We start from the raw sequence: 115,343 nt of genomic DNA on the forward strand, positions 1-115,343 counted from the left end.
GTCGACCTGGTTGATGCCGCACGAGGCGGGCGAACTGGCCGTGCAGGCGCCGGCGGTCTGAGGCGTGAAGGTCTCCAGGAAGTCCTCGTTCCGCTCGCCCTTGAAGTCGGCGTACAGCACGTCGAACGTGAACAGCGTCTTGGCGCTCGGGGCCCATTGCAGCGAGCCGGTGGCGCCCAGGCGGTCCTGCTTGTTCTTGTACCAGTCGAAGCGCGGGATGCGGGGGTGGACGGCGGCGTTGGCCTCGGCGCAGGCGGCGGCGTTGGTCGCGCAGGTCACCCCCTTCACGCTGCGAAAGCCGGGCGCGGCGGCCGTGCCGGTCTGCCAGCGTACGGTGCTCGTGCCCTCGTCCAGCAACTCGCGCTTGGAATAGGCGATCGAGAACAGCGCCCCGAGGGTGTCGTCGCGCCAGGTGTTGGAGATCAGGGCCGCGGCGCGCGGATTGTATTTGTCGGCCAGGTCGTTGTAGCCCTCCTTGCCCGACAGCGCGAAGTTGAAGCCGCGCTTGTCGAACGGATGGGCGGTGCGCAGGTCGACCGTGGCGCCCAGCGAGCCTTCCTCGGTCTCGGCCGAGGCGGTCTTCTGCACCGTAATGCGGTTGAACAGGTCCGAGGCGAAGACGTTGAAGTCGAACGAGCGGCCACGGTTCGTGCCGCCCGAGGCGTCGGTGCCGCCGGAGGTGCTCAGCGCCTCCATGCCGTTGATCCGCACGCGGGTGAACTGAGCCCCCAGGCCACGCACCGAGATCTGCCGCCCCTCGCCGGCGTCGCGCGTGATCGCCACGCCCGGGATGCGCTGGATGGATTCGGACAGGTTCAGGTCCGGGAACTTGGCCATGTCCTCGGCATAGATGGCGTCGACCGCCGCCGCCGAGGTGCGCTTGACGTTCAGCGCCTGGGCCAGGCTGTTGCGAAAGCCGGTGACGACGACGGCCTCGACCGTGCTCTCGTCCGCGGGAGGCGGCGGGGTCTGGGCCTGGGCCTGGGCCGCGCCGCCGATCGCCAGCAGCAGGCCAAGGCTGGCGCCACCGCAAAACAGGCGCGCGCGCAAGGAGCCGGATGATTTCCGCATGGTCGTCCCTCCCAGGGTTTGGTGTTCTTTATGACACCGGTATCATTGTTCCCGCATGTTGCGACCGGATTCCATTTTTCTCAAGACTGAAAGAGTGGGCGGATAGGATTGTCGGCAGGCTCCGCCTCGCCGGATAGCCCGGCGCCCGGACGCAGCTTGATTGCCTTTGCAAATACCATTTTATGGCATAGAAACCCATATAATGAAAATGACACCGGTTGCAGTGGCGTTTCGCGGAGGAAAATCGTGATGTTCCAGCCCCCTTCGCTCCCGGCCTGCCTAGTGGCGGCGACCTTGGCCGGCGTCACGTTGGGGTCGGGATTCGCCGCTCACGCCGCCGCTGTGACGCCCAGGCCAGCGACGACCGCCACGGCCGCCGCTGTTCCCTCACCCGACGCGGTGCTGACGGTCCTGAACCGCGCCAACGCCGCCCAGATCCAGGCCATGCGCGCCGAGCCGATCCCCGTCTCGACGGGCGGAGCGGTGCGCGAGATGTCGTCCAACTGGGTGTCGGCCACCTACTATGTCGGCGCGGCCCGCCTGGCCCGCGTCACCAACGACCGTGACACCCTTATCTTCCTCAGCGAGGCGGCCGAGCACTTCAACTACGGCCTGCGCGGCTCGCGCTCGCCCAAGCTGATGCTGAACGCCGACGAGTGGGCGATCGGCGACCTCTACGAAGAGCTCTACGCCCGCCGAAGACAGCCCGGCGTGATCATGCCGCTGCGCCAGCGGCTGGACTGGTCGGTCCCGCACCTGACCCGCACGCCGATCCCCCAGCACCTGGTCTGGTGGTGGAGCGACGCCCTGTTCATGGCCCCGCCGGTCCTGGCGCGGATGAGCGCCCAGACCGGCGACAAGACCTATCTGGACGCCATGGACAAGCAGTGGTGGCGCACCTTCGCCCGCCTCTACGATCCGGACGAGAGCCTGTACTTCCGCGACGAGCGCTTCATCGAGCGGCGCGACGACAAGGGCCGCAAGCTGTTCTGGTCGCGCGGCAACGGCTGGGTCATGGCCGGCATGGCCAGGGTTCTGGAGTCCATGCCCGCCGACTACGGCTCGCGCCAGCGCTATCTGACGACCTTCCAGGCCATGGCCAAGCAGGTGGCCAGCCTGCAGCGGGCCGACGGCCTGTGGGCCTCCAGCCTGATGCAGCCCGAACAGTTCCCGGAAGCCGAGACCTCAGGTTCGGCGTTCTTCGTCTACGCCCTGGCCTGGGGGATCAATCACGGCGTGCTCGATCGGTCGACCTACCTGCCCCATGTGGTCAAGGGCTGGGCGGCGCTGGAGGCCCAGGTCCTGCCGAGCGGCATGATCGGCGCGGTCCAGAAGACCGGCGACCAGCCGGTCACCACCGCCCCCGGCGACATCGGACCCTATGGCACGGGCGCCTTCCTCCTCGCGGGCCTTGAGGTCATGAACCTGGGCAAGCCCGCCACCGTCCTGCCCCTGGCCGAGCCCGCCCCGGACGCGCCCGACTTCGTGGTCGCCACAACCCCAACGCCCGCCCTGCCCCGGACCGTGCAAGGCTCGCCCGAGGAGACCGCCCGGCACGCCGCCGAGATGAAGGCCGTGGCCGCCCTGGCCTACGACCCGGCCATCGAGGGACCGGGCCTGTCGCCCGCCACCGTCCCGCCCGCCGCCCCGGGCCAGCCGACGCCGCCGAAGATGATCTACCGGATGGCCCCGCCGCCGGCCGGCCAGGACAGGCCGCGCGCCACCGTCCGCTACGCCCCCGAGCGGCTGGACGACATCCTGTGGGAGAATGACCGTACGGCCCACCGGGTCTACGGTCCGGCCCTGGAACTGGCCGAGCCGCCCTCGACCTCGGGGATCGACGCCTGGGGCAAGAGCGTCCGCTACCCGTTCATGACCCGCCAGCTGCGGACCGGCGACCAGCACGCCTATCACGGCGAAGGCATCGACTATTACAATGTCGGAACCTTCCGCGGCGCGGGCGGACTGGGCGTCTGGGACGGCGGCAAGCTGTGGGTGTCGCGCAACTGGACGTCCTACAAGATCCTCAAGGACGGGCCGGACGTCGCGTCGTTCAAGATCGACTACGCCCCTTGGCAGGCGGGGGCGGATCGCAAGGTCTGGGAAAGCCGCACCTTCACCCTGCCGATGGGGACGAACTTCACGCGCCTGGTCTCGACCTTCCAGTCCGACAGGAAAAATCCCCTGACCGTGGCGGTCGGGATCACCAAGAAGCCCACCGCCAAGACACCGGGGACCTTCAGCGTCGACAAGGCCAGGGGTGTCGTGACCTTCTGGGACGTCACCGATCCGGACAAGGGGACCATGGGCCTGGCCCTGCTGCTGGATCCACGGCAGATCGTCGACGTGGTCGAGACCGACAGCGACTGGCTGGTGCTGCTGAAGGTCAATCCCGGCAAGCCGTTCGTCTACTATATGGGCGCGGCCTGGGACAAAGGCCTGGACTTTCACTCGCGCGCCGAGTGGGAGGTCTATGTCCGGGGCCAGAAGCCGTCGTTCGACCCGGCGAAATAACCGATGGCCGCCGCTCGCTCCCAGTCTGGCCTGGACCGCCGTCAGGTGCTGACGGCCGCCGGCCTGGGTGCGGGCGTGTCGGCGACCTCGGCCCAGGCCGCGACGCCGCAGGTCCGGGTTGCGGCGCCGCGTGTCGACTACCTGGAAAACCCGTTGGGCCTGGACAATCGAAAGCCCCGGTTCTCTTGGACTCTCGAAGCCGGCGCGGCCCGCGACGTCCGTCAGACCGCCTATCGTCTGACCGTGGCGATCGGTCTCGAAGCCCTGCGCGTCGGCGGTCCGTTGCTGTGGGACAGCGGCAAGGTCGCTTCGGATCGTTCGTTCGACATCGCCTATGAAGGTCCGCCCCTGATCTCCGGCCAGCGCTGCTGGTGGCGAGTCGAAGCCTGGGTCCAGGGCGATCGGCCAGCGCGGCCCAGCGCCCCGGCCTGGTGGGAGATGGGCCTGCTGGCCCCCGCCGACTGGACTGCCGGCTGGCTGGAGGCCGAACCCGAGGCCATGCGCCAGGAACGGCTGGAAGGCGTCCACTGGGTCTGGGGCGACACCGACGACGCGGGCCCCCGCCGGTTCCGTTGGCGTTTCGACCTGCCCGAAGGGGTGAAGGCGGCGCGAGTCACGGTGTCGGCCAAGGACAGCCTGGCGGGCCTGTGGCTCGACGGCGCGGCGCTGATCCAGCCCGGCGACCGCACCGCCTGGGGTCAAGGACCTAGCTTCGTCCTGCCCGACCTGTCGCCCGGTCCGCATGTGCTGGCCGCGGAGGTCGGCCTGCGCCTGGACGAGCCGCGCCCGGTGATCGGCGGCGCCCTGGCGGCCATGCTGCGCCTGACCCTGGCCGATGGCCGCGAGGTCCGCGTCCACGCCAAGGACGGTTGGCGCACGACCCTGGATGCGCCCGAGGTCTGGCAGGCAAGGACCTATGACGACTCCGCCTGGCCCAGGGCCGTTCCGGCGCAGGTCGTCCCGCCCTGCCATCCTTGGGTGACCGGACCGGCGGTGCAGTTGCGCCGCGCCTTTCGGCTGGACAAGCCCGTGGCCCGAGCGCGGCTCTACGCCACGGCCCTGGGCGGCTACGAGGCGCGGCTGAACGGTCGCAAGGTCGACGACGGCGTGCTGGCGCCGGAATCCACCGACTTCCGCACCCGTGCGCTTTACCGGACCTATGACGTCACCGGCCTGCTGCGGGCGGGCGACAACGTGCTGGGCGCGATCGTCGGCGACGGCTGGTTCGCCAGCCCGTTCGGCTTCCTGGACATGCGCTACGCCTTCGGCCCGCCGCCGCGTCGGTTCTCGGCCCTGCTCGATGTCGAGCACACGGACGGGACGCGAACGCGGATCCAGACCGACGGCCAGGGCTGGCGCCTGGCGCCCTCGCCGATCGTGCTGTCCGAGATCTATGACGGCGAGACCCACGACGCGCGCCTCGAACAGGCCGGCTGGGACGCACCGGGTTTCGACGACGAAGGTTGGTCCGCCGCGCGGTTGGGCGAGACGCCGCCCTGCCGCCTGGCCGCCCATGCCGCCCCGCCGATCCGTGCGATCCAGACCCTCAAGGTCTGGAAGATCGGCGAGCCCGCGCTCGGCGTGCGCATCCTCGACTTTGGCCAGAACTTCAGCGGCTGGTGCCGGATCAAGGTCAGGGGACCGGCCGGGACCGCCGTCACGCTGCGCTTCGCCGAGGCCCTGCGGCCGGACGGGACGCTGAACACCACCTCCAACCGCCGGGCCCTGCAGACCGACACCTATGTCCTGCGCGGCGATCCGGCCGGCGAGACCTTCGCGCCGCGGTTCACCTTCCACGGCTTCCGCTATGTGGAGGTCGCCGGCTGGCCCGGCGCGTTCTCGGCCGACGCCGTCGAGGGCGTGGTGCTGCACAGCGACGCCCCCCTGACCGGCGCGGCGCGGATCGACCATCCGCTGATCCAGGCCATCTGGCGCAACACGCTGTGGAGCCAGCGCGGCAACTTCCTCGGCGTCCCCACCGACTGCCCGCAGCGCGACGAGCGCATGGGCTGGACCGGCGACGCCCAGATCTTCTGGGACGCGGCGGCCTTCAACATGGACGTCGACGCCTTCACCCGGCGGTTCATGGGCGACATCCGGGCCGGCCAGTCGGCGACCGGCGAGATGCCCGACACCGCGCCGTTCTGGGCCCTGGGCCAGAACACCCCCGGCTGGGCCGACGCGGCGGTGATCCTGCCCTGGACGCTCTGGCGACGGTACGGCGACACCGCCGTGATCGACGAGAACTGGGCGGCCATGGACCGCTGGAGCCGCCGGCTGCTGGAGACCAATCCCGACCACGTCTGGCGCAACGGCCGCGGCATGGACTACGGCGACTGGCTGTCGGTGGACGCCAGGAGCCGGGCCGACGTCACCACGCCCAAGACCCTGGTCTCGACCGCCTACTGGGCCTGGTCCACCGACCTGCTGGCCCAGATGGCCGAGGCTACTGGCCGGACCGCCGACGCCGCTCGTCTCCAGGCCTTGCGCGCCGCGATCGGCGCGGCCTTCGTCCGTGAGTTCGTGCGGCCCGACGGCGGCGTGGGCAATGACAGCCAGACCAGCCACATCCTGGCCCTGCGCTTCGGCCTGGTCCCGCCCGCCCTGCGCGCCGCCTCGGTCGGCCGGCTGGCGGCCGACATCCGGCGGCGCGGCGACAAGCTGTCCACCGGCTTCATCGGCACGCCCTACATCCTCGACGCCTTGGCCGACCACGGCCACGCCGACCTGGCCTACAGCCTGCTGCTGCAGACCGGCCTGCCCTCGTGGGGCTATCAGGTGGGCCAGGGGGCGACGACGGTGTTCGAGCGCTGGGACGGGCTGAAGGACGGCGTGGTGACCGGCTCGCTGAACCACTACGCCTTCGGCGCGGTGTGCGGCTTCATCTTGCGGCGGGTGGTCGGCATCGACGCCCTGGAACCCGGCTTCAAGGCCATCGCCTTCCGGCCGCTGGTCGATCCGCGCCTGCCTGGCGCGGCGGGGACTTACGAGTCGACGATGGGCCGGATCGCCTGCGCCTGGCGCCGCATCGCCGGCGGTGTGACCGTCGATGTCACAGTGCCCGCCAACGCGACGGCTCGGGTCCACCTGCCCGTGACGTCCGGCGCGACCGTTCGCGAGGGCGGACGGGCAGTGCGAGTCGCCGAGCGAACGGACGAGGTCGCCGTGATCGAGATCGGATCCGGCGCGTACGGTTTCACGGTGAAGGGATGACTTTTCCCGGCCTGTCATCCCGGACGAAGCGCAGCGAAGATCCGGGACCGGGGCCTGAGCGCCGCGCTTGCGGCGGTCCCGGATCTTCGCGCTACGCACTCGTCCGGGATGACACTCCTTTTTGGCTCAAGCGTCTTTAGAAAGTCCTCGACATGCACCGACGCGCCCTCCTTCAGCTTGGCCTGGTCTCCACCGTCGCCCCGACCCTGGCCTTGGCCGCCTCACGCGCGGTCGACGCCAATGCTTACGGCGCGGTCGGCGACGGCAAGACGCTGAACACCCGGGCCATCCAGGCCGCCATCGACGAGGCGGCCAAGACCGGCGGCGCGGTCGCCTTCAAACCCGGCGCCTATCGGACCGGATCGCTGTTCCTGAAGTCCGGCGTCACCCTGCGGCTGGACAAGGGCGTGACGATCCTCGGCTCGCAAGACCTGGCCGACTATCCCGAGACGCCGACGCGCGTGGCCGGGATCGAGCTGACCTGGCCGGCGGCCCTGATCAATGTCTACAAGCAGAAGAACGTCCGCATCGTTGGCGACGGGACGATCGATGGCGACGGCAAGGTCTATTGGGACAGCTACTGGGCTCTGCGCCGCCGGTACGATCCCAAGGGCCTGCGCTGGGCCGCCGACTACGACTGCAAGCGGCCGCGCCTGATCCAGATCTTCGACTCCGAGACGGTCGAGTTGGCCGGACCGCGCCTGCGCCGCGCCGGCTTCTGGACCGTCCATGTCTGCTACTCGCACGACGTCCACATCGCCGACCTGAACATCCGCAACAACGAGGGCGGGCGCGGCCCGTCGACCGACGGTGTCGACATCGATTCCTCGCACGACGTGCTGGTCGAGCGGATCGACGTGGCCTGCAACGACGACGCCCTGTGCCTCAAGGCCGGCCGCGACGCCGACGGCCTGCGCGTGGCGCGGCCCACCTACAATGTCACGATCCGCGACTGCGTGATCCGCGACGCCTCGGCCGGGATCACCTTCGGCAGCGAAACCTCGGGCGGCTTCCACGACATCAAGGTCTCGGGCCTGACGGTGATGCACCCCACGCCGGTCGGCATCCTGTTCAAGTCGGCCCACACCCGCGGCGGGGTGATCCGCGACATCGACATCCGCGACCTGCGCCTGCAGGACGTGTTCACGGTGTTCCGCGTCAACCTGAACTGGAACCCCAGCTACAGCTACGCGACCATCCCCGAGGGCATGACTGGCGTGCCCGACTACTGGCGGGTGATGACCCAGCCCGTGTCGCCCGAGCGCGGCCGGGCTCATCTCAGCGATGTGCGGGTCAGCGACATCACGGCGATCGGCGCCAAGACCGCCTTCGAGGTGGCCGCCTTCCCCGAGGCGCCGCTCGAGCGCTTCGCGTTCGACAACCTGGACCTCGACGCCCAGGCCGGCGGCCGCATCGCCAACGCCAAGGACTGGACGTTCAAGCGCACCCTGGTCGACACCCTGGACGGCAAGGCGCCGGAGGTGGCGGACTCGTCCGGCGTCGTGGGGCTGGAGCCTCGTCCGGCGGCCTGAGACCGCTCTTGGCGGACACGGCTCTTCGACCTCAGGCTTTCGCTGGCGAGTGGATGGGGAGGCGCGGAGCGGTCCGGGCCTGGCCCGGATGACCGTGGGTTTAAAGTTTGCGTTTCGGCTAGACCTGACCGCTCCGCGGAACCGTTTGTCTCGAGGGACGGCGATTGAGGGCTTGTTTCATCCCGATCGACGTTTCCCCTCAGGCGGGCAGGATCAAAGTCGCCCGGAAGGGGCCGTCGGCGACTCCGACTGATCCTCGAACAGGCCGGTTCGAACCTCCCGGCCCCGTCGACCCGCCTGTCCCGCCATCGTCCCCGACCAGCCTTGGAGCCTTCTGAGCCCCGCCGCCCGCCGCGGTCCGATCGCCAGGCCCAGGCGGCCCCGCTCGGTTCCATCTCCATCGCCTGCTTGGGCCGGTACCAAGAGCCCTCCCCCGCGATGGAGACAGCGATGATTGTGCGGGAGGTTTCAGGTCCGAGGACTGGTGACGCTGATTATTTTTTAGGGCGTTGAGATCGTTGAGGTTCGTAGCGCCGACGACGGGGATAGAGCGCCGTCTATCCCCATAGCCGTCGTCATTCCCGCCCGGAAACCACGAGGATGCGCCGTCGCCGGCAAACCCAGTCGCCGGTGCAGCCAGCGGACATGCCGATGGTCCGCAAGGGGTGGTTAGCGGACCTTATCTCGTTGCCATTTTCCCTTGGCGTTTGAGGTCCGCGTAGATGCAATTTCCCTTCGGCCCGCGATCCGGGTCCTCGCCTTCTACATAGGCCGCCCACGCAGCGCCGGCCTTCGTCGGGCGGAAGTTGGGAACACCGCACCGCGCTGCCGCATCGACGATCTCGCGCCGACTTGCCCACTTCCCCGCGTTCTCGTCGCCTACAAAACAAGCCGTGAGAATGAGGCTCGCGAACGGGGCGACAAGTACGAAGGACTTTTTCATGCCTCCACAGACTGCGCTTCCGATCAGCCGTCAATGTGAGGCTGGTTAAGGTCCGCAGTGGGTCGAAAGCGCCTCTGGGGGCACTACCAGAAAGTTGACCTTGGCGACGGCGCTCCAGGCGCGATTTCAGACAGGTCGTGCGTCCTTCGAGGCCCGCTGCGCGGGCGCCTCAGGATGAGGAGCGTTGTGCTGAATTCCTCATCCTGAGGTGCGCGCTCCTGAGCGCGCCTCGAAGGACGCAAGGCGCTTGAGAAGTCAGCAACGGGTCGAAATTCACCATCATCGTCCCGCCGACAAGCTGACCTTCAGATCGCCACCGCGAGTGATTGTCGGTCTCGGGTGACACCGGCCCTCGTGGCGGGAATGGTGACGCTGGACGGGGTCAGGCCTTGGCGACCTGCACGGCATAGACGTGGTTGGCGCCGTGCATGTTGGAGGTGAACACGATCCATTTCTGGTCGGGCGTGAACGTCAGGTTCGGCTCGAGGCGGTAGTCGTGGGCCGACATGTCGACCAGCTTCTCGCTGGCCATCTTCTCCACCGTGATCAGGTCCTCGGTGTAGTACTGGGTCGCCGCGTCGCGGATGGTCTCGGGGCGGAAGGCGTAGATCCACTTGCCGTCCTTGGCGTGGGCGACCATGTCCTCGTCGCCGCCGTCGCCGGCGAACAGCTGACCGTCCCGGGCGACGTTGTAGTGCACCGACCACTCGTTCTGCTCGACCCGGCGATAGAGCTTCCTGCCGGTGGCGATCTCGTGCCCGGCGATCCAGAACACCTGACCGCGCGGGGTCTGCAGGTCGTACCAGATCCATTGGCCGTCGGCCGAGAAGAACTCGTGGCCGGCGATCTCGAAGTTCATGGTCCGGGTGTGGATCTTGGTCAGGCCCGTGCCGTCGGTGCGGATCGTCCAGATGCGGTCGACCCGGTGCCAGGGCCCCTCGTGGCAGAACATCACCAGGGCGGGATCGGTCGGCGAGAACTGGGCGTGGCCCAGCCAGCGGACGGACTTGTGGATCACCGTGCGCGCGCCGGTCTTCAGGTCGATGGTGAAGATCTCGGCCGGCACGTCGGTCTCGAACCGCTCAGTCATCCGCACGCCCTTGGCCTTGGCGAAGGACAGCGGCTTGCCGTCCGGCCCGAGGGCCGCGTACTCGGCCTGGCCGAAGCGCTTGCGGTCGTCCTCGGTCTTGGGCTGCAGCGGCTTGGCGCCGTAGGCCACCGAGCCCAGCAGCAGGGTCCCGTCGGCGCTGATCGAATTGATCGCCCCGGCCGGGATCTGGGCGATCTTGCGGGTCTTCTTCGTATCGACGTCGATGGCGTAGATGGTCTTGGGCCGGTCGGTCGCCAGGCCCTCGCTCCCGTCGGCCATCTTGGGCGCGGTGACCGAATAGAGCACCTCACGCGAATGGCGGGTGGTGAACAGCAGGTCGGCGTCGGGCCCCTTGACCAGCAGGGTCAGCTTGAAGGTCTTCAGGTCGCACAGCCAGATGCCGCCGGCGCTCTTGAGCACCAGCTTGTCGCCCTGCGGCGTATAGCCGTTCTGGTGGAAATAGAGGTTCTGCGTGCCCGGCTCGTTGGACAGCCGCACGATGCGGTGGCCGGTCTTCGGGTCGAACCAGTCGCGCGGCGGCTCGGCGGCGGAGGGCGCGGCCGGCGCGGCCTGGCTCAGCGCCTGGCCCAGCGTGGCCATGGCGGTCGCCAGGGCCAGAACGCCACCGCCGAGGAACTGGCGGCGATGGGCCGAGATGGTCGCGTTCGACATGAAGCTGCTCCCGAGAAACTGGGCCGAAAGAAAAGGACCTGGAGCGGAGGTCAATCCGCCCCAGGCCAAACGAGGAAGTGGGGGGAAGACTTCCTCAGTAGGTCCAGCGGACGCCGAGAATGATCTCGCGGCCGGTGTGGCGGTAGTCGTTCACGCGGTCGGCCACGTCGACATAGGCGTCGGTGTATTCGTCCGACAGGTTGATGCCCTCCAGCGTGACCGTGAGGTTGTCGCGGATCTTGTAGCTGGTGGAGAAGTCGTAATAGGTGCTGCCGTGGGTGCCGCCCTCGCTGTTGCCGTTCGAGCCCGGATAGCCGGTCAGGAAGCCCGAGCGCTTGGCGGCCGAGACGCGGGCGCTGAGCTTGTCGCGCTCGAAGTAGAGCGTGGCGTTGGCCGTGGTCTTCGACTGGCCGGTCAGCTTGTTGTAGTTCGGCGCGGCCTGGGTGCCGTAGTTCACGTTCGAGTCGACATAGGTGAAGTTGCCGATGAAGCCGAAGCCCTTCAGGGCCTCGGGCAGGAAGGTGAAGGGCTGCTGATATTGCAGCTCGACGCCCTTCAGGGTGCCCCCCGTGCCGTTGTAGGGGGTGGTGACGTCGAAGATGTCGCTGGGCACGGCGCCCGCGCTGGTGATCAGGCTGGTGGGCAGGTTCAGCGAGCTGTAGACGGCCTGGGTCGTCTTGCTGGCGATGAAGCTGTCGATCTTCTTGTAGAACACCGCCACCGAGACCAGGGATTCCGGCGCGAAGTACCATTCGGCCGCCAGGTCGTAGTTGGTGGCGCGGAACGGCTCCAGGTCGGGATTGCCGAAATTGACCGTGCGGGTGGTGGCGCTGACCGAGCCGCCCGGCGTCAGGCTGCCCAGGGTGGGACGGGCCATGACCTTGGCGACGCCCAGGCGCAGCATCACGCCGTCGGTCGGCTCCAGCGACAGGTTCATCGACGGCAGCACGTCGGTGTAGTCGTTCTTGGCGGTGATGTAGGTGGTGTTGACGAAGCCCTTCGACACCAGCTTGGTCCGGGCCACCCGGGCGCCGAAGTCGGCCTTCAGCGGCATGCCGCCCAGCACCGTGGCGTTGACGATCGCCTGGCCAAAGCCGCTGAGGTCGTCCTCGGCCACGTCACGGGTGTCGCCGGACTGGACGATCAGCGGGTAGCTGAGCAGCTTGGTGTAGGCCAGGGCCTTGTCGATGTCGGCCACCACGTACGAGCGGTCGCCGCCCGGGAACGGGAAGTCGCGGCCGAAGCGGACGACCTTGGCGAAGGCGCCGACGCCGACCACCTGGTTGGCGCCGGTCAGGGTCTGGTTGCGGCTCTTGTCGCGATACTTGACCACGTACTGCTGGGCGTTGATGCCGCCGCGCAGGGTCAGGTATTCGTCGACGTCGTACTCCACCTCGCCGGTCGCGGTGCGCACGATGTTCAGCGCCGTGCTCTCGCGCGAGCGCATCTCGGTCAGGGTGAACAGCGCCGGATTGGTGACGTCGAAGCCGTAGTTGATGATCGGCGTGCGGTCGTTGGCGCGGGCGTCGTAGGTGTAGCCGTTGACGTCGTTGCGATCGAGCTGGAACGAGATCTGCTCGGGCATCGAATAGGCGGAGTTGGCCACGCCGATCCGACCCTTGACCCGCAGGCGGTCGCTGAACTCGTGCTTTCCGGCCAGGCTCACCTGGGTGAACTTGGTGTGGTCGCGCTGGATGCCGTTCTCCGAGCGAACGTCGACCTTGTCGAACACGCCATAGGTGAAGGTGTTGCGGTCGTTGAGCGCATAGTCGCGGACGATCGTGCTGCCCACGCCGGCGGCGTTGGAGCGGCTGAACGAGATGGCTTCGAGGTTGGGGCTCTCGGTGAACTGGTCCAGGTCCGAGTACAGGACGTCCAGGTCGAACCGGGTCTTGTCCGACGGCTGCCACTGGGTCGAGAAGGTCAGGCCCAGGCGCTCGGAGTCGATCTTCGAGGCGGTGTAGCGCGGGATGCGCGGATAGAAGGCGTTCTGCACCTTGGCCAGCTCGGCCGGGCTGGTGCAGATCGTGCAGCCGGCGAAGTTGTCGGTGGCGTCACGACCCTGCCAGCGGGTGGTGTTGAAGCCTTCGGCCACCGGCTGGCGCTTGGAATAGGCCACCGAGGCCAACACGCCGAAGGTCTGGTCCTCGTTGGCCCAGCTGACTAGGCCCGCCACGCGCGGCAGGATGCGATCGGTGATGCTGTTGAGGCTGCCCTCGGCCGAGCCGGCCGCCTTGAAGCCCGTGTAGTCGAACGGGCGGCCGGTCTGCAGGTCGACCGTCGCGCCCAGCGAGCCTTCCGGCGTGTCGGCGGACTGGGTCTTGCGCACGGTGATGCTGTTGAAGAGTTCCGAGGCGAAGACGTTGAAGTCGAAGCCGCGGCTGCGGTTGCCGCCGCCGGTGGCGATGGCGTCGACGCCGTTGATGCGCACGCGGGTGAAGTCGGCGTTCAGGCCGCGCACCGTGATCTGGTGGCCCTCGCCGCCGACCCGGTCGATGGTGACGCCGGGCAGGCGCTGGATGGCCTCGGCCAGGTTCTGGTCCGGGAAGGCCGCGATGTCCTCGGCCATGATGGCGTCGACCGCGCCGATGCTGTCGCGCTTGAGGTCGAGGGCCTTGCTGAGGCTGCTGCGGAAGCCGGTCACCACCAGCTCCTCGACCTGCGAGGCCTCGTCGGCGGCGGGGGCGGCCGGGGGCGCGCCTTGCGGCGCTGGCGAGGTCTGGGCGATGGCCGCGCTGGCCATGGCCAGGGCGAAGGCGGAGGCGCCGGAGGCCAGCAGACGGATTTTCAGGGTGGTCGAGATCATGCGGTTTCTCCCCGTACAAACCGGTTTGACACCGGTGTCTTGGTTGGAACCACAACTCTCAAAATGTGGAACCACTTTCCACACCTTGCAACATCCAGCGAAAGTCTGCAACTCTGGTATTACCAATTCGACGCAGGATGCAGCGTCCGGACAACTAAGTGGGAGCGAGACCGCAATCATGCGACAAATGAAAGCCTTTGTATTTTCTGGACTTATTCTAAGTTTGATGACGTCCACCGCCCTCGCCGCCCCCACATCCGACATGACCGCTTTTCCGGGCGCGGAGGGTTTCGGCCAATTCTCGAAGGGCGGTCGCGGCGGTCGCGTGATCAAGGTGACCAATCTGAACGACGCCGGTCCCGGCTCGCTGCGCGCCGCGGTCGAGGCCGAGGGACCGCGCATCGTGGTGTTCGATGTCGGCGGCGTGATCCGCCTGAAGAGCGACCTGAAGATCGCCAACGACTTCATCACCATCGCCGGCCAGACCGCCCCGGGCTACGGGATCACCCTGCGCGATGGCCAGTTCCTGATCCACGCCAACCACGTGATCGTCCGCTACCTGCGCTCGCGGGTCGGCGACGAGGCCGGCAAGGAATATGATTCGATCTCGATCGGCGGCGGCTCGGACATCATCCTCGACCACATCTCGTCGGGCTGGTCGATCGACGAGAGCCTATCGGTGACCCAGAAGGTCACGCCCGAGGTCAAGCGCCTGACCAATGTCACCGTGCAGTGGTCGCTGATTTCCGAAAGCCTGAACCACTCGATCCACGAGAAGGGCGAGCACGGCTATGGCAGCCTGATCCAGGGCTCCTACGGCGCCAAGTACAGCTTCCACCACAATCTGTGGGCCCACCACGAGGCCCGGATGCCGCGCATCGGCAACTACGCCGGAGCCAAGGACGACGCCGAGGGCATCGTCCTCGATTTCCGCGACAACGTTTTCTACAACTGGGGCCAGGGCGCCACGACGGACTTCTACAACTGGGAGCCGGGCGTCAGCCGCGGCTACGCCATGGACCCGTTCTACGGCCGTCCCGACAACGCCTCGCGGTTCGCGGCGGGCGAGGACCTCAACACCAACGCCAACACCCGCTCCAACTTCGTCAACAACTCCTACATCCAGGGCGCCAACACCGGCGGCCCGCTGGCCCTCTACATCCGCAACAAGAGCGGCAAGACCTACTTCTCGGGCAATTGGATGGACGGCAAGCTGGTGGCCGACCAGGCGAGCCTGGTCCTGGCCTCGACCGCGGCGCCGGGCGAACACGTCGTCGACCAGCCCTTCCCGTTCGGACCGGTCGCGACCCAGCCCGCCGACGTGGCCTATCGCCTGGTGCTGGACAAGGCTGGCGCCTCCAAGGCCCGCGACCCGATCGACGCCCGGGTGGTCAAGAGCGTGCGCGACCGCACCGGCAAGATCATCAACAGCCAGAAGGAGGTCGGCGGCTGGTTCACGGCGTCCTCGACCGCCGCGCCCAAGGACGGCGACGGCGACGGCATGCCCGACGCCTGGGAGAAGGCCCGCAAGCTAAATCCCAGGGATCCGTCCGACGCCGCCAAGGACCGCGACGGCGACGGCTACACCAACATCGAGGAGTACGTGAACGGACTGGTGAAGTAGGGCCAAGGCTCAGAGCGCGGATCGCTTAGCCTTACGACGAACACAAGGTCCGCTCCGGGTCGTGACCCACAAGGGCCTGAGGTTCATATCCAGAATGGCTTCCACTCAGTCTTCTGGCTGGGGCGGTCGGAATACAGGGTGCGCGCCTCGCTCAGGTCATCAAGCGTCCGGTTGTCGACATGGGCGAATGCGGCCTCCATCGCCGCATCCCGGCCGGCAGCCCAGTCCGCGAATCGGAGCGGGACCAGGACGTCGGGCATGGTCCAGATGCGCTTGTCCAAGGGGTCGGAGTCGAACCAGGGGAGGGTCGAGACATAGGCCGGGAACCCGTCCGCCTGGAACGGCATGGCGTCGCCGTAGTGGTTGGGCGCGCCGCCGCTGGGTTCGCCCACGAATACCGCCCAGGTCTCCCGCTCAATCCGCGAGGTCAGGTTCTGGGCTGCGGAAAAGGTCTTCCCGCTGGTGAGCACGTAAAGGCCGCCCGGCCGGTTGAACCGGGACCGCTCGAGGCGCCGCCTCAGGCCCTCGCCCATGAAGTTGTTGCCGCCGTCGTTACGGCGCAGGTCCAGCACGACACGTTCGATCTCAGGGGTTTCCATCGCCGCAAAGGCGTCGCGCACGAAAGCCAAGATCGAGTCGCGCTTGTCGCTCAGGCGATCGAAGGCGATGACCAGCACCTTGCCGTCTGCATGGACGAAGTTGGCCTGGGCGCCCGGCCGCCAGGTCTCGACCGGCCAGAGCTTGCGTGAAAGTGCGACCAGCGCATCGCCGCCATCCGGACGCGGCGTCAGCGCGACCTTGACGACGGCCCCCTCGACCTCCGCTTCGAGGGTGACCGGCGCTGACGCGGCCGCCGGCCCGGCCAGTCGCGCCCCTCGCAGGACCGCGGGCTTCAGGGCGAGGCCGGCGTGGTGATAGGCCCCGGCCGCGTTGTTGGCAGGCCATACGGCTGCGAAGGCGCGCAGGACCTGCTCGACGGCGACCCCGTCGACCCGCACGATCCGGCCGCCCAGCAACGCCGCGCCCTCCGCCTTGGCGGCGGTGACGTAGAGGCCGTCGAAGAAGGGGCTGGCTGTGATCGGCAGGTCGAGGTCGAAGCCCGGGAACTTGACCATGTGCGTGTAGATGGTCGTGTGTCCGTCGCGGAACCAAGCCAACCGAGCCATGAGGCCCATGACCCAGGCCTCCGTCGTCAGGTCATCCGCTTCGGCCGCGAGCCTGTCCCAACCGGACCGCCACGCCGGATCCACGGCGGCTTCCCAACCGCGCGGGTGGGTCGTCTCGGCGTACTTTTGCAATCGACGAGCCTCCGCGCGGCGGAGTGCGGGGACCGGGGCCGCCGCCAGCGCTGCCGGAGCCGCCAGGCCGCCGGATAGCAGAAGGGAGAAATCACGCCGTGTAACCATTTGATCAGCCTAAGCACGAGCGGCTTGGGCGCGATACTTAAGGTTCGTTAACGATCAGCAAACACCTTGAGGATGCTTCCCGCCCTTCTCAGCCTTTCGGAACGCCCGCATTCGAGCGGGCGACAGCTGGCTCCGAGCGTACAATCGGCGGCTCGGGCATGACGAACTTTGTGGGAGGTTCTCGGCCGCGCCGCACCTCACGGCAGAGGTTTGAAGCCCTCGGCCCGCACCCTCCACTTGCCGTTCTTGGGAAAGCCCGGCGCCGGTCCGGTCGAGCCGTCCCAGCCGCCGGCCATCATCGCCACGGCCGCCAGCAGCGAACCGTTGGACGGGAAATAGGTCTCGGCCGCCCGCAAATAGCCCGGTCCGTCCTGCCCAACGGGAGCGCCCGCCGGCGCGCCGGCTCCCGCCGACGTCGGCACGAAGGCCTGGGCATGGGCGTCCAGGTGCACGCGCGGCGTCATGCCGCTGACGCCGAACTTGTTGTTCTTGGCGTCGAAGAACAGCCAGTCAACCGCCTTGTCCGGCTCGCCCAGGCGCGCCGCGGTCATGGCCACCATCGGATAGTCCCAGCCCCAGGTCTGGCGCAGGTCCCAGTCGCTTTCGACGGCCCGCAGGGTGCGCCGCATGGTCTCCTTGTCGACGCCCTTTCCCGGCAGCAGGCCATAGGCCATCAGGAACGAGGGGTGGTCGCGGTTCAGGCACTTTTCCTCAACCGCGTGGCGCGAGCATTCGGCGCTTTTGGCCACGTCCCAGAAGTCGGGCGTCGACTCGGTCGGCAGGTAGAGGCCGTCCTTGGTGGCCAGGGGCGCCAGGCCCTTGATCACCGCGTCCCATTCAGGCTTGCGCGCCAGGCCTCGACGCTCGCGCCAAGCCTGGGCCGTCTCCAGCCCCCAGCGGTAGTATTCCAGCTCGAAGGCGGGGTTGAAGGTGGTCAGGGGGTCGTAGTTCTCCTGCACCGGGATGATCGGCGGGCCCAGCACGAAGCGGCCCTTGTCGTCGCGGTGCGGGAAGCTGGCCAGCAGGTCGGCCGACTGCTCGACCAGTTCGCCGTACCGGGCCAGGGTCGCCTTGGTCGGCTTGTCGCGCCAGACCAGCTCGGACATCCAGATCGGGTGCGGCTGCTGCCACATGATGAACGGCGAGACCTTGCTGGGACTGTCCACCCCGTCGGGCCCGACCATCTTGGGCCACCATGCGCCCTTCAGGCCATGGCTGGCGGCGCGAGCCTGGGCTTCTTTCAGGTGGCCCAGGTACCAGGGCAGGCTGCGCTCCAGATATTCGGGCCGGTTCCACAGCGCGAAATGCCCAGCGTGCCAGGGGTGCATCTCGAGATGGAACTTGCCGTTCCAGCTGTTGGAGAACAATCCCTCCTCCTGCGGCGGGACCTCGCCGGCGGCGTTCAGGGCCATCAGGTACTGCGATAGCACCACCCGGCGCTCCAGTTCGGCCGCGCGGGGATCGGTGCTGCCGCTGAAGTCGACCGCCGCCCCTTGCGTCCAGTAGACCTTCCAGTGGTCGCGCACGGCCTGGTCGGCCGTCGCCAGCGCCGGCAAGGCCGGCAGGGCGGCGCGGGAAAAGGCGACCTCCAGGCCCAGAGTCGTGCTCTTGGCCCGAGGCGCGACCTTGAACCCGTGCGGCCCGTCGGGCGTGAAACTGACGGCCTGGTCGGCCTGCAGCGCCGCGAAATAACGGGTCTGGTCGATCTGGCGGGCGAGGCTCAGCGTCTTGCTCCCCTCCCCCGTCACCTTGGTCTCGTGGCCGCCAGGATTGGACCAGTCGGACGGATCGGGATTGAGCGACTTCGAGACACCGGGGAACTTCACCGACAAGCCCAGCCGCCCCTGCGACACCAGGGCCGAATCGACATCGACCACGATCATGTCCAGCGTCGGATGCACGCGGGTGCGCACCGTCACCGCCTCGCCGTCATAGACGAACTTGCTGGTTAGCACGCCGGTCCAAAGGTTCAGGTCCTGCCTCGTCTGGGTGATGTCCTCGAACCGCGCCGGCTGGCCGGCCTTCGAGCGCAGGTCCAGCGCCACGCGGCCCAGCGAGAAGCGGTGCGGATTCTCCCGCAACCAGGCCAGGGCCGGCCGGGTCGCGGCCTCGTTCCAGTCCTTCATGTAGGCGTAGGGCTGTTTCGTCCCGCGCACGTCGATCGGCGTGGTCCCGTCGGCATAGGTGTAGCCGTCGGGATTGGGAAAGCTATGCCAGGCCCACTGGGCCTCGGTCAGCAGCGGCGCGATCTTGGAATAGGCCTCTGGAAAGGTCTGCAGGCCGGTGATGTCGGCCGTGAAGCCGATCTGGCCGTTGCCGACCATCAGCGGCGCGGAGGGATCGACCCTGGTCAGCCGGATGTCGTGACGGCTGACCAAGGCGTGGCGGTCGATCGGCTGGGCCAGTACGGGGCCGCCCAGGGCCAGGACAGCCAGGCCGGCCAGTAGCGCGCGTCGCATCGTTTCTCTCCCAAACTGAAAGCGGAGACCATCGGCGCCGACCCGAACGCCGCTCCAGCGCGTCGGCCGGACGGTTCGGTTCGCGCGCTCGATTGACGCTCATGGTTCCATTCTGTAGGAATGTTTCTCATATTGTGAAAGTCCACCGCAAGCCTTCTTGTGCCTGGACGGGCGTTCAGCGTCGGGGGAATCATCGTCATGGCCGGATCGAGCGTCGCGTGAGCGCCTACGCCAATCCCTATCTTGGCCGCTTCTCCGGCCGCGCGGCGGTGGTCACCGGCGGGGCCTCGGGCCTGGGCAAGGCCGTGGCCGCGCGGATCGTCGCCGAGGGCGGCCAGGTCAGCCTGTGGGACCTGGACGCCGAGGGCCTGAAAGCCGCCGCCGCCGAGGTCGGGGCTCTGCACACGGTCGCCCTGGACGTCTCCGACGAAGCCGCCGTCCTGGCCGCCGGTCACGCCGCCAACGAAGCGCTGGGCCGCATCGACATCCTGGTCGCCTCGGCCGGCATCACCGGCGCCACGGCTCCGGTCCACGACTACCCCACCGACAGCTGGAAGCGGGTCTTCGACATCAACGTCAACGGCGTCTTCTACTGCTGCAAGGCCGTGGTCCCGTTCATGCTGGCCAACGGCTATGGCCGGATCGTCAACGTCGCCTCGGTGGCCGGCAAGGAAGGCAACCCCAACGCCGGCGCCTATTCGGCGTCGAAGGCCGCGGTGATCGGCCTGACCAAGTCGCTGGGCAAGGAACTGGCCACCCAGGGCGTGATCGCCAACAGCCTGACCCCGGCCACCTTCGAAAGCCCGATCCTGGAGCAGCTGCCGCCCAGCCAGGTCGCGTACATGAAGGGCAAGATCCCCATGGGTCGCCTCGGCGAAATCCACGAGAGCGCGGCCATGGTCTGCTTCATGGCGTCCGAGGAATGCAGCTTCACCACCGGCGCCACCTTCGACACCTCCGGCGGCCGCACCACGTTCTGACCGGTCGCGACCTGGAAGACCAGGCGATCCAAAAGGGAGACGACACCATGGGCGATCAGCCGATCCGCCGGACGCGAACCGCGAAGGGATCCCGCGCATGACCCCCAATCCCCTGCTCGGCGTCCTCTTCCACTGGCTGGGCGGCCTGTCGTCGGCCAGCTTCTACGTGCCCTATCGCGGCGTGCGCCGCTGGTCGTGGGAGATCTTCTGGCTGACGGGCGGCCTCTTCTCCTGGCTGCTGGCGCCCTGGCTGTTCGCGTCCATACAGACCGAAAACCTGATGGGCGTGATGGCCCAGGTTCCACCCAAGGTCGCGGGCCTGTGCATCCTGTTCGGCGTGCTCTGGGGCTTCGGCGGCCTGACCTACGGCCTGACCATGCGTTATCTGGGCCTGTCGCTGGGCATGGCCGTGGTGCTGGGCCTGTGCACGGTGTTCGGCACCCTGATCCCGCCGCTAGTGCAGGGCGACTTCGCCGACAAGCTTTTGGCCACCCCTTCGGGCCGGATCATCCTGCTGGGCCTGATCGTCACCCTGGCCGGCATCGTCGTCGTCGCCTGGGCCGGCGCCAAGAAGGACGGCGACCTGTCGCCGGAGCAGAAGAAGAAGGCTGTCGCCGAGTTCGACTTCAAGAAGGGCATCGCCGTGGCGGTGTTCTCGGGGATCATGTCGGCCTGCTTCGCCTTCGGCCTCTCGGCCGGCGAGCCGGTCAAGGTCCTGTCGGCCGCGGCCGGCACCGGCCCGCTGTGGACCGGCCTGCCGACCCTGTGCCTGGTGATGTTCGGCGGCCTGATCACCAACGGCCTGTGGTGCGCCTGGCTGATCTTCAGGAACCGCAGCGCCGGCCAATGGCTGGGCGCCGCCAGCCTGGCCGAGGCGGCCGACAAGCCTCGGACGGCGACCCTGAAGCGCTCGCCCCTGCTGGCCAACTACCTGCTGTGCGCCGTGGCCGGCACCGCCTGGTACTTCCAGTTCTTCTTCTACACCATGGGCGAAAGCCAGATGGGCCGGTTCGGCTTCTCCAGCTGGACCCTGCACATGGCCTCGATCATCATCTTCGGCACCCTGTGGGGCTTCGCCTTCCGCGAATGGAAGGACGCCCGGCCCAGGGTCAAGGCCATGGTCTGGACCGGCGTCGCTCTGCTGGTCGGAGCGACCGTGATCATCGGCTATGGCAACCGACTGGGCGCCTGAGCTCGGCGGATCGAAGAACGACCGGCCCGCGCCTTTGAGGCGCGGGCCGGTTTCGTTTACGCAGGCCGTCAGTCGACGATCGCGCTGGCCTCGCGCACCGGAGCGACGTCGACGCCGCGCGCCAGCAGGCTGGTGCGGCGGCTATAGGCCAGATAGACGACCAGACCGATCACGTTCCAGATCACGAACCGGATCAGGGTCGCGGACGGCAGGCTGATCATGAAATAGAGGCAGCCGACCACCGCCAGCGGGCCGACGACCCAGGCCGCCGGGCAACGGAACAGTCGTGGCAGGTCCGGCCGGCGCACGCGCAGCACCATCAGGCACACCGCCACGCAGATGAAGGCCAGCAGCGTGCCGGCGTTGGATAGCTCGGCGATCTGGTCCAGCGGCAGGAACCCGCCGACCGCCGCCACGACGGCGCCGGTGATCAGGGTCAGGGTGACGGGCGCGCCGCTCTTGGGATGCAACCGGCCCATGCCGCGCGGCAGCAGGCCGTCGCGCGCCATGACGAAGAACACCCGCGTCTGGCCGAACATCATCACCAGGATGACGCTGGGCAGGGCGATGATGGCCGCGGCGGCGATGCCGAAGGCGGCGGCGGGATGGCCCAGGCCGCGCAGGATGAAGGCCAGCGGCTCGCTCGACCGGGCGAACTCGGCATAGGGCCAGGCCCCAACCGCGCAGGCGGCGACCAGCATGTAGATCGCCGTGCAGATCACCATCGAGCCGATGATGCCGATGGTCAGGTCGCGCTTGGGGTTCTTGACCTCCTCGGCCGAGGTCGAGACCGCGTCGAAACCGAAGAAAGCGAAGAACACGATGGCGGCGGCGGCCATCACGCCGCGCGGATGGCCCGCCTCGGTGTGGGCGGCGAAACCATAGGGCATGAACGGCGTGAAGTTGTGGCCCTTGATGACCGTGAAGGTCAGGCCGACGAACACCGCCAGGGCGACGATCTTGATCACCACCAGGCCGATGTTGAGCGTGGCGCTCTCGCGCGCGCCCTTGGCCAGCAGGGCGGTGACGGCGACGGTGATCAGCACGGCCGGCAGGTTGATGATCCCGCCGGCGTGCGGGCCCGCCAGGATTTCGGGCGGCAGATTGATCCCGACGCTCTTGAGCAGGCCGACCATGTAGCCCGACCAGCCGACGGCCACGGCCGCGCAGGTGACGGCGTATTCCAGCACCAGGCTCCAGCCGACGATCCAGGCCAGGCCCTCGCCGAGCACGGCATAGGCGTAGGTATAGGCGCTGCCGGCGGCGGGGATCAGGGTCGCGACCTCGGCATAGGCCAGGGCCGCGAACACGCACAGGACGCCGCAGGCGGCGAAGGCCAGGATCACCGCCGGGCCGGCCCGCTCGGCGCCGATGCCGGTCAAGGTGTAGATGCCCGTGCCGATGATGGCGCCGATGCCCAGGGCCAGCAGGTGCGGCCACGACAGGGTCGGCTTCAGCCGACGGTCGGCCTCCACCGAGACGATCGCGTCGAGCGCCTTGCGGCGGGTCCAGAAGTTCATGCGATTACCCCCAGGGTGGTCTTTGACGGGCCGGAGACGACCGGCCGGGATGATGAGGAAACGGACCTCACGACGAACCGAACGGCGCGTCGATCGACGGCGAGGGCTCGGTGAACCACGCCGCCCCGTCCTCGGTGACGTGGAAATGGTCCTCCAGCCGCACGCCGAAGCGGTCGGGGATGACGATCATCGGCTCGTTGGAAAAGCACATGCCCGGCGCCAGGAGCGTCGTGTCGCCGCGCACCAGATAGGGTCCTTCGTGAATCGACAGACCGATGCCATGGCCGGTGCGATGGGGCAGCCCCGGCAGGACGTAGTCAGGGCCCAGGCCGTGGCGTTGCAGAACCTGGCGCGCGGTCTCGTCGATGACCTCGCAGGGCACGCCCGGCCGCACAGCGGCGAAGGCGGCGGCCTGGGCCTCGTGCTCGATGTCCCAGATCCGGCGATGCTCGTCGCCTGGTTCGCCAAACACATAGGTGCGGGTGATGTCGGCGTTGTAACCCTCGACCTGGCAGCCGGTGTCGATCAGCACCAGCTCGCCCTCCGCCAGCGCCTGGTCGCCCGGCAGGCCGTGCGGATAGGCGGTGGCGCGGCCGAACTGCACGGCGCAGAAGGTCGAGCCGCCGTCGGCGCCCGCCGTGCGGTGGGCGGTGTCGATGAACCGCTTGACCGCGCTGGCGGCGATCCCCGGCGCCAGGATCGCCGCGGCACGCCGGTGGACGTCCAGGGTGATGGCCTTGGCGTAGTGCATCAGAGCCAGCTCCGCCGGCGACTTGAGGGCGCGACAGCCGTCGATCACCGGCGTGGCGTCGATCGCCCGCAGCGACGGCGCGGCCTTGCCCAGGGCGCTGAACAGCAAGAACGGCGCGGCCGGGTCCAGCGCCAGGACGTCGGCGCCGATTTCAGCCAGCGCCCGAGCCGTCAGGGCGGCGGGGCTGTCGTGCTCCTGCCAGAGGCGGATGTCGGCCTCGATCTTCAGGTCGGCTTGCAGCGATCCCAGCTCGAAGGCCGGGCAGATCATGATCGGCCGTCCCTTGCGCGGCAGCAGCAGGGCCACCAGGCGCTCGGTCGCGCCCCACGGCACGCCGGTGAAGTAGCGCAGGCTGGCTCCGGCCCCGATCAGGAGCGCGCCGGCGCCCAGGGCGGCGGCGAGCCCCCTCGCCCGCTCCAGCCTCGCCTCGTATTCGGCGGCGGCGATGGCCGGCGGCCGTCCGGGGCGAGGCGACAAGCCCGCCAGCTGCAGGTCCATGGTCGAGCCGCCGACGCCCAGGGTCATGCCGCGTTCCTCTTGCGTAGGTCGCGCCCTCGCGCGAACCGGTCCAGGTCAAAGGGGGTCAGGTCGACCGCCGGGGTCGCGCCGCCCATCAGGGCCGCGACCAGCTCCCCGGTCACCGCCGCCAGGGTCAGGCCCAGATGCTGGTGACCAAAGGCGTAGTAAAGATTGTCGGCCCGCCGGCTGGCGGCGATGGCCGGAAGATAGTCAGGCAAGGTCGGCCGGGCGCCCATCCATTCGGCGATGGGGCCCTCCATCCGCACGCCCAGCTCGGCCAGATGGCGACGCAGGCGCGCCCACTTGCGAGGATCGGGGGGCGAGGATTCGCGGCCGAACTCCACGAAGCTGGCGGCCCGCAGCCGGTCGCCGAACCGGGTAAGGATCAGCGAGCGGTCCTCGAACACCACCGGCGGCAGGTCGCCCCAATGGTCCGCCCCGCCTTCCAGGTGATAGCCGCGCTCGGCGATCACCGGCGCCGCATGGCCCAGATCGCGCAGCAGCACCCCCGACCCCACGCCGCCGGCGACCAGCACCCGCTCCGGCGCCAGCCATTCGCCGTCCTCGAGCAGGACCTGGACACGCCCCTCGACGGTTCGCAGCCGTACGGCGCGACCGGTCCGCCGCTGTCCGCCGAGGGCCGTGAAAGCCTCGTCCAGCAAGTTCAGGACCAGGGCGGGATCGCGGACCTGCCCAGTGTTTTCGAATTGCACCCCACCGGCGATCGGCGCCCTGACCGATTGGCGCAGACGGTCCGCCAGGGAATCGGACAACACCCTCAGGCGCGCCTGGCCGATGTCGGCGGCGCGCCACGTCTCAAGACCGGCGCGCGCGGTGTCCGGCCGCTCCCAGACGACGACGTGACCGTGCTCAACAAGCAGGTCGGGACGGCCCAGGCTGGCGGCCAGGCGCCGCCAAGCCGGCAGGGCGTCCTGGAGCAGGCTGCCCAGGGCCCGCTTGCCGTGGGCCGCGCCTTCCGGGGTCGAAGCCCTGACAAAGCGCGCCGCCCAGGGTCCCCAGGCGGCGATGTCGGCCAGGCGAAAATCCAGCGCGCCGCCCAGCGGGAACAGGCGGCGGAACGCCGAGGCCAAGGCGGCGGGCGAAGCCAAGGGCTCGACCTGTTCCAGCGCGATATGGCCGGCGTTGCCGTAGGAAGCGGGCCGTGACGGGCTTTGCGGATCGAGCGCCAGCACCGTCTCGCCGGCGCGACGCAGCGCCAGGGCGCAGGCCTTGCCAACAATCCCACCGCCAATCACCAATGTTCCGGCCGCCTGTCCCACCTGGGCTTTACCTCCGTATCGCCATTTCGTATACCGTAGACGAAGCAGTTAGAGGTGCAAGCCGTATGAGCTCCATGAATTGGTCGGGCGTGTTCCCGGCCGCGACGACCCAGTTCAAGACCGACCTGTCGATCGACATCGACGCCAGCCAGCAGGTGCTCGACGCCCTCGTCCGCGACGGCGTACACGGCCTGGTGGTCCTGGGCACCTGCGGCGAGAACAATTCGCTTGAGGCCGACGAAAAGCGCCGGGCTCTCCAGGCCGCGGTCGAAGTGGTGGCCGGTCGGGTCCCGATCATCGTCGGCGTCTCGGAATTGACCACCTCACGCGCCGCCCTGTTCGCCAAGGACGCCGAAACGCTGGGCGCCGACGCTCTGATGGTCCTGCCCGCCATGGTCTATGTGCCCACCGAGGCCGAACTGGAGGCCCACTTCCGCACCGTCGCCCAAGCGTCCGGTCTGCCGATCATGCTCTACAACAATCCGCCGGCCTATCGCGCCGCGATCACCTTGGACGTGCTGGCGGGCCTGGCCAACGAGCCGACCATCGTGGCGGTCAAGGAAAGCGCGCCCGATACGCGCCGCTTCACCGACCTGGCCCGCGCCTTCGGCGACCGCTTCATCCTGATGGCCGGTCTCGACGACGTCGCCCTGGAGGGCCTGCTGATGGGCGCCCGCGGCTGGGTCTCGGGCCTGACCAGCGCCTTCCCGCAGGAATCGGTGGCCCTGGTCGCGGCCGTCGATCGCGGCGACCTGGAGGAAGCCCGCCGCATCTATCGCTGGTTCATGCCGCTCCTGCACCTGGACGCCGAGCACGACCTGGTCCAGTCGATCAAGCTGGCCGAGCAGATCATGGGTCGCGGATCGGAACGGGTGCGTATGCCCCGCCTGCCCCTGGCCGGCGCCCGCCGCGCCCAGGTGATCGCCATGGTCGAGGAAGCCGCCGCCACCCGGCCGCTCCTGACCCAGGCAGCCGCCTAGTCGTCAGCGTTCAAGCGTAGGAGGAAGTCCATGCGTCACACGTTCTTCTGCATCGACGGCCACACGGCGGGCAATCCCGTGCGTCTGGTAGCCGGCGGCGCCCCGCTGCTGCGCGGCGATACGATGAGCGCGCGACGGCAGGACTTCCTCGCCCGCTTCGACTGGATCCGCACCGGCCTGATGTTCGAGCCGCGTGGCCACGACATGATGTCGGGCGGCTTCCTCTATCCGCCCACCCAGCCCGACTGCGACGCCGGCGTCCTGTTCATCGAGACCAGCGGCTGCCTGCCGATGTGCGGCCATGGCACGATCGGCATCGTCACCTTCGCCCTGGAGAACGGCCTGATCACCCCGCGCGAGCCGGGCAAGCTGCGGCTGGAGGTGCCGGCGGGGGTCATCGACATCGCCTATGAGACGACGGGCGACAGGGTCACGGCGGTGAAGATCCGCAACGTCCCGGCCTATCTGGCCGAGGAAGGGATCGCCATCGACGTGCCGGGTTTCGGCCCGCTGATGGTCGACGTGGCCTATGGCGGCAATTTCTACGCCATCATCGAACCGCAAGGCGCCTACGCCGGCATCGACGCCCTGGGGGCGGCCGAGATCCTGCGGCTCAGCCCGATCGTCAGGACCCTGGTCCGCGACAAGGTCGAGCCGGTTCATCCGCTGGACCCGACCATCCGCGGCGTCAGCCACGTGCTGTGGGCCGACGCGCCCCGTGCTCCGGACGCCGACGGCCGCAACGCGGTGTTCTATGGCGACCGCGCCATCGATCGCAGCCCCTGCGGCACGGGCACCTCGGCCCGCCTGGCCCACCTGGCGGCCAAGGGCCGGCTCAAGGTCGGCGACGCCTTCGTGCACGAGAGCATCATCGGCAGCCGCTTCGTCGGTCGCGTCGAGGCCCAGGTCGAACTGGGCGGACGGGCCGCGATCGTCCCCTCGATCCAGGGGTCGGCGATCGCCACCGGCCACAACATCCTCTGGATCGACCGCGCCGACCCGTTCTGGGCCGGCTTTCAGGTGATCTAGACTCCCGCCGACCGGCGGCGTCTAGTATACGATAAGGCTCGCACCGCACGGGGGCGGTCCGCCAAGAGGTTCAGCCTGCGCCCATGAACATCGTCGTCCGCACGCTGTCCGATCAGACCTACGAGATCGTCAGGCGCCGCATTCTGGTCGGCGCGATGCAGCCCGGGACCGCCGTTCGCCAGGATGTCATCGCCGCCGAACTCGGCGTCAGCAAGATTCCGCTGCGCGAGGCCCTGGGCCGCCTGGAGCAGGATGGCCTGCTCAGCTCCTACCCCAACCGCGGCTACGTGGTTCGCGACCTGTCCACCGACGAGGCCAGCGAGGTCTTCGCCCTGCGCCTGAAGCTCGAGCCGGGCGCGGTCGCCGAGGCCTGCCTGCGCGCCACGCCCGCCGACCACGCCGCCGCCGAGAAGGCGCTGTCGGCGCTCGAGGCCGAACTGGCCAAGCCGGACGGCGACCATGTCAGCTTCAACCGCGCCTTCCACCTGGCGCTGGTGCGGCCGGGCGGGCACATCACCTTCCAGCTGATGGAGCGGCTGCAGATCCTGGCCGAACGCTATGTGCGGGTGCACCTGGAGCCGATGGGGCGCGACGAGCGGGCCAGCCAGGAGCATCGCGAGATCCTCGCCGCCTGGACGCGTGGCGACGCCAAGGCTGTCGAGGCGCTGACCGTCAACCATATCCTCGGCACGCTGGCGGACCTGAAGCAGCAGCTGTCGGTCTGACGACTCGCAAATCTCTGATTTCAGACGGTGACCCGGGGATTTTTCGGGGCGTCGACGCGCGCCCTCTTTCCGATAGGGACGCAAGGCTCGTCGCGAGCGCCTAAATTGTCCGACTTATCAGAAGGATAACGTCGGTCTCCTTTGCAGGACAAGCGCAAGGAAAGGCGTTTTCTCCCTGCCCCTGACCGGAATTGGTCACGCTGCGCCTATTCCCAGAATGACGCGCTCCAGCCGTGCCCATAATGCTCGCAGTCCCTCGCGCGGGCTTCTAAATCCACAAAAACTCTACAAAAACAACTTACTGCATGGACACCAGTTCGGCATCTCGGGTTTGCGGCAGGACCGGTACCCGCCGCGGCATTTGTCAGATCGTCGAATGTATATTGTATAATCTTTTTGACGCGACCTCGCGGATATGTCCAATTTGCGACCTGGTAATTGTCAGGGGAGAGGACAGTCCATGAGCAGCAGGCACGCCATGATGGCGGCGACGGCCCTAATCGCGATCACCCTGTGTTCGCCGGCCGTCGCACAGGACATCAAGTCAACCGAGGCGCCGGCCAACGCGACCGCCAACGACGACGCCAAGACCGACGATGCGACGCAGGTCGACACCGTCATCGTCAAGGGCATCCGGGGCAGCCTGGACGCGGCCACGAAGAGAAAGAAGAATTCGGCCCAGATCGTCGAATCCATCGAATCCGAGGACGTCGGCAAACTGCCCGACAACAACGTTCCCGAAGCCCTGTCGCGCGTCACCGGCGTCCAGATCGAGCGCATCCATGGCGAAGGCACGAACATCACCATCCGCGGGATGCAGGGTGTCTCGACCACCATCAACGGCAACAGCAACAGTGTCGGCGAAGGCCGGTCGGCCAATCTGGCCGACATCCCCGCCGAACTGCTGAAATCGGTCCAGGTCTACAAGACCCGGACGGCCGACCAGGTCGAAGGCGGCATCGCCGGCACCGTCAATGTCGAACTACGCCGTCCGCTAGATCTGAAGAACGGCCTGACGGTCGCCGGCAGCCTCAAGAACGTCTACGGCAGCACCGGCGACACCAAGAGCCCTTACGCCAGCCTGCTGGTCGGCGACCATTTCGACACCGGGATCGGCGAGATGGGCTTCCTGATCAACGGCTCCTACACCAAGAACAACTACGAAGAAGACTTCGTCGAGAGCGAGTCGCCCAATACGTTCTTCGGCACGACTCAGGCGTCCCTGCCCGCCAATCAGCAGAACATCATCGCGCCCTATGCGGTGAACTACGGCGTCGAGACGGGCAAGATCACCCGCCCGTCGATCAACTTGGTGGGCCAATGGCGCGCCAACGAACACCTGGATTTCGTCATCGAGGGTTCGTACTTCGGCAGCAAGGAAAAGCGCGCACGCGACCGCCTGCACGTCACCACCCGACAGGACGGCCACACGGTGTCGAACGTGGTCCTGGCCGACGACGACCGCACCGTGCAGTCCTTGACCCTCAGCCGCGCGGCCGGCGTCGACGCCAGCGCCCAGTCCTACTATGAGGAAGTCACATCCAACAACTACACGACCAATGCCGAGATGCATTGGCACAATGACAGGCTCCAGATCAACGCCTCGACGCAGTACAACTGGAGCGATACAAAATATTACGGCGTTCTGACCCTGTCGCACTTCCTGGACGCCGGCGGTAATCCGATAAACACCATCAATGTCGATTTGAACTCCGACAAGGTGCCGGGCCGCGGCCCCTATATCACCTTCCCCACCACCGACCTGTCGAAGATCAACAACTACCAGCTCTTCCAGACGCACGACGAGCGGACCTACGCCAAGAGCCATGAATTCGTCGCCGCCACGGACGCGACCTACCGCCTGAGCGAGGACAAGTTCTTCCGCAGCGCGATGGTGGGTCTGCGCTACAATGATCGCCATACCACCCGCGACTACGGCTATCGCGACACCTTCCCAACCAGCGGCCTGGCCAATTTCGCACAGGGCGTCGGTGTCGAGCGGTCGAAGCTCGAGGTCGGAGACTTCTCGCCGTCCTGGTACCACCTGTCCGGCAAGGACATCATGGCCAACCTGCCCGCGTTCCGCACCGCCGCGGGCTGGGACACCGAAAAGCCGCCCAGCAACCTGGGTCAGAGCTATGTCGATGACGAGAAGTCCCTGGCCGGCTTCTTCAACCTGAACTACGGGGTCAAGAGCCGCTTCCCGATCGACGGCGTGTTCGGTGTCCGCGTTGTCAAGACGAAGGGCACGATCGAGAGCACCAAATACTCGATCGAGAAGTCGCCGACGCCGGAAGACCCCGGTCGCGTCGTGGTCATCACCACACCGACCACTGGGGGCGGCGACTATGTCGACGTGCTGCCCAGCCTGAACGGCGTCATTCACTTCACGCCCAAGGTCCAGTTGCGCCTAGCCTACACCTACAACATCCAGCGCCCTGACTTCCTGCAGATGTCCTCCTGGAAGACGATCGACACGCTCGCTGGCCGGGTCGACTCCGGCAATCCGGACCTCAAGCCGAACCGCTCGCAGAACTACGACGCCTCGCTGGAATACTATTTCGGTCGCGGCGGAATCGTCTCGCTCGGCGCCTTCCTCAAGAAGCCCGACGCCTACATCTATTGGGCCTCGCGCACCGAGTTCGTCCCGGAACTGGGCAAAGACGCGATCGTCTCCAAGGTTCGCAACGCGGGCCCGGGAACGTTCCAGGGCTACGAATTCAACACCTCCGGCTTCTTCGATTTCCTGCCGGGCAAGCTGCATAACTTCGGCGCCAGCGCCAACTTCACCTACATGGCCAAAGCCACGATCGAATACACCGACTTCACGCCGGAACAGCGGCTGATCCCGGGCGTCTTCGATGCCGACAGCACCTCGAAATATACCTACAATCTGGCGTTCTATTACGACACGCCGCAGTTCAGCGCCCGGGTCGCCTACAACTACCGTGATCGCTACAAGATCACGGTCTATCAGGACAATCCCGAATACTCACCGTACAACAACGCGACCTCGCGCCTTGATGCGGCTGTCAACTGGACGCCGCTCAAGCAACTGACGCTCAGCGTCGAGGGCACCAACCTGACCAAGGAAAACAACAACGTCTATTGGGGCCAGAACCGCATGCTGCCCCTGGGCGCCAGGGTTCAGGCTCGGACCGTGCAGATCAGCGCCCGCTTCCGGTACTAGGTTTAAATATAGGTGTCTCGTATCGATACGTACGGGCGCTTGTAAAACTCAATTTTATACAATTCATCCGCCCGATCTCCATTTTGAGTTCGGGCGGATTTTTGTTGACTCAATTTAAGATTGAATTGTAGTTTTAAGTGGTGACGAACAGTCACTCTTTCCGATGGGATGATTAGAATGAAGAAGCTTGCTCTTCCGCTTCTATTGCTGACGCTCGCATCGTCGGCGGCAAATGCTCGTGATCCGGTGTCAGACGCGATGTCGGCTTGCATGAACAGCGCCAACACCACGTTCATGTTGGAAGACAACATTTGCATGAGCCGCTTCGGGAACGCGACAAGCCCCAACGTTCCGGAGTTGATGAAATGCAAAGACTATGCGAGAGCTAAATATCTGAACGCGCAATTGAATTGCCAGAAAATCATCGGCTAATCTCGCTAATGACTTCACGGCAGCCCTCCACGGGGCTGCCGTTTTCACAGAGAAGATATCGCGCTCGCGAACGGCTCGCTCAGGCTGGAGGAGCACGCGTTGGCTGCAAAAAGACGGAGCGGCTTAACGCCCCTTTACCTTCAGCAACACCACGCCGTGCGCCGGAACGGCAAAGACCTTCAGCGACGCTTCAAGGTCGAATCCAGCCCATAGATCGCGAACGGCTTGCACAGTCTCCAAGCCCGCATCCGCGGGCGCCAGCTCCATCGTCGCCGCCGCCTCGCCCCGGTTGAACAGGGCCACCGCCACCGCGCCGTCGGCCAGGGGCTTGGTCCAGACCTCGGTCGAACCCTCGCGCCGCACCGCCTTGCCCTGGACGCCCAGGGCGTCCTGGTCCACGGCGATCACCTCGCGGTTCTCGAGCATCTTCAGCACCTCGGGGCTGCTCTGGCGCAGGTCGTGCCCCATCATCAGCGGCGCGGCGGACATCGCCCACAAGCTCATGTGGGTGGCGTACTCGTCATGGCTCATGCCGCCGTTGCCGATCTCCAGCATGTCCGGATCGTTCCAGCCGCCGGGGCCGGCGTGCTCGGCGCGGCCATTCTTGTCGAAGCCGATCCTGGCCATGGTCGGATAGTCGTCGGTGATGTCGCCGGTCGTCCGCCACAGATGGCCGCCGACCTTGCGCCCCCACGCCCCGACCTCGAACCGGCCGTACTCGCACAGCGAATAGACGATCGGCCGCCCGGTCGCCCGCAACGCCGCGCCCATCTCGTAATAGGTGCGCTGGACCTTGTCGGCGTCGTCATAGAACCATTCGCCCGAACACAGGTCGTACTTCAGATAGTCGACGCCCCAGTCGGCGAAGGTCTTGGCGTCCTGCTGGACGTGGCCGTAGCTGCCCTCGAAGCCGGCGCAGGTCTTGGGACCTGGCGCGCTGTAGAGGCCGAACTTCAACCCCCTGGCGTGGACGTAGTCGGCCAGGGCCTTCATGTCCGGGAACTTCTCGTTCGGCCGGATGGCGCCGTCCGGTCCGCGCGTCCCCTGCCAGCCGTCGTCGATGTTGACATAGACGTAGCCGGCGTCGCGCAGGCCGGTGGACACAAGGGCGTCGGCCATGGCGCGGACCGTCCTGTCGTCGATCTTCTCGGCGAACTTGTTCCAGCTGCTCCAACCCATCGGCGGGGCTTTGGCCAGACCGTCGGCCGCCAAGGTTCCCAAGGGCGGCAAGGTGGTGGTCTTGAACGCCCTCGCCCGGGCGTCGCCAGTGGTCCCGGGACGCCCCGCCTGCTCGACATGGGCGTACCAGATGTCGCCCGACAGCTTCAGGGTCTGGCCGGTCAGCACCGCCGTCCATTGCCGGGTGGCGTGATCCTTGTCGTTGAGATTGCGCAGCTCGAAGGTGGCCTTGCCGCCCTGGACCACCAGGTTGCGCATCTCCATCGGGCCGTACCAGGCGGTCGTCACCGAGCCCCTGACCTTGCCGCCCTCGCTGGACAGCTGCACCATGGTGACGCCGGGATAGGACGGCGCGTCGTCGAACAGCCACACACCGTCCAGCGGCGTCGCCGCCTGGACCGCGCCGGCGGCCAAGACCGTGGCCCCGAGTGAAAGCGTCATCAGGCCGCGCAGCATGGCGTTCTCCAGTTCAAGGCGGCGAGCGGGAAGCCGCGCGCCCGAGGCGGGCGTTGGTGGGTCTAGGGGGTAGGGTCGCAGGCCGGGGCCGAGCCGCTGCCGGAGCGCGGCGTCTGGGCCGTCGGGGCCAGGACTTCCCACTCCTGTACGGCCAGGCCGGCATAGGTTCCCTGGGCGCTGGAAGCGTCGAACACCGCGCGGACGCACCGAGCGGTCACCGCCGCGAAGGCGGCGGACTGGAAGCTGTCGACGTCCGTCCCGAAGCCCTTGGGCTGGCGCACCGGCTTCCAGCCGCCGTCCCAATATTCCATCCGCCAGGCCTTCGGCGGGGCGACGCCCACGCCGGACCCGGCCGGCTGGTCGGCCCAGAACCGGATGCGGGCGCCGTTCAGGGTCACCGGCTGGTCGAAGCGGTACTCGATCCACTGGCTGGCGGGATTGTGCGGCGTCCAGCTGCCCCACAGGTCGGGCGGCAGGGGCGCGTTGCGGACGAGGCCGTCGTTCAGCGCCTTGATCCAGTACTGCACCGGCACGGGCGCGTTGGATGCCGTGGGCGTGGCCATCGCCGCGATGTTGCGGGTCGGCGCCGGCGGCGGCGCGGGACGGCGGGTGGGCGTGACCGGCAGGATGGCCGGCGGGCTGACGCTGTCGTCCCAGTCCATCCTGTCGATCGCCACGCTGCGGCGGAAGTGCCCGCCGCCCGCCGCGTCAGCCGTGTGATAGGCCAGCCACCACTGGCCCTTGAACGCCACCGCGCCCGCGTGGGAGGTGGTCGAGGACACCGGCCGCAGGATCACCCCGCGATAGGTCCAGGGCCCGAGCGGAGACGGCGCGGTCCCGTAGGCGATGCAGGCATGGTAGACGGCCGGCGTGCAGTCGGACGACGGTCCAGCCCGGTTGCCGGCGTAGAGCATGTAGTAGACGCCCTTGCGCTTCATCAGCCACGGGGCCTCGAAGAAGCCGTCCAGGCTGTCGACCTTCACCTCCGCCCCCTTGGGCGTGATCATGTCGGCCGCCAGCTCCATGCCGCGAAGTTGGCCGAACGTGCCCCAATAGAGATAGACCCGGCCGTCGTCGTCGACGATCGCCGTGGGATCGATGTTCTGGATGTCGTTGGCGACCGGCGTGGTCTGCGAGACGATCGGCCCGGCCGGGTGGGCGTCGGCCCAGGGTCCCGCGGGGCTGTCGGCCACGGCGACACCGATGGCGAACCGGTCCTTGGCGTTGCTCACCGCCTGCAGGACGGGCGCGTAGAGATAGAACCTGCCGTCGCGGCCCGGGACGATCTGGCCGGCATAGGCCCGCCCCGGCTCGGCCCACCGGAACACCGCCTCGGGCCGCGCGATCGCCGGATAGTGCAGCCAGTCGCCCGACGCCGGATCGCGGGTCGAAAGCGCCTGCCACGCGTTCATGATGAAGTCGTTGACGTCGGGCGGCGCCTCGTCGCGGCCGGCCAGGATCCACAGGGTGTCGCCGACCACCACCGGAGCGGGGTCGGTCGAATAGTACCGCCCGTCCGCGAGGATCGGGTTGCCGGCGGCGTGCACGGCCACCGGCTGGGCGGCGGCCGGCGCCAGCGTCGCCAGGGCGCAGGCCAGGCCGGCGCTCCAGGCGACCGGGGCCAGGTCATTCCTCATCGGGATAGGGCCCCTTGCCGCCGTCGGCGATCAGCTGGTCGACGCGGGCGTCGATCACCGGCAGCGGGACCGACCCCAGCTCCAGGACGGCGTCGTGGAAGGCGCGGATGTTGAACTTCGGCCCCAGCGCCTGCTCGGCCCGCTTGCGCGCATCGATGAAGGCCAGCATGCCCATGTAGTAGGACAGCGCCTGGCCCGGCCAGGCGATGTAGCGGTCGACCTCGGTCTGGATCTCGTGGTCGGCCATGGCGGTGTTGTCGTGCAGGTACTGCTGGGCCCGCTCGCGGCTCCAGCCCTGGGTGTGGATGCCGGTGTCGACCACCAGCCGCGCCGCGCGCCACATCTGGTAGCTGAGCATGCCGAACCGGTCATAGGGCGTTTCGTACAGGCCCATGTCCTCGCCCAGCGCCTCGGAATACAGCGCCCAGCCCTCGCCATAGGCCGACAGGTAGGTGTCGCGGCGATAGGCCGGCAGGTCCTTGTTCTCGGCGGCCAGCGGCATCTGGAAGGCGTGCCCCGGCGCGCTCTCGTGCAGGGTCAGCGCCATCAGCGAGTAGAGAGGACGGGACGGCAGGTTGTAGGTGTTGACCAGGTAGATGCCCGGGCCGCCGCGGCCGCCGGTGTAGAAGGGCGCGATCTCGTCGGGCACCGGGCGGATGGCGAAGCGGCTGCGCGGCAGGTGGCCGAACCACTGCGAGGCCTTGCCGTCGAAGCTCTTGGCGTCCCAGGCCGCGCGGTCCAGCAGGTCCTGGGGCGTCTTGGCGTAGAAGCGCGGATCGGTCCGCAGATAGGTCAGGAAGGCCGGAAGGTCGCCCTCGAACTTCACCTCCTTCATCACGTCCAGCATCCGCGCGCGGATCTTGGCGACCTCGGCCAGGCCGATCTGGTGGATCTGGTCCGGCGTCAGGTCGGTGGTGGTGAACTCGCGGACCTTGGACTGGTAATAGGCCTTGCCGTCCGGCAGGTCGTAGGCCGCCAGGCTGCGCCGCGCGCCGGGGATGTACTCGTCGCGCAGGAAGGCCCGCAGGCGGGCGTGGGCGGGAACCACCGCCTGGGTGATCGCGTCGGCCGCCTCGCGGCGCAGCGCGGCTTGGACAGCCGGCGGGATGTTGGCCGGCAGGGTCTTGAACGGCGCGTAGAAGGGCGAGGCCTCGGGCGTGACGGCTTCGGCCACCAGGGCCACGCCAGCGTCGCGCCCCTGCAAGGTCACCTGGGCCGGGGTGAACCCTCGCGCCAGCCCGGTGCGCATGTTGACGATCTGCTGGTCGTAGTAGCGCGGGATGTCGCGCATCATCGCGATGTAGCCGCGATAGTCCGCCTCGGTCCTGAAGCTGCCGCGCGCCGATTCCGCGACGTCGCCCCAGAAGCTGCTGTCGGCGTTCAGCGGCTTTTCGTATTCGCGGTACTGCTGCTCGGCCAGCAGGGCGTCGATCTGGCCCTTGTAGACGGCGTAGTTGACCTGGTTCTTCTTCGACAGCTTGGCGACGGGCAGATCGGCCAACTGCCGGGCTGCCGTGGTCCAGCGGGCCAGTCGTGCGGCCTGGATCGCCGGGCCGACATCGGGAAGCTTGAACGCGTCGGTCTTGGGGCCGTCTTCGCTGGGTCCGGTCTGGGCCAGGCGCCAGGCGTATTCCTCGCCGGAGATCGCCTCGAAGCGCTTGTCCGCCGAACCGGCCTTCGCGGTCGGCGGACTGGCCAGGGCCGTGGAAGCGGCCAGTATCGGCGCGGTCATCGCCACGCACACGACCGCCGTATCGAAAAGCCCGGTTCGCCGCATCTTCAGCCCTTCTGCTCAATCAACATCATGATGTCCCGGTGGAGCGCGCCGGGGATCACCACGCCCTCGCGCAGGCTGCGGGCCCGCGCGGCGTAGCGGCGCTGCGACGGCAGCCGCGCGCCCTGGGCCTCGATCGCCTCGAACATCGCCTCGGCCCGCGCCAAGTGGTCAGCCAGCGCGCCGCCGAGAAAGCCTGCCGGATCCAGGGCGATGATCAACTCTCCCCCGATCGGCGAGCCGCCGCGTCCCGCGTCGACGGCCAGGGATTCCTGGCTGGTCATGTCGCCGATCAGGGGTCCAGCCAGCAGTTCCACCATTGCGGCCAGGGCTGAGCCCTTGTGGCCGCCGAAGGTGCGCATGGCGCCGCCCAGCACCTCCTCGGCCACGGTCGTGGCGGCCCCGTCGGCGTCGTAACCCCAGTGGTCCGGCACGGGTCGGCCGGCGCGTCGATGCAGCTCGATCTCGCCCCGGGCCACCGCACTGGTGGCGAAGTCGAAGACGAACGGGTCCCGGCCCGGCCGCGGCCAGCCGAAGGCGATGGGATTGGTGCCGAACACCGGGCGCGTCCCACCCTCCGGCGCGACCCAGGCGTGGCTAGGGGTGAAGGCCAGCGCGGCCAAGCCCTCACGGGCCAGCGCCTCGACCTCGGGCCAGAGGGCCGCGAAATGCACGACGTTGTTCAGGGCCAGGGCGGCGATCCCGAAGCGCCGGGCCTTGTCGACCAGCACGGGGCGCCCGCGCTCGAAGGCCAGTTGCGCGAAGCCGCCGTCACCGTCGACCCTCGCCAGGGCCGGCGCCGGTTCGTCCAGCACCGGTTCGGCGTCGACCGAAACCACGCCCTTGGCGATGCTGTTGGCAGCCACCAGCAGGCGATAGACACCATGCGAGGCGCAGCCGTCACGCTCGCCGGCCACCATCGTCTCGGCGACGGCATCGACATGGGCCGCTGACAGGCCCGTGGCGCTCAGGACCTGATGCGCCAGCGCCCGGACGTCATCGAGCGAAAGCCTGACGCCGTCCGGTCCATCGCCCGGGCTCACGCCGTGGACGCGGGCTTGGCGGCGAACAGCTGCACGCCGAACACCGGCCCCGCCGTGCTGCGCTCACGCGGTACGAACCGCACCCGGACCTTGGTCTTGCCCTTGGTCAGCGCCTCGGGCAGCGGATATTCGACGTCGAAGAACTTGCCCGGACGGTCGGCTTCCAGGTGCTGGGAAGCGATCTTGACGTTGTCGACCAAGATGTCGAAGTCGCGCTTGCGCTCGTCGCCCCAGTAGGTCGCCTGCAGGATCAGCGGGCCGGGCCGCAGCTTCATGTCGAACTCGAAGAAGCCACCCGAGCGGGCGTCGCGGCCGTTGCGGTTGCGATAGGCCACCGGATAGGACAGTTCGGAGGTCAGGTTGTGATCGCGCTCGGGCTGCATCTCGCCCAGGTGCATGATGTCGACCGAGCGTGCGCTGATGTCCTTGGCCCGGGCCTGGTCAGCCAGGAACGCGGCCTCCTCGGTCTTCCAGGCGTCCTCGGTGAAGCGCTTGAAATAGACCGCGCTGCGGCGCTCGTACTGGCTGTAGAACGGCACGAAGTTCAGGTCGCCGGGCCGGCCGACGCCCCGGGCGACATAGAGGGCCTTTTCCGGCGCCGTGGGCTGGAAGCCCGCCAGCACCGCCTCGCCGACCAGGGCCGGATCCACGCCCTTCCAGGGTTCGCTGCTCGGACCCAGGTCGGCCGCCAGCACCATCGGTCCGCGCACCACCGCCACCGTGGACTCGTCGCCCGGCGTCGCCTCCAGGCGCAGGTCGAGCGGCAGGGTGATGGCCACCACGTCGCCGGTCCGCCAGCGGCGGTCCACAAGGGCGTAGCCGCCCGCCATCTCGGCCGTGACGGCTTGGCCGTTGACGCTGACCTTGGCCTGACCCTTCGCCCAACCCGGAACGCGCAGGGCGATCGTGAAGCGTCCCGGCCTGGCCAACTTGGTCAGGGTCAGGCGCGATTCCGGTTCGTAGGGATAGCGGGTCTCGAGCTTCAGGCCCGCGCCGCGCGCCTTCCACTGGGCCTCGGCCGGGATGTAGAGGTTGACCAGCAGCGTCCCCTCGCCTTCCCAGAAGATCGACTCCCCGTGCTTGGCGTGGCTTTCCATGCCGGTGCCGACGCAGCACCAGAAGGCGTCGTCGTCATTGGTCGAATAGCCCCGGTCCGCGCCGGTCAGCAGCGGCGTCATGTAGGTGAAGCCGCCGGTCTTGGGGTTCTGCGCCGCCATCACGTGGTTGAGGTGGGCGCGCTCATAATAGTCGAACAGCCCGCCGTCCGGCCGCCAGCTATAGAGCTGCCGGGTCAGCTTGAGCATGTTGTAGGTGTTGCAGTGCTCGCAGGTCTGCTCGCTGATGTGGGCCGCGATGGTGTCGGGCGCGGCGAAGTACTCGCGGTCGGCGTTGCCGCCGATCACGTAGCTGTGGTGCTGGGTGACCGTCGTCCAGAAGAACCGCGCGGCCGCCGCGTCCTGCGGCTTGCCGGTCAGCTCGTAGAGCCGCCCCAGGCCGATCAGCTTGGGCACCTGGGTGTTGGCGTGGAAATTGGCCAATTGATCCTGCTGGGCGACCAGGGGGTCCAGCACCTTGCGGTCGTAGATCCGCTCGGCCACGACCAGCCACCGGCGATCGCCGGTGCGGGCGTAGAGCTCGGCGTAGCTCTCGTTGAGGCCGCCATATTCGCAGCCCAGCAGGGTCTGCATCTGCTCGTCGTTCAGCGCTGCGAACACGCGCTCGAAATAGCCGCCCAGGCCCACCGCCACGTCCAGCGCCTGCGGGTTTCCCCAGGCGCGATGCACGTCCAGTAGGCCGGCGAAGGTCTTGTGCACGGTATAGAGCGGCGACCAGGAGCCGTTCAGGTCGAACCCGCCCGAGCGGATGTCGCCCTTCATCACCTCGCCGAAGATCTCCTCGCCATCGACGACCGTGCCGTCCTTGCGCTTGCGCTGCAGGGCGCCGACATAGCCCGTGCCGCGCTTGGCCTGGGCCCTGGCCAGCTCGCCGACGATATAGTCGGCCCGCCGCCGGCATTCGGCGTCGCCGGTCTGCTCGTACATGACCACCAGGGCCGACATGTAGTGGCCAAGAGTGTGGCCGGCGATGGTGTCGGATTCCCAGCCGCCGTAGATCTCGCCCTTGGCGGGCAGGCCCGCGAAGGTCATGAAGTTGTGCAGGAAGCGGTCGGGGCTGAGGCGCAGCAGATAGGCCCGATTGACCTCTACGGCGGTCGCATAGTCGGACGGCAGCAGCCGCACCGACGACAGCGGCAGGGGCGCGGCCCTGGCGGGAAGGGACGCGCCGCGGGCCTTGGCCAGGGCGCTGATCGGCTGGGCCATGCCGGCGAACGCCGCGGCCGTCAGCATCAGATCACGGCGTGTCGCCATCGGTCTTCCCCCAATATTTGATACCGTATACGATCTTACGGTCACACCCTTTGCTCGTCAATCTGGCGGTGCCGGAAAGGCGACGAGCCGAACCCTTATGAGGGATTGCGCCGGGATTCCCCCGTCTAGCGGAGCGGCGAAGACGCAACCGTTCCGGCTCTAAGCCAAGTGGTGACCCTCTCCCAGCGAATGTCCAAATCGTCGGATTATATATCGTATAATCTTCTTGACGCCGCAGCGACGAACCGGTTTGTGACAGGATGGGAATTGGGGGCGCGGCATGCCGTTAGGCGGAACATCCACGGTCAGGCGCGGCGGCGTCCACCTCGGACTCTCGGCGTTCGCCCTGGGTCTCTTGACCGCTTCGGCCGCCGGCGGCCAGCCCCTGTCTCCCGCCTCCGCGACGACGACCAGGCCCGCGCCCCTGCCGCCGATCGCCGAGCGCTATGCACGCGCGGACCTGTTCATGCGCGGCGGCCTGGGCCAGTTCATCGTCGACGACAACCTGCAAGCCCGGTTCGTCGCCGACGGCCGTGGCGTGCTCTATCGCCACGGCAAATCCGGCCAGCGTGTCATCACCTATCTGAACCTGGCCGACCGCAAGCAGAAGACGGTCGCGGTCGAGGCAGACCTGATCCGCCAGGTCTCGGCCGCCTTGCCGACGCCGCCTACCTCCCCGCCGCGAATCGAGATCGTCGATTTCGACCCGGACGCCGACGCCCTGACCTTCACCGCCGCCGACAAGCCGTGGAAATCGACCCGCGGCGACGTGGTGGAACACCCGGTCCAGGCCGTCGATCCGGCCTTGTCGCCGGACGGGCGCTTCAAGCTGATCGCCCGCGACTTCAACCTGTTCGCGGTCGACACCAAGAGCGGCCGGGAAGCCGCCCTGACCGCCGACGGCTCGCGCGAGCGGCCCTATGGCCGCGACATTCCGCAGCTGCCGCAGATCCTCAAGGCCGGCGTCGAAGAGCCCGACATGCCGGTCTCGGCCCAGTGGTCGCCGGACAGCCGGCGGATCCTGACCTGGCGGCTCGACACCCGAGGGGTCAAGCGGCTGTCGATCACCCAGCAGAACCCCGGCGGCCTCTATCCGCGCAGCTTCTCCTACATCTACCCGCTGGCCGGCGCGGCCACGCTGCCCCAGGCTCAGCGGCTGGTGATCGACGTCGAGCAGGCCTTCCGCGACGGGGCCGGCAAGATCGTGCCGCTGGCCATTCCGTCCGAGTCCCTGCTCTACCCCGCGGCGCCGGAGATGAGCTGGGACGGCGACCATGTCCGGGCGCAATGGACCCAGCGCGGCTATGGCCAGCTGGTCGTCTATTCGGCCGATCCGGTCAGCGGCGCGGCCAAGATCGTGGCCCGCGAGAAGGTCGCGCCGCTGGTCACCGTCACCTCGTCCAGCCTGCAGCCGGCCCCCGCCCTGGGCGGCGAGCTGGCGATCTCCGAGCGCAGCGGCTGGGCCCAGCTCTATCTGGTCAAGCCCGACGCCCCCGACGGCGGCAAGGCCCTGACCACCGGGACCTGGGAAGTGCTGTCGGTCGACCGCGTGGACGCCCGCGACGGACTGCTGGTGACCGGAGTCGGGCGCGAGAAGGACCGCAACCCCTATTACAAGGCGCTCTACCATGTCGGCCTCGACGGCGAGCCTCCAAGGCTCCTGACCCCCGAGCCACTCGACCACGAGACCACGGTGTCTCCCGACGGCCGCTGGATCCTCGACGAGATGTCGAGCCCGACTGAACCGACCCGCACCGTGCTGCGCGACGCGAGGGACGGACGCCTGGTGCTGGAACTGGGCCGGGCCGACCCCAGCGCGCTGTGGGCAACAGGGTTCCTGCCGCCCGAACCCTTCACCGGCCTGGCCGCCGACGGGGTGACCCCGCTGTACGGCATGATCTTCCGTCCGGTCGGCTATGACCCGACCCGGCGCTACCCGGTGATCGACAACGTCTATACCGGCCCGACTACCACCCAGACCCCGACCTCCTGGCGCGACTCGGTCTCGGCCGCAGGCAACAGCGTCGCCCAGATCGGCGCGGTGGTGGTGATGATCGACGGCCGGGGAACCTCGCGGCGGGGCCAGGCCTTCCGCCTGCCGGCCTACCAGAACCTGGGCGAGGTGGGGCTGGACGACCATATCGCCATGATCCGGCAGATGGCCGCGAAGGATCCAGGGCTCGACCTCACCCGGGTGGGCGTGTTCGGCGGCTCGGCCGGCGGCTACGACGCCGCGCGGTTCGTGCTGCGCCGGCCGGAGTTCTTCAAGGTCGCAGTCGCCTCGTCAGGCAACCACGACCTGCGGCTCGACAAGGCCTGGTGGCCCGAGGTGTCGATGGGCCTGGCGGACGAGGCCACCTGGGAGCGCAACTCCAACATGTCGGTGGCCGGCGCCCTGCAGGGCAAGCTGCTGCTGGTGCACGGCGATATCGACGACAACGTCCCGGTCACCGAAAGCGTCCGCCTGGCCAATGCGATCATCCAGGCTGGCAAGGACGTCGATTTGGTGATCCTGCCCAACACCACTCACGCGGTCTATCAGCCGTTCTTCTGGCGCAAGCTGCGCGACTACTTCACCCGCAACCTGCTCGACGAAGCGCCGCCGGCCGCCCAGCCGCCCGTGCGCCTCGCCGCCGCCACCGCGAAATGACGAGGCTCCGATGACGAACCTTCGCCCCCTGGCCCTGACGGCCCTGCTGCTGGCCACCACGCCGCTGGGCCTGAGCGCGACCAGCCTGGCCCGCGCCGAGGAGTCCGCGCCCGCTCCGGCGCCGGCCAAGAAGGTCTTCGCGCCGATCGCCCGGACCACCTATCGCACCGCCCAGTTCCGCCTGGAGCTGCGCGCCGACACCCAGACCTTGGCGCGGCTGTCGCCGACCGCAGACGCCGGCTTCGATTTCACGCCTGGCGCTCGGGAAGCCGAGCGCCAGGGCGACGGCTACGTCCATGTCGGCGACATCCACCTGCGCCTGCGCACCGAGGGCGGGGCCTGGCGCGACTTCAGCTCGGCCCATCAGCGCAAGCCCATCCGCCGCCTGCCGGCCGGCGGCGCGACCCTGGCGGCGGCCGACATCACCGCCTCCCTGGGCGCGGACTCGCCCCTTCGCGTCGAACGCCGCTGGGTCGCCGAGGGCGGAGCCCTGGCCCTGCGCTTCGTCCTGACCAATACGTCCAAGCAGGCCGTCGAGGTCGGCGGCCTGGGCCTGCCGATGGTGTTCGACAACATCATCACCGACCGTTCGCTGGAGGAGGCCCACGCCCAGGCCAGCTTCGTCGATCCCTATATCGGCCGCGACGCCGGCCACCTGCAGGTGACCCGCCTGAACGGCAAGGGTCCCGCCCTGCTGGTCCTGCCGGAGAAGGCCACGCCGCTGGAGGCGTACAGGCCGATCCAGCAGGCCGGCCGCGGCGCCAAGCCCGGCGACATCTTCACCGACCGCAGCGAGCGGGGCCAGACCTCGGAAGGCTTCTACGACTGGACGGTCGCCAGCAAGGGCTTCGCCGAGCAGGACTGGAAGACCGCCGGCGAGCAGTGGAACACGCCCACCAGCTTCTCCCTCGCCCCCGGCGCCAGCCGCACGATCGGCGTGCGCCTGGTCACCTCGCCGTCGATCCGCGCGATCGAGGACACCCTGGTCGCCAACGGCCGCCCCGTCGCCGTGGGCGTCCCCGGCTATGTCGTGCCCACCGACCAGGAGGCGGCGCTGTTCCTGAAGTCGCCCAAGCCGGTGGCGAAGATCGAGAGCTATCCGGCCGGGGCGCTGGCCGCCACGCCGGTCAAGTCCGGTTCGGGATGGTCGCGCTACGCCGTCCGAGCCTCGGGCTGGGGCCGGGCCACCCTGTCGATCACCTATGCCGACGACACCGTCCAGACCGTCTCCTACTTCATCACCAAGCCGCTCGACCAGACCATGGCCGACCTCGGCCGCTTCTCGACGACCAGGCAGTGGTTCGAGGACCCGTCGGACCCGTTCAAGCGCTCGCCGGGCATCCTCACCTACGACCGCCAAGCCGACAAGATCGTCACCCAGGATCCGCGGGTCTGGATCTCGGGCATGAGCGACGAAGGCGGCGCGGGCAGCTGGGTCGCGGCGATCATGAAGCAGCTGGACAATCCCGACGCCGGCGAGGTGGCCAAGCTGGAGCGGGTGGTCAACGAGACCATCGTCGGCGGGCTGCAGGTGGCCGAGGGCGAGCACGCCGGGGCGGTCAAGAAGAGCTTGTTCTACTACGCCCCCGACGAATTCCCGACCTATTACGACCCCAAGACCAACTGGAAGTCCTGGACCTCGTGGTCGAAGAAGGACGCCGGCGACCTGGGCCGGTCCTACAACTATCCGCACGTGGCGATCGGCCACTGGGTGCTCTATCGCCTGGCCCGCAACCACGACGGCCTGGTCAAGACCCACGACTGGCGCTGGTACCTCGACCACGCCCAGACGACCGCCGTGGCGATGATGCGCGACGCGCCCTACTACGCCCAGTTCGGCCAGATGGAAGGCGACGTGTTCGTCGACATCCTGAAGGATCTTCGCCGCGAGGGCCTGACCGCCAAGGCCGACGAGCTCGAGACCCTGATGAAGGGCCGGGCCGACCACTGGAAGACCCTGCCCTACCCGTTCGGCAGCGAAATGGCCTGGGACTCCACGGGCCAGGCCGAGGTCTATGCCTGGATGCGCTTCTTCGGCCACCAGAAGCAGGCCGACGAGACCCGCGAGGTGATCCTCGCCTATGACCCGACGATCCCCAGCTGGGGCTATAACGGCAACGCCCGGCGCTACTGGGACTTCCTCTACGGCGGCAAGGTCCCGCGCATCGAGCGGCAGATCCACCACTACGGCTCGACCCTGAACGCCGTGCCGCTGTTCGACGCCTACCGCGCCGACCCCGGCGACCTGCACCTGCTGCGGGTGGCCTATGGCGGCCTGATGGGCGGCGTCACCAACATCGACCAGGAAGGCTTCTCGTCGGCCGCCTTCCACTCGGCGCCGGACATGATGTCCTGGGACCCCTACAGCGGCGACTACGGCATGGGCTTCTTCGGCCATGCCTATGCGGCGGCGACCTACCTGGTCAACGATCCGACGTTCGGCTGGCTGGGCTTCGGCGGCAATGTCAGCCAGGCCGACGGCGTGGTGCGGATCGAGCCCAAGGACGGGGCGCGCACCCGCCTGTTCGTGGCCCCGATCGGCGCCTGGCTGACCCTGGAGGCCGGCAAGATCGAGGCCGCCGCCTACACCCCGGCCACCGGTAAGCTGACCCTGACCCTGGCGGCGCGGGACGCGGCGACGCCGGCGGCCCGGCTGCTGGTCGAGGCCACCACCAAGGGCGCCCGCCCCTATCGCCCGGCCGGGGCGGCCTTCGAGCGGGGGGCCTACACCCTGCCCCTGAAGGATGGGCCAAGCACGATCGAGCTGACCCCGAACTGATCGGCGAGGACCAGGCGACATGACCAGGATCGAACAGCGCAAGGCTCGTCCATGAACATCGTCATCGTCATGGGCGTCCTGGTCACGATCCTGACCGGCGTCCCCGTGCTGATCCAGCTGCTGCGGGATCACCCCCGGGGGCTGCTGATCCTGTTCTTCGCCGAGATGTGGGAGCGCTTTTCCTACTACGGCATGCGCAGCATCCTGATCTTCTACCTGACCCAGCACTTCCTGTTCGACCCGAAGACGGCCAGCGCCCACTACGGGTCGTACACCTCGCTGGTCTATCTGCTGCCGCTGATCGGCGGCTTCCTGGCCGACCGCTATCTGGGGGCGCGCAAGGCGGTGATCTTCGGCGCCCTCCTGCTGATCGCCGGCCACCTGACCATGGCGATCGAGGGCGCGCCGGCCACCCAGACCCTGACCTATGGCGGCCACACCTACGAGTTCGTGTCGGAAGGCCGCGGCGAAGGCCGGGTTTCGAAGCTGGTCGTCGAGGCCAGGCCCTACGCCGTGGCGGCCTCCAAGTCCGGCGACTTCGCCGTGCGGGGCCTGCCGGCCGACGCCCCGATCCCGGCCGTGCTGGCCAAGGGCCAGTACCAGCTGGGCGTGACGGGGCGGGACCCGCTCTATCTGAACGTCTTCTGGTTCGCCCTGGCCCTGATCATCGTCGGCGTCGGCTTCCTCAAGCCCAACATCTCGACCATCGTCGGCCAACTCTATCCGGCGGGCGATCGCCGGCGGGATCCGGGCTTCACCCTCTATTATTACGGCATCAATCTCGGCTCGTTCTGGGCCTCGATCCTCTGCGGCTTCCTGGGGGTGACAGTCGGCTGGTGGGCGGGCTTCGGCCTGGCGGGCCTGGGCATGATCGCGGGCTTCGTGGTCTTCGTGCTGGGCAAGCCGCTGCTGCGGGGCAAGGGCGAGCCGCCGGTCCCGCGGCAGCTGGACAAGCCGCTGCTGAGTCCGCTGAACCGCGAAGGCCTGATCTACGCCCTGTCCCTGGTCGGCGTCGCGGCGGTGTGCCTGCTGGTGCGCTACACGGTGATGGTCAACTGGACCCTGATCGCCGGCATGCTGGCCTCGCTGGGCTACATCCTGTGGTTCATGATCGCCCAGTGCGACAAGGTCGAGCGCGAACGCCTGGGCCTGGCGGTGTTCCTGATCTTCGGCGCGGTGGTGTTCTGGACCCTGTTCGACCAGGCCGGCTCGTCGCTGAACCTGTTCGCGGCCACCAATGTCGACCTGGACCTGGTCGCCCGGCCGGTGCGGCTGCTGAACGGCGCGATTACCCTGGCCGCCCCCGAACAGCTGGCGGCGGCGGGGATCGACCGGGCCTCGACCTTCTGGATCAACACCAGCTTCAACGCCGCCCAGACCCAGGCCCTGGGCTCGGGCTGGCTGCTGATCTTCGCTCCCGTCTTCGCCTTCCTGTGGACCTGGCTGGGCCAGCGCGGCAAGGACCCCAACCCGGTCATCAAGTTCGGCCTGGCCCTGCTGCAGGTCGGCGCGGGCTTCCTGCTGCTGCAACTGGGCGCGCACCTGGTCGACGGCGCCTTCCGCATGCCGCTGATCTTCCTGCTGCTGATGTACATGCTGCACACTACCGGCGAGCTGTGCCTGTCGCCCGTCGGCCTGTCGCAGATGACCAAGCTGTCGCCGGCGGCCATGGTGTCGTTCGTCATGGCCGTGTGGTTCATGGCCGTGTCGATCGCCGGCAAGGTGGGCGGCTTCATCGCCGGCCTGACGGCCACCGAGACGGTCGGCGGCCAGGTGCTCGACCCGAGCGCGGCCCTGGCCCGGTCGCTGGTGGTGTTCAACTGGATCGGCGGGATCGCCATGGTGATCGGCCTGGGCTTCCTGGCCCTGGCGCCGGTCCTCAAGAGATGGTCGCACGGCTCGGACGAGACCGACCATCATGCGCCGGTGGACACCGCGACGAACGCTGGCTGAACCGCTGGGCGGCCCGTTCGTTGGCGACTTGCCGCTCAGAGGATCAAGACCCTCCCCCGTGGGGGAGGCGATCGCGCAGCGATCGGTGGGGGGAGTCTTAGGATCGTCGATCCGGGTTGCGGTCGCCTGCCGATCACTCCCCCCACCGTCGGCTTCGCCGACACCTCCCCCACAGGGGGAGGATCTTGGATGCACGGCTTCGCCGCCTCACGCGATCTCTCGCTGAGCGAATGGGAAGGGTGCGAAGCGCCCGGGCCTCGCCCGGATGATTTGCAGTTATGAGTACCGTTTCGACGAAGACGAGCGCTTCGCGTGGAACCGTTATCCGGAAGCCTTCGGGTCGCGGATTTTTAACCCGCTCCGATGGAGGCCCCCGACGGGCGGAGCGTTGGCTAACACTCCGGACCGCATGGGCGATTTCAGCCCGTGCCTGTGGCGACCGTCTTTCGGCTCCGCGAGGATGTTCCCGCCGTCCGACCGGAAAGCCGAAGGTCCATCCGGATCCTCCCGCCTTCCGCGCCGGCCCGACGGGCCCCGCGCAACCGGCCGACGGACACGTCCCGCTCGACCACCCCCGAAAGCCGCATCGGTCGCCGTACGTGCGCCCTTCCCGTGCTTTCAGGTGGGATCAGGATACGGGCGGTCGGGGAGGGTGAGGATCGAGAAAAGCGAGAAAATCGCAGGGCCTTGAAATCGTTGAGCTCGCCCCTCGGCTATCCCCGTGAAGCGCGGGGATGGAGGCCACAAAAAAGACAGCCACCGGCGCTGGGCGCGGTGGCTGCTGAGTTCACCTAGGGGAGAATGGCCCGAGGACCCGCGACGCCGTCGCCGATCCTCGGGAGAAGTGAAAGCCTCAGAAGTCCATGGTCAGGCCCACGAACAGGGTCCGGCCCATCGGGTCGTAGACGCCCGGATAGGTGTTGCCGTTGCCGAACGAGCTAAGCAGGCCGGCCGCGATCACCGGCGGATCCTTGTCGAAGGCGTTGTTCATGCCCGCGCGCAGCGACAGCTGCTCGCGCACCTTCCAGTTGGCCGCCAGGTCGAAGTAGCTGTAGGCCTTGATCTTGCGATTGATCTCGACGTAGTCGCCCTGCAGGAACGGGTTGCTGTTGTTGCTCGACAGGTCGGTCCCGCCGAAATAGCGCCAGTTGACCGAGACCGTGGCCGGGATCCACGGCAGGCTCCAGGTGGTCCGCAGTTGGTGGCGCCAGGCCGGGTTGGGCTGGCCGCAGGTCGGGCCGAACAGGCCCTTGCAGTTATAGGCGCCCAGGCCCGGCAGCTGCTCGATCTTGCGGCTGTTGAGGTAGGTGCCCACGAAGCTGAAATCGAGGCTGCCCCAGTCGCCGCCCTTGGTCAGGGACGAAAGGTCCAGGCGATAGTTGCCGGTCACGTCCAGGCCCGAGGTCTGCAGGAAGCCGGTGTTCTGGTTGGTGGCGACGATGTAGCCGCGATCGCCGAACAGCACGCCCGAGGTCGGGTCGCGGTGGAACAGGCTGCAGAAGTACGGATTGCTGGTCTGGACGCACTGGTTGATCACGGTCGGCGCATCGACCGAGCCGATGTACTGGTCGACATAGATGTCGAAATAGTCGAGCGACATCGAGAAGCCCGGCAGGAAGCGCGGGGTCAGGACGACGCCGGCCGTGCGGGTGTCGGCCACTTCCGGCTTCAGGTCCGGATTGCCGCCGCCCTGGGTGACGCAGGTCTCGGCCGGGCATTCGGGGATCTTGCCGTACTGGGCGGCGGTGACGCCGGTCAGGGCGCAGGCCGCGGCCGACGCCGTCGGCGTAGCGCCGGCGCAAGGGTCCACCGCCGAGACATTGCCCAGGCCCTGGGCCGCGAACAGCTCGCTGATGTTGGCCGCCCGCACCGCGCGGTTGTAGCTGGCGCGGAACCGAATGTCCGAGGTCGGCGCATATTGCAGCTCGACCTTGTAGGTCGAGACCCGCTTGTCGAGGTAGTCGTACTTGGAGGTCCGATAGCCGGCGTTGACCGACAGGCTCTTGATGAACGGCGCGTCCTGGACCAGGGGCAGGTCCACCTCGCCATAGGCCTCGTTGACGCTGAAGGCGCCGGCGTTTTCCTTGGTGCCGGCGGCCTGGGCCAGGGCGTCGGCCTCGAACTTCAGCTCCTCGCGGCGATGCTCGACGCCCAGGGCCACGGCCGCGCCGTCGTCGGCCCACGGGCTCTTGATCCCGTACTGGCCCAGGTCGCCGTTCACGTTCGCGCTCAGCACCTTCTCGCGCTGGACGCCGTGGGTGTAGGTCGGGGCGTAGAGGTACTTGTAGGCCGCCGCGCTGAGGCCCTGGTACTTGAAGACGTCGATCGGCACGCAGCTCGGATCGCTGCCGTCGACCACCGACTTGCAGGTCGGCGTCCCGTTGACATTGACCACCTGCAGGGCCTTGGCGGCCTTGGCGTTGTCGACGTTGTTCTTGTAGCTCTCGTCGAGCACGACCTGCGAGTAGAGGAAGCCGGCGTCATAGGTCCAGCCCGGCGCGATCTCGCCGCGCGAGCCGAGGTTGATCCGGTAGTCGGTGTGGCGCAGGTCGTCCCGGCGCGGCGAGCTGCCGGGCCCGGTCAGCCGGTAGCCGATGAAGGTGTCCTGGTTGACGTCCGTGCCCGCGGCCGACCCGCACAGGGTCGCGGCCTGGGACGCCGACATCAGCGGATTGTTGCAGTTGATCTTGAACGTCGTCCCCTGGAACAGGGCGGACGGCGCCGCCTGCGAGAAGGTGTGGTCGTCCATGAACATGAAGCTGCCGTAGACCTCGGCCGCCTTGCTGATCTCGTAGTGCGCGAACGCCCCGGCCGTGTAGCGGCTGTCGGAGCGCTGGATGTAGTTGGTGGGCGCGTAGTTGTAGAGGAACGAGCTGTCGTACGGGACCCAGGTCTTGTTCCCGTCCTTGGTGTTGTTCAGCGTCGACCCGGCGTTGGGGCCGCTGAGCAGGGTGAACAGGCCGTACTCGTTGTTGCTGGAGCCGCCGCAGACCAGGGCGTTGCTCTGGGGTCCGGTCAGGTTCAGGCCGCAGGCCGAGTAGTCGCGGCTGTCCTGGGTGACCGGCTTGAGCTCGCGATAGCCGGCATAGAAGGTGACATTGCCCTTGCCGTCCGGCGCATTGATCCCGAAGGCCAGGTTGACGTCGGTCCGCGCCCCGTCGGTGACCGAGCTGTCCGGCAGCTTGTAGCCCGCCGCTGTGATCAGCGACCGGGGATAGCCGTTGTCGTTCTTGTGCTGGGCGATGCCGTACTGGGCGTCCAGCCGCAGGCCGTTGAGGTCCTTCTTGAGGATGAAGTTGACCACGCCGGACACCGCGTCCGACCCGTAGACCGCCGACGCGCCGCCCGTCACCACGTCCACCCGGTCGACCAGGGCGCTGGGGATGAAGTTCACGTCCGCCGTCTCGGCCGGCAGCATCCGCTGGCCGTCGACCAGCACCAGCACGCGGCTGGAGCCCATGTTGCGCAGGTTGACCCGGGCCGTGCCGTCCGAGCCGTTCGAGCCGTTCTCGTTGGAATCGGCGGTGAACTGCGGCAGGCGGTTCAGCACGCTCTCGATCGAGGTGGCGCCCTGGTACTTGATCTCGTCGTCGCCGACCACGGTCATCGGGCTGGCCGAGACCAGGTTGGGCCGCTTGATGCGCGATCCGGTCACCACCACCGCGTCCAGGGTCGCCGGCTCTTCGGCCGTGGCGACCTGCTGGGCGAAGGCGGCGGGGGGCCCGGCGACCGACAGGACCGCAACGGCCGCGGCTCCCGCCATCAGATCAAGGCGCGCCAGTCTGCTGCGCATGGAAATTCCCCTCCAGAACGACCGCGCCTCCCACAGGCGCGTCTCGGCCAGAAGGAAGGCACGATAATATTATTTATGTCAAATATCTTATACGATATACATATAACAGTGGGCGAGCGGCCTGATCCGGCGGCAGTTGGAAGCCACGGCGCGAGCGGAATCGCGGAGCGCGGAGGACGTTGCCGCCCTCGTCGCCCCGCGAAACTGGCCGTGCTTGACAACGGGAGGCGCGGTGGCGTGATGCCCTCATGTTCGGATCGCCGCGCGGCAAGCCGCTGAAACTCGTCCCGTTCAGCGAGGCGAAGCCCCGGACCTTCAGCCCGCTGCTGTGCGACGGCCTGACGGCGCGCGGTCTTTCGTCGTTCGCGGACCTGCTCGCCCTGCACGCCCGCCTGCAGCGGGACCATCCGGACCACCGAGTGCTCGCCTCGCTCGACGACCTGAGCCAGGCCTCGTACACCTCGGGCCACGGTACCGACTATCACGGGCTGGACGAGGTCGAGGGCCACGACCTGTCCGGGCTCGGCCCCGAGGTGTTCGAGAACGGCCAGCACCAGGGCTATCTCAGCACGCCCGCCGAATTCCCCATCCGCCTGGCCAACCTCCTGGCGCGCGCCCGCGACATCCGGCTCGAGGCGGTTTTCGGACTTCTGGATTGGGAGACGTCCGGGGACGCCAACGACCTGGTCACGATCAACACCGACCCCGAGGCCGCCCTGGGGATCGCGCGGGAGCAGGAGGTCCTTTTTCAATTCGCGCCGGTCCAGTCCGCCGCCGAGGCGATCGCCGCCTTTCCCAACGGCTATTTCCAGTCCGACCTCAGCCCGATGCAGAACCTCGTCCTGGCGCGGCGCCTGGAGGCGGAACACGGCCTGTCGCTGTTCGGGATCGGCGCGCGCCTGCTCGGGTTTCGCCGCGCGGCCGCCCTGGACGAAGGCAAGGCGCGAGCCCTCGCGACGGAGCTCGCCGCCCTCTACGCCAAGACCCCGCCGACCGCGGCCGATCAGCTGGCGAGGCTGCTCACCGGCCTCGACTGGCTCCTGCTCCGCTACACGGAAAGCTGAACAGGCCCCCGCCTACTGCACCTCGGTGGCCCGAGCGGGACGCGCCTTGTCCGCTAGCGTCCCCTCGCCACTGAACGGCTCCAGGCGGAAGGCGACGCGGGTCGGCTCCAGCCTGGTGCGGTACTTCATGTGCGGCAGGCCGACATGGCTCCAGGCCGTGTCGCCGCCCACGCCCCATTGGGCCGAGTCGACCAGCAGGGTGACCTCGCCGTGCGGGACGATGTCGGTGGACTTCCACGCTCCCGGCGGGCGGCGGTAGAGGTCCTGGTAGGGGAAGGCCAGGGCGTTCATCATCAGCGGTTTTTCGCCGGTGACCTTCAGGCCTGTCCCGCCGCCGCTCAGTTCCATCCAGCGCACGTCGATCTTGTTGCCAGTGTCCTGGGGCCGCATGTAGTCGTGGTTCTGGTCGGCGACGGCCCCGCGCCACAGGCCGATCGGGGCGGAGGTGTAGCGGTCGACATAGGTCTCGTGCGGCCCGCGGCCGTACCATTCGACCGTCTTCAGGCTGGTCGGGGCGGTGAACCACAGGCCCACGCGCACGGGGGGCGGCAGGTCGTCCTTCAGCGGCGTCAGCTCCCCGGCCACGGCCACCGAGCCGTCGCCGGCCATGGTGTAGGTGGTCACGAAACGGGCCGCCCCCGCCCCCAGGGCGTAGTCGACGACGATCTCGACCCCGCCGTCGGTCTTGCGCGTGGTCAGCCCGCGCAGTTGCCGCGTATTGGTCATCGCCTGCCAGGGCCGCTGCTGGGAGACGATGCCGTTCAGGGTGTCGTTGTCGGTCTCGGCGCGGAAGAAGTTGGGCTGGCCGCCCTTGGCCAGGACGACGCCGTCCTTGGCGTAGCCCGCGACCAGGCCGGTGGCCTTGTCGATGGTCAGGGTCGCGCCGGCGGCCGAGGCGGTGATCGCCGCGCCGCTCTCGGCCAGCGACACCGGGCCCGAGCGGGCGACCGCCGAGGCCGGCGTCGCGGCCAGCGCGAACTGCTCCCAGCCCACGACATAGCCGGCCGGGGTCAGCGGCACGGCGCCGGCCTTGGCCTTGGCGCGCACGGTGACGAAGTACTCCGCGCCGGGCTTGCGCGGCGGGGCGGGCAGCGGCAGGGCGATCGTCTGGCTGGCGCGAGCGGCGGTCGCCAGGGCCGGCAGCTGGCCCGAGGCGATCACCACGCCGTTCTCCTCCAGCGTCCAGTCGAAGTCGAAACCCGACAGGTCGCGGAAGTCGTGGCGGTTGGTCACCGTCACACGGCCGGTCGCCGGGTCGAAGCCGCCGAACTGGATCGGCGAGAGCACCTTCTGCACCTCGTAGAGATGCGGGTTGGGCGTACGGTCCGGCTGGTTGAGGCCGTCGCCGAACTCGACGTCGCCGCCGGGATTGGGTCCGTATTCGCCGCCATCGCCCCAGTAGCGGCGGCCGTCCTTGGTGTAGCGGTACATCGACTGGTCCACCCAGTCCCAGATGAAGCCGCCCTGCAGCTTGTCGTACTGGTAGATGGTGTCCCAGTAGTCCTTGAAGTTGCCGCCGGAATTGCCCTGCATGTGCGAATATTCGCACTGGATCATCGGCTGGGTGCGGGTCGGATCCTTGGCCCAGTCGACCATCTTCTCGATGTCGTCGTACATGGGGGCATAGATGTCGACGAAGGCGTTGGGCTCGTGCTCCCAGTCCAGCGTGCCCCAGCCCAGGTATGAGATCAGGCGGCTGGGATCGCGCTTGCGGGCGGCCGCGGCGGCCTTCTCGAAATTGGGACCGATGCCGGCCTCGTTGCCCAGCGACCAGAAGATCACCGAGGGATGGTTCTTGTCGCGCTCGACCATGTTCATGACGCGGCTGACATGGGCCTGTTCCCACGCCGGGTCGAAGCCGATCTGCAGCTTGGGCCGCAGCTCTGGATGCTTGTTGGCGTAGTCCATGTAGGCGTGGCTCTCGATGTCGGCCTCGTCCATGACATAGAGGCCGTACTCGTCGGCCAGGGCGTACCAGAGCTCGGCGTTGGGATAGTGCGAGGTGCGCACGGCGTTGATGTTGTTGCGCTTCATCAATTCGATGTCGCGGCGCATCGAGGCCTCGGAGATCACGTGGAAGGTCTCGGGGTCATGCTCGTGGCGATTGACGCCGCGGATGACGATCGGCTTGCCGTTGACCGCCACCCGGCCGTTCCTGATCTCCACGGTGCGGAAGCCGATGCGCTGCGGCGTGGCCTGGATGACGCCGCCCTGGGCGTCCAGCACCTCGACCAGCAGGGTGTAGAGGTTGGGCGTCTCGGCCGTCCATTGGCGCACGCCGGGAACCGTGGCCGCCAGGGTCTCCGTCCTGGCCGCGCCGGCCGCGACCTTGCTTTCTCGGGTCAGGACGGTGTTGTCGCCGTCCAGCAGGGTCATGCGCACGGTCACCGGCTTGTCGCGCGCGGCCAGGGCCACGTCGGTCGACAGCACCCCGTCGCTATAGGCCTTGTCCAGGCCGGCATGGACGAACAGGTCGCTGGCCGACGCCCTGGGGACAGCCTTCAGATAGACCGACCGCTCGATGCCCGACACCCGCCAGAAATCCTGGTCCTCCAGGTAGGAGCCGTCCGACCAGCGGTGGATCTGGATGGCGACGATGTTCTTCTGCCCCGGCTTCAGCAGCTTGGTGACGTCGAACTCGCTGGGCAGCTTGGAGTCCTCCGAATAGCCGGCCTCCACGCCGTTGACCCACACCTGATAGGCCGAACCGGCCGCGCCGATGTGCAGGATCACGTCCTGGCCGCTCCAGCCGGCCGGGATCTCGAAGGTCCGCCGATACGACCCCACCGGATTGGTGGCGTGGGGGATCAGCGGCCGGTTGGCCGGAAAGGGATAGGTGATGTTGTTATAGCGGGCCTGGTCGTAACCCTCGGTCTGCCACAGGGCCGGGACCTTGATGGTCTTCCAGGCCGAGGCGTCATAGTCCGGCTTCTCGAAGCCCTCGGGAACCGCGTCCGACGACGGCGAGAAGCTGAACGACCACAGCCCGTCCAGCGACTGGTAGCGGGCCGAGCGGGTCATGTCCCCGGCCAGGGCCGCCTCCCGGCTCTCGAACGCAAAGTGCGTGGCGCTGGCCGCCAGCTTGCCGCGCGCGAACACCGCCGGGTTCTCCCAGTCCGGACGCGAGGCGTCCACCTGCACGGGTTGGACCCGCGGGCCCTCGTCGGCGTGGGCCGCGGTCAGCAGTCCGAACGAGGCGAAACCCGCCAATAGAATCCGTCGCATACGAACCTCTTCTCATGGGGCGGCTCGCCCCGTCTGTCGGTCTAAATCTGGATCAAACCGCGATCAGCGATGCGGCCTGGCAATGGGCGCGGATGAACTCGGCCTGGGACGGCATCTGCTGGACGGCCTGGGCCGTCGCGGCGGCGATCCGCGCCAGCCGCGCCCCGGCCTGGTCGAGCGGCAAACCCTCGGCCAGAGGCTCGTGGCCGTCGACCGCGGGCCCCTGCCCGTTCAGCACCGCCAGCCAGCTGGTCTTGGTGAAGAGCTCGTCGCTCTCGCGGAACACCCGGCCGGTCGCGCGGTAGATTCGTAGGCGCTCGCGCAGGGTGTCAGGTACCGACATCGTACGCAGCTGGTCCCAGTACGGCGTGTCGTTCCGTTCGGTGGCGTGGAAGTGCAGGATCAGGAAGTCGCGCACGCTGTCGAACTCGGTCGCCATCAGCCGGTTGTAGCGGCGGGCGTCGGCGGGCTCGAAGGCGCGGGTCGGCAGCATCTCGAGCAGCCGGGCGATCCCGACCTGGATCAGGTGGATGCTGGTGGATTCCAGCGGCTCCAGAAAGCCGCTGGCCAGGCCCAGGGCCACGACGTTCTTGACCCAGCCGGCAGGGCGCCGACCAGCCTGGAACCGCAGCACGCGGGGCTCGGCCAGGGGCTCGCCGTCGAGATGGGCCAGCAGGGTGGCGGTCGCCTCGTCCTCGGAGACATGGCGGCTGGAAAACACGTAGCCGTTGCCGGTGCGGTGCTGCAGCGGGATGCGCCACTGCCAGCCGGCCTCCCGGGCGGTCGAGCGGGTGAAGGGCGTCGGCGGGCCGGCGTTGGCCGAGGGCACGGCCACGGCCCGGTCGTTGGGCAGCCAGCGCGACCAGTCCTCGAACGGGCTCTCCAGCGTCTGGCCGATCAGCAGGGCGCGAAACCCCGTGCAGTCCAGGAACAGGTCGGCCGCGATCCGCTCGCCGTCCTCCATGGTCACCGACTCGACGAAGCCGTCGCCGCCCCGCAGGTTGACGGCGGCCACCTTGCCTTCGCGGCGGACGACCCCGGCCGCCTCGGCGTGGGCGCGCAGCAGCTTGGCGTAGAGGGCCGCGTCGAAATGGAAGGCGTAGGCCAGCTGGGACAGCGGTCCCGCGCCCGGCTGGGGCCTCGCGAAGCGTCCGGCCGCCGCGGCCTGGGCGCAGATCGAATAGGCTTCCAGCGGCTCGGCTTGGCTCGCCTGACGCAGCCGTCGCCAGGCGCCCTCGAACGGCGTGGGGCCGAAGTCGGGGCCATAGACGCCGAACGGATGGAAATAGCGGTGGCCGGGCCGGCGCCAGTCGACGAACTCGATGCCCAGCTTGAACGTGCCCTTGGTCTCGCGGACGAAGACGTCCTCGTCCAGGCCGATCATGGCGTTGAAGGCGCGGATCGGCGGGATGGTCGCCTCCCCCACCCCGACGATGCCGATCTCCTCGGATTCGATCAGGGTGATCGCCGGTCCATGGGGACCCAGCACGCGGGCGAGGGCCGCGGCGGCCATCCAGCCGGCCGCCCCGCCCCCGACGATGGCGATGCGGGTCAGCGGCCCGTCTTCACGCGAGGTTTCGGTCAGCATCGGATCGATCGAACCATGTCTTGCGTGCGGACCGAAGGTGTTTTGTCGAAAAAAGCGCCGACGTGGCGCGCCGCGCGCCACGTCGGCTAGCAGGGGAGGTCAGTAGGTGATGCGCAGGGCGACGCCGAAGCGGCGGTCGTTGAGCTGGTACTGCAGCGGCGCGGCGGGCGTGCCGATGTAGAGCACGTTCATGCGGTTGTTCAGGTTCACAGCATCCACCGAGAACGCCACGTGGTCGTTGATGTCGACGCTGAGCGACGCATCCAGCGAGGCGTAGGGCTTGGCGTATTGCGCCTGGCCGTTCGCGCCGCTGCCGGAGGTCTGGTCCAGATAGCTGGAGCGCCAGTTGTAGGCCAGGCGCCCGGACACCGGCCCCTTCTGGTAGAGACCGATCAGGTTGTAGCTGTTCTTCGACAGCTTCTCGAGCGGCAGTTGCTCGGACGAATCCGACCCGGCCGAGAAGAACGGGTTGGTCACACTGCTGTCGACATAGGTGTAGTTGGCCTGGACGCCCAGCCCGCTCAGAAGTCCGGGCAGGAAGTCGAAGAACTGCTGATAGCCCAGTTCCAAGCCTTTCACGGTTCCCTTGCCCGTGTTCACCACGGTGCTGACGTCGTAGATCTTGCCATTATAGGTGCCTTCAACGGTGCCGCCGGCCAAGAAACCATCGACCTTCTTGTAGAAAACGCCGGCGGTCAGTGAGCCCGTATCGTTGAAGTACCACTCGGCCGTCAGGTCGTAGTTGTCGGACTCGATGGGACGCAGCATCGGATTGCCCGAGCTGGCGCTGGGATGGCCTGTCTTTGGATTGACCTGGTTGGGGTTGTTGAGCGTCAGGTTGGTCGAAAGCTGGTCGAAATTCGGGCGCGCCAAGCCCTTGGAGAAGGCGAAACGCGCCTGCAGCGTGTCGGTCAGCTTGGCGCGCAGGTTGAAGCTGGGCAGGACGCGCGTATAGCTGTTGTCCACGTCGATCGGCGCGCTGGTGCCGTCGTTGTTGAACTGGGTGCCCTTAGAGGTGGCCTCGGTCTTGATCACCCGCACGCCTAGGCCGCCGTCGATCTGCACGCCGGCCACTTCGCTGGCATAATCCGCGATCGCCCAGCCGGTATAGGTTTTCTCGGTCTGGCTGTTGAGATCGCTCGGCGTGAAGGCGTCCTTGGTTTGGGCGCCGAACAGGGCGTAGAGCGCCTTGGTCTGGGCCCAGACGCCGTCGCCCGTGGGGAAGGCTGGATAGAGAATCCCGCCCTTGACGGTGTTGCCGTCGAACCAGTGCATCGACGGACCCGGCATCGACAGTTCCGGATGGGCCGACAGCGGCACCAGCGGCGTGCCGTTTGGAGCCGAACAGCTCGCGTCCGGGCCCAGGGCCGTGATGCAGACGCCGTGCCAGGTGCCCCGCAGGTCGATGCTGTTGTCGGAATACCGCGCGCCGCCGCGCAGCTTGTCGAAGAAGCCGCCTTCCAGGTCGTACTCGACGTCGCCCGCCAGAGAGAAGGTGTCGGCGTCGTTCCGCTGCAGCGAGTCGGCGATGAAGGGCGTGGTATAGTTGGCCGGATTGTTCAGAACCGAGGCGTCGCGCACCTCCCACCGGGGATATTTTCCGGTCAGGTCGAAATCGACGATCGACTTGTGGGGCGCGGTCAGCCCCGTCTGGCCCGACTGGCTGTAGAGCGACAGCACGTGGCCGTTGCGGTCGGCGTCGTAGTAGGACTTCAGGTACTGGGCGTCGAAATTGGCCTTGAAGCGCTCGGTCGGCGTCCAGGCGGCGTTTAGCGTGAAATTCTGACTCTGGCTCCACAGCTGCTGGTCGAACCGTCCGGTCTCGAAGGTCTGGTTCTGCAACGAACCCTTGGTCGCATAGCCTTCATCGTTGAACGCAAAGCTCGCGCCGGGCAGCGGGTCCGTACCGTACTCAATAACATTTCCGGCCGCATCCTTCTTGTTGGAGCGGTTATTGAAGTCGTAGTAGTAGGCGCCGGTTCGATTGAACCAGTATTTTGTCCGCTGGTACTGCGCGGTCAGCAGCAGATTGTCGCTGGGCCGCCACTGCACCGCCGCGGCGATGCCCAGGCGCTTGCGGTCGCCGGTGTCGTCATAGATCTCGAAGCCGTAGGGCACCTGGGCGTTGGCCGGCGCATTGGCGATCGAACCGGGTTGAACCGTGTCGAACGGGCCAGCCAGGAAACCGTCCTGGCGATAGCGGCTCTTGCTCAGGACGGCGTTGACCAGAACGCCGATCTCGCCGATCGAGGTGTCGAAACGGTCGCTGTAGAGGCCCGAGATCGAGCCGCCGTTCTTCCGGACCCGATCGTAATAGTTGCCGCGGAAGGTGGCGCTGAGGACCCGCTTGGGCGAATCGAACGGCAGCCGGGTGCGCAGGTTCACGGCCCCGCCGACGCCGCCTTCGATGATGTTGGCGGGCGCGTTCTTGTAGACATCGATGCCAGCCAGCAGTTCGGGCGGCACGCCTTCGAGGTCGAAGGCCCGGCCGCCGGACGCCGAATAGACCGCGCGCCCGTCGAGGAAGTTCTGCACCTGGGTCAGGCCGCGCACGGCGATCGCCGGCTGGGTGCGGTGGTCGAAGTCGGTCGCGCCTTCGCCGTAGCGGCGCTGGATCTGGACGCCGGTCACGCGCTGCAGGGCCTCGGTGGTGTTGGCGTCGGGCAACTTGCCGATGTCCTGGGCCTGAATCGAATCGACGACCTGGTCGGCGTTGCGCTTGATCGCCTGGGCCGACCGCAGGCTGGCGCGCACCCCGGTGACGACGATCTCGGAAACGGCGGCCGTGTCGGCCGGCGCCTGGGCCGTTGACCCTGCCGTCTGGGCCGTGGCCGAGCCGGCCGTCGCGCAGACCCCCAGGGCCGCCACCGACGCGCTCACCATCAGCCTGAACTGAACACCCCTCATCTCGTCATCCTCCTGGTTTCGATTCGTCACGCTCTCGTACGGCGTGATTTCATGTCAGACATATGCCGCTCTCATTTGTACGACAAGTACGATTTTATCCAGCCAGACCTGTAAATGATATTTTTGTGCGACCTACAGCCTGGAACAGGAGTTCCGCAGGACGCGTGACGCCATCAGGCGCGGCTTTCCTGGCGAAGCCATCGGCGCGCCACCCCGATCGGAAGGGCCGATCCGCGCGATCGATGGCCGCCGGTCGATCGAGGGCCGGACCTGAATGGTCAAGCTTGTTAGGGAAAACAGGACTTTAGCGGCGAACCGTGCTCGACGACCAGGGATTCGGCCGCCTTCACGTCCGAGGTTTCGCGCACAACCGTCCCACCGCATTTCGCACCCTGACCGCGCCCAAGGCGCCCAGGCCAGCCCCGAATCGCGCCATCGCTCCGGACGCGAGAGAGCGCAGGACGGCTGGTTTTGTCAGGCGGTCCGGGTTGTCGCGACGTATCAATTGTCATACAAATTTGGCGCCGAAACTTTTATAAGAACACGAGGGCTTCATGGCGTTGTCGCGACGCGGGATCTTCGGCCTTCTGGCCGGACTGGCGATCAGCCCCAGGGCCCTGGCCGCCCCGCCCGCGTCGACGCCGGCGGTCAGGATCACCCTGCGCCCGGCCCTCGACCGCGCGGGGCCGGCGTTCGAAGGCTGGGGCACGGCCCTGGCCTGGTTCGCCAACGTCACCGGCGGCTGGCCCGACGCCGAACGCCGGCGGCTGGCCGACCTGTTCTATGGTCCGGGCGGCCTGGGCTGGACGATCGGGCGCTACAATATCGGCGGCGGCGCCAGGCCGGGCGACCCGCCCCACCTGCGGACCGGCGCGGCGGTCCCCGGCTTCTGGCGGCAGCCGGCCGGCGCCGAGGGCCAGGACTGGTGGCGCGCCGAGGACGAGTCGATGTGGGACTGGTCGGCCGACGCCAACCAGCGCTGGTGGCTGGACGCGATCAAGGCCCGCGTGGACCAGCCGATCCTGGAGGCCTTCTCCAACTCGCCGCCCTGGTTCATGACCGTCAGCGGCAAGGTGTCGGGCGCCCTCAAGGGAACGGACGACAACCTGCGGCCGGGCCTGGAGCCGCTGTTCGCCGCCTATCTCGCCCGCGTCGTCGACGAGCTCCAGCGGCGCCACGGGATTACCTTCCGGACCCTGTCCCCGGTCAACGAGCCCAACACCGACTATTGGTTCGCGGCCAACACCCAGGAGGGCGCCCACTGGTCGCCCGCCCGCCAGGCCGCCATGATCGTCGCCTCGGCCGCCGCGCTCCGCGCCCGGGGCCTGAAGACGGTGGTCAGCGCGCCCGACGAGACCAATTCGCACCTGTTCCTGGCCGACTGGGAGGCCTATCCGCCCGCAGCCCGCGCGGCGATCGGCCAGTTGAACGTCCACAGCTACGGCGTCGTCAACCAGACCGGCGTTCGCGACATCGCCGCGGCCTCGGGGATCCGGCTGTGGATGTCGGAGAACGACACGCCCCTGGATAAGGAGCCCGAGACCTTCGACGGCATGGGCTCGCCGCTGGCCCTGGCCGAACACGTGGTCATGGACCTCAAGCGGCTGGAGCCGTCGGCCTGGGTCTTCTGGCAGGCGGTCGAGGACCTGAGCACGCGCGAGGGCAAGCCCGGCTCGAACTGGGGCCTGGTCAAGGCCGACCTGCGCGGCCCTCCCCAGGGACCGCACGCGATCCATGTCACGGCCAAGTACCACGCCATGGCGCACTTCAGCCGCTACATCCGGCCCGGCTACCGGCTGACCCCCGTCGACGACCTGGACACGGTCGGCGCCCTGTCGCCCGACGGGGCCGAGCTGGTGCTGGTGCATGTCAACGGCGGGATCACCCCGCGCGACCTGGCCACGCCGCTGGCGGGCTGGTCGAGCCGGATGGTCGTCACCGATGCGACGCGGCGGTTGCAGCCGATCGCCGGAACCGTCGCCCCGCCCCGCTCGATCGTCACCCTGGTCCTGCGGCGCGGTTAGTCGTGCCGTAGCGCCCTGCCCGGCTCAGCCGAGGCCGCGGACCACGCCAGGCCTCCGACCGCCGCCAGGCCGATGGCGATCGCCGCCGTCGCGCCGGCGATGAAGATCAGCGGACCGACGGCGACGGGGTCGTCGAACTGCGACAGCCAGCGCCGCAGCATCCAGTAGGCAAGGGGCCAGGCGAGCAGGCAGGCGACGGCCACCGGACGCAGGAACTGGCTGACCAGCAGCCGGGCCACCTGGGCGCGGGTCGCCCCCAGCACCTTGCGCACGCCAATCTCCCGCGTCCGCCGCGAGGCGTTGAACGCCGCCAGGCCGTAGAGCCCGATGCAGCCGATCCCCGCCCCCACCATGGCGCCCAGACTGAACAGGTTGGTGCGGTCGCGCTGGGGCTTGTAGTAGCGGTCCAGATTGGTCAGGGCGGTCTTGCCCTCGAACGGGACGTCCGGCGCCGCCTGGCGCCAGGCGGCCTCCAGGCGCGCGCGAACCTCGGCCTCGCTCAGGCCCGAATAGCGCACCAGCGTGATCGGCCAGCCCGCCGGCCACCAGGCGGGATAGCCGTTGAACGTATAGAGCTTGGCCGGCGTCTTTTCGGTGGGACTGTAGAAGCGGGCGTCCTCCACGACACCGACGATGCGGGTTTTCCGCTTGTTGAAATCGATCAGCTTGTCCAGGGCCGCCTCGGGCGAGGCGTAGCCCAGCTGGCGCACCGCCCCGCGGCTGATCACGGCGTTGGTCACGGTCTCGGGCCCCGCATTGGGCACGTACTGTTCGTCACCGCCATGGGCGAGGTCGAGCAACCGCCCGGCGACCAGACGGATCCCCAGCGTCTGGAAATAGTCCGGACCAACCCCGGACCAACTAAGCGTCGGCAGGAGTTCGGGACCCGCGGGGCGGTCCAGCCGTATGGCCGTCGAATTGATGTACATGGCGTCGTCGGCCGGGGCCGTCGTGCTGGCTGTTACACCGCTCACACCCGGAATCCGCTGGGCGGCGCTCCAGAAGGCCTGGCGCTGTTGCGGCGTGACGCCGACGCCGCGCGTGGCGGTGACCAGATAGAGGCCGTCGCGCCGGAACCCGAAATCCAGGCTCTGCATGTGATGGACCTGGCCCAGAAAGCCGAGCATCAGCACGAAGGCGGCGACTACGGCGGCGAACTGGACCATGATCAGCCCCTCCCTCAGCCGCGCCCCGAACCGGCCGCCCGACGGCGTGCGGCTCGACGCCAGGACCTGGGCCGGCTGATAGGCCGAGAGCATGAAGGCCGGATAGATCGCGGCCGCCAAGCCGACCGCCAGCACCAGGGCGAAGACCCCCGCCACCCACGCGCCGTCCGCGCGATAGTCCAGGCCCAGCGACAGCCCTCCGGCGGCGTTGATCAGCGGCAGCGCCAGCTCGACCGCCGCCAGGCCGATCAGGAAGGCCAGGGCGATGGTCAGGGCCGCCTCGCCCAGGAACTGCAGGCGCAGGACGGCGGCCCCGGCGCCAAGGGCCTTGCGCACGGCCACTTCCCGAGCCCTCAGTCCCGCCCGGGCGGTCGCCAGGTTCACGTAGTTGATCAGGGCCAAGCCCAAGGCCACCCAGCCGACCAGTCTCAGGGTCTCGATCGCGGCGCGTTGCTTGGGGTCGACCAGATGAACGTCGCCCAGCGGCACGAAGCTTAGCCTCAGCACCTCGTGCGGCGTGACGGCGTCGCCGAACGACTTGCCCACCCGGCGATCGACGAAGGCCGGCAGTTGCGCCTCCAGGGCGGAGACCGCTGCGGGATCGTCGAACTTGAAATAGGTCTGCAGAACAAGGCCGCCCCAGCCGTGCCAAGAGCTCTCCAACGCGCTGTCGCGCGGCGTGAGCAGGCGAACAAAATCCAGCTTCAGATTGCTGTTCTTGGGCAGGTCCTTGAGCACCGCGGTGACGGTGTAGGCGTTTCGGCCAGCCAGATCGCTGATCTCAAGACGGCGGCCGACGACGTCGACGGCGCCGAAATACTTGCGGGCCATGGTTTCCGACAGCACCAGGCTCGCCGGATCCCGCAAGGCCGAGGCGCGGTCGCCGGCGACCAGCGGGACCTGGAAGAAGACCAGGAAGTCGGCGTCGACCAGCTCGATCTGTTCGCCCGAAACCGTCGCGCCCCTGTGGATCACCGCTGCCTGACCCCAGTCCCGCACGCCGCGCACCTGCGGATAGTCGACTTTCATCTCCTCCAGCAGCCCGCCCATGGCCCCGACCCGCGCGCCCGGCGTGATGCCCGGGACGTTGAAGGCGATGCCGGCGGCGTAGATCTTGTCTCGCTCCGGCGTCCAGCTGTCGTAGCCGGTCTCGAAACGGTGCAGCAGGCTGAGCGTGACGAAGGTCGCCACGCCGAGGCTGAGGCCCAGCAGGTTGAGCGCGGCGTAGAGCGGGCGCCGGGTGAAGGATCGCCAGAAGGCGGTCAGGATGGACTGCAGCATGGCGCGCCTCACAAGGCCTGAGCGACGGAAGCCACCAGCCGGCCGTCCAGCATGTCGATGCGCCGGTTGGCCTGGTCGGCGTGGCTGGGCGAGTGGGTGACCATGACGATGGTGGCGCCGGCCGCGTTCAGACCCTTGAGGATGTCCATCACCTGGGCGCCGTTCTCGGTGTCGAGATTGCCGGTGGGCTCGTCGGCCAGGATCAGGTCGGGGTCGCCGACGATGGCGCGCGCTATGGCCGCCCGCTGCTGCTGTCCGCCCGAAAGCTGGTGGGGAAAATGCCGGGCGCGATGGCCGATGCCGACCCGGTCCATGGCCGCCTCGACCAGCGCCCGGCGCGATCCCGCCAGGCCCTTGCGATAGATCAGGCCCAGCTCGATGTTCTCGGCGATGGTCAGGTCGTCGACCAGGTTGAAGCTCTGGAAGATGAAGCCCAGGTGGCGGGCGCGGTGCTGGGCCAGGGCGCCCTCGCCGCGCTTGGCCAGGTCCACGCCCTCGAACAGGTACTGACCCGAGGTCGGGCGATCGACCACGCCGAGAATGTTCAGCAGGGTGGACTTGCCGCACCCCGACGGCCCCATCACCGCCGCGAATTCCCCGCGCCGGATCGACAGGGAGATCCCGTGGAGCGCGGCGGTCTCGATCTCGTCCGACCGATAGAGGCGCGAAATGGACTGCAGTTCGATCATGGTCATCCCTTCGATCGGATTCGGAGAATCTTCGCCTTGGCGACGTCCTGCGCGCCGGCGGTGACGATGCGCTCGCCCGGCTTGAGGCCGCTCAGCACCTCGGCCTGCTCGGGGTTGCGCCGTCCCAGCACGATCGCCCGCCGCTCGGCCCGCGCGCCGTCGGCCGACAGCACGAAGGCCCAGGCCCCGCCGGTGTCGTTCAGCCATCCGCCCGACGGCGCGACGACGGCGGCCTGGGGTCGTCCGAGCGACAGGCGCAGATCGATGGCCTCGCCTCGCCGAAGCCCCTGGGGCGCGACGCCTTCGAACGCCAGCTCCAGGGTCGCCCGCCCTTCGGCGATCTGTGGAAACACCTTCGTCACCCGCGCCGAGACGGGACGATCGCGGACCGTCGCCGTGGCGCTCTGTCCCGCCGACAACCGCGGCAGGTAGAATTCGTCCAGCTTGGCGCGCAGCTTGTAGGCGCCCTCGGCGTCGACCTGGCCCAGCGGATCCCCCATCCGCACGGCCTGGCCGGGCTTGAGGTCGAACGCGGTGAGCCGGCCGGCCGTCGGCGCGCGAACCACCAGGGCCGAACGGCCGGCGCGGGTCTCTTCGAGGCTGCGGCGCAGGTCCTGGGCGCTGCGGGCCGCCTGGGCGCGCTGCTCGGCGTAAAAGGCCGCATCCGAACGCTGCGCCGCCTTCAAGGTGGCCAGGCGGTCCTTCTGGTAGTCGACCTCCTCGAGATAGGGCTGCACGGCCGAGGGGCTCAGCATCGCCTTGGCCAGCAGGATCTGCCGCCGGTCCAGGTCCTGGCGGGCCCGGCTCAGGGCGTGGGCGGTGTCGGCCAGGGCCTGTTCCCGGTTCTCCTCGGCGCCCTTGAGGCTCATCAGCCGGCCGGTGTTCTCGCTGAGCCGCGCGGCGATGTCGGCCTCGCGCGAGGTCACCTCCAGGCTCAGTTGCGGATTGGACAGGCGGGCCAGTTCCTGTCCGGCCGCGACCAGGTCCCCGTCGGCGGCCAGGACGGCCTCGACCCGGCCGGCGGTTTCAGCGGCGATGAAGGTGGTCTGGGCGGGCGCGACCTCGGCGCGCAGCGGCGCGTAGTCCAGGTAAGGGGCGCGGATCACCGTGCCGAACGAAAGGCCCGCCGCGTCGACATCGACCGTGCCGGCCCGGGGCGAAAACGCCCAGGCCAGCAGCCCGGCGGCGGCCAAGGCGGCGACGCCGGCCGCCCAGCGCTGCGCGGGGGTCATCCGCCACCGCCGTTCGACGCGGCGATCCATGCCGCCGGCGCTGGTTGGGGAAGTCGAGGCGAGCCTGCTCATGCTTACAGGCTAATACAGGTCGTGCAATTCCAATAAGCCTCTGGTTTTATTTGACTTATGGCGCATTACACGGGATTCTCGGCGCTGATGACATCGCCAATGTGTCCGATTCCGAACATGACCGACCGCCGTCCGTGCGCGCTTTTTCTCGACGACGATCGGGACATCCTGGCCTCGGCCGAGCTGATCCTGGTGCGCGGCGGGTTCGATTTCGTGGGGTCGGAGACGCCGGAGGCCGCCCACGAGCGCCTCGACCACGACGCCGTCGACGTCCTGCTGCTGGACCTCAACTTCCGGCGGGGCGACACCTCGGGTGAGGCGGGGCTGGCGTTCCTGCAAAGGCGCCTGGCGACCCGGCAGGACCTGCCGGTGGTCGTGGTCACCGGTCATTCGGGCATGGCTATCGCCGTGCAGGCCATGCGGCTGGGCGCCCAGGACTTCGTGGTCAAGCCGTGGAACAACGAGCGCCTGCTGGCGTCGGTGCGCGCCGCCATCGACACGCCCCGGCGCGTGCCGGCCAACCTGCCGCCCCAGGACCTCAACCTCGAACGCTCGGAGAAGGCGCTCATCCAGGCGGCGTTGACCCGCCGCCAGTTCAACGTCTCGCAGGCGGCCAAGGACCTGGGCCTGACCCGCGCGGCCCTCTATCGCAGGATGGAGAAGCATGGGCTCTAAGGCCTTGGCCCTGCGCCTGCTCGCCCAGGCCTCGATCTTCGCGCTCGGCGTCCTGGCCTGGCTGTCGGTGACGCGCGGGCTGTACGCGACGGCGCTGCTCTGCGCGCTGGCCGGCGCGGCCCTGGCGGTGGACCTGGTCCAGAAGCTCGGCGCCTGGCGGGCCGCGCGGCTGGTCCCGGTCCAGGCCGGAAGCGGTTTCGCGGCCGAGCTGACCCGCCGTCGGCTGGAGCTTTTGCTGGACCAGACTCCCTCCCCGATCCTGCTGGGGACGGGCGACCACCGGATCATCGCCGCCAATCGCGCCGCGCGCCGAGCGTTCGACACCCCGCACCTGCTGTCGGACGCCGCGCGCCTGGCCCTGACGGGCGGCCGGCCCCTGTCGGACCTGACCTCGCCCCTGCGCTGGCGCGACGCCAGTTACGCCGTCAGCCGCGCCGAGCTCGTCGACGAGGCGGGCCAGGCCGACCTGGTCGTGCTGACCGACATGACGGCCGACGTCCGCGCCGCCGAAGCCGCGGCGCTGCGCGACCTGCTGCGGGTGTTGAACCATGAGCTGATGAACGCCCTGACGCCCGTGGCGTCCATGAGCCGCAGCGCCCTGGACCTGCTGCGCGACGGCGGTCCGGCCGCGACCGGCCAGGCGATTTCGGCGCTCGAACGGGCGGTGGCCCGCACCGAAGGCCTGCGGGATTTCATCGACGCCTACCGGACCTTGACCCGCCTTCCGCCGCCCTCGCCCCGCGTCGTCGACCTGGCGGCCTGGCTGGACGTGGCGCGGGAGAGCTTCCGGGCGCAGTGGGCCGCCCGGGGCGTGGCGCTCGACAGCCCGGCGCCGCCGCCCGTCGAGGTCCGGATCGACGCGGACCAGATGTGGTTGGCGATCGGCAACCTGCTCAACAACGCCGCCGAGGCGGCGCTGGAGCGCCCCGATCCGCGCGTCCGCCTGAGCGTCGCGCGGGTCGAAGCCGAGATCCGGTTCCTGGTCGAGGATTCCGGGCCGGGCGTGCCGCAGAACCAGGCCGACCAGGTCTGCCTGCCGTTCTTCACCACCAAGGCGACGGGATCGGGCGTCGGGCTGAGCCTGGCGCGCCAGATCGCCCAGGGCCATGGCGGCGCGCTGGCGCTTCTGCCTCCGGACGCGCCCAGCGATCATCCCCCGCTCGGCGGCGCGCGATTCCGCCTGTCCGTTCCGACCTGAGGGTTCGCCGCTGTCAGCCTTCGACCCTGGCCAGGGCGTCGGCGCCGGTCGACCTCACGGCCTGGGTCAGGTGATCCAGCAACCGCGCGGTCAGCCGCGTGCGCTGCCAGTAGAGCGTCACGCCGATGCGCAGGCGCGGCGGCAGCTCCACCAGGCGGCCGGCGGCGAGGTGCGGCGCGGCCAGCACCACGGGCGTCATCGCCCAGCCCAGGCCCGCCAGGGTCATGTCCAGCATGCCCGGCGTGGAGGGCGTCCAGTGGGTGGGCGGCCGGATCGACGCGCTCCAGGCCTCCCTGGCCCATCGCGCCTGCAGTTGGTCGCGGCGATCGAAGCGAAGGATCGGCGCGACCGCCAAGCTCTCGGCGTCCAGCCCGCCTGGGAAGAAGCGAGCGATGAAGCCGGGGCTGGCGACGGCGGCGTAGTCCAGGACGCCCAGCGGATAGGTCTTGCAGCCCGGAACCGGCGCGGGATCGGCGGTGACCGCGGCGAGAACCTCGCCCGAGCGCAGGCGATCGGCGGTGTGGGCCTCGTCCTCGAGGACTAGGTCGAGCATGGCGCCCGTCTGCGCGGCGAACAGCGCCGCGGCCCGGGGAAACCAGGTGCTGACGCTGTCGGCGTTGACCGCGACCCGGATCGTGGGCGGTCCCGGCGCCGGGCCGGCCAGTCCCGGCAGGTCGTGGACGACCTCGCCTTCGAGCAGCCGGACCCGCTCGACATGGGCGCACAGCTTGGCCCCGATCTGCGTCGCCTGGCACGGAGCGCCTCGCGTCAACAGGGTCGCGCCAACCCGCTCTTCCAGCCCCTTGACGCGCTGGGACACCGCCGACGGCGTCACCCCCAGCGCGGCGGCGGCCTTGTCGAAACTGCCTTCGCGCACGACGGCGGCCAGGGCGGCGAGCGACGCATAGTCGAGCATTAGAACACCTTAATCAGCATAAGGAATCTTAGCTATACTACATCACGTGCCGCCGTCATCAAAGGCGACATGACCGCCTCCCTCCTCCCCGCCTTCCTCAAGGGCTTCGCCCTGTCCGCCGGCCTGATCATCGCCATCGGCGCCCAGAACATGTTCGTCCTCCGCCAGGGCCTGAAGCGCGAGCATGTCGTGCCGATCGTGCTGTTCTGCGCGGCCGCCGACGCCACGCTGATCGTGGCCGGGGTCAACGGCCTGGGCGGGGTCCTGGCCTTGCTCCCGGGACTGTCGCTGGCCCTGAGCCTGGGCGGCGCGGCCTTCCTAAGCTGGTATGGAGTTTCCGCGCTGCGCCGGGCCGCCCGTCCCTCGGCCCTGGTCGTCGAACACCAGGCCTCGATGACCTTGAGCGCCGCCCTGGCCGGAACCGCCGCCTTCACCTTCCTCAACCCGCACGTCTATATCGACACCGTCATGCTGATGGGCGCGGTGGGCGCGGCGCTTCCGCCAATGGAGCGACCGCTGTTCATGGCCGGCGCCGCCCTGGCCAGCCTGACCTGGTTCTCGTCGCTGGGCCTAGGCGCGCGGTTCCTGGCCCCGCTGTTTTCCCGCCCGGCCGCCTGGCGCGTCCTGGATCTGGGCATCGGCGTCATGATGCTGGCGCTGGCCGCCAGCCTCGTCCACGGCGCCGTGGCCGCCGGCTAGGCCGCGGCGCGGCTTGGCGGACCGAACCGCGCGGACAATAGCGATGGCGAGGGGATGGCGGAGACGGAGGGATTCGAACCCTCGATACCCTTTTGGGGTATGCCGCTTTAGCAAAGCGGTGCCTTCAGCCTCTCGGCCACGTCTCCTCCTGAGAGGGAGCGGTTCGATAGCCTGTTCGCGGCGGCATGACAACGCGCTGTCTCGAAAAATCCGCGTTAACGCGAAGCTCAGACCGCGAGGCTAGGTTGAACCCTGTTCTACAAGGGGTCGGAGCTTCATGTCGTCTGCTATCGCACATACGGAACTCGAGGCGGCCATCGCGACGGGCGGCTCGGCGGCGTCCGGTGTCGTGATCGGAAACGACTCGGCCGAGGCCATGGCCCGGCGCGGTCCGTTCCGCCCCGGCCGGCTGGTTCCGACCCGGGCCCGGATGCAGGTGCGCAGCCTGTCGCGGCTGTTCCGCGTAATCGACGGCCTGGCCTTCGCCGCGATCACCGCCGCCGCGATCGCCATCGCCCGCCCGGCTCCCGCGGTCTATGTCCCGCTGGTCCTGGGCGCCCTGGCCCTGCTGCCCGCCCTCTACATGCTGGAGGCCTATACCTTCGACCGTCGCGAAACCCTGGGCCGCCAGGCGCTGCGCGTATCGGCAGCCTTCGGCGCGGTCGCCGTGGTGGTGACGCTGGCGAGCCTGATCTTCGAACGCGGCCAGGCGGACACCGCCCTGACGGCCGGCTGGGCCGCGGCCATGGCCGTCGCCACCGCCGGGCTGCACCTGGCCTGGTGGCGCGCCGTCGACCACGGTCGCCGCGAAGGCCGCCTGACGCCGAACGTCGTGGTGGTGGGCGCGACCGCCAACGCCGAGCACTTCATCACCGCCGCCCTGGCCACCAGCGACGTCAACGTGCTGGGCGTGTTCGACGACCGCGCCCACCGCGCCCCGGCGCAGGTGCTGGGCGTGCCGGTGCTGGGCGACACCGACGCCCTGATCGGCCACCGCATCATGCCCTATGTCGATCGCGTGATCATCGCGGTGACCTCCACGGCCCAGATCCGCGTCGCCCAGTTGGTCGAGCGCCTGGAGGTCCTGCCCAACCCGGTCAGCCTGTTCGTCGATCTGGATCGCGAGGCCCAGCGCAACGCCTCCCTGGCCCGCTTCGTCGACCTGTCGGGCGCGACCACCGACGCCCGCCGCGCCTTCGTCAAGCGCGCCCAGGACCTGGCGATCGGCTCGGCCGGCCTGCTGGTCGCCGCGCCGGTGATGCTGCTGGTCGCTCTGGCCATCAAGCTGGACACCCCCGGCCCGGTGTTCTTCCGCCAGCGCCGCCACGGCTTCAACAACGAGGCCATTCGGGTCTGGAAGTTCCGCTCGATGCGCCACGAGGCCGCCGACGCCAAGGCCGCCCGCCAGGTCACCGCCGACGACGACCGCGTCACCAAGGTGGGCAAGTTCATCCGCAAGACCAGCCTCGACGAACTGCCGCAGCTGTTCAACGTGCTGCGCGGCGAGATGTCGATGGTCGGTCCCCGCCCCCACGCCATCGGCATGAAGAGCGGCGACGTGGAATCGGAGACGCTGGTCGCCCGCTACGCCCATCGCCATCGCATGAAGCCTGGGGTCACCGGCTGGGCGGCGATCAACGGCTCGCGCGGCCCGGTCGACACCGCCGAGCAGGTGCAGGAGCGCGTGGCCCTGGACATCGAATATATCGAGCGCCAGTCATTCTGGCTGGACCTCTACATCATCGCCATGACCATCCCCTGCCTGCTCGGGGACCGGTCGGCGGTGCGCTGAGGACGAAACATGTTCTGGCGTGGCGTACTCGGATATCTGCCGGTCAACATCGCCCAGGGGGTGGTGGGGCTGCTCACCATCGTCCTGTTCACCCGGGTCCTGACGCCCGAGCAGTACGGCGTCTACGCCCTGGCCTTCTCGGCCTTGAGCCTGACCCAGACCGTCCTGCTGACCTGGACCGAGGCGGCGATGGCCCGCTTCCATGCGCGCCAGGACGCCGACGGCCGCCTGCCCGACCATTTCGCCACCCTCTACCGCCTGTGGTTCGCCCTGGCCCTGGCCGTGCCGGTCGTCGCCGCCGGCGTGCTGCGCTTCGCCCCCCTCTCCGCGCCGCTCAAGGTCGCCGTCGCCGCGGCCTTCGCCGCCGTGGTGGTCAGGAGCCTGACCAAGCTGTCACAGGAACGGCGCCGGGCGGCCGGCGAGGTGTCGGGCGCGGCCCTGCTGGACATCGTCCAGACCGTGGGCGGCTTCCTGCTGGGCCTGGTCCTGGCCCTGGTCGGCCTGGGCGGCGCGGCCCCGCTGCTGGGCATGGGCGCGATCTCGCTGCTGTGCCTGGTGTTCGTCCTACCCGCCGACCTGGGCCGCGCCAGGGGCGGCCGCTACGATCCGGCCATGGCCAAGGCCTACGCCGCCTACGGCCTGCCGGTGGCCCTGTCGCTGATCCTGGCCCTGGTGCTGTCGACCACCGACCGCTTCCTGCTGGCCGCCTTCCTGAACGAGCAGGCGGTCGGCGTCTATCACGCCGGCTATTCCCTGGGCTCGCGCACCCTGGACGTGGTGTTCATCTGGCTGGGCATGGCCGGCGGACCGGCCCTGGTCGCGGCGCTGGAGCGCGGCGGCCACCCCGCCCTGAAGGACGCCGCCCACGAGCAGGCCGGATTCATGGTGCTGCTGACCCTGCCCGCCGCCGTCGGCCTGGCCCTGGTCGGCCGGCCCCTGGCCCAGGTGATGGTCGGGGCCGATCTCAGCGCCGGCGCCGGCCGGGTCGTGCCCTGGATCGCCGTGGCCGGCTGGCTGTCGGGCATGACCACCTATTACCTGCTGCAGGCCTTCACCCTGGGCAAGAAGACCATGATGCTGATCGCCTGCATGGCCGTTCCGGCCGGCGCCAACGTGATCCTGAACCTGGCCCTGATCCCGCGCTTCGGCCTGGACGGCGCCCTGTGGTCGACCGCCGCCAGCTACGGCGTCGGCGCGGTGGGCGCGACGATCCTGGGCCGCCGGGCCTGCCCCCTGCCCGTGCCTTGGGCGGTCCTGGCCAAATCCGGTCTGGCCTGCGCCCTGATGGCCGCCGCGGTCTCGGTCGTGCCGGCCTTCGGCGGCGTGGTCGAGCTGGTCCTGAAGGCGTCGGCCGGCGCCGTGGTCTATGGCGTCGCGGCCCTGGCGCTCGACGCCGGCGGCCTGCGCGGCCGGGCCCTGGACATCCTCCAACGCCGACTGAAGCCCGCATGACCGCCGTGACCGAAACCCTGACCGACAACGCCGCCTGGGCCGCCTTGGACCTAAAGGGCGCCGCGCCGCGCTTGTCGGTATTGATCCCGACCTATCGCGACGACCCCTGCGCCCTGCTCAAGGCCCTGGACGAGCCCGGGGCCGACGCCGAGATCGTGCTGCTGGACGACGGCGGCGGCGACGAGCCCCTGACCCGGCGCATGGCCGCCCGCATCGAGAAGCTGAAGCTGCCGGCCCGGCTGATCGCGCTGTCGCCCAACGAAGGGCGCGCCAAGGGCCGCAACCGCCTGGCCCGCCACGCCCGGGGCCGCCACCTGCTGTTCCTCGACAGCGACATGCTGCCCGATCCGATCGGCTTCCTGGCGCGTTGGTCGGCCGTCGCGGCGGACGATACGCCCGTGGCCTTCGGCGGCTTCACCCTGGACCAGACCCCGCGCCGTCCCGAGCACGAACTGCACCGCTCCATGGCCCTGAAGAGCGACTGCACCCCGGCCCCGGAGCGGGCCAGGGAACCGGAAAAGCACGTTTTCACCTCCAACCTGCTGGTCCGGCGCGACGTTTTCGAAGCCATCGGATTCGACGAAGGCTTCGCCGGCTGGGGCTGGGAGGACGTCGAGTGGGCCATGCGCGTCGCAAAGGTCCATCCGATCCTGCATATCGACAACTCGGCCACCCATCTGGGCCTCGACACCGCCGCGACCCTGGCCGCCAAGTACGAGCAGTCGGCCGGCAACTTCGCACGGGTGGTGGCCACGCACCGCGAGGTGGTCAGCGCCTATCCCAGCTACAAGGTCGCCAGGAGGCTGAAGGCCTTGCCGCTGCGACGGGCCTGGCGGCCGATGCTGAAGACCTTCGCCCTCAACGAGGCGGCCCCGACGCCGCTTCGCGCCTTCGCCCTGCGGCTCTACCGCGCCGCGCTCTATTCGGACGCCGTCTGATGCAGATCTCTCACGAGAAAGTCGACGCCTACGAGCCCGACCGCAGCCTGAAGGGCAAGGTCCGCCGCCGGCTGATCCGCCTGGCCCACCGCCGTCCGGCCCGGGTGAAGCTGGAGCGGCCGATGGTGTCGTTCAGCTTCGACGACGCCCCAGCCACCGCTTGCGAGGCCGGGGCCCAGGTGCTGGAAGCGCGCGGCCTGCGCGGCACCTACTATTTCGCGGCGGGCCTGACCGGACGCGACGGGCCGATGGGCCGGTTCGCCACCGGCGACGACGCCGCCCGCCTGCACGCCGCCGGCCACGAGATCGCCTGCCACACCTTCTCGCACCTGGACTGCGGCCAGGCCTCGCGAGCCGCGACCCTGGCCGACATCGATCTCAACGCCCGGCATCTGGCCGACTGGGGCGTGGGCCAGCCGGTCAGCTTCGCCTACCCCTATGGGGACGTCGCCGCGCCCGCCAAGACGGCGCTGGCCGGCCGCTTCAAGACCCTGCGCGCCCTGCACCATGGCCTGGTCGCCGACGGCGCCGACCTCAACCAGGCGCCGGCCGTCGGCATCGAGGGCGCGGACGGCGAGCAGGTCGCCCTGGACTGGCTGGACAAGGCCCACCAGCGCAAGGCCTGGCTGATCCTCTACACCCACGACGTCTCGCCCGCACCGTCGCAATGGGGCTGCACGACCTCGGCCCTGGAGCGGCTGGTCGACGGCGTCCTGGCGGCGGGCTTCGACGTGGTGACCGTGGCCGAAGGCGCGCGTCGGATCGGGCTGTAGAGGCGACAGCAGATGCTCCCCCTCTGGGGGAGCTGTCGGCGAAGCCGACTGAGGGGGTTTTCCGCCTATGCTCCGCCCGTCGTCACGAAGCCATGCGCCTCGGCCAGGCCGGCCTGGCCCGCCGCGATCCGCGCGGAAGGGTTGGGGCGAGGCTCGGCGACCTTGGTCAGGGTGTTGCGGTCGACGTGGCGGAACGGCGCGGTGCGGCCGCGCACCTGGAGCATGGTGGTGGACACGTACGACCAGCCGCCCTCGGCGTCGAAGCGCACGTCCAGCTCATACGAATCCGTCCGGAACGCCCATTCCAGGAAGTCGGTCGAACAGATGCCGTAGCCGGGCCCGCCGCGCTCGGCCCGGACCACCAGGCCGGAGCCATCCGGCGTCGCGCGGCCGCTGGCCAGGGCCACCTGGCCGCGCGGGATGGCCAGGGTCTGCATGATCAGGCCGGTGGCCGGTTCCCACAGCCAGTAACCGACCTGGTCGTGGAAGGTGGTGTCCTCGTCCGACGCGACGATATGGACGTGATAGCGCAAGCCGTAGAGCAGCTGCGGGCCGTTCGCCTGGGGATCGATGGGCTGGATCTCGATGCGTTCGAGATAGTCGCGCCGCTCGGGCCCGTCGGCCTTCGGGTTCAGGTCGACGCCCTTGCGCCCCTCCCACACGCCGGCCAGCGGCCGCAGCGGACCCAGATTGGCCAGGGTGTCCGGATCCACGTCCTCCGGTTCGGTGAAGATGTCGTCGGAGAAGTTGATCATCGCGTCCCTGCCAGGCCAAAGCTGGGCACTGCCTCTAGCGAGATGGCTCTTGGCGTCAAGCTATCCTGGCCGACAGGTACGAGAGCTCCCTAGAGCAAACCGCGCGATATAGGAATCGCGCGGTTTGCTCTAGACTTTTGTTTTCGCATCACTTTTGCGGAAAACCGGCGTCCACTTTTCCGCGCGATGCTCTAGACCATCCACCATAATGCCAGCCCCATCGCCGCCGGCACGGTCTGGATCAGCAGGATCGAGCGCTTGACGGTCAGGCCGCCCCAGACGCCGGCCACGGCCACGCAGGCCAGGCCGAAGAAGGCGAACGCCTTGGCCGTCACCTCGTCGGGCCAGAACAGCCCCAGCGCCAGGGCCGCGACCAGGAAGCCGTTGTAGCAGCCCTGGTTCGACAGGGCCGGCTTGACGATCGCCGCCGCCTGGTCGGTCAGGCCGAACACCCGCTTGCCCCGGGTGTCGAACAGCACCGTCTCCAGGAGGACGATGTAGACGTGGATCAGCGCGACGATCCCGGTGACGATCTGGGCGGCCAGCAGCATGGGATTGTCCCTCCAAAGGCGGGAGTGAGACCCGGTTCGTCTTCCAAAGCAACGCTTAGGCCTGGACCTCGCGGTCCGGGAAGGCCAGCTTGGCGGCGAAGGCGACGAACAGCACCCAGCGGAAATCGTTGTAGACCACCGCGATGCTCTCGGTCAGGGAAACCAGGCTGTAGACGACCAGGAACGGGAAGGCCAGCAGACCGCCGCCGCGGTCGCGGAAGACCGAGATCACCGCCAGGGTCATGGTCTGCAGGTAGAACAGCCCCCAGGCGATCAGGCCCACCAGGCCCAGGCCCAGCCACTGCTCCAGCCAGCTGTTGTGGGCGTGCTGGGCCTGGAAGCCGGCGTTCTTGCTGATCCAGGCGAACGGGCTCCAGCCGCTCTTGTCGCCCCATACGGCGGAGTAGCCATAGCCCTGCCAGGGGCGGTCCTGGATCTCGCGCATCACCGCGCTCCAGATCTTGGTGCGGCCGGTCAGGGTGGCGTCCTTGCCGAGGATGGCGAAGAACACGTCGGCGGCGAATAGGGAGAAGGCGACCAGCAAGACGACGCCGGTCACCCCCGCCCAGGTGGCCGCCGTGCCGACGGCCGGGCCGCGGCGGGCCACCAGCACGAAGCCGACCGCGCCCGCGCCCAACACCAGCGAGACCAGGGAGGTCTTGGAGGTCGACATCAGCACCAGCACCACCGCCAGCCCCGCGAAGGCCCACCACAGCCGGGCGCGCCGGGGGTTGAGCAGGGCCGCCGCCGACAGGATGCAGAAACCGAAGGCCATCAGGCCGCCCAGGCCGTTCTTCTCGCGCCACAGGCCGCGCCAGGCGCCGGGGAACAGCTCGGTCATCACCCCGATGCGCGGCACGGCCAGGCAGACGACGAAACAGGCGACGATCAGCACCGCGAAGGCCGCGCCCACCACCTCGGCCAGCTGCGGCCAGCGGAATCGCGCCGCCAGGGCCACGCCGCCCAGGGTGGTGCAGACCAGAGCGAAACAGCGCCGCACCGTCTGGTCGGGGTTCACCGACCAGAACATCGAGGCGACGGCCACCGTCAGCAGGACAACCAGGAACGGCTGACGGATCACCACCCGCAGGGTCGAGCCCGGCCGCATAGCGATCAGGGCGAAACCGGCGGCGTAGGCGGGCAGATAGCCGACCCGCAGGATGGCCGAGCCGCTCTCGGTGGCGTTCTCGCCGACCGCCGGCAGCTCCCAGCCGCCGCTGAACACCAGCAAGGCGAAGACGGCCAGGCCAAACAGCGCGATCTGCGAGAACATCAGCCGGGCTGGCGCGACGGGCGCCGCGCCACGCACGACGCTCACGGCCCAACCCTCACAGCAAAGTCCTCACGGCAGGATGGCCTTCAGGAACTTCGGCGGCTGGACCGAGGCCTGGTTGAAAAACACGCCGGCGGTGCGTCCGCCCGCCGAGGCCAGGGCGTCGCGCAGCAGGCCCGGCGGCCGCACGTCCGGCTGCTGGGCGCTGACCACGAGCACCGTCTGGTCCATGTGCTGGGCCAGGGTCAGGCCGGCCTGCGAGACCTCGGCCGACGGGCTGTCGACGACGACGATCTCGGCGTGCCGGCGCAGGGCCGCCCAGTATTCGACGCCGGGCAGGATGTGCACCTTCTGGCGGCCGCGCAGGGCCTCGCGGTTGAAGCGCGTCACCCAGAAGCGTGGCCCGCCCACGCTGTGGGCCGTCAGGTACTTGGCGTCCGGCCACACGCCGCCGCCGGGCTTGGGGGCCGGCGGCTGGACGGTGAAGAAGGCCGAGCCGTCCGGTGAGGCCGGGGCCCCGCTCCCGAGTTGGCCATAGCGTTCGGGATCGGCGGCGATGGCCTGGTATTGCGGCGAGGTGACCAGGTCCAGGTCGATCAGCCAGGTCTTGCGGCCGGCCCGCTTGGCGGCGAAGCGGGCGAATTCGCGGGCGGCCGTCGAGGTTCCCTCCCCGCGCCGGGCGGCCACGAACTGGACGACGTGCGCGCGGCCGGGCGCTGGGGCGCCCAAGGACCCCCACAGCTCCGCCATTTCGACGTTCAAATCCACCATTCGCCGAATCGCCGCGCGTTGAAGTCCATTTACCTTAAGGCCCAAACGCGCTCGCGCGAAAGGCGACGAAAGCGCTCAGGGTGAAGGGCCTCAGCGCTTGTAGCTAGCCGTGGCCAGCACCGGCAGGCCCAGGGTGCGCGAGGCGGACGCCGGGGTCTGCAGGCCGGGGCGCAGCAGCATGCGCACCAGGCCGGCGCAGGCAGCGGTGAAGGCCGCGAACAGGAAGGCCAGCACGATGATCGGCTTCTGCAGGCTCTTGCCGGTCGACGGGGCCACGGCGCGTTGGACGATGCGGATGTTGTCGCTGCCCTCGGCCGACATCTGACGCTGGGCCTGGTCCTGCTGTTCCTTGACCGTGAAATCCTTGACGCTGGACGACAGCACGTCGCGGTCGCGCGACAGCTGGTTGAAGGTCGGCTCCAGCTCGGACAGCCGCAGCAGGCGCTGGTTCACGTCCTGGACCTGCTGGGTGTAGGCGTTCAGCGCCTGCTGCAGCGCGGCGACCTCGGCGGTCAGGTCGTTGCGCGTGGACTGCAGGGTCTGCCAGATCGGGTTGGGGCCGCTGCGGCGCGCGCCCTCGCCGTTGGTGCGGCCCGACGAGACGCCCTGCTCCAGCTGGGCGATCTGCGCCTCGATGTCGCGGACCGGCTGGGCGTCCGGACGATAGCGGGCCAGCAGGCCTTCGCGGTCCAGCTTCAGCTGGGCCAGCTTTCCGGACGCCGACATGTCGCTGTCGCGGTACAGCACCATGTCGGTCGGCGTCCGGGCCAACTCGGCCTGGACGGCGGCCAGGCGGCCCCGGCGGTCCTGCAGCTGGGCCTCGGTGGCGTATTTCTGCGACTCGGCCTGGGCCTGAAGTTGGGTCAAAGCCGTCTTCTGGGCGGTGAAGTCGCCGATGTCGTTGCCCGACAGGAAGGCCTGGTAGGCCGCGTCGGTCTGGGCCAGCTTCTCGGTGAACAGCTCGCGCTGGCGCTCCAGCCCATTGCCGTCGCCGCCGATCAGCAGGCTGCGACGATAGATCAGATATTCCTCGAGCAGGGTGTTGAGCACCTTCTCGGCGACTTCCGGATCCTGGTTGGAATAGGACAGGCGAATGATCGAGTTGTCGGGGGCGGTCTCGATCTTCAGGTTGCGGGCCAGGCTTTCGCGGCCCTCGGCCATCAGCTTGCGCTTTCCCTCGGGCGAGGCGACCGCGTACTTGGCGGCGCTGCCGGGAAAGACCCGGCCGAAGCCGACCTTGCGGATCACCCGCTCGCGCAGCTCGCCGCTGCCCAGGATCTCGGATTCCGACTGGGTCACCTGGTCGACGTCGGGCACCGCGCCGCGGGCGGCGTCGCCGGCCCGAGGCTCGTAGACATATTCCTGGCCCAGGCGGACGAAGAGGCTGGAGCTGGCCGTGTAGGTCTTCTTCTGGGTGAAGGCGAAGCCGGCCCCTAGCGCGAAGATCACCACGAAGACCAGGAGCATCAGCCAGCGCTCGCGCCACAGCAGGGTGACGAAGTCGGTCGGCGCATAGCGGGCGCGCGCCGCCCAGTCGCTGCGCGACGGCGGATCATGCGGCACACTCGTCCAGGCGCTCGTCGTCGACATGCGAATCCGATGGGTTCAATCTCAGCCTCACCCTGGTCGGAGCGCGCTTAAGGAGTCGTTACCCATTCCTGTTAAGACTTGTCGCATGCACAGGCGCACCATTCTCTCGGCGGCTTTCGCCCTGCCCTTCGCGGCCACCGGGCTCTCGCTCGGCTTGGCCGGCTGCGGCCACGTGGACCGCGAACCGATCACGCCCACGGCCCGTCCGACGGCGACTTTTTCCGATATCGGCTATGCCGACTGGTCGGACCAGGAGCCCGACTACCGGTTCTATCCGGGCGACGAGCTGGAAGTCAGCGTGCCGTCGGCGGTCGAGCTGAACAAGTCCGTGGTGGTGCAGCCGGACGGCCGCGTCGCTTTGCCGCTGATCGCGCCGGTCATGGCGGCCGACCGCACGATCGGCGAACTGGAAGCCTCGATCACCCAGGCCTATTCCAGCCAGTTGCTGCGGCCGCAGGTGCAGGTGTCGATCAAGGCGACGGCGCCGCTGAAGGTGTTCGTGGGGGGCGAGGTCGGCAATCCGGGCGCCTTCGACATGGCCGGCGACAGCGACGCGCTGCGGGCCATCATCCAGGCCGGCGGGTTCAAGACCTCGGCCAAGCGCACATCTGTGGTGATCATTCGCCGCGGACCCAACGGCCGGGCCATGCTGCGCACGGCCAACCTGCTGTCGGGGATGACCAACGGCCGGGCGGACCTGGTGCCGCTGCGCCGTTTCGACGTGGTCTACGTGCCGCGCAGCGGGGTGTCCGAGGCGGGCCTGTTCATGCAGCAGTATTTCCGAGACCTGCTGCCGATCAGCTTCAGCTACGCGATCAACGGCTTCAGCGGAAACTGAAGCGGATCAACGCTCAGGCCGGCCGCTGCGCGCCGTGCTTGATGTGTAGGATCTCGACACGATCGCCCTTGACCTCATAGACCACCAGGTAGGGCCTCACCACGACCAGCTCGCGAACGCCATCGCCTATCGGCCGACCTCGGTTTGGATGGTCGGCCAGGCTGCGAACCGTCGAGACCAGCCGAGCCGTAAAGCGTCGGGCCGCGAGAGGCGCGAACTGACTGATGTAGCTGTCGATACCGGCGAGATCCCGAACAGCTCTCGGAGACCAGATCACGCGAAGGGCAGACGTGTCGGCCATCCGTTCAGTCTCGCCCAGAGCTAAATCACGGCGCGTAGGGCGTTAGTCGCCAGCCCCGGGAGGAGGCAACTTGTTCGGCGTTCCCCATGACAAGAGCCAAGCCTCGACAGCCTCGTTGCTCACGAACTGGCCCGCCGCGATCTCGGCGCGGGCCTCGGCGATCGCTGCGACGTCGCTGGCTTCATCCAGGTCGTCGAAGATAGCGGGTTCCAACTTCATGCCATCAATCTAGCACAACCGCGATCACGATGGCAGGGATGCCGGCTTCAGCCGTGGGCCAGCCATTCGCGCGCCTGGCGCTGGGCTTCGGCGACATCCTCGCTGGCCATCTCCTGCGAGATTTCCTTGCGATAGACCTTGGCTTCGACCGAACCGCGCATGGCGGCCAGGTTGAACAGCATGTGGGCCGACACGTAGTCCAGCGGCGCGCCGCCCTGGCCGGTCGAATAGAGCATGCCCATGCGGAACAGCTCGTCACCCGAGGCGTCGGCGGTCGGCAGCGGGATCCCGTGGATCGCGGTCGGCGGTTCGATACTCATCATCATGGCTTCAAGTCCCCTTCCCAGCCCGCCTCGCCGTTCCGGCTCCGCTTGGCTCGAGAACAGAAAAGTCCCTCGCCACTGAACATATAGTTAAAGGCGCCGACATCATAAATCTTACCCATGAATACAGAAACCATTCATAGGTATTACGCTGCATTCACGGGTGTTACTGAATGTAAACTCCCGTCTACAAGGCGTTAACGGGCACGCTGACCGAACAGCACCTTTCGGGCCTCTGCCTGCGCCTTTCCGGGCGCTTGCAGGCCCTGGCGGCGCAGTTCCGCGCCCAGCTTGAAGCCCCGGTCGACGGCGTCGCGGGCGCCCATGCGCTCGAACCAGGCCTTCAGATGCGGAAACTCGTCCAGCACGATGCCCTGGTTTTTCCACGGCACAACCCATCCCCAGCACGCGAAGTCGGCGATGGACAATTGGCCGCAGATGAAATCCTTCCCGTCCAGCTGCTTGTTCAGCACGCCGTACAGCCGGTGGGTCTCGTTGGTGTAGCGGATGGCGCCATAGGCGATCTGGCGCTGGTCGCTGACGATGGCCGCGGCATATTGGCGGAAATGGTGGGTCTGGCCGGCCATGGGCCCCAGCCCGCCCATCTGCCACATCAGCCACTGGTCGATCTCGACCCGCTCGCGCTCGCTGGTCCCGTAGAACCGGCCGGTCTTGCGGCCCAGGTACTGCAGGATGGCCCCGGACTCGAACACCGAGATCGGCTGGCCGTCGGGACCGTCGGGATCGACGATGGCCGGCATGCGGTTGTTGGGGCTGATGGCCAGGAAGTCCGGCTTGAACTGTTCGCCCGCCCCGATGTTCACCGGGATCATCGTGTAGGGCAGGCCCATCTCCTCCAGGGCGATGGAGATCTTCCAGCCGTTGGGCGTGGGCCAGTAGTACAGGTCGATCGGGCGGCTCATCGACGCACTCCCTGAAGCGTTTTGTCTGAAGACGTTGTGTTTGACCGCCAACATGGTCTCGCCGGACGCCCGCGCCAAGGCCGCCCATGCCGCAGCCTGACGGCGCCGTTCAGATCAGGTTCAGCCAGCGCGGCGGAAACTGTCTTCAAGATCGAGGGATCAGGCGGTTCGGAGAACCGCCGACCGAAGAAGGAGACGTCGGACATGAAGCGCTTGTTGCTCACCATCGCCGCCGTGGCCGCCGTGGCGGGCCCCATGGCCATGGCCGGCGACGCTTCGGCCCAGGATCGCGGCCGCGGCCATGGCGATCGCCACGGCGACCGGGATTACGGCCGCCATGACGGCGGTCGCTGGGACGGCGGACGCTGGGACGGCGATCGTCACGATGGCCGCGGCGATGGCCGCTGGGACGGCCGTTGGGAGGGCCGTCACGACAACGGCCGCCACAACGGCTGGGATCGCGGCGACCGCTGGGATGGCCGCCGCTACAACGGCTACTATTACAACAACCGCTGGAGCTATGGCGCGCCGCCCGCCCATTACTACGGCCATCCGGGCTATCGTCCCGGCTACAACGCCTGGCGTCGCGGCGGTTATCTGCCGCCCTATTATCGCGGCAACGGCTATATCATCCACGACTACGGATACTATCGCCTGCGCCCGCCGCCCCGCGGTTACTACTGGTACCGGGCCGGCAACGACTACGTCCTGGCGGCGATCGCCACCGGACTGATCTTCGACATCATCGACAATTAGGCATGTCGACCTGACGCGTTTGGCGATGCTTTCCAAAACTCTTGGTAAGCGTCGCCATTCGCCACATCCTGGCCGCGTATGCGGCCAAAAGGCCCGATTGGCGAGTTATTCCCACCGCATTCGCAGGTCAGCGTGGCGGCCGTGTCACTTTCCGACGCGACAGTAACGAGACGCTTCCATGACCAAGCTCCGCCTCACGGCCGCCGTCGCTGCACTGACCCTCGCCGGCTATGCCGGGTCGGCCCTGGCTCAGCAAACCGCGCCCACCGATCCGACCGCGCAGACCACCCAGAGCGCGCCCTCCTCGTCCACGACCTCGCCGTCCTACGGCACCGACCCGGCGGCCACGCCGGCCCAGGATCCGGCGGCCGACGCCAGCGCCAGCGGCACGCCAAGCTCGGCGACCGCCTCCGACACCTCGACCGACTCCTCGGCCCCCGCCGCCGACTCCAAGGCCCAGAAAAAGGCCAAGAAGCACCACAAGCCGGCGGAAAGCTCCGACCCGGCCGGCGCTTCGACCACGGACACGCCCAAGCCGTAAGACCCGTTCCGAGACCAGATCAGGCCCGTCGCGCTCGCGCGGCGGGCCTTTCTTCGCGCACGCTGAACGAGCAAAGGGCAAATCGCGATACTTTCTGTTGCACTCCACTCGGAGTTCGCGCCATGCTGGCGATGCGCCTGACACGGCGGGCCGGCCCGGCCCGTCGCCCGGCGCGAGGGTCGGGACATGGGGCAGGCCGCGCAGCAGAACTGGACGATCAACGACGCCCCCGCCGCGGAGCCCATCGACGCACACGCCGACGCGGCTTTTCGCGCCACGCTGGACCTGCTCGCGCTGATGCATGATCGCCCTAGCCAGGCTCGGCGACTGCCGGCCATCGCCCGCTTTCCTTATGAAAATCACGCGACCTCCGCCTGGCGCGAGGAGCAACAGCGCTTCCAGCGTATCTGCGGCTGCGCGACCAGCGCCGTCAGCGCCCTGACGGCCATGGGCCTGGCCGCGATCTGGAGCCTGACCCACGGCGACGGCGTGCAGCCCCTTGGCCTGGCGCTCCGCACGCTGGCCCTGGCCCTGGCCGCCGGACTCGCCGCGGGCGTGGCGGGCAAGCTGACCGGCCTGGCGCTGGGCGCCGCCCGCTTCCGCCGCGCCACGGTCCGCGCCATCGCCGAACTCGGCCGTACGACGGCCGCCCTTCTCTAGTCCGCGTCCCTAAAAGTCACTCTTCGGGAGACTTTAGATGTCGAAGTGCACCCAGGTCGTCGACGGCGCCGTGATGGACTGTCACGAGGTTCTGGACGAGGCCAAGTCAGGTTGCGTGTCGTGGGCCGACGAGGGCTCGAAGAAATGCGGAACCTGGGCTGACGAAGGCTCGAAGAAATGCGGGACCTGGGCCGACGAAGGCTCGAAGGAATGCGGGACCTGGGCTGACGAGGGCTCCAAGCACTGTTGCACCTGGTGGCCGTGCAGCTGGTTCTGCAAGGCTTGGTACTGGGTCGCCAAGTGGGTCTGCAAAGCCTGGTACTGGGTCGCCAAGTGGGTCTGCAAGGCCTGGTACTGGGTGGCCAAATGGGTCTGCAAGGCCTGGTACTGGGTGGCCAAGTGGGTCTGCAAGATCTTCCTGTGGATCTTCAAGGCCGTGTGCACGATCGTCGGCTGGATCTTCCGGACGGTGTGCACGGCCTGGAACGGGATCGTCTGCACCTTCAAGGCCGGCGGCAAATCGTCGATGCCGCGCAAGATCGAGAAGGTCTTCGTGCTGATGCTCGAGAACCGCTCCTACGACCACCTTCTGGGCTTCGCCGCCCTGACCGGGATCGACCCCGCCGGCCAGCCCACGCGGGCCGACGACTTCGCCGGCAAGGACCTGACCCAGCCGCCCTTCGTCAACCTGACGCGCGGCGGCGTCGCCGTCAGCCCCACGCCGACCGCCGTCTTCAAGATCGCCGACGAGGACAAGGACCCACCGCACGAGTTCATCGACATCCTGCTGCAGATGACCGGATCGACGGCCTGGGACAACAACACCGTCCATCCCTACCCGGCTCCGCAGAACAACGGCTTCGTCTTCAACTACGAGGACGCGGGATCGGCGCATCCGGCCAACGTCATGAACTGTTTCGACCCGGCCAACGTGCCGATCATCACCACCCTGGCCCGGGAGTTCGCCGTCTGCGACGCCTGGTTCGCCTCCCTGCCCGGCCCCACCTGGCCCAACCGCTTCTTCGTCCACGCCGCCAGTTCCGGCGGGCTGGACGATAGCCCCAGCGGCCTGGAAAGCGCGGCGGCCGAGCTGATCGACGGCTTCAGCTTCCAGCACGGCACGGTGTTCGACGCCCTGGACAGCAACTGCGTCGACTGGCGGGTCTTCGAGGGCGACGAGCTGCCGCAATGCTTCGCCCTCAAGGGTATGACCCTGGCGGCGCTGGGCGGTTGCTTCACCGACATGGACGAGTTCGCCGAGGAGGTGAACAAGGCCGACTTCGAGCCGTCCTACATCTTCATCGAACCCAGCTACGGCAACATCCTGCCGACCACGGCGGGCGACTATACCTGTGGCACGTCCCAGCACCCGCTGGACGACGTCACCCGGGGCGAGCGGCTGATCAAGGCGGTCTACGAGACCATCCGCAACTCGCCGCACTGGGAACGCAGCGCGCTGATCATCACCTATGACGAGCACGGCGGCTTCTTCGACCACGTCAAGCCGCCGACGGCCCCCGCGCCCGGCGACAAGCTGGCGGCGGCGTCCAACAACCACCACAACTTCGACTTCAAGCAGTTGGGCGTCAGGGTGCCGGCGGTGATCGTCTCGCCATGGGTCAATCGCGGGGTCATCGACCACACGGTCTACGACCACAGCTCGCTGGTCCGGTCCCTGGGCCTGTTGTTCAAGTTTTCACCCCTGACCCGCCGCGACGGCATGGCCAAGGACTTCCTGCACCTGTTCAATCGCAGCGCGCCGCGCACCGACGCACCCACCACCCTGCCCGAAGTTCCGGACTCCGGATTCGAGTGCACTCGGGCGGCCCTGACCTGGGCGCTGGACAACGGCCTGCCCGAGGCCCGCGAACCGGAGACCGGGGAAAGCAGCTCGCCCCTGACCGGCGCGCCCGGCGTCCCGCCCTCGACCCATCACGGCGATCCGCCCCTCACTCACGGCGGCGCCCGGCCGCCGGTGATCGGCGAAGGCCGGCCGGTGCCGGCCTCGTTCTGGGGCTTCATGCACGTGGCCTACCGCAAGGCCACCTCCTACGGTCCCGGCCGGCTGAAGGCCAGGCGCGAGCTGACCCCGCAATATCGCGCGGTCCGCACAGAGGCCGACGCCCGGCGGTTCATCCACGAAGCGCGGCTGCGGGTCCGCAAGCTGACCCGTCCGGGCCGTCCGTTCGAGCCCCTGACGCTGCATGGCGGGCCGCCGCCCCAGACGCCGGCGCCCAAGCCGAAACCGCCGACCCGGCGACCGCCCAAGACCCAGGCCTAGAGCATCACTCGGAAAAGTGGACGCCGGTTTTCCGCAAAAGCGATGCGAAGACAGAAACCTAGAGCAAGACGCGCGATTTCTATATCGCGCGGCTTGCTCTAGCGGCACGAAGAAGGGCCCGCCGCTCGCGCGACGGGCCCTTGTCATGACGACTCTCGCCAACGCGGGAGAGGGGCTACAGCCCCAGCTTGCTCCGCAGCAGTTCGTTGACTGTGGCCGGATTGGCCTTGCCGCCGGTCTCCTTCATCACCTGGCCGACGAACCAGCCGATGGCCTGGGGCTTTTCCTTCACCGCCGCGGCCTTGTCGGGATTGGCCGCGATCAGTGCGTCGATCGCCGCCTCGATGGCGCCGGTGTCGTTGATCTGCACCAGGCCGCGCTTCTCGACGATCTGCGCCGGACGTCCCTCGCCGGCCCACATGTGCTCGAAGACCTCCTTGGCGATCTTGGAGCTGATGACGCCGGTCTCGATCAATTCGACCAGTTGGGCGATGTCTTGCGGCGGCAAGGGCGAACTGGCGATCTCGTGGCCGCCGGCCGACAGCTTCGACAGCAGCTCGTTGGTCACCCAGTTGGACACCAGCTTGGCGTCGCGGCCTTTCGCAGCGGCCTCGAAATAGTCGGCGCGGTCGGCCTCGATGATCAGCACGCCGGCGTCATAGGCCGACAGGCCGTACTGGCTCTGCAGGCGCTGCTTCTTGGCGTCCGGCAGTTCCGGCAGGGTGTCCTCGATCGCCTTCACCCAGGCCGGGTCGAGGACCAGCGGCAACAGGTCGGGATCGGGGAAGTAGCGGTAGTCGTGCGCCTCTTCCTTGCTCCGCATCGAGCGGGTCTCCAGCTTGTTCGGATCGAACAGCCGGGTCTCCTGGTCGATCTTGCCGCCGTCCTCCAGGATCTCGATCTGGCGGCGGGCCTCGTACTCGATGGCCTGCTGGATGTAGCGGTAGGAATTGACGTTCTTGATCTCGCAGCGCGTGCCCAGGTGGCTGAAGCTGCCGGTGGCGCGATACTTCTCGTAGTCGCCGGGGCGGCAGACCGAGACGTTGACGTCGGCGCGCAGGTTGCCCTTCTCCATGTCGCCGTCGCAGGTGCCCAGATAGACCAGGATCGTCCGCAGCTTCTTGACGTAGGCGGCGGCCTCTTCCGAGGTGCGCATGTCGGGCCGGGAGACGATCTCCATCAGCGCCGTGCCCGCGCGGTTCAGGTCGACATAGGTGGCGTTCGGGTCCTGGTCGTGCAGCGACTTGCCGGCGTCCTGCTCCAGGTGCAGGCGCTCGATGCGCACGTCGAAGGTCGTGCCGTCGTCCCGCTCGACGGTCACCACGCCCTCGCCGACGATCGGCTGGTCGAACTGGCTGATCTGATAGCCCTGCGGCAGGTCGGGATAGAAGTAGTTCTTGCGGTCGAACCGGCTCTTCAGGTTGATCTGGGCCTTCAGGCCCAGGCCCGTCTTGACCGCCTGCTCGACGCAGAACCGGTTCAGCACGGGCAGCATGCCGGGCATGGCCGCGTCCACCAGGCTGACCTGCTGGTTCGGCCCCGCGCCGAAGCCGACGGCGGCGCCGGAGAACAGCTTGGACACGCTGGCGACCTGGGCGTGGACCTCGAGGCCGAGAACGATTTCCCAGGGGCCGGTGCGGCCTTGGATCACTTTGGAAGAGGCGGTTTCGGTCATGTCTCAATTCCTGGCCACATCGGGTGGCCATCAACTTAGATCCCTTCCCTCTCCCTTGTGGGGAGGGTGGCCCCGAAGGGGTCGGGTGGGGCTCGCTGCGCTCAGGGCCTGACAAATCACGCCCACGACCGCGTCGATATCCTCATGCACCGCACGCGTCGGAAAGCGCAAGGTTTGGAAGCCCGAGCGACCGAAAACTTGGTCGCGATACACGTCGTGAGCAGCCTGTTCCAGTTCCCGGTGGTGAGGCCCGTCCACTTCCACGACGAGGCGTCGGCTGAGGCAGATGAAGTCCGGATAATACCCCAGCAATGGCGCCTGTCTCCGAAAGTGGAAGCCTTCCGTCCTCGGGGCCGGAGCCTCACCCACAGGCGCACTTCCTGAACGCCCATCACCTTCCGCAACGCTCTTGCGCGGTTCACGCTCATGGCTTGCCCCCCACCCGACCCCTTCGGGGCCACCCTCCCCGCAAGGGGGAGGGACGGCCATTTGGATAGGCGGCGCTGAAATGGAGCTTTCGGGCAATCTGAAAAATGACCGCTTCTTGTCAAACTAGAGGTCATTCCTGGCCAACCGGAACCGCTAGCGTCACCTCCCGTTGACTCCTCGAACGCGAATAACTCGCCGGAGGAAATCATGGCTGTTCTGAACCTCGATGCTGGAGAACCTTATGTCGCTCCCGCGACTAACGCGGATTCTTCGGCTCTCTTTCCGAGCGCGCCCGTCTATGCTCGCACGCCGACCAAAAAGTCTTCGTCCAACCTGCCGCTGATGATCGGCCTGCCGGTGCTGGCCATCGCGGTCGGCGGGTTGGCCTGGGGCCTGATGAGCCGTCCGGCCCAGACCCCGACCGTCGACGAGGCGCCGCCCGCCAAGGTGGCCGAGGCCCAGCCCCTGCCCACGACCCAGCCGCCGGCCCCGATGCCGACCCCGGTTCCGGCCGCCGCGCCTGCCGCGACCCCGGCCCCGACCCCAGCCCCGACCCAGATGGCCCGCGCCGAGACGGCTCCGCCGCCACGGGTGACCCAGCCCGCCCGTCGCGCCGCTCCGGCCCGCCGCGCGGCCCCGCAGACCGCGCCCGACGCCGGCTCGGCCTCGGAGAACGTCAGCGCCACGGTCCCGGCGCCCGCCGCCGCCCCGGCCCCGACGCCGGTGATCGCCGCCCCGGTCGCCTCGGCTCCGACGCCCGCGCCGGCCCCGGCGCCTGCTCCGGCAACCGTCCCGGCCACGCCGGACACCCCGATGTAGTTGTCAGTAGCGTAGCGTAAAAAAGGGCGGCTCCCCGCGGGGCCGCCCTTTTCCTGTCCGGTCGGTTAGCGGCCGATCACCACCAGCGGTCGGCCTTGGCCTTGAAGCCGGCGGCCTTTTCGATGGCCCCGGCCACCGAGAACACCGTGCCCTCGTCCAGCGGCTTGCCGATGATCTGCAGGCCCAGCGGCAGGCCGTTGGCGTCCAGGCCGGCCGGCAAGCTGAGGCCCGGCAGGCCCGCCAGGTTGGTCGTCACAGTGAACACGTCGTTCAGATACATGGCGATCGGGTCGCTCGAGTTCTCGCCCAGGCCGAAGGCCGCCGACGGCGCGGTCGGGGTCAGGATGGCGTCGACCTTTTCCCAGGCGCTGTCGAAGTCCTCGGCGATGCGGCGACGCACCTTCAGCGCCTTCAGATAGTAGGCGTCGTAATAGCCGGCCGACAGCACGTAGGTGCCGATCAGGATGCGGCGCTTGACCTCGTCGCCGAAGCCCTCGGCGCGGGTGTTCTCGTAGACCTCGGTGAGGTTGCCGCCCTCGGCCCGCAGGCCGTAGCGCATGCCGTCGTAGCGGGCCAGGTTCGACGACGCCTCAGCCGGGGCCACGATGTAATAGGCCGGCAGGGCGTACTTGGTGTGCGGCAGCGAGATCTCGACGATCTCGCAGCCTGCTTCCTTCAGCCAGGCGACGCCGTCGGCCCACAGCTTCTCGATCTCGGCGGGCATGTTGTCGACGCGGTATTCCTTGGGGATGCCGATCCGCAGCCCCTTGACTGACTTGCCGACGAAGCCCGCGAAATCGGGAACCGGCACGTCCAGGCTGGTGGAGTCCTTGGGGTCGTGGCCCGACATCGAGGTCAGCAGGATCGCCGCGTCCTCGACGGTCTTGGCGATCGGCCCGGCCTGGTCCAGCGAACTGGCGAAGGCTACCGTGCCCCAGCGCGAGCAGCGGCCATAGGTCGGCTTGATGCCCACGGTGCCGGTGAAGGCGGCCGGCTGGCGGATCGAGCCGCCGGTGTCGGTGGCGGTGGCGCCCAGGCACAGGTCGGCGGCCACGGCCGCGGCGCTGCCGCCCGAGCTGCCGCCGGGGGTCAGGGCCTGGTTCGAGCCGGCCTTGCGCCAGGGATTGATCACCGGGCCATAGGCGCTGGTCTCGTTCGACGAGCCCATGGCGAACTCGTCCAGGTTCAGCTTGCCCAGCATCACCGCCCCGTCACGCCACAGCTGGCTGGTGACGGTCGACTCGTAGGATGGGACGAACGGCTCAAGGATCTTCGAGGCGGCCGTGGTCGGCACGCCCTGCGTGCAGAACAGGTCCTTGATGCCCAGCGGGATCCCGTCCAGCGGACGGGCGGCGCCAAGCGCTCTGCGGGCGTCCGAGGCGGCGGCCATCGACAGCGCCCGCTCGGGCGTCTCGACCAGGAAGGCGTTCAGGCCGCGCGCGGCCTCGACGGCCTGGATATGGGCCTTCGTCAGCTCCACCGAGGTGAAGTCCCCGGCGGCCAGCCCGTCCAGCGCGCCCTTCAGGGTGAGAGAGGTCAGCGCGCTCATTATTCGACCACCTTGGGGACCACGAAGAAGCCGCCCACCGACTTGGGGGCGTTGCCGGTGACCATGTCGGCGTCGCCGCCCATGGTCACCACGTCATCGCGCAGCGGCAGGCCGGCGTGCACGACGCTGGTCAGCGGCTCGACGCCGTCGGTGTCGACCTCGGCCAGCTGCTCGATCCACGTCATGATGCCGTTGAGCTCCTGGGCCAGCGGCTCCAGGCGATCTTCGGGCGTGGCGATCCGCGCGAGCCGCGCGACCTTCCGCACGGTGGCGGCGTCAATGGCCATGGGGGCCTCCTGAAATTCGAGCGTGTGGGTTAGCCGTGCGAGGGGCGCTTTGACAAGCTGTTCCCCGTGTTATGAGGACTAATGCCCGTTCTAGACATCACCGAATTCGCCGCCGCCCTCCCCGATTTCCTGCCGATCGTCGGCCTGGATCCGGGCGAGAAGACCATCGGCGTGGCCGTTTCGGACGTCACCCTGACCGTCGCCAGCCCCCTGGCCCTGATCAAGAAGACCAAGTTCAGCGAGGACGCCGAGGTGCTGTTCAAGCTGATGGGCAGCCGCAAGGCGGCGGGGATCGTCATCGGCCTGCCCATGAACATGGACGGCACCGAGGGCGTGCGCTGCCAGTCCAACCGGGCGTTCGGCCGCAACCTGCTGCGCCTGCAACCCCACCTGCCGATCACCTTCTGGGACGAGCGGCTGTCGACGGCGGCCGTGACCCGGGTGCTGATCGACGAGCACGACGTCAACCGCAAGCGCCGCGCCGAGGTCGTCGACAAGATGGCCGCTGCCTGGATCCTGCAGGGAGCGCTGGAGCGGATCCGGGGGATCAACGAGGCGGCCGGCAAGGGGTTCTGACCAGATCCTCCCCCCCGTGGGGGAGGTGTCGGCGAAGCCGACGGAGGGGGGAATGATTGGCCGCCAGCTAGATCCAGGATCGACCTTCCTAAAACTCCCCCCACCGGTCGCTGCGCGACCGCCTCCCCCACAGGGGGAGGTTACAGGGGGAGGTTCTTGCGAGCACCGCCCTTCCCCGCGACGCCAAAGCCGCCTATGACGCCCACTCATGACGGCCAAGCCCCCGCCCCATGAGCCCGCCGACCCGATCGAGACGATCCGTCAGCGCATCTTCTCGTTCCCGCGCCGCCACTTCCTGTCGGCCGGCGACCTGAACGCTCCGCAGGCCACCGACCTGCTGGACCTGGCCGACGCCTTCGTCGCCCTCAATCGCCAGACGACCAAGTCCCTCGATATCCTCAAGGGCCGGACGCTGATGAACCTGTTCTTCGAGAACAGCACCCGCACCCAGTCCAGCTTCGAGATCGCCGGCAAGCGCCTGGGCGCCGACGTCGTCAACATGAGCCCACGCACCTCGTCGATCACCAAGGGCGAGACCCTGGTCGACACCGCCGTGACTCTGAACGCCATGCGCCCGGACCTGCTGGTGGTGCGCCACGCCTCGTCCGGCGCCGCGTCGCTGCTCAGCCAGAAGGTCAGCGGCAGCGTGATCAACGCCGGCGACGGCCAGCACGAGCATCCGACCCAGGCGGTGCTGGACGCCCTGTCGATCCGCCGCGCCTTCGGCCGGGTCTCGGGCCTGACTGTGGCGATCTGCGGCGACGTGCTGCACAGCCGCGTGGCCCGCTCCAACGTCGCCCTGCTCCACACGCTGGGCGCCAGCGTCCGGCTGGTCGGCCCGCCCACCCTGATGCCGGCCCAGGCCGAGCGCTGGGGCGTCACCGTCCATCACGACATGAAGGCCGGCATCGCCGGGGCCGACGTGGTGATGATGCTGCGCCTGCAGCTGGAGCGCATGCAGGGGGCCTTCGTGCCCTCGACCCGGGAATATTTCCGCTTCTATGGCCTGGACCGCGAGAAGCTGGCCAAGGCCGCGCCGCGGGCCAAGGTCATGCACCCCGGACCGATGAACCGGGGCGTCGAGATCGATTCCGACGTCGCCGACGATCCGGAGATCAGCCTGATCCAGGACCAGGTCGAGATGGGCGTGGCGGCGCGGATGGCGGTGCTGGCGAGCCTGGCTCATCGGCTTGAGGAGCATGGGAAGTGAGGCTCCTCCCTTTATTTTCCGCTCATCCCGGCGAATGCCGGGACCTAGATCCCAAGGCTGAAGGGATGATTGGAAGAACTCGGCGTTCATGGACCCCGCCTCAAAGCCATTCCATCTGGGTCCCGGCGTTCGCCGGGATGAGCGGAGTTTTTGAATGAACGGCCCCACGCCTCCCCTCGCCCTGATCAACGCCCGTCTGGTCGATCCCGAGAGCGGCTATGACGGCCCCGGCGGCGTGATCGTCTCCGAGGGGGTCATCGCCGACGTCGCCAAGGGCCGCGAGTTCGGCAAGCTCAGCAAGGCCGTCCGGGTCGTCGACTGCGGCGGGGCCATGCTGGCTCCCGGCCTGATCGATCTGCGGGTCAAGACCGGCGAGCCCGGGGCCGAGACCAAGGAGACCCTGGCCAGCGCCGCCCGCGCCGCGGCGGCTGGCGGGGTGACCAGCTTCGTCGTCCAGCCCGACACCGACCCGGCCGTCGACGATCCCAGCGTCGTCGACTTCATCCTGCGCCGCGCCCGCGACATCGACGCCGCCCGCATCCTGTGCGCCGGGGCGGCGACCAAGGGGCTGAAGGGCGAGCAGATGGCCGAGATCGGCCTGATGCGCGAGGCCGGCTGCGTCTATGTCACCGACGCCGACCGGCCGATCGTCGACAGCAAGGTCATGCAGCGCATCCTGACCTACGCCCGCGGCTTCGACACCCTGCTGGCCCACCGGCCGATGGACCCCTGGCTGGCCAAGGGCGGCGCGGCGACCGGCGGCGAGTTCGCCGGCCGCATGGGCCTGCCCTCGATCTCGCCGATGGCCGAGCGGATCATGCTTGAGCGCGACGTCGCGCTCCTGGAAGCGACGGGCGGTCGCCTGCTGGTCGACCAGGTCACCAGCGCTCAGGCCCTGGAGACCCTGGCCCGCGCCAAGGCCAAGGGCCTGCGGATCCATGCCAGCGTCTCGATCAACCACCTGTCGTTCAACGAGCTGGACATCGGCGACTATCGCAGCTTCGCCAAGGTCACCCCGCCCCTGCGCGGCGAGGACGACCGCCAGGCCCTGATCGAGGCCCTGGCCTCGGGCCTGATCGACATCGTCGTCAGCGCCCACGCCCCGGCCCCGGCCGAGGACAAGCGCCTGCCGTTCGACGAGGCGGCCCCCGGCGCCGTGGGGCTGGAGACCCTGCTGCCGGCCCTGCTGAGCCTCTATCACGAGGAGCGCCTGCCGCTGGTCGACCTGATCCGCGCCGTCACCCTGGCTCCGGCCGCCCTGATCGGCCTGCAGTCGGGCCGCATCGCCCCCGGCGCCCCGGCCGACCTGGTGCTGTGCGACCTGGACGCCCCGCTGATCATCGACGCCGGCAAGCTGCTGTCCAAGTCCAAGAACTCGCCGTTCGACGGCCGCCGGCTGCAGGGCCAGGTGCTGATGACGATCGTCGACGGCCGCGTGGTGCATCGGGCCGAGGGGTAGGGCCCTCCGGCCATCCCTTCCCAAACCCTCCCTGTGGGGAGGATCTGGGCCGCGGACGGGGACAGGCGCATGCGCCTGTCCCCAGCCATGAGGCGGCGACCTCGGCCTTTCGCGGCCGAGCTTGATGGGAAGGGTGCGAAGCGCCCGGGCCTCGCCCGGATGATTTGCAGTTTTGAATACCGTTTCGACGAAGTGCAGGCGCTTCGCGCGGCCGTTATCCGGAAGCCTTCGGGTCGCGGATTTTTAACCCGCTCCGATGGAGGCCCCCGACGGGCAGGACGTTGGCGCATCCTGGACCGCATGGGCGATTTCAGCCCGTGCCTGCTGCGCTTACCCGCCACCGCGGCGCCGAGGTTTCGGCTCCTTGCATCGGAGCGCCTGCCTCGAACCAACCGCGGCGTCCAGTAAAGGACCACCGACAAACGCTTCCCGCTCGACCACCCCCGAAAGCCGCATCGGTCGCCGTACGTGCGCCCTCCCCATGCTTTCAGGTGAGATCAGGATACGGGTGGTCTTGAAGGGTGAGGATCAAATCGGGTCGAGAAAGTTCAAGGCATTGAAATTTCTAGACTTTGATTCCTGAGCGCCGAGCATAGAACCCTTCCCTCCCCCTCGCGGGGAGGGGGGGCCCTGGCAGCGCCAGGGTCGGGTGGGGGGCTGCTGACTCAGCCAGCAAACCCACAGACGCCCTGCACCGCTCCCCACCCGACCCGCTACGCGGGCCACCCTCCCCGCAAGGGGGAGGGAAGGACAAGTCAGTCTTTGCCCCGACGTCATCCGCCAACGGCGAGCCGCGCCTTGGTCTCTAGGCGCAGGCCCTCGCCTCGCCCCCAATGAAAGCACGAACATAATTTAATTCTCCGAAGGCCTTGCCTCGCGATCGCCCAACCTTCATTATAATACGATCGTAATTCAAACTTCAGGAACCCCCGATGACGGCCACTGCGCAGGTCGCGCTCGTAACGGGCGCCTCTTCAGGCATCGGCAAGGCCACGGCGATCGCCTTGGCCGCCGCGGGTTTTCAGGTGATCGGAACCGGCCGCGACACCGCGCGGCTCACCGCGCCCGCCGGGGTGACCTATCTCGACCTCGACGTCACCAGAGACGACTCCGTCGCCTCGGCGGTCCAGCAGGTGATCGACCGGTTCGGGCGCATCGACGTCCTGGTCAACAACGCCGGCGTCGGCACGACCGGCGCGGCCGAGGAGTTCTCGATCGCCCAGACCCAGGCCATCTTCGACATCAACGTCTTCGGCGTCATCCGGACGACCAAGGCGGTCCTGCCGCACATGCGCGCCCAGGGCCGCGGCCGGATCATCAATGTCTCGTCCCTCAGCGGGTTCGTCCCCAGCCCGTTCATGGCCCTCTACGTCTCGACCAAGCACGCGGTCGAGGGCTACTCCCAGTCGCTGGACCACGAGGTTCGCGATTACGGCGTCCGGGTCCTGCTGGTCGAGCCCGGCCCGATCAACACGCCGTTCGCGGGCCACAGCGTGGTGGCCGACACCCCCATGCCGCTCTACGCGGCGGGCCGGCGCAACTACGACGACCTGCTGGAGCAGAATCTCAGCAGCGGCGACGACCCCGCCGTCGTCGCCAAGGTGATCGTCGCGGCGACCATCGACCGGAACCCGAAACTGCGGCGCACCGCCGGCGCGACCGCCCGGACCATCAGCGCGGTGCACCGCCTCGCCCCGGCCCGCACCTTCGACCGCGTGATCCGCAAGTTCAACCGGATGCCGAGCTGATGGCGCGCTACACGAACGAACATAAGCAGGAGACCCGGCGGCGGATCGTCGCGACGGCCGGTCGGCGGCTCAAGCGCGACGGCATCGACGGCTCCGGTGTCGCGACCCTGATGAAGGACGCGGGCCTGACCAACGGCGCCTTCTACGCCCACTTCGACTCCAAGGACGACCTCGTCGCGGAGGCTGTCAGCGACCAACTTCAGACCCTGCACGCCAGCATCGTCGCGCTGACGGAGCCCGGCCCGGCCGGACTGGAACAGATCATCCGCTGGTACCTGTCGCCCCAACATCGGGACGACCCGGCCGACGGCTGCCCCAACGCCGCCCTGCTTGACGAGATCGGGCGCAGCGCCGACGCCATCAAGCAGGCCTACACCGACGGCGTGCTGGTGGTCATCGACGGCCTGGCGGCCCGCATGGCGCCTGAGGATCCGCCCTCGGCCCGCGTGAAGGCGCTCGGCCTGCTGGGCCTGATGGCCGGGACGCTGCAACTGGCCCGCGCCCTGACCGACCGACAGCTCTCCGACGACCTCCTCGAGCAGGGCCTCCGCAACGCCCTGGCCCTGTGGCCGCCGAACTCCGGCCATGAGCCGCATTTCCGCGACAAGCCCGGCGCACCCTCGCAGTAGGTTTCAGATGCGCCTTGCGTCCTTCGAGGCGCGCTCAGGAGCGCGCACCTCAGGATGAGGACGTCAGCAAAAGGCTCCTCCTCCTGAGGCGCCCGCGCAGCGGGCCTCGAAGGACGCACCGCTCGAAGAGTCCAACCCGCCCGCTCCCCGCCATCATCGGACTGTCACGCACCGCTCCTAACCTCGCCTGACCCCAAGCGAAGGTGTGCAGCATGACCGCGATCGATGCGTCCGTTCCCACCACGGCCCCTTCCACCACGGCCTCGGGCCGGCCCGACCTGGACAAGGGGCTGGGGTCCGCCGGCCTGCTGGGCATGGGGGCGGCGATCCTCGTCGCCCTGCTCTATGTCGCCTACAGCGTCTATGCCGACGCCACCTCGGCCGGGGTCAGCGTCGTCGCCTTCCTGCCGTTCGCCCTGCTGTTCATCGCCCTGCTGATCGCCCTGGGCTTCGAGTTCGTGAACGGCTTCCACGACACGGCCAACGCCGTGGCCACGGTGATCTACACCAACTCGCTGCCGGCCAACGTGGCCGTGGTGTGGTCCGGCTTCTTCAACTTCCTGGGCGTGCTGCTGTCGACCGGCGCGGTGGCGTTCGGGATCGTCTCGCTGCTGCCCGTGGAGCTGATCCTGCAGGTCGGTTCCAGCTCGGGCTACGCCATGGTGTTCTCGCTGCTGCTGGCGGCGATCGCCTGGAACCTGGCGACCTGGTTCTTCGGCATCCCCTCGTCCAGCTCCCACACCCTGATCGGCTCGATCATCGGCGTCGGGGTGGCCAACGCCCTGATGCACGGGCGCAGCGGCACGGCCGGGGTCGACTGGACCAAGGCGACGGACATCGGCAAGGCCCTGCTGCTGTCGCCGCTGATCGGCTTCGGCGTCGCGGCGCTGCTGTTCCTGGCCGCCAAGCTGCTGATCCGCAACAAGGCGCTGTACAGCGAGCCGACGCCCGGCGTGCCGCCGCCGCTTTGGATCCGCGCCCTGCTGGTGTTCACCTGCACCGGCGTGTCGTTCGCCCACGGCTCCAACGACGGGCAGAAGGGCATGGGCCTGATCATGCTGATCCTGATCGGCACCGTGCCCACGGCCTATGCGCTGAACCGCGCGGTGCCGCCGGCCTACACCGCCCAGTTCGAGACCGCCTCGGCGGCCGCCGCCGGCGCGCTGGCCCCGCACGGCGCCGGACCGGCTCCCGGCGTGTCGCCGGCCGCCGCGCGGACCTCGGTCACCCGCTACATCGCCGAAAAGACCCTGGCGCCCGACACCGTCCCGGCGCTCGCCGTGCTGATCACCGACATCAACCGCCAGGTCCAGGACTACGGCTCACTGGCCAAGATCCCGGCCAGCGCCGTCGGCAACGTCCGCAACGACATGTACCTGGCGTCGGAGGGCCTCAAGCGCATCGGCAAGGAGCCCTCCCTGCACCTGGCCGGCCTGGAGAAGAAGGCGCTCGACGCCTATCGCGCCGCCCTGGACAAGGGCACGCGCTTCATCCCCACCTGGGTGAAGGTGGCCGTGGCCTTCGCCCTGGGCCTGGGCACCATGGTCGGCTGGAAGCGGATCGTGATCACCGTCGGCGAGAAGATCGGCAAGACTCACATGACCTACGCCCAGGGGGCCTCGGCCGAGCTGGTGGCCATGGGCACGATCTTCGCCGCCGACCATCTGGGCCTGCCGGTCTCGACCACCCACGTCCTGTCGTCGGGGGTGGCGGGGACCATGGCCGCCAACGGATCGGGCCTGCAGATGTCGACCCTGCGCAACATGCTGGCCGCCTGGGTGCTGACCCTGCCGGTGTCGATCCTGCTGGCGGGCGGGCTGTACTGGCTGCTCTCGCAGGTCTTCTAGGGCTGGCGGCGGGCGTCAAGGCGCCGGAAAGGTGACAGCTGGGCGAGGCGGCCCCGCGGGTGAGCTTGGGAAAACGGTGTGGTCGCGACCGACGGCTCCGCTATAAATGCCGAAACAGGCGTTTTCGCCCTTGCCATGCGCCCGTTTCGCCGGGCAGCTTCACCACATCCATAGGTCGCATTCCGTGCAAGATCTCGCCCAAGCCATCTACCTGTCCCTCGGTCTCGCCCTGCTCGGCGGCTATCTGCTGGGCTCGATCCCGTTCGGCCTGATCGCCACGCGGCTGGGCGGGGCCGGCGACATCCGCCAGATCGGCTCGGGCAACATCGGCGCGACCAACGTGCTGCGCTCGGGCCGCAAGGACCTGGCGGCCATCACCCTGCTGGGCGACGCCGGCAAGGGCGCGCTAGCTGTTGGGCTTGCCTATTGGCTGACGCATAACAACCAAGCCGTCATGGCCCTGGCCGGCGGCGCGGCCTTCACCGGCCACCTGTTCCCTGTCTGGCTGAAGTTCAAGGGCGGCAAGGGCGTGGCCACCTTCTACGGCGTGCTGCTGGCCGCCTGCTGGCCGGTGGGCCTGCTGGCCGCCGTGACCTGGCTGGCCGTGGCCGCCCTGTTCCGCATCAGCTCGCTGGCCGCCCTGGTCGCCGCCGCCTTCGCCGCGCCGTTCGCCCTGGCCACCGACCAGGCAGCGCCGTTCACGGTGCTGTGCCTGTTCACGGCGGTGCTGATCTTCATCCGCCACAAGGACAATATCGGCCGGCTGCTGAAGGGCCAGGAGCCCCGCATCGGCAAGAAGAAGACGGCCGACGCGCCGCCGACCCAAAGCACAGACGGGGCCGCGTGACGCCGCGCCGCCTCTCGGACAGCGAGCGCCTGGCCTGGCTTCGCCTGGCGCGCACCGAGACGGTCGGCCCTGTCGCCTTCGACCATCTGCTCCAGCGGTTCGGCTCGGCCGAGCGGGCCCTGGTCGCCCTGCCCGACCTGGCCCGCCGCGCCGGCCGCGCCTCGACCCTGCGACCGCCGCCCGAGGACGAGATCCTACGGGAACTGGACAGCGGCCAGCGCCTGGGCGCGCGGCTGATCTGCGCCTGCGAGCCGGACTTTCCCCCGCGCCTGGCCGCCCTGGATCCGCCGCCGCCGGTGCTGTGGGCCCTGGGCCATGCCGAACTGCTGTCCCAGCCCAGCCTGGCCATCGTCGGGGCGCGGATCGCCTCGGCCGGCGGCCAGCGCTTCGCCCGCCAGCTGGCCGCGGAGCTGGGCCGGCACGGCTATGTGGTGGTGTCGGGCCTGGCGCGCGGCGTCGACGGCGCGGCCCACGAAGGCGCCCTGGCGACCGGCACGGTGGCCGTGCTGGGCGGCGGCGTCAGCGACGTCTATCCGCCCGAGCACGCCGCCCTGCACGCCCGCATCGCCCATGAGGGCGGCTGCATCGTCAGCGAAAGCGCGCCCGACCGGCGGGCCCAGGCCAAGGACTTCCCCCGCCGCAACCGCATCATCTCGGGCCTGTCGCTGGGCGTGATCGTGGTCGAGGCCGAACTGAAGTCCGGCTCGCTGATCACCGCCCGCCTGGCCGCCGAGCAGGGCCGCGACGTGTTCGCCGTGCCCGGCTCGCCGCTCGACCCGCGCGCCAAGGGTCCCAACGACCTGATCCGCCAGGGCGCGATCCTCTGCGAGGGCGTCGAGGACGTGCTGCGTTCGCTGTCGGGCCAGGCCCATCTGCGCGAGCGCGAGCGGCCCTACACGGCCGAGGACGACGGCGTGGCGGTCGACCACGACGCCCTGCGCGAGGAGATCGCCCGCCTGCTCTCCCCCACGCCGGTCTCCCGCGACGAACTGGTCCGCGCCACCCACGCCCCGACCGCGGCGGTGATGGCGGCCTTGGTCGAGCTGGCCCTGGCCGAGCGGGCGGAGCTGCTGCCGGGCGGGATGGTGGCGGGGGTTTAAAAACCGAACACGATGGGTTAAATTGAGATGGTCACCGTCCATCGAGCTTCAGGGATGAGTGTCGTCATCTATCTGGACGATCATCCTCCGGCTCATGTTCACGTGTTCGGAGACGGAGAAGCGAAGATCGAACTCCTGGGTCCCGATGAAGAGCCAAGAGTGGTTTGGACCAAGGGTATGAACCGAGCCGAGGCCCGCCGAGCCTTGGCGATCGTCCGGACGCGGCGGGACGATCTGCTCCTGCGATGGAACGAACTTCATGGCTGACCCGACCGACGCTGAACTCGATGCGGCCGCCGCGCTTGGTGAGCAGCTTGCCTTGACCGAACCCAGAGCCGCCTCCGCCCGTTACGATCGGACGACGGGACGTATCCTCGTCGAGCTGAGGAACGGTTCTGCCTTCGCATTCCCCGCGCGCCTGGGCCAGGGGCTTGAAGACGCCACCGACGATCAGTTGGCCCAAGTCGCCATTCGCGGCACAGGCTACGGCCTTCACTGGGAAGCCCTGGACGTTGACCTTTCCATCCCAGGCCTGGCCGCCGGCATCTTCGGCACGAAGGCCCACATGGCCCGGATCGCCGGCCAGGCGACTTCCCCCGCCAAGTCCGCCGCGGCGCGCGCCAATGGCGCAAAAGGCGGGCGCCCCCGCAAGACCGCGGGCACCTGAGCGGAAGCCCAAATATTCCTCTCTCTATAGAGAGAGCCGCCGGCCAAATGCGCCGCTCGCCACGGCCGCCGTTGACAGACCCCTGGCGCCGCCCCCACTTTCCGGCCCTCGCCGCCTCGGTTCGCCTTGGGGACGAACCCAATTCCCAGGCATCCAAGGTCCTAATGAACGTCGTCGTCGTCGAGAGCCCGGCCAAGGCCAAGACCATCAACAAGTATCTCGGGTCCGACTACAAGGTTCTGGCCTCGTACGGCCACATCCGCGACCTGCCGTCCAAGGACGGCTCGGTGGAGCCCGACAACGACTTCGCCATGAGCTGGGAAGTGGACGGCAAGGCCGCCAAGCGGGTGTCCGACATCGTCGACGCCCTGAAGGGCGCCGACCGCCTGATCCTGGCCACCGACCCCGACCGCGAAGGGGAAGCCATCAGCTGGCACGTGCTGGAGGTGCTGCAGAAGAAGAAGGCGATCAAGGACAAGACCGTCCAGCGCGTCACCTTCAACGCCATCACCAAGTCGAGCGTGCTGGAGGCCATGGCCAATCCGCGCGACATCGACATGGAGCTGGTCGAGGCCTACCTGGCCCGCCGCGCCCTGGACTATCTGGTCGGCTTTACCCTCTCGCCCGTCCTGTGGCGCAAGCTGCCGGGCAGCCGCTCGGCCGGCCGCGTTCAGTCGGTCTGCCTGCGGCTGATCGTCGACCGCGAACTGGAGATCGAGCGCTTCAAGACCCAGGAATACTGGACCGTCGAAGCCGACGTCACGGCCGGCGCCGAGCCGTTCCTGGCCCGCCTGGTCAAGCACGAGAACAAGAAGCTCACCAAGTTCGACCTGGGCAACGAGACCTCGGCCCTGGCCGCCCGCGCCGCCGTGCAGAAGGCGGTCTTCAAGGTGGCCGCCGTCGAGAAGAAGCCCGGCAAGCGCTCGCCCGCCCCGCCCTTCACCACCTCGACCCTGCAGCAGGAAGCCGCCCGCAAGCTGGGCTTCTCGGCCCAGCGCACCATGCAGGCGGCCCAGAAGCTGTACGAGGGCATCGACATCGGCGGCGAGACCGTCGGCCTGATCACCTACATGCGGACCGACGGCGTGTCGGTCGAGCCCGAGGGCATCGCCGAGGCGCGCAGCGTGATCGGCAATGTCTACGGCGCGTCGTACGTCCCCGAGACCCCCCGCTACTACAAGGCCAAGGCCAAGAACGCCCAGGAAGCCCACGAGGCCATCCGCCCGACCAGCCTGGGCCGCAACCCCGGCTCCCTGCGCCTGGAGCCGGACCTGGGGCGCCTGTACGAGCTGATCTGGAAGCGGATGATCGCCTCGCAGATGGAAAGCGCCCGCATCGAGCGCACCACCGTCGACCTGGAGAGCGCCGACGGCCAGACTGGAATGCGCGCCACCGGCCAGGTGGTGCTGTTCCCCGGCTACCTGGCCGTCTACGAGGAAGGCCGCGACGACGAGGGCGACGAGGACAGCGCCCGCCTGCCGATGATCGAGGAGGGCGCCGCCGCCAAGGTGCTGGACGCCCGCGCCGACCAGCACTTCACCGAGCCGCCCCCGCGCTATTCGGAAGCCAGCCTGGTCAAGAAGATGGAAGAGCTGGGCATCGGCCGCCCCTCGACCTACGCCTCGGTGCTGACCGTGCTGCGCGACCGCGAATATGTCCGCATGGACAAGCAACGCTTCATCCCCGAGGACAAGGGCCGCCTGGTCACCGCCTTCCTGGAGCAGTTCTTCCGCCGCTACGTGGAGTACGACTTCACCGCCGCCCTGGAAGAGCAGCTGGACCTGGTGTCGGACGGCAAGCTGGACTGGAAGCAGTTCCTGCGCGACTTCTGGAAGGACTTCGCGGCCGCCGTCGGCGAGATCGCCGAGCTGCGCACCACCAACGTGCTCGACGCGCTCAACGAGGCCCTGGGCCCGCACATCTTCCCCGACAAGGGCGACGGCTCCGATCCACGCCTGTGCCCGACCTGCGGCACGGGACAGCTGTCGCTGAAGACCGGCAAGTTCGGGGCCTTCATCGGCTGCAGCAACTATCCCGAATGCCGCTACACCCGCCAGCTGGCCACCGCCGAGGGCGACGGCGAGGCCGAGGCGGCCGACAAGGAGCTGGGGATCAACCCGGCGACCGGCCGCGCGGTGTGGCTGAAGAACGGGCGCTTCGGTCCCTATGTCGAGGAACTGGCGGCGGCCGACAGCGGCGACAAGCCCAAGCGCTCCAGCCTGCCCAAGGGTTGGACGGCGGCGGCGGTCGACCTGGAGAAGGCCCTGCGCCTGCTGTCCCTGCCCCGCGAGGTCGGCGCCCACCCGGACGACGGCAAGACCATCACCGCGGGCCTGGGCCGCTTCGGGCCGTTCGTGCTGCACGACGGCACCTACGCCAACCTGGAGAACCCCGAAGACGTCTTCGACATCGGCCTGAACCGCGCCGTGGCCCTGCTGGCCGACAAGCGGGCCGGCGGCGGGCGTCCGCAGCGCGGCCAAGCCGCGGCCCTGGCCGAACTGGGCAATCACCCGGAGGACGGCAAGCCGATCCGTGTGCTGTCGGGCCGCTTCGGGCCCTATATCAAGCACGGCGACACCAACGCCAACGTCCCCAAGGGCGCCGATCCGGCCGCCCTGACCCTGGACGAGGCCGTGGCCCTGCTGGCCGACCGGGTCGCCAAGGGCGGCGGCAAGAAGCCGGTCAAGAAGGCGGCCGCCAAGAAAGCGCCGACCAAGGCGAAAGCCGTGGCGGCCGACGGCGCAGCGCCGGCGAAGAAGGCTCCGGCCAGGAAGCCGGCCGCCAGGAAACCGGCGGCCAAGAAACCCGCCCCGAAGAAGGTCAAGGCCGAGGCGTGACGCGCCTCGGCGGTGGGATTAAGCTGGCCCCATGACGTCGCTCGAACGCCCCCTGCCGCTGCCTGTCGTGGTCGTGATCCTGTCGGCGATCAGCGTCGGCGGCTTCGCGTTCGGCCTGAAGAACGCCCTGGTGAAGACCGACCGCCAGGCCGCCTCGACCGCGCCCTTGGCCGAGGTCTCGGGCGTGCCGGTGCGCGAGGCCACCCCGACGGTCGCCGAGGCCGCCCCGCCGCCGCCCGTCGAGGCCCCCAAGCCCAAGCCGGTCGAAGAGGTCGAGGACGCGCCGGTGGTCGCCGCGCCGGTCGTCGAGACCCCGCCCGCCGCGCCGGTCGAGCCGGAAAAAAAGAAGCCCGAACCGGCGCCCCAGACCCCGCCGCAAGGGATCGAGGACTTGTACTAGGGCTACGGCCAAGGCCTTCTTTCCCAAAGGTTGTCATCCCGGAAGCCTCGCAGAGGCTGTCCGGGACCCAGGGGACTGGGCTGATGCCTTGCGGTTCACCTGGGTCCCGGACAAGCGCTGCGCGCTTTCCGGGATGACAACTTTTCAGGGCGGGATCGGCGAGCAGAAGCCGCCCAACGCCCATTTCCCTTTCCCATCGCCCCCTTCGGCGCGTTAGACGAGGAGAATGGCCAAACCCCGCTCGCCCAAGTCGTCCAAGTTCCCCGCCGCCTCGCTGAAAGCCAAGGGGACGGCCAAGCCGCCCGCCGGCCTGCCGGATCGCGAGACCCTGCTGGCCTTCCTGCGCGACGCCGGCGAGAGCGGCAAGGCCGATATCGCCCGCCATTTCGGCCTCAAGGGCGCCGATCGCCGGGCCCTGCGCGAGATGCTGCGAGCGCTCGAGGCCGACGGCTCTCTGGGCAAGCGCGGACGCCGGGGCTTCGCCGAGGCCGGCGCCCTGCCCCCCGTCGGCGTGGTCGACGTGGTGGAACGCGACGCGGACGGCGACCTCTATGTCCGCCTGACCAAGGGCGGCGAGGACCTGCCGCAGGTGCGCCTGGCCCCCGGCAAGGGCGACGCCGCGGCCGGCGGCGCCCCGGGCATGGGCGACCGCCTGCTGGTCCGCTTCGAGCAGCTGGAGAGCGGCGAGACCGAGGCGCGGCTGATCAAGCGGCTGGGCCAGAGCGCCCACAAGGTGCTGGGCGTGATCCGCAAGCACCGCCGCGAGACGCGCGTCGAGCCGGTCGACCGCAAGTCCAAGGAAAGCCTGCTGCTCAACGAGCAGGAGGCCAAGGACCTCAAGGAGGGCGACCTGGTCCTGGCCCAGGTGGGCACGGCCTCGGGCCGCTACGGCCCCAAGTTCGGCAAGGTGCTGGAGGTGGTCGGCAGCGAGGACGACCCGCGCGCCGCCTCGCTGATCGCCATCCACAGCCACGGCATCCCCACCGGTTTCTCGGAAGAGGCCGAGGCGGAGGCCGGCGCGGCCCAGCCGCCGACCCTGGAGGGCCGCGACGACCTGCGCGACCTGCCGTTCGTGACCATCGATCCGGTGGACGCCCGCGACCACGACGACGCCGTCTACGCCCATCCCGACCCGGAGGCGGGCAATGTCGGCGGCTGGATCGTCTGGGTGGCCATCGCCGACGTCGCCGCCTATGTGCGCCCGGGCTCGGCCCTGGACCGCGACGCCCGCGAGAAGGGCAACAGCGTCTACTTCCCCGACCGGGTGGAGCCGATGCTGCCCGAGACCCTGTCCAACGGCCTGTGCTCGCTGCGCGAGGGCGAGAGCCGGGCCACCCTGGCGGTGCGGATGGTGTTCGACGCCACCGGCCGCAGGAAGAGCCACAAGTTCGTGCGCGGCCTGATGCGTTCCGCCGCCAAGCTCTCCTACGAGCAGGCCCAGGCCGCCATCGACGGCGTCGCCCCGCCCGACGGCCAGGACGCCGACAAGGCCGGGCCTCTGCTGGACCCGATCCTGAGGCCCCTGTGGGCCGCCTTCCGCCTGATGGGCAAGGGCCGCGAAGCCCGCTCGCCCCTGGCGATCGAGAGCGACGAGCGCCGGATCATCATCAAGGAGGGCGAGATCCAGTCGATCACTCGCCGCGCCAGCCTCGAGGCCCACAAGCTGATCGAGGAGATGATGATCCAGGCCAATGTCTCGGCCGCCGAGACCCTGGAAGCCAAGCGCCTGCCGCTGATCTATCGGGTGCACGACACGCCCAGCCAGGAAAAGGTCATGAGCCTGGTCGAGTTCCTGCAGACGCTGGAGGTGAAATGGTCCAAGGGCGAGGCCCCGACCACGGCGCGCTTCAACAAGCTGCTGGACGACACCCGCGAGAGCCCGCACGCGGCGATCATCAACGAGGTGGTCCTGCGCACCCAGATGCAGGCCCACTATTCCAGCGACAACCTGGGCCACTTCGGCCTGAACCTGGCCCGCTACGCCCACTTCACCAGCCCGATCCGCCGCTATGCCGACCTGATCGTCCACCGGGCCCTGATCCGGGCCCTGAACCTGGGGACCGACGGTCTCACCGACCAGGACATCAGCCAGATCAAGGATACCGCCGAGGTCATCACCCACGCCGAGCGCCGGGCCATGGCCGCCGAGCGCGACGCCACCGACCGCTACATCGCCGCCTTCCTGGCCGACCGGGTGGGCGCGACCTTCAGCGGACGGATCACCGGCGTCACCCGGTTCGGCCTGTTCGTGAAGCTGGACGAGACCGGGGCCGACGGCCTGGTGCCGGTGTCGACCCTGGGCGAGGAATATTTCGTCCATGACGATCGCATGCACGCCCTGGTCGGCGAGCGCACCGGCAAGCGCTTCCCGCTGGGCCTGGCGGTCGAGGTGCGGCTGCGCGAGGCGACGCCCGTGACCGGAGGCCTGCTGTTCGAGATGCTGACGGACGCCCTGCCCGCCGATCCGAAAGCCCCGCGGCCGAGACTGGGCGTACGGGCGCGGACGCCGGTCAAGCCGCGGGGCGGATTGCCGAAGGGCGTGCGGCGCGGGAAGCGGAAGTAGTTTCGGGAGTCCGCCCCCTTCCAGTTGTCATCCCGGAAAGCGCGCAGCGCTTGTCCGGGATCCAGGGCGGCTGCACGGCCTGCGCCCAGTCACCTGGATCCCGGACAGCCTCTGCGAGGCTTCCGGGATGACAACGGATTAGTGCGTCGAGAATACCGGCAACGTCCGCGCCGCCGCTTCCAGCCGATCGGCCATCATCGTCTGGTCCGCGATCGACGGGTGCCAGTCGCAGGCGCCCAGGTCCATGCCGGTGATCCGCACGGGGGTCGCCAGGCCGGGGGTCTCGGCGTCGACCGCCTGCACCACCTGCTCGACATCGGCCGCGAAACTGTCGCCGGCGATCAACAGGAACCGGGCCTGCGGCTGACGACGGGCCAGGTCGCGGATGAAGCCGGCATAGGTCTTGCGGTAGTCGGCGTGCAGGGCGGCCTCGTCGGCCCACGCCTCGCCCGGGGCCACAGGGGTGGAGAAGTCGTTGGTGCCCAGGCCGATGACGATCAGGTCGGGCCGCCAGGGGTCGGCCGGGTCGACGGCGGGCGCGGCCTGGCCGGGGATCAGCCGCGAATAGAGCACCGGCAGGGGCTGGCCCGGCGACGAGCCGCCATAGTTGCGCACCACGCCCCGGCCGGAGAAGGCGACGATCCGGTAGTCGGCGTCCAGCCGGCGCGACAGGATCGGGCCGAAGGTCAGGCTGGTGTCGGTCAGGTCGTGGATCTCGGCCTGGGTGCAGCTTCGCTTGGTCGCGCGCACGCCGTAGCCGACCGTATGGGAGTCGCCGATGAACTCGATCCTACGCGGACGGCTGGCCGGCGGCAGGGCCTGGCCGCCGGCGCCGACGAAGAAGCCGAGGAACTGGGCCGAGCCGCTCTGGCTTTCGGTCAGCTTGTCGACCCGCACGACATGCTCGCCGGGGCCCAGGTCCTTGAACGTCAGGCGAGCGACGCCCGGCTTGGCCAGCTCGGTGCGGACCTGACCGTCGATGCTGATCGCCAGGTGCTCGGCCTGCGGATCGGCGGACACCTCGACCGAGGGGCCGGTGAAGCGCCCTTCGAAATAGACCCCCGGCCAGCCGAACTCCGCCGCGCCGTTCGGCAGCGGTACGACGCGGCCGCCGATATTGGGCGTCAGGGCGGTCTGGGCCGGCGCCGGGCTCGACAGCGCCAGGACCGCGACGGCGGCGAGAAGCAACGATCGCAAGCAGGTCTCCTTCAGGCGGGCGAGGCGCGCTACTTCTTGGCCAGATAATCCAGCGCCAGCAAGACCTCGGCCTTCACGCCCGTCTCGAACACCGCCTCGTCGACGTCGAAATAGGGCGAGTGGTTGGCCGGGGCCGTGGCGGCGGGCACGCTGGCCGGGCGACCGCCCAGCTGGATGAACACCGCCTGGGCCTTGGCCGCGGCGGCCACCTGGGCCGTGGACGGGGCGGCCAAGGCCGGCGCGCCCGATAGCGCGGCGATCAAGACCAGCGCCGAAACCCTTGCGAACATGCCGTCCCTCGATTCCCAAATCCCCGGCGCGAGCTTGGGCGGGCGGGCGCATGGCGGTCAAGCGCTGGCTCAGCCTGCCCCCAGGAGTTGTCATCCCGGAAAGCGCGCAGCGCTTGTCCGGGACCCAGAGGACTGGACGAAGGCCTTGCGGCTCACCTGGATCCCGGACAGCCTCTGCGAGGCTTCCGGGATGACAACGGTTTAAGCGCTGGACCCCGTTGCCGCCACGGACGGCTGGCGTTGTCGCGAGTCGGGTCTAAGCTCTGCGCATGGACGAACCCATCGACGCCCAATTCGACACCCGCAACGACGGCGACGTCCGTGATCCGAACGCCGGCGTGCTGAAGCCGCGCCACGCCGCCACCCTGATCGTGGTCCGCGACGACGGCGACCGGCCCCGCCTGCTGATGGGCCGCCGCAACCGGGGCCTGGCGTTCATGGCCGACAAGTGGGTGTTTCCCGGCGGCCGGGTCGACCGGGCCGACTACGCCGCCCCCTCGGCCAGCGAGCTGTCGCCCGACACCGCCGCGCGCCTGGCCCTGGAGCCTCGCCACCCCAGCCCCGCGCGCCTGGCCCGCGCCCTGGCCCTGGCGGCGGTGCGCGAGACCTTCGAGGAGACCGGCCTGCTGCTGGCCAAGGCCGCGCCCGTCCGACCCGGCGCCGGGGCCTGGCGGCCGTTCCTGGCCCAGGGCGCCCTGCCCGACCTGGCGCCTCTGGCCTTCGTGGCCCGGGCCGTCACCCCGCCCTACCGCACCCGCCGCTTCGACGCCCGGTTCTTCATGGCCCCCGCCAGCGCCCTTCTGAGCCTTGAGCGCCAGCCCGACTGCGGCGAGCTGGACGAGATCGGCTGGTTCGACTTCGACCAGGCCCGCGCCCTGGACCTGCCCAACATCACCCGCTTCGTCGTCCACGAGGCGGCCCAGCGCCTGGCCGACCCTGGACGCCCGGCCCCGTTCATGCGCTTCCTGCACGGGGCGCGGCAGTTGAGCTATCTGTAGAGCGCGAGCTTAGACCCTCCCCCTGTGGGGGAGGCGGCCGAAGGCCGGTGGGGGGAGTTTCAGGATCGACGATCGCAGATCCGACATCCATCGATCACTCCCCCCTCCGTCGGCTTCGCCGACACCTCCCCCACAGGGAGGATCTGTTAGCCTCGACCCGCGCCGAACGAGGCCGCCCATGCTCGCCCTGATCCTCGCCGCCCAGCTGTCCGGCCCGCCCGCCGGCATCGACCAGATGGCCTGGCTGAAGGGCTGCTGGATCCAGGTCAAGCCGAACGGCGCGGTGGAAGAGCTGTGGATGGCCCCCGGCGGCGGCGTGATGCTGGGCCTGGGCCGCACGGTGCGCGACGGCAAGCTGCGCGAATACGAGTTCGTCCGCATCATCGAGGCCGACGGATCGCTGGCCTATGTCGCCGAGCCGTCCGGCCAGGCCAGGGCCACCTTCCCGCTCAAGAGCCTGACGGCGGACGAGGCGGTGTTCGAGGATCCGGCCCACGACTTCCCCCAGCGGGTGATCTATCGCCGGCTGGGACCCGACGCCGTGACCGGCCGGATCGAGGGCCAGATCGGCGGCCAGGCCAAGGCCGTCGAATTCCCCTATAAACGATGCGCGACCGGCAATTGACTTTGCGCCGCCGGTGAGTATGTTCCGCGCCTCTTATTTCGACCGCGTAGGGACCTGCGCGACCATCGCAGGGATTCGACCATGGCCAAACCGGCTTCCATCAAGATCCGCCTGAACTCGACGGCGGACACCGGCTTCTTCTACGTGACCAAGAAGAACGCCCGCACCAAGACCGAAAAGATGGTGCTGAAGAAGTACGATCCGGTCATCCGCAAGCACGTCGAATTCCGCGAAGGCAAGATCAAGTAGGTCCGCCTACCCTTCGTGATGCGACAAGACGCCCGGCCGCCAGGTCGGGCGTTTTTCTTTGCCTGGCGCTCCCGCGGCCATTCTTTCGGCGCACGCGGCGGGCTAAGGCTTTGCGGATGATGCGCCGCACCCTGCTGATCGCCCTCGTGAGCCTGCTGGCGGCCTGCGCGCCCCCCGGCCACGCCGCCACGCCGATCTATGGCTACCAGGTGGTCCGCACCTATCCCCACGACCCCAACGCCTTCACCGAGGGCCTCTTCCTGCGCGACGGCTTCCTGTACGAGAGCACGGGCCTGGAGGGCGCCTCGTCGATCCGCAAGATCGTGCTGGAGACCGGAAGCGTCGAGAATGAGCGCTCGATCTCCAGCCAATTCTTCGGCGAAGGAATCATCGACTGGAAGGACCGGCTGATCCAGTTGACCTGGAAGAACCAGGTCGGCTTCGTCTACGGGATCGACGACTTCGAGACGAAGGGCGATTTCAGCTATCCCGGCGAGGGCTGGGCGCTGACCCGCGACGACAGGCGGATCATCATGAGCGACGGAACGTCGCGCCTGCGGTTCCTGGACCCCGAGACCCTGAAGGAGACCGGCGGGATCACCGTCACCGACGAAGGGCGGCCGGTGGACCAGCTGAACGAGTTGGAATGGGTCAAGGGCGAGATCCTGGCCAATGTCTGGCAGACCGACCGCATCGCGCGCATCGACCCGGCGACAGGCAAGGTGACGGGCTGGATCGACCTGGCGGGCCTGCTGCCGGCCGCCGACCGGGCCCGGGCCGACGTGCTGAACGGCATCGCCTACGACGCCAAGGCCGACCGGCTGATCGTCACGGGCAAGCTGTGGCCGCGGCTTTATGAGATCAAGGTGGTGCCCGAGCGCTGAGCCACGCTCCCTTTCACCCGCTCATCCCGGCGAATGCCGGGACCCAGATGGAAAAGCGGTGTGGTGGGTTCCAAGAACGCCGAGCCGTTCCAATCAGCCACTCCGCCATGGGATCTGGGTCCCGGCATTCGCCGGGATGAGCGGAGTTTTTGGAAGTTTGCGCGGCTGAAAAAGCGCCCCCTAAGCCGCCTTGCCCACCACGGCGTTGCGCCCCGACTTCTTGGCCTCGTAGACCGCCTCGTCGGCGCGCTTGAGCAGGGTCTCGGGGGTGTCCCCCGCACCGCCGGTGGCGGAGACGCCGATCGAGATGGTCACCGTCAGCAGCTCGCTGCCGTGGGCCACGCGGAACGGCGAGCCGGAGACGTGCATGCGGATCCGCTCGGCGATGCGCAGGGCGTCGGCCAGCTGAGTGTCGGGCATGATCACCGTGAACTCCTCGCCGCCGTAGCGACAAGGCAGGTCGATGGCGCGGACGTTCGACGCCAGGCGCAGGGCGAACTCGCGCAGCACCTCGTCGCCGACGTCGTGGCCGAAGCCGTCATTGATCTTCTTGAAGTGGTCGATGTCGATCAGCAGGGCCGCGACCGGGTCGCCGCCCAGGCCCGCGCGCTTGACCAGCGAATCGAGCTGGCCGGCCATGTAGCGGCGGTTGTGCAGGCCCGTCAGCTGGTCGGTGACCGCCAGCTCCAGGCTGTGGTCGAGGTTCTGGCGCAGATAGTCGGTGTAGCGCTTGCGCTGGATCTGGGTCTTGACCCGGGCGGCCAGCTCCTGCGGGTCGATCGGCCGCGGCAGGATGTCGTTGATGCCGATCTCCAGCGCCTTGACCAGGCGCGGGCGCTCGTCGGGATCGACCATGGCCAGGATCGGCAGGTGCCGGGTGCGCTCGTCCGAACGCAGGCTGGCGGCGAAGCGCAGGCCGTCGAAGCCCTTGGCCGCGGCGTTGATGATCACCAGGTCGACCGGGCCGCCGGCGCTGATCTGGGCCTTGATCGGATCCGATTCGATGACGGGACGGTGCTCGACCGCCAACTCGGCCGCCACGCGCTGGGCCTGGCGCTCGTTGTCGTCGACCACCAGCACCCGGCCGCCCAGGCCGTCCAGCCGCGAAGCGGCGCCGGCGATCACGCCCATGCGCCGGCCCGAAGCCTCGCGCTGGCGCAGTTCGTCGATCACCAGCTTGAAGCGGGTCAGGCTGCGCACGCGGGCGAACAGCATGACGTCGTCGATCGGCTTGGTCAGGAAGTCCGCCGCGCCCGCCTCCAGCCCCTGGATGCGGTCGGCCCTGCCGTCCAGGGCCGTGACCAGCACCACCGGGATGTGGCGGGTGGCGGGATCTTCCTTGAGCTTGCGGCAGACGGTGAAGCCGTCCATGCCGGGCATCATCACGTCCAGCAGGATGACGTCGGGCAGTTCGTCCGCCGCCAGGGCCAGGGCGGTCGGGCCGTCATAAGCGACGGAGACTTGGTAATATTCGGCCGAAAGCTTGGCCTCGAGCAGGCGGACATTGGCCTCGATGTCGTCGACGACCAGGATACGCGCGCTCACGGGCCTACCTTTCCAGCAACCGGGTGATGGTGTCCAGGAAGTGTGACACCGAGATCGGCTTGGAGATATAGGCCTCGCAGCCGCCCTCGCGAATCCGCTCCTCGTCGCCCTTCATGGCGAAGGCCGTGACGGCGACGACGGGGATGTGCGACAGGTCGTCGTCCTCCTTCAGCCACTTGGTGACTTCCAGGCCGGAGATCTCGGGCAGCTGGATATCCATCAGGATCAGGTCGGGACGATGCTCACGGGCGATCGACAGAGCCTGCAAGCCCTCGCGGGTCTGCAGGATCTCGTAACCCTGGGCTTCGAGCAGATCATGAAACAGCTTCATGTTCAGCTCATTATCCTCCACGATGAGGACCTTCTTCGTCATCCTGACCCCGACCATTCCGGTCCGTGGCGATGCGTGAGGGATTCGCGCCGCTTCTGGGTTCCAGATCGCACGAATATCCTTAAGCCCGCGCTAATCGCGTTTACCTCGACCTATCGTAGATCATGGAACCCAGTTTTTCCGACCTTCAGGCCTGCACCGTGCGCCCCGACGCGCCGCTGGTCATCGTCGATGTCGACGAGGTCCTCGCGCGCTTCATGCATGGCTTCGGAACGTTCATCGGGCGCCACGGTTTCGAGCTGCGGATCGACCGCTTCGCCCTGTTCCAGAACATCTATCGCCCGGGCGAGACCGAGCACCTGGACCTGATCGCCGGCCGGGCCCTGTTCGACGACTTCTTCCGCGACGGGGCCGACGACCTGCCGCCCGCCGAGGGCGCGGCCGACGCCCTGGCCGACCTGTCGACCCGGGCCGACGTGGTGATCCTGACCAACGCCCCCGAGCATGGCCGTCAGTCGCGCGGCCGCTGGTTGAAGACCCACGGCTTCGACTATCCCCTGGTGATCAACAGCGGCCCCAAGGGCCCGTCGGCGGCGCACCTGGCCGAGCGCACGGCCTCGCCGTCGGTGTTCGTCGACGACCTGCTGCCGCAGCTGGATTCGGTGGCGCAGAGCGCGCCGCGGGTGGGCCGCTTCCAGATGGTGGCCGACGAGCGCCTGCGCCCCCTGGCCCCTTCCGACCCCGAGCGGCATCCGCGGATCGACCTGTGGCCGGACCTGAAGGCGGCCATCGAGCGCAAGCTGTTCCCATGAGGGTCGGGACTGTCGCCTATGGCCTAAAACGACTGTCATCCCGGACGAGCGCGCAGCGCGAAGATCCGGGACCGGGGCCTGAGCGCCGGCGCTTCCGGCGGTCCCGGATCTGCGCTTCGCTTGTCCGGGATGACAACCGTTTTGGCGGCAGTCGTTCGGCCGCGAAGGCTCTCCTCCCATGAGATCCCTCTGCCGCGACTGCTTGGCGACCGGCGAGGCCAAGGTCGCGCGCTGTCCGGCCTGCGGCTCGCCCCGCGTGGTGTTCCACGAGGAGCTGGGCCGGCTGAGCATGGCCCACATGGACTGCGACGCCTTCTACGCCTCGGTCGAGAAGCGCGACGATCCGTCGCTGCGCGACAAGCCGGTGATCGTCGGCGGCGGCAAGCGCGGGGTGGTGACCACCGCCTGCTACATCGCCCGCATGAGCGGCCCGCGCTCGGCCATGCCGATGTACAAGGCGCTGAAGCTGTGCCCGGACGCGGTGGTCATCAAGCCCAACTTCGCCAAGTACAAGCACGAGAGCCGGCGGATCATGGCCAAGCTGGAGGCCCTGACGCCGCTGGTGCAGCCGCTGTCGCTGGACGAGGCCTGGATCGACCTGGCCGGGACCGAGCGCCTGCACGGCGCGCCGCCGGCGGTGATGCTGGCCCGGGTCCAGCGCGAGATCGAGGCCGAGGTGGGCATCACCGTCTCGATCGGCCTGGCGCCCAACAAGTTCCTGGCCAAGATCGCCTCG

General features: G+C 68.7%; 86 protein-coding genes, 1 tRNA gene and 1 pseudogene (2 of these 88 only partly in view). 48 read left to right on the forward strand and 40 right to left on the reverse strand.

Going from position 1 to position 115,343, the window contains the following annotated elements; all coding sequences use genetic code 11:
• Positions 1-1,071 carry the start of a TonB-dependent receptor gene (locus ACSQ2G_RS02395; protein WP_436027955.1) on the reverse strand. The gene continues 1,887 nt to the left of window position 1, outside the view, so 1,071 of the gene's 2,958 nt are visible here — the first part of the coding sequence; its start codon is at positions 1,069-1,071; the stop codon falls past the left edge of the window.
• 249 nt (positions 1,072-1,320) lie between these two features.
• On the opposite strand from ACSQ2G_RS02395, the gene ACSQ2G_RS02400 reads away from it, so the two are divergent.
• The 3 genes from ACSQ2G_RS02400 to ACSQ2G_RS02410 all read left to right on the forward strand — a co-directional run bounded on the left by ACSQ2G_RS02400 (position 1,321) and on the right by ACSQ2G_RS02410 (position 8,330).
• Complete coding sequence (locus ACSQ2G_RS02400) at positions 1,321-3,585, forward strand: glycoside hydrolase family 88 protein (RefSeq protein ID WP_436027957.1); 2,265 nt, start codon at positions 1,321-1,323, stop codon at positions 3,583-3,585.
• 3 nt (positions 3,586-3,588) lie between these two features.
• Positions 3,589-6,798, forward strand: coding sequence for a family 78 glycoside hydrolase catalytic domain (locus tag ACSQ2G_RS02405; protein WP_436027959.1), 3,210 nt, complete (start codon positions 3,589-3,591; stop codon positions 6,796-6,798).
• Positions 6,799-6,950: 152 nt separating this feature from the next.
• Positions 6,951-8,330 carry a glycoside hydrolase family 28 protein gene (locus ACSQ2G_RS02410; RefSeq protein WP_436027961.1) on the forward strand — a complete coding sequence of 460 codons (1,380 nt, stop codon included), beginning with the start codon at positions 6,951-6,953 and terminating at the stop codon, positions 8,328-8,330.
• 679 nt (positions 8,331-9,009) lie between these two features.
• Here ACSQ2G_RS02410 and ACSQ2G_RS02415 read toward each other — a convergent pair.
• From ACSQ2G_RS02415 to ACSQ2G_RS02425, 3 genes are all read right to left on the reverse strand, one after another.
• The gene (locus ACSQ2G_RS02415) at positions 9,010-9,273 is read right to left on the reverse strand and encodes a hypothetical protein (RefSeq protein WP_436027963.1); all 264 of its coding nucleotides are present in this window, start codon (positions 9,271-9,273) and stop codon (positions 9,010-9,012) included.
• A gap of 382 nt (positions 9,274-9,655) precedes the next feature.
• Entirely contained in the window at positions 9,656-11,035 is a 1,380-nt protein-coding gene (locus ACSQ2G_RS02420; RefSeq protein WP_436027965.1) for an oligogalacturonate lyase family protein, read from the reverse strand.
• Positions 11,036-11,129: 94 nt separating this feature from the next.
• Positions 11,130-13,841 (reverse strand): TonB-dependent receptor, encoded by a 2,712-nt coding sequence (locus ACSQ2G_RS02425; protein WP_436027966.1) that lies wholly within the window; start codon positions 13,839-13,841, stop codon positions 11,130-11,132.
• 226 nt (positions 13,842-14,067) lie between these two features.
• Between ACSQ2G_RS02425 and ACSQ2G_RS02430 the strand changes: the two genes are divergently transcribed.
• Entirely contained in the window at positions 14,068-15,465 is a 1,398-nt protein-coding gene (locus ACSQ2G_RS02430) for a pectate lyase family protein (protein WP_436027968.1), read from the forward strand.
• Positions 15,466-15,548: 83 nt separating this feature from the next.
• On the opposite strand, the gene ACSQ2G_RS02435 is transcribed toward ACSQ2G_RS02430, so the two are convergent.
• Both ACSQ2G_RS02435 and ACSQ2G_RS02440 read right to left on the reverse strand, forming a co-directional pair.
• Positions 15,549-16,763, reverse strand: coding sequence for a hypothetical protein (locus tag ACSQ2G_RS02435; RefSeq protein WP_436027970.1), 1,215 nt, complete (start codon positions 16,761-16,763; stop codon positions 15,549-15,551).
• A 305-nt stretch (positions 16,764-17,068) separates the two neighbouring features.
• Positions 17,069-19,330 carry a hypothetical protein gene (locus ACSQ2G_RS02440; protein ID WP_436027972.1) on the reverse strand — a complete coding sequence of 754 codons (2,262 nt, stop codon included), beginning with the start codon at positions 19,328-19,330 and terminating at the stop codon, positions 17,069-17,071.
• Between the two features lie 218 nt (positions 19,331-19,548).
• On the opposite strand from ACSQ2G_RS02440, the gene ACSQ2G_RS02445 reads away from it, so the two are divergent.
• The gene (locus tag ACSQ2G_RS02445) at positions 19,549-20,310 is read left to right on the forward strand and encodes an SDR family NAD(P)-dependent oxidoreductase (protein WP_436027973.1); all 762 of its coding nucleotides are present in this window, start codon (positions 19,549-19,551) and stop codon (positions 20,308-20,310) included.
• Positions 20,311-20,407: 97 nt separating this feature from the next.
• The gene (gene rhaT, locus ACSQ2G_RS02450) at positions 20,408-21,502 is read left to right on the forward strand and encodes an L-rhamnose/proton symporter RhaT (protein ID WP_436027975.1); all 1,095 of its coding nucleotides are present in this window, start codon (positions 20,408-20,410) and stop codon (positions 21,500-21,502) included.
• A gap of 68 nt (positions 21,503-21,570) precedes the next feature.
• Here rhaT and ACSQ2G_RS02455 read toward each other — a convergent pair whose 3' ends face one another.
• The 3 genes from ACSQ2G_RS02455 to ACSQ2G_RS02465 all read right to left on the reverse strand — a co-directional run bounded on the left by ACSQ2G_RS02455 (position 21,571) and on the right by ACSQ2G_RS02465 (position 25,548).
• The gene (locus ACSQ2G_RS02455) at positions 21,571-23,022 is read right to left on the reverse strand and encodes an amino acid permease (protein WP_436027977.1); all 1,452 of its coding nucleotides are present in this window, start codon (positions 23,020-23,022) and stop codon (positions 21,571-21,573) included.
• 67 nt (positions 23,023-23,089) lie between these two features.
• Positions 23,090-24,298, reverse strand: coding sequence for a M24 family metallopeptidase (locus ACSQ2G_RS02460; protein ID WP_436027979.1), 1,209 nt, complete (start codon positions 24,296-24,298; stop codon positions 23,090-23,092).
• Positions 24,295-25,548, reverse strand: coding sequence for an NAD(P)/FAD-dependent oxidoreductase (locus ACSQ2G_RS02465; RefSeq protein WP_436028911.1), 1,254 nt, complete (start codon positions 25,546-25,548; stop codon positions 24,295-24,297). Before ACSQ2G_RS02465 ends, ACSQ2G_RS02460 begins: the two co-directional genes overlap by 4 nt.
• 89 nt (positions 25,549-25,637) lie before the next feature.
• On the opposite strand from ACSQ2G_RS02465, the gene ACSQ2G_RS02470 reads away from it, so the two are divergent.
• The 5 genes from ACSQ2G_RS02470 (at position 25,638) to ACSQ2G_RS02490 (ending at position 31,928) form a co-directional block, all read left to right on the forward strand.
• Positions 25,638-26,552, forward strand: coding sequence for a dihydrodipicolinate synthase family protein (locus ACSQ2G_RS02470; RefSeq protein WP_436027981.1), 915 nt, complete (start codon positions 25,638-25,640; stop codon positions 26,550-26,552).
• A gap of 30 nt (positions 26,553-26,582) precedes the next feature.
• Positions 26,583-27,581 carry a 4-hydroxyproline epimerase gene (locus ACSQ2G_RS02475; RefSeq protein ID WP_436027983.1) on the forward strand — a complete coding sequence of 333 codons (999 nt, stop codon included), beginning with the start codon at positions 26,583-26,585 and terminating at the stop codon, positions 27,579-27,581.
• 83 nt (positions 27,582-27,664) lie between these two features.
• Positions 27,665-28,306: a GntR family transcriptional regulator gene (locus ACSQ2G_RS02480; protein WP_436027985.1), complete on the forward strand. Its 642-nt coding sequence runs from the start codon at positions 27,665-27,667 to the stop codon at positions 28,304-28,306.
• A 460-nt stretch (positions 28,307-28,766) separates the two neighbouring features.
• The gene (locus ACSQ2G_RS02485) at positions 28,767-31,496 is read left to right on the forward strand and encodes a TonB-dependent receptor (RefSeq protein WP_436027986.1); all 2,730 of its coding nucleotides are present in this window, start codon (positions 28,767-28,769) and stop codon (positions 31,494-31,496) included.
• 177 nt (positions 31,497-31,673) lie between these two features.
• The gene (locus tag ACSQ2G_RS02490; RefSeq protein ID WP_436027988.1) at positions 31,674-31,928 is read left to right on the forward strand and encodes a hypothetical protein; all 255 of its coding nucleotides are present in this window, start codon (positions 31,674-31,676) and stop codon (positions 31,926-31,928) included.
• A 123-nt stretch (positions 31,929-32,051) separates the two neighbouring features.
• Here the strand turns inward: ACSQ2G_RS02490 and ACSQ2G_RS02495 are convergent, their stop codons facing one another.
• From ACSQ2G_RS02495 to ACSQ2G_RS02515, 5 genes are all read right to left on the reverse strand, one after another.
• Complete coding sequence (locus ACSQ2G_RS02495; protein ID WP_436027990.1) at positions 32,052-33,563, reverse strand: glycoside hydrolase family 27 protein; 1,512 nt, start codon at positions 33,561-33,563, stop codon at positions 32,052-32,054.
• A gap of 62 nt (positions 33,564-33,625) precedes the next feature.
• A complete protein-coding gene (locus tag ACSQ2G_RS02500) occupies positions 33,626-35,200 on the reverse strand; it encodes a family 43 glycosylhydrolase (protein WP_436027992.1) in 1,575 nt (524 codons plus the stop codon).
• Complete coding sequence (locus ACSQ2G_RS02505) at positions 35,190-36,977, reverse strand: DUF885 domain-containing protein (RefSeq protein WP_436027994.1); 1,788 nt, start codon at positions 36,975-36,977, stop codon at positions 35,190-35,192. The genes ACSQ2G_RS02500 and ACSQ2G_RS02505 overlap by 11 nt, the downstream gene beginning before the upstream one ends.
• Positions 36,978-36,979: 2 nt before the next feature.
• Positions 36,980-38,017 carry an Ldh family oxidoreductase gene (locus ACSQ2G_RS02510; RefSeq protein WP_436027996.1) on the reverse strand — a complete coding sequence of 346 codons (1,038 nt, stop codon included), beginning with the start codon at positions 38,015-38,017 and terminating at the stop codon, positions 36,980-36,982.
• On the reverse strand, positions 38,014-40,386 hold the full coding sequence (locus tag ACSQ2G_RS02515; protein ID WP_436027998.1) for a beta-L-arabinofuranosidase domain-containing protein: 2,373 nt from the start codon (positions 40,384-40,386) through the stop codon (positions 38,014-38,016). The genes ACSQ2G_RS02510 and ACSQ2G_RS02515 overlap by 4 nt, the downstream gene beginning before the upstream one ends.
• Before the next feature lie 280 nt (positions 40,387-40,666).
• On the opposite strand from ACSQ2G_RS02515, the gene ACSQ2G_RS02520 reads away from it, so the two are divergent.
• From ACSQ2G_RS02520 to ACSQ2G_RS02530, 3 genes are read left to right on the forward strand one after another with little or no spacing between them, the layout of a single operon-like run.
• The gene (locus ACSQ2G_RS02520) at positions 40,667-43,036 is read left to right on the forward strand and encodes a prolyl oligopeptidase family serine peptidase (RefSeq protein WP_436027999.1); all 2,370 of its coding nucleotides are present in this window, start codon (positions 40,667-40,669) and stop codon (positions 43,034-43,036) included.
• 10 nt (positions 43,037-43,046) lie between these two features.
• Positions 43,047-45,815 carry a DUF5695 domain-containing protein gene (locus ACSQ2G_RS02525; protein ID WP_436028001.1) on the forward strand — a complete coding sequence of 923 codons (2,769 nt, stop codon included), beginning with the start codon at positions 43,047-43,049 and terminating at the stop codon, positions 45,813-45,815.
• A gap of 51 nt (positions 45,816-45,866) precedes the next feature.
• Positions 45,867-47,768, forward strand: coding sequence for a peptide MFS transporter (locus tag ACSQ2G_RS02530; protein ID WP_436028002.1), 1,902 nt, complete (start codon positions 45,867-45,869; stop codon positions 47,766-47,768).
• An 853-nt stretch (positions 47,769-48,621) separates the two neighbouring features.
• Here ACSQ2G_RS02530 and ACSQ2G_RS02535 read toward each other — a convergent pair.
• A complete protein-coding gene (locus tag ACSQ2G_RS02535; RefSeq protein ID WP_436028004.1) occupies positions 48,622-51,561 on the reverse strand; it encodes a TonB-dependent receptor domain-containing protein in 2,940 nt (979 codons plus the stop codon).
• Positions 51,562-51,809: 248 nt separating this feature from the next.
• Between ACSQ2G_RS02535 and ACSQ2G_RS02540 the strand changes: the two genes are divergently transcribed.
• Positions 51,810-52,625: a hypothetical protein gene (locus tag ACSQ2G_RS02540; RefSeq protein ID WP_436028006.1), complete on the forward strand. Its 816-nt coding sequence runs from the start codon at positions 51,810-51,812 to the stop codon at positions 52,623-52,625.
• A 12-nt stretch (positions 52,626-52,637) separates the two neighbouring features.
• Here ACSQ2G_RS02540 and ACSQ2G_RS02545 read toward each other — a convergent pair whose 3' ends face one another.
• From ACSQ2G_RS02545 to ACSQ2G_RS02555, 3 genes are all read right to left on the reverse strand, one after another.
• A complete protein-coding gene (locus ACSQ2G_RS02545; RefSeq protein WP_436028008.1) occupies positions 52,638-55,850 on the reverse strand; it encodes a glycoside hydrolase family 2 TIM barrel-domain containing protein in 3,213 nt (1,070 codons plus the stop codon).
• A 52-nt stretch (positions 55,851-55,902) separates the two neighbouring features.
• A complete protein-coding gene (locus ACSQ2G_RS02550) occupies positions 55,903-57,438 on the reverse strand; it encodes a tryptophan halogenase family protein (protein ID WP_436028010.1) in 1,536 nt (511 codons plus the stop codon).
• Between the two features lie 99 nt (positions 57,439-57,537).
• The gene (locus tag ACSQ2G_RS02555; protein WP_436028012.1) at positions 57,538-60,345 is read right to left on the reverse strand and encodes a TonB-dependent receptor; all 2,808 of its coding nucleotides are present in this window, start codon (positions 60,343-60,345) and stop codon (positions 57,538-57,540) included.
• A gap of 554 nt (positions 60,346-60,899) precedes the next feature.
• Between ACSQ2G_RS02555 and ACSQ2G_RS02560 the strand changes: the two genes are divergently transcribed.
• Positions 60,900-62,369 carry a glycoside hydrolase gene (locus ACSQ2G_RS02560; RefSeq protein WP_436028014.1) on the forward strand — a complete coding sequence of 490 codons (1,470 nt, stop codon included), beginning with the start codon at positions 60,900-60,902 and terminating at the stop codon, positions 62,367-62,369.
• Here the strand turns inward: ACSQ2G_RS02560 and ACSQ2G_RS02565 are convergent.
• From ACSQ2G_RS02565 to ACSQ2G_RS02575, 3 genes are read right to left on the reverse strand one after another with little or no spacing between them, the layout of a single operon-like run.
• Positions 62,366-64,816 (reverse strand): ABC transporter permease, encoded by a 2,451-nt coding sequence (locus ACSQ2G_RS02565; protein WP_436028016.1) that lies wholly within the window; start codon positions 64,814-64,816, stop codon positions 62,366-62,368. The genes ACSQ2G_RS02560 and ACSQ2G_RS02565 overlap by 4 nt on opposite strands.
• An 8-nt stretch (positions 64,817-64,824) precedes the next feature.
• Positions 64,825-65,511, reverse strand: a complete 687-nt coding sequence (locus ACSQ2G_RS02570; protein WP_436028018.1) for an ABC transporter ATP-binding protein — start codon at positions 65,509-65,511, stop codon at positions 64,825-64,827.
• A complete protein-coding gene (locus tag ACSQ2G_RS02575) occupies positions 65,508-66,809 on the reverse strand; it encodes an efflux RND transporter periplasmic adaptor subunit (RefSeq protein ID WP_436028020.1) in 1,302 nt (433 codons plus the stop codon). Before ACSQ2G_RS02575 ends, ACSQ2G_RS02570 begins: the two co-directional genes overlap by 4 nt.
• Positions 66,810-66,926: 117 nt before the next feature.
• Between ACSQ2G_RS02575 and ACSQ2G_RS02580 the strand changes: the two genes are divergently transcribed.
• Both ACSQ2G_RS02580 and ACSQ2G_RS02585 read left to right on the forward strand, forming a co-directional pair.
• Positions 66,927-67,484, forward strand: coding sequence for a response regulator (locus tag ACSQ2G_RS02580; protein ID WP_436028022.1), 558 nt, complete (start codon positions 66,927-66,929; stop codon positions 67,482-67,484).
• The gene (locus ACSQ2G_RS02585; RefSeq protein ID WP_436028024.1) at positions 67,474-68,682 is read left to right on the forward strand and encodes a sensor histidine kinase; all 1,209 of its coding nucleotides are present in this window, start codon (positions 67,474-67,476) and stop codon (positions 68,680-68,682) included. The genes ACSQ2G_RS02580 and ACSQ2G_RS02585 overlap by 11 nt, the downstream gene beginning before the upstream one ends.
• 13 nt (positions 68,683-68,695) lie before the next feature.
• On the opposite strand, the gene ACSQ2G_RS02590 is transcribed toward ACSQ2G_RS02585, so the two are convergent.
• The gene (locus tag ACSQ2G_RS02590) at positions 68,696-69,598 is read right to left on the reverse strand and encodes a LysR family transcriptional regulator ArgP (protein ID WP_436028026.1); all 903 of its coding nucleotides are present in this window, start codon (positions 69,596-69,598) and stop codon (positions 68,696-68,698) included.
• 69 nt (positions 69,599-69,667) lie between these two features.
• Between ACSQ2G_RS02590 and ACSQ2G_RS02595 the strand changes: the two genes are divergently transcribed.
• Complete coding sequence (locus ACSQ2G_RS02595; RefSeq protein WP_436028028.1) at positions 69,668-70,297, forward strand: LysE/ArgO family amino acid transporter; 630 nt, start codon at positions 69,668-69,670, stop codon at positions 70,295-70,297.
• Between the two features lie 55 nt (positions 70,298-70,352).
• Here ACSQ2G_RS02595 and ACSQ2G_RS02600 read toward each other — a convergent pair.
• Positions 70,353-70,443 (reverse strand) — tRNA-Ser (locus tag ACSQ2G_RS02600).
• A gap of 131 nt (positions 70,444-70,574) precedes the next feature.
• Here ACSQ2G_RS02600 and hfsE point away from each other — a divergent pair.
• The 4 genes from hfsE to hfsH are packed head-to-tail and all read left to right on the forward strand — an operon-like array spanning position 70,575 to position 75,252.
• Positions 70,575-72,089 carry a polysaccharide biosynthesis protein HfsE gene (gene hfsE / locus ACSQ2G_RS02605; protein WP_436028030.1) on the forward strand — a complete coding sequence of 505 codons (1,515 nt, stop codon included), beginning with the start codon at positions 70,575-70,577 and terminating at the stop codon, positions 72,087-72,089.
• 9 nt (positions 72,090-72,098) lie between these two features.
• Positions 72,099-73,541, forward strand: a complete 1,443-nt coding sequence (gene hfsF / locus ACSQ2G_RS02610; RefSeq protein ID WP_436028032.1) for a polysaccharide biosynthesis protein HfsF — start codon at positions 72,099-72,101, stop codon at positions 73,539-73,541.
• Positions 73,538-74,479, forward strand: coding sequence for a polysaccharide biosynthesis protein HfsG (gene hfsG / locus ACSQ2G_RS02615; RefSeq protein ID WP_436028034.1), 942 nt, complete (start codon positions 73,538-73,540; stop codon positions 74,477-74,479). The genes hfsF and hfsG overlap by 4 nt, the downstream gene beginning before the upstream one ends.
• On the forward strand, positions 74,479-75,252 hold the full coding sequence (gene hfsH, locus ACSQ2G_RS02620; protein ID WP_436028036.1) for an oligosaccharide deacetylase HfsH: 774 nt from the start codon (positions 74,479-74,481) through the stop codon (positions 75,250-75,252). The genes hfsG and hfsH overlap by 1 nt, the downstream gene beginning before the upstream one ends.
• A 65-nt stretch (positions 75,253-75,317) precedes the next feature.
• Here hfsH and ACSQ2G_RS02625 read toward each other — a convergent pair whose 3' ends face one another.
• From ACSQ2G_RS02625 to ACSQ2G_RS02645, 5 genes are all read right to left on the reverse strand, one after another.
• Positions 75,318-76,007 carry an FABP family protein gene (locus ACSQ2G_RS02625; protein ID WP_436028038.1) on the reverse strand — a complete coding sequence of 230 codons (690 nt, stop codon included), beginning with the start codon at positions 76,005-76,007 and terminating at the stop codon, positions 75,318-75,320.
• 191 nt (positions 76,008-76,198) lie between these two features.
• Positions 76,199-76,558, reverse strand: coding sequence for a DUF1304 domain-containing protein (locus ACSQ2G_RS02630; protein ID WP_436028040.1), 360 nt, complete (start codon positions 76,556-76,558; stop codon positions 76,199-76,201).
• Between the two features lie 55 nt (positions 76,559-76,613).
• A complete protein-coding gene (locus ACSQ2G_RS02635) occupies positions 76,614-77,831 on the reverse strand; it encodes an O-antigen ligase family protein (RefSeq protein ID WP_436028913.1) in 1,218 nt (405 codons plus the stop codon).
• 69 nt (positions 77,832-77,900) lie between these two features.
• Positions 77,901-78,602, reverse strand: coding sequence for a sugar kinase (locus ACSQ2G_RS02640; protein ID WP_436028042.1), 702 nt, complete (start codon positions 78,600-78,602; stop codon positions 77,901-77,903).
• 90 nt (positions 78,603-78,692) lie between these two features.
• Positions 78,693-80,192 (reverse strand): GumC family protein, encoded by a 1,500-nt coding sequence (locus tag ACSQ2G_RS02645; protein ID WP_436028044.1) that lies wholly within the window; start codon positions 80,190-80,192, stop codon positions 78,693-78,695.
• Positions 80,193-80,277: 85 nt separating this feature from the next.
• Here ACSQ2G_RS02645 and ACSQ2G_RS02650 point away from each other — a divergent pair, with 85 nt between their 5' ends.
• Positions 80,278-81,030, forward strand: a complete 753-nt coding sequence (locus ACSQ2G_RS02650; protein ID WP_310083096.1) for a polysaccharide biosynthesis/export family protein — start codon at positions 80,278-80,280, stop codon at positions 81,028-81,030.
• A gap of 13 nt (positions 81,031-81,043) precedes the next feature.
• Here ACSQ2G_RS02650 and ACSQ2G_RS02655 read toward each other — a convergent pair whose 3' ends face one another.
• From ACSQ2G_RS02655 to ACSQ2G_RS02670, 4 genes are all read right to left on the reverse strand, one after another.
• Positions 81,044-81,331, reverse strand: coding sequence for a type II toxin-antitoxin system RelE/ParE family toxin (locus ACSQ2G_RS02655; protein WP_436028046.1), 288 nt, complete (start codon positions 81,329-81,331; stop codon positions 81,044-81,046).
• Positions 81,332-81,373: 42 nt separating this feature from the next.
• Positions 81,374-81,550, reverse strand: coding sequence for a CopG family transcriptional regulator (locus ACSQ2G_RS02660; RefSeq protein ID WP_436028048.1), 177 nt, complete (start codon positions 81,548-81,550; stop codon positions 81,374-81,376).
• A gap of 47 nt (positions 81,551-81,597) precedes the next feature.
• Complete coding sequence (locus ACSQ2G_RS02665; protein ID WP_028040927.1) at positions 81,598-81,876, reverse strand: sel1 repeat family protein; 279 nt, start codon at positions 81,874-81,876, stop codon at positions 81,598-81,600.
• Between the two features lie 194 nt (positions 81,877-82,070).
• Entirely contained in the window at positions 82,071-82,796 is a 726-nt protein-coding gene (locus tag ACSQ2G_RS02670) for a glutathione S-transferase N-terminal domain-containing protein (RefSeq protein ID WP_436028050.1), read from the reverse strand.
• A gap of 204 nt (positions 82,797-83,000) precedes the next feature.
• Between ACSQ2G_RS02670 and ACSQ2G_RS02675 the strand changes: the two genes are divergently transcribed.
• From ACSQ2G_RS02675 to ACSQ2G_RS02690, 4 genes are all read left to right on the forward strand, one after another.
• Positions 83,001-83,552, forward strand: a complete 552-nt coding sequence (locus ACSQ2G_RS02675) for an RcnB family protein (RefSeq protein WP_436028052.1) — start codon at positions 83,001-83,003, stop codon at positions 83,550-83,552.
• A gap of 178 nt (positions 83,553-83,730) precedes the next feature.
• Positions 83,731-84,093 carry a proteophosphoglycan 5 gene (locus ACSQ2G_RS02680; protein ID WP_436028054.1) on the forward strand — a complete coding sequence of 121 codons (363 nt, stop codon included), beginning with the start codon at positions 83,731-83,733 and terminating at the stop codon, positions 84,091-84,093.
• 186 nt (positions 84,094-84,279) lie between these two features.
• A complete protein-coding gene (locus ACSQ2G_RS02685) occupies positions 84,280-84,753 on the forward strand; it encodes a hypothetical protein (RefSeq protein WP_436028056.1) in 474 nt (157 codons plus the stop codon).
• Between the two features lie 37 nt (positions 84,754-84,790).
• Positions 84,791-87,034 (forward strand): alkaline phosphatase family protein, encoded by a 2,244-nt coding sequence (locus tag ACSQ2G_RS02690; RefSeq protein ID WP_436028058.1) that lies wholly within the window; start codon positions 84,791-84,793, stop codon positions 87,032-87,034.
• Between the two features lie 175 nt (positions 87,035-87,209).
• On the opposite strand, the gene gatB is transcribed toward ACSQ2G_RS02690, so the two are convergent.
• Together gatB and ACSQ2G_RS02700 are read right to left on the reverse strand one after the other, a co-directional pair.
• The gene (gatB, locus tag ACSQ2G_RS02695) at positions 87,210-88,709 is read right to left on the reverse strand and encodes an Asp-tRNA(Asn)/Glu-tRNA(Gln) amidotransferase subunit GatB (RefSeq protein WP_436028060.1); all 1,500 of its coding nucleotides are present in this window, start codon (positions 88,707-88,709) and stop codon (positions 87,210-87,212) included.
• Positions 88,710-88,739: 30 nt separating this feature from the next.
• Positions 88,740-89,198, reverse strand: a complete 459-nt coding sequence (locus ACSQ2G_RS02700; RefSeq protein WP_436028062.1) for an endonuclease domain-containing protein — start codon at positions 89,196-89,198, stop codon at positions 88,740-88,742.
• Positions 89,199-89,345: 147 nt separating this feature from the next.
• Here ACSQ2G_RS02700 and ACSQ2G_RS02705 point away from each other — a divergent pair, with 147 nt between their 5' ends.
• Positions 89,346-89,957, forward strand: a complete 612-nt coding sequence (locus tag ACSQ2G_RS02705) for a hypothetical protein (RefSeq protein ID WP_436028063.1) — start codon at positions 89,346-89,348, stop codon at positions 89,955-89,957.
• 76 nt (positions 89,958-90,033) lie between these two features.
• Here ACSQ2G_RS02705 and gatA read toward each other — a convergent pair whose 3' ends face one another.
• The gene (gene gatA, locus ACSQ2G_RS02710) at positions 90,034-91,506 is read right to left on the reverse strand and encodes an Asp-tRNA(Asn)/Glu-tRNA(Gln) amidotransferase subunit GatA (RefSeq protein ID WP_436028065.1); all 1,473 of its coding nucleotides are present in this window, start codon (positions 91,504-91,506) and stop codon (positions 90,034-90,036) included.
• Positions 91,506-91,793 carry an Asp-tRNA(Asn)/Glu-tRNA(Gln) amidotransferase subunit GatC gene (gene gatC / locus ACSQ2G_RS02715; protein WP_436028067.1) on the reverse strand — a complete coding sequence of 96 codons (288 nt, stop codon included), beginning with the start codon at positions 91,791-91,793 and terminating at the stop codon, positions 91,506-91,508. Before gatC ends, gatA begins: the two co-directional genes overlap by 1 nt.
• A gap of 81 nt (positions 91,794-91,874) precedes the next feature.
• Here gatC and ruvX point away from each other — a divergent pair, with 81 nt between their 5' ends.
• The 13 genes from ruvX (at position 91,875) to rnr (ending at position 107,676) form a co-directional block, all read left to right on the forward strand.
• Positions 91,875-92,369: a Holliday junction resolvase RuvX gene (gene ruvX / locus ACSQ2G_RS02720; protein ID WP_436028069.1), complete on the forward strand. Its 495-nt coding sequence runs from the start codon at positions 91,875-91,877 to the stop codon at positions 92,367-92,369.
• A gap of 208 nt (positions 92,370-92,577) precedes the next feature.
• Complete coding sequence (locus ACSQ2G_RS02725) at positions 92,578-93,579, forward strand: aspartate carbamoyltransferase catalytic subunit (RefSeq protein ID WP_436028071.1); 1,002 nt, start codon at positions 92,578-92,580, stop codon at positions 93,577-93,579.
• Between the two features lie 154 nt (positions 93,580-93,733).
• A complete protein-coding gene (pyrC, locus tag ACSQ2G_RS02730; RefSeq protein ID WP_436028073.1) occupies positions 93,734-95,038 on the forward strand; it encodes a dihydroorotase in 1,305 nt (434 codons plus the stop codon).
• A 932-nt stretch (positions 95,039-95,970) separates the two neighbouring features.
• Entirely contained in the window at positions 95,971-96,786 is an 816-nt protein-coding gene (locus ACSQ2G_RS02735) for an oxidoreductase (RefSeq protein ID WP_436028075.1), read from the forward strand.
• Entirely contained in the window at positions 96,786-97,415 is a 630-nt protein-coding gene (locus ACSQ2G_RS02740; protein WP_436028077.1) for a TetR/AcrR family transcriptional regulator, read from the forward strand. Before ACSQ2G_RS02735 ends, ACSQ2G_RS02740 begins: the two co-directional genes overlap by 1 nt.
• Positions 97,416-97,627: 212 nt before the next feature.
• Complete coding sequence (locus ACSQ2G_RS02745; RefSeq protein ID WP_436028079.1) at positions 97,628-99,262, forward strand: inorganic phosphate transporter; 1,635 nt, start codon at positions 97,628-97,630, stop codon at positions 99,260-99,262.
• Positions 99,263-99,446: 184 nt separating this feature from the next.
• Positions 99,447-100,109, forward strand: coding sequence for a glycerol-3-phosphate 1-O-acyltransferase PlsY (gene plsY / locus ACSQ2G_RS02750; protein WP_436028081.1), 663 nt, complete (start codon positions 99,447-99,449; stop codon positions 100,107-100,109).
• On the forward strand, positions 100,106-101,209 hold the full coding sequence (dprA, locus tag ACSQ2G_RS02755; RefSeq protein ID WP_436028083.1) for a DNA-processing protein DprA: 1,104 nt from the start codon (positions 100,106-100,108) through the stop codon (positions 101,207-101,209). The genes plsY and dprA overlap by 4 nt, the downstream gene beginning before the upstream one ends.
• Positions 101,210-101,263: 54 nt before the next feature.
• On the forward strand, positions 101,264-101,476 hold the full coding sequence (locus ACSQ2G_RS02760) for a DUF4160 domain-containing protein (protein ID WP_436028084.1): 213 nt from the start codon (positions 101,264-101,266) through the stop codon (positions 101,474-101,476).
• Entirely contained in the window at positions 101,469-101,876 is a 408-nt protein-coding gene (locus ACSQ2G_RS02765) for a DUF2442 domain-containing protein (protein ID WP_436028086.1), read from the forward strand. The genes ACSQ2G_RS02760 and ACSQ2G_RS02765 overlap by 8 nt, the downstream gene beginning before the upstream one ends.
• 164 nt (positions 101,877-102,040) lie before the next feature.
• Positions 102,041-104,713, forward strand: coding sequence for a type I DNA topoisomerase (gene topA / locus ACSQ2G_RS02770; RefSeq protein ID WP_436028088.1), 2,673 nt, complete (start codon positions 102,041-102,043; stop codon positions 104,711-104,713).
• A gap of 31 nt (positions 104,714-104,744) precedes the next feature.
• A complete protein-coding gene (locus ACSQ2G_RS02775) occupies positions 104,745-105,113 on the forward strand; it encodes a hypothetical protein (protein WP_436028090.1) in 369 nt (122 codons plus the stop codon).
• Between the two features lie 226 nt (positions 105,114-105,339).
• Complete coding sequence (gene rnr / locus ACSQ2G_RS02780; protein ID WP_436028092.1) at positions 105,340-107,676, forward strand: ribonuclease R; 2,337 nt, start codon at positions 105,340-105,342, stop codon at positions 107,674-107,676.
• A gap of 138 nt (positions 107,677-107,814) precedes the next feature.
• Here the strand turns inward: rnr and ACSQ2G_RS02785 are convergent, their stop codons facing one another.
• Positions 107,815-108,873: an SGNH/GDSL hydrolase family protein gene (locus ACSQ2G_RS02785; protein ID WP_436028094.1), complete on the reverse strand. Its 1,059-nt coding sequence runs from the start codon at positions 108,871-108,873 to the stop codon at positions 107,815-107,817.
• Positions 108,874-108,902: 29 nt separating this feature from the next.
• Positions 108,903-109,073 (reverse strand): annotated as a pseudogene (locus ACSQ2G_RS02790) (amidohydrolase); the annotation flags it as partial.
• A gap of 359 nt (positions 109,074-109,432) precedes the next feature.
• On the opposite strand from ACSQ2G_RS02790, the gene ACSQ2G_RS02795 reads away from it, so the two are divergent.
• From ACSQ2G_RS02795 to ACSQ2G_RS02810, 4 genes are all read left to right on the forward strand, one after another.
• Positions 109,433-110,161 carry an NUDIX hydrolase gene (locus ACSQ2G_RS02795; protein ID WP_436028096.1) on the forward strand — a complete coding sequence of 243 codons (729 nt, stop codon included), beginning with the start codon at positions 109,433-109,435 and terminating at the stop codon, positions 110,159-110,161.
• A gap of 178 nt (positions 110,162-110,339) precedes the next feature.
• The gene (locus tag ACSQ2G_RS02800; protein WP_436028098.1) at positions 110,340-110,786 is read left to right on the forward strand and encodes a DUF6265 family protein; all 447 of its coding nucleotides are present in this window, start codon (positions 110,340-110,342) and stop codon (positions 110,784-110,786) included.
• Positions 110,787-110,867: 81 nt separating this feature from the next.
• On the forward strand, positions 110,868-111,035 hold the full coding sequence (rpmG, locus tag ACSQ2G_RS02805) for a 50S ribosomal protein L33 (protein WP_010920317.1): 168 nt from the start codon (positions 110,868-110,870) through the stop codon (positions 111,033-111,035).
• 116 nt (positions 111,036-111,151) lie between these two features.
• Complete coding sequence (locus ACSQ2G_RS02810; protein WP_436028100.1) at positions 111,152-111,919, forward strand: glutaminyl-peptide cyclotransferase; 768 nt, start codon at positions 111,152-111,154, stop codon at positions 111,917-111,919.
• 180 nt (positions 111,920-112,099) lie between these two features.
• On the opposite strand, the gene ACSQ2G_RS02815 is transcribed toward ACSQ2G_RS02810, so the two are convergent.
• Positions 112,100-113,464: a PleD family two-component system response regulator gene (locus ACSQ2G_RS02815; RefSeq protein WP_436028102.1), complete on the reverse strand. Its 1,365-nt coding sequence runs from the start codon at positions 113,462-113,464 to the stop codon at positions 112,100-112,102.
• Between the two features lie 4 nt (positions 113,465-113,468).
• Positions 113,469-113,837, reverse strand: a complete 369-nt coding sequence (locus ACSQ2G_RS02820) for a response regulator (RefSeq protein ID WP_028040271.1) — start codon at positions 113,835-113,837, stop codon at positions 113,469-113,471.
• A 122-nt stretch (positions 113,838-113,959) separates the two neighbouring features.
• Between ACSQ2G_RS02820 and ACSQ2G_RS02825 the strand changes: the two genes are divergently transcribed.
• Positions 113,960-114,607, forward strand: a complete 648-nt coding sequence (locus ACSQ2G_RS02825) for a hypothetical protein (RefSeq protein WP_436028104.1) — start codon at positions 113,960-113,962, stop codon at positions 114,605-114,607.
• A 178-nt stretch (positions 114,608-114,785) separates the two neighbouring features.
• On the forward strand, positions 114,786-115,343 hold the start of the coding sequence (locus ACSQ2G_RS02830; RefSeq protein ID WP_436028106.1) for a DNA polymerase IV. It continues 699 nt past the right edge of the window; only the first 558 of its 1,257 coding nucleotides appear in the window; it begins with the start codon at positions 114,786-114,788; its stop codon lies off the right edge, out of view.

It is taken from the genome of Caulobacter sp. LjRoot300 (genome assembly GCF_964253875.1).
GTDB lineage: Bacteria > Pseudomonadota > Alphaproteobacteria > Caulobacterales > Caulobacteraceae > Caulobacter.

What these genes read in the sequence shown, in the direction of transcription:
- topA (WP_436028088.1), top strand. Translation starts at nt 102,041, where the DNA reads ATGAACGTCGTCGTCGTCGAGAGCCCGGCCAAGGCCAAGACCATCAAC.
- ACSQ2G_RS02760 (WP_436028084.1), top strand. Translation starts at nt 101,264, where the DNA reads ATGAGTGTCGTCATCTATCTGGACGATCATCCTCCGGCTCATGTTCAC.
- ACSQ2G_RS02540 (WP_436028006.1), top strand. Translation starts at nt 51,810, where the DNA reads ATGTTCGGATCGCCGCGCGGCAAGCCGCTGAAACTCGTCCCGTTCAGC.
- ACSQ2G_RS02630 (WP_436028040.1), bottom strand. Translation starts at nt 76,558, where the DNA reads ATGCTGCTGGCCGCCCAGATCGTCACCGGGATCGTCGCGCTGATCCAC.
- ACSQ2G_RS02460 (WP_436027979.1), bottom strand. Translation starts at nt 24,298, where the DNA reads ATGACCCTGGGCGTCGGCGGCTCGACCATGGACCTGCAGCTGGCGGGC.
- gatA (WP_436028065.1), bottom strand. Translation starts at nt 91,506, where the DNA reads ATGAGCGCGCTGACCTCTCTCACCCTGAAGGGCGCGCTGGACGGGCTG.
- ACSQ2G_RS02810 (WP_436028100.1), top strand. Translation starts at nt 111,152, where the DNA reads ATGATGCGCCGCACCCTGCTGATCGCCCTCGTGAGCCTGCTGGCGGCC.
- ACSQ2G_RS02475 (WP_436027983.1), top strand. Translation starts at nt 26,583, where the DNA reads ATGCGTCACACGTTCTTCTGCATCGACGGCCACACGGCGGGCAATCCC.
- ACSQ2G_RS02800 (WP_436028098.1), top strand. Translation starts at nt 110,340, where the DNA reads ATGCTCGCCCTGATCCTCGCCGCCCAGCTGTCCGGCCCGCCCGCCGGC.
- gatC (WP_436028067.1), bottom strand. Translation starts at nt 91,793, where the DNA reads ATGGCCATTGACGCCGCCACCGTGCGGAAGGTCGCGCGGCTCGCGCGG.
- ACSQ2G_RS02690 (WP_436028058.1), top strand. Translation starts at nt 84,791, where the DNA reads ATGTCGAAGTGCACCCAGGTCGTCGACGGCGCCGTGATGGACTGTCAC.
- ACSQ2G_RS02635 (WP_436028913.1), bottom strand. Translation starts at nt 77,831, where the DNA reads ATGTTCTCGCAGATCGCGCTGTTTGGCCTGGCCGTCTTCGCCTTGCTG.
- ACSQ2G_RS02405 (WP_436027959.1), top strand. Translation starts at nt 3,589, where the DNA reads ATGGCCGCCGCTCGCTCCCAGTCTGGCCTGGACCGCCGTCAGGTGCTG.
- ACSQ2G_RS02725 (WP_436028071.1), top strand. Translation starts at nt 92,578, where the DNA reads ATGACGGCCAAGCCCCCGCCCCATGAGCCCGCCGACCCGATCGAGACG.
- ACSQ2G_RS02575 (WP_436028020.1), bottom strand. Translation starts at nt 66,809, where the DNA reads ATGAGCAGGCTCGCCTCGACTTCCCCAACCAGCGCCGGCGGCATGGAT.
- ACSQ2G_RS02505 (WP_436027994.1), bottom strand. Translation starts at nt 36,977, where the DNA reads ATGCGGCGAACCGGGCTTTTCGATACGGCGGTCGTGTGCGTGGCGATG.
- hfsE (WP_436028030.1), top strand. Translation starts at nt 70,575, where the DNA reads ATGTCGTCTGCTATCGCACATACGGAACTCGAGGCGGCCATCGCGACG.
- hfsH (WP_436028036.1), top strand. Translation starts at nt 74,479, where the DNA reads ATGCAGATCTCTCACGAGAAAGTCGACGCCTACGAGCCCGACCGCAGC.
- ACSQ2G_RS02400 (WP_436027957.1), top strand. Translation starts at nt 1,321, where the DNA reads ATGTTCCAGCCCCCTTCGCTCCCGGCCTGCCTAGTGGCGGCGACCTTG.
- ACSQ2G_RS02650 (WP_310083096.1), top strand. Translation starts at nt 80,278, where the DNA reads ATGCACAGGCGCACCATTCTCTCGGCGGCTTTCGCCCTGCCCTTCGCG.
- ACSQ2G_RS02570 (WP_436028018.1), bottom strand. Translation starts at nt 65,511, where the DNA reads ATGACCATGATCGAACTGCAGTCCATTTCGCGCCTCTATCGGTCGGAC.
- ACSQ2G_RS02705 (WP_436028063.1), top strand. Translation starts at nt 89,346, where the DNA reads ATGGCTGTTCTGAACCTCGATGCTGGAGAACCTTATGTCGCTCCCGCG.
- ACSQ2G_RS02795 (WP_436028096.1), top strand. Translation starts at nt 109,433, where the DNA reads ATGGACGAACCCATCGACGCCCAATTCGACACCCGCAACGACGGCGAC.
- hfsG (WP_436028034.1), top strand. Translation starts at nt 73,538, where the DNA reads ATGACCGCCGTGACCGAAACCCTGACCGACAACGCCGCCTGGGCCGCC.
- rhaT (WP_436027975.1), top strand. Translation starts at nt 20,408, where the DNA reads ATGACCCCCAATCCCCTGCTCGGCGTCCTCTTCCACTGGCTGGGCGGC.
- ACSQ2G_RS02565 (WP_436028016.1), bottom strand. Translation starts at nt 64,816, where the DNA reads ATGCTGCAGTCCATCCTGACCGCCTTCTGGCGATCCTTCACCCGGCGC.
- gatB (WP_436028060.1), bottom strand. Translation starts at nt 88,709, where the DNA reads ATGACCGAAACCGCCTCTTCCAAAGTGATCCAAGGCCGCACCGGCCCC.
- ACSQ2G_RS02430 (WP_436027968.1), top strand. Translation starts at nt 14,068, where the DNA reads ATGACGTCCACCGCCCTCGCCGCCCCCACATCCGACATGACCGCTTTT.
- ACSQ2G_RS02470 (WP_436027981.1), top strand. Translation starts at nt 25,638, where the DNA reads ATGAGCTCCATGAATTGGTCGGGCGTGTTCCCGGCCGCGACGACCCAG.
- ACSQ2G_RS02425 (WP_436027966.1), bottom strand. Translation starts at nt 13,841, where the DNA reads ATGATCTCGACCACCCTGAAAATCCGTCTGCTGGCCTCCGGCGCCTCC.
- ACSQ2G_RS02665 (WP_028040927.1), bottom strand. Translation starts at nt 81,876, where the DNA reads ATGATGATGAGTATCGAACCGCCGACCGCGATCCACGGGATCCCGCTG.
- ACSQ2G_RS02700 (WP_436028062.1), bottom strand. Translation starts at nt 89,198, where the DNA reads ATGGCCGTCCCTCCCCCTTGCGGGGAGGGTGGCCCCGAAGGGGTCGGG.
- ACSQ2G_RS02585 (WP_436028024.1), top strand. Translation starts at nt 67,474, where the DNA reads ATGGGCTCTAAGGCCTTGGCCCTGCGCCTGCTCGCCCAGGCCTCGATC.
- ACSQ2G_RS02485 (WP_436027986.1), top strand. Translation starts at nt 28,767, where the DNA reads ATGAGCAGCAGGCACGCCATGATGGCGGCGACGGCCCTAATCGCGATC.
- ACSQ2G_RS02740 (WP_436028077.1), top strand. Translation starts at nt 96,786, where the DNA reads ATGGCGCGCTACACGAACGAACATAAGCAGGAGACCCGGCGGCGGATC.
- ACSQ2G_RS02525 (WP_436028001.1), top strand. Translation starts at nt 43,047, where the DNA reads ATGACGAACCTTCGCCCCCTGGCCCTGACGGCCCTGCTGCTGGCCACC.
- ACSQ2G_RS02440 (WP_436027972.1), bottom strand. Translation starts at nt 19,330, where the DNA reads ATGCGACGCGCGCTACTGGCCGGCCTGGCTGTCCTGGCCCTGGGCGGC.
- ACSQ2G_RS02775 (WP_436028090.1), top strand. Translation starts at nt 104,745, where the DNA reads ATGACGTCGCTCGAACGCCCCCTGCCGCTGCCTGTCGTGGTCGTGATC.
- ACSQ2G_RS02530 (WP_436028002.1), top strand. Translation starts at nt 45,867, where the DNA reads ATGAACATCGTCATCGTCATGGGCGTCCTGGTCACGATCCTGACCGGC.
- pyrC (WP_436028073.1), top strand. Translation starts at nt 93,734, where the DNA reads ATGAACGGCCCCACGCCTCCCCTCGCCCTGATCAACGCCCGTCTGGTC.
- ACSQ2G_RS02825 (WP_436028104.1), top strand. Translation starts at nt 113,960, where the DNA reads ATGGAACCCAGTTTTTCCGACCTTCAGGCCTGCACCGTGCGCCCCGAC.
- ACSQ2G_RS02480 (WP_436027985.1), top strand. Translation starts at nt 27,665, where the DNA reads ATGAACATCGTCGTCCGCACGCTGTCCGATCAGACCTACGAGATCGTC.
- ACSQ2G_RS02490 (WP_436027988.1), top strand. Translation starts at nt 31,674, where the DNA reads ATGAAGAAGCTTGCTCTTCCGCTTCTATTGCTGACGCTCGCATCGTCG.
- ACSQ2G_RS02660 (WP_436028048.1), bottom strand. Translation starts at nt 81,550, where the DNA reads ATGAAGTTGGAACCCGCTATCTTCGACGACCTGGATGAAGCCAGCGAC.
- ACSQ2G_RS02655 (WP_436028046.1), bottom strand. Translation starts at nt 81,331, where the DNA reads ATGGCCGACACGTCTGCCCTTCGCGTGATCTGGTCTCCGAGAGCTGTT.
- ACSQ2G_RS02535 (WP_436028004.1), bottom strand. Translation starts at nt 51,561, where the DNA reads ATGCGCAGCAGACTGGCGCGCCTTGATCTGATGGCGGGAGCCGCGGCC.
- ACSQ2G_RS02500 (WP_436027992.1), bottom strand. Translation starts at nt 35,200, where the DNA reads ATGAGGAATGACCTGGCCCCGGTCGCCTGGAGCGCCGGCCTGGCCTGC.
- ACSQ2G_RS02625 (WP_436028038.1), bottom strand. Translation starts at nt 76,007, where the DNA reads ATGATCAACTTCTCCGACGACATCTTCACCGAACCGGAGGACGTGGAT.
- ACSQ2G_RS02520 (WP_436027999.1), top strand. Translation starts at nt 40,667, where the DNA reads ATGCCGTTAGGCGGAACATCCACGGTCAGGCGCGGCGGCGTCCACCTC.
- rnr (WP_436028092.1), top strand. Translation starts at nt 105,340, where the DNA reads ATGGCCAAACCCCGCTCGCCCAAGTCGTCCAAGTTCCCCGCCGCCTCG.
- ruvX (WP_436028069.1), top strand. Translation starts at nt 91,875, where the DNA reads ATGCCCGTTCTAGACATCACCGAATTCGCCGCCGCCCTCCCCGATTTC.
- rpmG (WP_010920317.1), top strand. Translation starts at nt 110,868, where the DNA reads ATGGCCAAACCGGCTTCCATCAAGATCCGCCTGAACTCGACGGCGGAC.
- ACSQ2G_RS02640 (WP_436028042.1), bottom strand. Translation starts at nt 78,602, where the DNA reads ATGGTGGATTTGAACGTCGAAATGGCGGAGCTGTGGGGGTCCTTGGGC.
- ACSQ2G_RS02675 (WP_436028052.1), top strand. Translation starts at nt 83,001, where the DNA reads ATGAAGCGCTTGTTGCTCACCATCGCCGCCGTGGCCGCCGTGGCGGGC.
- ACSQ2G_RS02555 (WP_436028012.1), bottom strand. Translation starts at nt 60,345, where the DNA reads ATGAGGGGTGTTCAGTTCAGGCTGATGGTGAGCGCGTCGGTGGCGGCC.
- ACSQ2G_RS02550 (WP_436028010.1), bottom strand. Translation starts at nt 57,438, where the DNA reads ATGCTGACCGAAACCTCGCGTGAAGACGGGCCGCTGACCCGCATCGCC.
- ACSQ2G_RS02820 (WP_028040271.1), bottom strand. Translation starts at nt 113,837, where the DNA reads ATGACGAAGAAGGTCCTCATCGTGGAGGATAATGAGCTGAACATGAAG.
- ACSQ2G_RS02645 (WP_436028044.1), bottom strand. Translation starts at nt 80,192, where the DNA reads ATGTCGACGACGAGCGCCTGGACGAGTGTGCCGCATGATCCGCCGTCG.
- ACSQ2G_RS02415 (WP_436027963.1), bottom strand. Translation starts at nt 9,273, where the DNA reads ATGAAAAAGTCCTTCGTACTTGTCGCCCCGTTCGCGAGCCTCATTCTC.
- ACSQ2G_RS02670 (WP_436028050.1), bottom strand. Translation starts at nt 82,796, where the DNA reads ATGAGCCGCCCGATCGACCTGTACTACTGGCCCACGCCCAACGGCTGG.
- ACSQ2G_RS02410 (WP_436027961.1), top strand. Translation starts at nt 6,951, where the DNA reads ATGCACCGACGCGCCCTCCTTCAGCTTGGCCTGGTCTCCACCGTCGCC.
- ACSQ2G_RS02420 (WP_436027965.1), bottom strand. Translation starts at nt 11,035, where the DNA reads ATGTCGAACGCGACCATCTCGGCCCATCGCCGCCAGTTCCTCGGCGGT.
- ACSQ2G_RS02580 (WP_436028022.1), top strand. Translation starts at nt 66,927, where the DNA reads ATGACCGACCGCCGTCCGTGCGCGCTTTTTCTCGACGACGATCGGGAC.
- ACSQ2G_RS02515 (WP_436027998.1), bottom strand. Translation starts at nt 40,386, where the DNA reads ATGGCGACACGCCGTGATCTGATGCTGACGGCCGCGGCGTTCGCCGGC.
- ACSQ2G_RS02765 (WP_436028086.1), top strand. Translation starts at nt 101,469, where the DNA reads ATGGCTGACCCGACCGACGCTGAACTCGATGCGGCCGCCGCGCTTGGT.
- ACSQ2G_RS02545 (WP_436028008.1), bottom strand. Translation starts at nt 55,850, where the DNA reads ATGCGACGGATTCTATTGGCGGGTTTCGCCTCGTTCGGACTGCTGACC.
- ACSQ2G_RS02735 (WP_436028075.1), top strand. Translation starts at nt 95,971, where the DNA reads ATGACGGCCACTGCGCAGGTCGCGCTCGTAACGGGCGCCTCTTCAGGC.
- hfsF (WP_436028032.1), top strand. Translation starts at nt 72,099, where the DNA reads ATGTTCTGGCGTGGCGTACTCGGATATCTGCCGGTCAACATCGCCCAG.
- ACSQ2G_RS02590 (WP_436028026.1), bottom strand. Translation starts at nt 69,598, where the DNA reads ATGCTCGACTATGCGTCGCTCGCCGCCCTGGCCGCCGTCGTGCGCGAA.
- ACSQ2G_RS02680 (WP_436028054.1), top strand. Translation starts at nt 83,731, where the DNA reads ATGACCAAGCTCCGCCTCACGGCCGCCGTCGCTGCACTGACCCTCGCC.
- ACSQ2G_RS02495 (WP_436027990.1), bottom strand. Translation starts at nt 33,563, where the DNA reads ATGCTGCGCGGCCTGATGACGCTTTCACTCGGGGCCACGGTCTTGGCC.
- ACSQ2G_RS02685 (WP_436028056.1), top strand. Translation starts at nt 84,280, where the DNA reads ATGGGGCAGGCCGCGCAGCAGAACTGGACGATCAACGACGCCCCCGCC.
- ACSQ2G_RS02595 (WP_436028028.1), top strand. Translation starts at nt 69,668, where the DNA reads ATGACCGCCTCCCTCCTCCCCGCCTTCCTCAAGGGCTTCGCCCTGTCC.
- ACSQ2G_RS02560 (WP_436028014.1), top strand. Translation starts at nt 60,900, where the DNA reads ATGGCGTTGTCGCGACGCGGGATCTTCGGCCTTCTGGCCGGACTGGCG.
- ACSQ2G_RS02745 (WP_436028079.1), top strand. Translation starts at nt 97,628, where the DNA reads ATGACCGCGATCGATGCGTCCGTTCCCACCACGGCCCCTTCCACCACG.
- ACSQ2G_RS02455 (WP_436027977.1), bottom strand. Translation starts at nt 23,022, where the DNA reads ATGAACTTCTGGACCCGCCGCAAGGCGCTCGACGCGATCGTCTCGGTG.